A 115343-nucleotide genomic window follows, 5' to 3' on the forward strand; every position below is an offset into this window, starting at 1 on the left:
AGCAACACGGAGGAACCCGGCCGAGCGCCGGGCCCTCACCATGCCTACAGAACAGCTAAAAGCACGCGAATCGCATTCATCGAATCATAGCTATGGGCCGACGGCCAAGCGAAAGACTGAGGCTAGCATCATCGCCCACCGGCGAGAGTTGCGGTAGTTGAACTGAACGTCGCGCTTGACCTCCGTCGATTGATCAGGTGTTGTCGGCGTCAGACGCGGCCCCACAGGGCCGGGACGTTGGGTGGTTCCCAGCCGGTCAGCGAGGTGTGCGCCTGGATGCAGCGGTAGGTCACTCCGCTGTAGGTGACCTGTGCGCCGGTCGCGTACGCCGTGTTCGGGGCCCAAGAAGTGGCGCCAGGCGGCGGGTCGCTCGGGGGCGGGTCGGACGGGGGCGGGTCGGACGGGGGCGGGTCGGACGGCGGGGGAGTGGTGCCGCCTCCGGTGGCGTTGCCGCCGGACCAGTTGACCGCGCCACTGGCCACCGTCTTGCCGGCCGGGACCGCGAGGGTACGGCCGTCGGTGAAGGCGACCGTCAGGGCGGTGTTCGTGATGTTCGACGCCACGTAGGTCTTGGCGCCGTTCTTGCTGAACACCTTCGCCAGCGGGTGGTTCGCGGCCACCGTCGGCTCGACCTGGCCGAGCGCGGCCAGGTTGCGGATCCAGTGGAAGGTGTGGGCGCGGCTCTCGCCCTCCTCCGGCGTGTACGAACCGGCCGCCCGCAGCTTCGACAGCGCCGCGTCGGGATCGCCCAGCGCCAGGTACTGCCACAGGATGTCGCGCCACAGGGCCGGCTCGGCGCCCTTGTTGCGGACCATCTCCGCGTACGTGTTGCGCACCGCCGCCGGATAGTCGCCCAGGTAGAGCTGGCCGCCGGTCATCGGCAGCATGTTGATGCCGACCACCATCTCGTGCTCGCCGGAGAACCAGGTGGCGTACGCGCCGCCGGAACCCCAGGCGATCGCCGTGTAGTTGTGGCCCCAGTTCGCCGGGAAGTTCTCGTTGCGCACGTCGAACCAGTACTCGTTGATCGCCGCCGCCTGCGTGGTGTGCAGCCAGATGCCGGCGTCGCGGATCGCGGTGTTGCCGGTCGCCTGACCCCACTGGATCAGGGCGTTCGAGAAGTTCTGGCCCTCCGACGAGGACTCCTGGTTGTTGCCCGCGCCGAACGCGCCGTGCCCGGACGCCCAGTCGTGGCCCTCGTAGATGTCGAAGTCACGCAGGTACGGGAACCGGGTGTCGGAACGGTCGTAGTTGTTGGCGTCCCGGATCAGCAGGTCCACCATGCCGCCGTAGCGGGAACCGGACGCCCACGTGGGGTCGAACTTGGCCAGCGTCGCCGCGGCCGCCACGAAGTAGCCGTAGTGGAAGTGGTGGTCGTTGAGCTCCTGGTCGGACCCGTACGAGGCCGGGTAGCCGATCAGCGTGCCCCACGGGCGGTTGTAGTAGAACAGCCGCGACGTCTTGCCGTTCGACGCGGTGAACCAGTCGGTGATCCGGGTCCGGATGACGTTCAGCGCGGAGTCGCGTACCGAAGTGAGGTTGAACTGATCGGCGATCTCCGCGATCCGCGCCGCACGTCCCAGGCCCTTGCCGGTCCAGTAGGTGTCGTCGCCGCGGAAATCGGCCGGGTTGTTGAGCTCGTTGTTCAGCAGCGTGGTGATCTGGGTCAGATCGGCGCCGCTGGAGTTGCCGGCCGCGGGCAGTTCGGGCAGCACGCCCGAGTACCGCATCGACGTCTGGAACTGGGTGCCCAGGACGATCTTCATCGCGCCGCGGGGTGAGACGTACGTGCGGGACAGCGGCGTCGCGCCGGTCAGGTATCGCCACTGGTGCGGGTAGAGCGCGACGACCGTGCCCGAGCCGCTCCCGTTCATCGCCTGGGTGGTGAAGGCGTACGTGGTGCTCACGGTGCCGTTGCCGGCGTTGTACGAGTACGACATCCGGGTGCCGGTCACGTGGTTGTGCGCGTACGGCTGGAACTGGTCCGCGAGGGCGACCTTGTCCGCCGTGCCCGCGCTCGACAGGGTCGGCAGCACCGCCACCGAGAAATAGCCCTGGCCGGTCAGGTTCGACCGGATCGTGGTGCCGGACAGCGTCCAGGCCGAGCCGGACGGGCCGTACGCGACGTAGTCGTGCCCGCCGATCGAGAAGCCGATCCGGCCGCCGGTGTTCTGCCACACGGTCGGCGGCCCGGTGATGGACAGCTGCGCGTCGCCGCCGGTGACCCGGTAGTACGACAGCGGCAGCCCGTGCCCGATCGTGGCGCGCAGGGTCCGGGCGCCGTCACTCCAGTACGGCGACACCGTCCAGTCGCTCCAGCCGTCGACCAGCGCCCGTGGCGCGTTCAGGCCGGCGACCCCGACGACGATGTGCTGGGCGTACGGGTAGTGGTACTCGCCCACGCCGGTCCCGCTGCCGCTGATCGCGGCGTCGGTCTGGTAGGAGAGGCCGAGGCCGCCCGTGCCCGGCCGGTAGGAGGCCGGCCCGGCGAACAGCGGCTGCGAGAAGTTGCAGTCGTCGCCCCGCTTGAACAGCAGCGACGACCACCAGTCGTTGGTGGGTACGGCTCCGGCGGGCGCGTTGGCGGTGACGAACTCGCGGGGGTTGGTGGACAGGTTGCCGCAGCCGGTCGGCAGGCTGCGGCCGGCGGGCAGGGTCTCGGTGTAGCTGCCGGCGCCGACGGTGGCCGCTTCGGCGGTCGAGGTGACGGTCACGGCGAGGAGTCCGGCGCCGACGGCCAGCAGGGCCGCCGTGGCCAAGGGCAGGACTCGGGGACGAAAACGGGGACGGGGATGCATTTATGGTGCCTCCGATGGGGGAAAGCGGGGGCTTGGAGAGCGCTCTCACAGTAACGGCAACAAAGACGACTGTGAATACTTGGGGTAAATTGACCCGAGTCAATGGAGACATTCGACTCGGAGGTATGTTGCATGCGCCGCAAGCTGGCCGTCTGGACCGCCCTGGCCGCGTTGTCCATCACTCTCGGGGGCGCTGCCCCCGCCTCGGCCGCCGAACCTGACTTCGGTGCTCCCGAGGTGGTCGCGACCAACCTGACCGTGCCCTGGGGCCTCGACTTCCTGCCCGACGGCAGCGCGCTGGTCGCCGAACGCAACAGCGCGCGGGTGCTGCAACTGCGCCCCGGCAGCGCGCCGGCCGTGGTGGCCACCATCGCCGGCGTCCGCCCCAACGGCGAGGCCGGGCTCCTGGGTCTGGCGATCTCCCCGACGTTCGCCGACGACGGCTACGTGTACGTCTACTTCACCGCCGCCAATGACAACCGGATCGCCCGCTTCCGCCTCGACGCGCCGACCCAGCAGGAGGTGATCCTGACCGGCCTGGCCAAGGCCTCGATCCACGACGGCGGGCGGATCGCCTTCGGCCCCGACGGCATGCTCTACGCCGGTGTCGGCGACGCCAGCAACACCGCCAACTCGCAGAACCCCGACAGCCTGAACGGCAAGGTCCTGCGGATGACCCCGGAGGGCGGCGTCCCGGAGACCGGCAACCCGTTCCCCGGCTCGCTGGTCTACAGCCTGGGCCATCGCAACGTGCAGGGCCTGGCCTGGGACGCCGAGGGCCGGCTCTACGTCGCGGAACTCGGCCAGAACACCTGGGACGAGGTCAACCAGATCGTGCCCGGCGACAACTACGGCTGGCCGACGGTCGAGGGCCGCGCGAACGACCCGCGCTTCCACGACCCGATCGTCACCTGGACCACCGCCGAGGCGTCGCCCAGCGGCGCCACGATCGACGGCGACACCCTCTACGTCGCCGCGCTGCGCGGCACGCGCCTCTGGTCGGTCCCGCTGGACGGCGCCGGTGGCGCGGGCACGCCGGTCGCGCTCCTGCAGGGCCAGTACGGCCGCATCCGTACGGTCGAGACCGCGCCGGACGGATCGCTGTGGATCGCCACGAGCAACCGTGACGGCCGCGGCAGCCCGGTCGCGACCGACGATCGGGTGGTGCGTTTCCCGGCTCTGTGACAGCACGACGTCGGTGTGGCGGTAGCCACGAATCCGCCACACCGACGTCATTTCACGTTCACCCCGCGTAGTGTTGGACGCTGCCCAGGGCGGGTCCGTAGGCCGCACGCCTGGTAACGACGACCCGTGAGGTGTTAGTGGTGCGCGCCCGGTGACTGTGACTAGTGACATGCGCCTGATCGAGCTGCCCGAGATCCCGGCCACCCCGGTGGATCCGGCGGTTTTCCGTTCCCCTTCCGCGCCGTTCCGCCGCACCCTCGTCGACGTCTTCGGCGCGGCCGTGCGCGACCACGGCGGCGCCCTGGCGATCGATGCCGGCGCGACCGCGTACACCTACCGCGAGCTGGCCGCCGAGGTGGACGCGGTGCGCAAGATGCTCGCGGGACACGGGATCGGGGTCGGCGACCGGGTCGGCATCCGGGTCTCCTCCGGCACGGCCGAGCTCTACGTGGCGATCCTCGGCGTCCTGGCGGCCGGCGCGGCGTACGTGCCGGTCGACGCCGACGACCCCGAGGAGCGCGCCGAACTCGTCTTCGGCGAGGCGGGCGTCTGCGCGGTGCTCGGCGACGGCCTGGCCATGTCGCCACGGCGCACGCCCCTGGGCTGGCCCGGCCGGCCCGGCCCGGAGGACGACGCCTGGATCATCTTCACCTCCGGCTCCACCGGCACCCCCAAGGGCGTCGCGGTCACCCACGCCGCGGCCGCCGCGTTCGTCGACGCCGAGGCGCAGCTCTTCCTGGCCGACGACCCGGCCGAGGCGATCGGACCGCACGACCGGGTGCTGGCCGGGCTGTCGGTGGCGTTCGACGCCTCCTGCGAGGAGATGTGGCTCGCCTGGCGGCACGGCGCCTGCCTGGTGCCCGCCGCACGGTCGCTGGTGCGCAGCGGCGTCGACCTCGGCCCGTGGCTCGCCGAGCAGCGGATCACCGTCGTCTCCACCGTCCCGACGCTGGCCGCGCTGTGGCCGGCCGAGGCGCTCGACGACGTCCGGCTGCTGATCTTCGGCGGCGAGGCCTGCCCGCCCGAGCTGGCGGAACGGCTGGCCGTCGAGGGCCGTGAGGTCTGGAACACGTACGGGCCGACCGAGGCGACCGTCGTCGCCTGCGCCGCCCGGCTGACCGGCGACGGGCCGGTGCGCATCGGGCTGCCGCTGGCCGGCTGGGACCTCGCGGTCGTCGACCCGGCCGGCGAGCCGGTCGAGATGGGCCGGACCGGCGAGCTCGTCATCGGCGGCGTCGGCCTGGCGCGCTACCTCGACGCCGGCAAGGACGCCGAGAAGTTCGCGCCGCTGCCCGCGCTGGGCTGGCAGCGCGCCTACCGCAGCGGGGACATCGTCCGCGCCGAGCCCGACGGGCTGCTGTTCCTGGGCCGCGGCGACGAGCAGGTGAAGCTCGGCGGGCGCCGGATCGAACTGGGCGAGGTCGACGCCGCGCTGCAGGCCCTGCCCGGCGTCGCCGGTGCGGCGGCCGCCGTCAAGCGGACGGCCGCCGGCAACCAGCTTCTGGTGGGTTACCTGGTGCCCCACGACGCGACCGGCTTCGACGTCGAGGCGGCGTCGCTGCGGATCCGCGATCAGCTCCCGGCCGCCCTGGTCCCGCTGCTCGCGGTGGTCGACGCGCTGCCCACCCGTACCTCAGGAAAGGTCGACCGGGCCGCCCTGCCCTGGCCGCTGAAGGCGACGGCCGAGACCGGCGCTCTCAGCGCGACCGAGGAGTGGCTTGCCGGCGGCTGGGAGTCGATTCTCGGCGTACGCCCGGGCGAAGCCGACGCCGACTTCTTCACCAACGGCGGCGGCAGCCTGAACGCCGCGCAGCTCGTCGCGTGGATCCGGCGCCGGCACCCGCAGGTCTCGGTGGCCGACATCTACCAGCACCCGCGGCTGTCGCAGCTCGCGGCGGTGCTCGACACGCTCGACGGCCCGGCCGCGGTCCGCCGTGACATCCGGCCGACGCCCCGCCGCACCGGCTTCATCCAGGCGCTGCTGACGGTGCCGATGGCGGCCCTGGTCGGGCTGCGCTGGCTGGTCGTGCTCGCCACCCTGGGCAACGTCCTCGCCGCGTCGGACGATCTGCTCGCCCTGACCGACCCCGCGCCGTGGGCCCCGGCGGTGTCCTGGTGGTGGATCGCGGCGGGCTGGCTGCTGCTGTTCAGCCCCGCCGGGCGGATCGCGGTGGCGGCCGGTGGCGCGCGGTTGCTGCTGCGCGGCGTACGCCCGGGCGACTACCCCCGCGGCGGCAGTGTCCACCTGCGACTGTGGGCGGCGGAACGGCTCGCCGAACTGTCCGGCGTGACCAGCGTGGCCGGGGCGGCCTGGATGATCACGTACGCGAAGGCGCTCGGCGCGCAGATCGGCCCGGACGTCGACCTGCACTCCGCGCCGCCGGTCACCGGCATGCTGAAGCTGGGCCGCGGCGCCGCGATCGAGCCCGAAGTCGACCTCTCCGGCCACTGGGTCGACGGCGACCTCGTGCGGATCGGCAAGGTGCGCGTCGGCGCCGGCGCGCACGTCGGCTCCCGCAGCACCCTGATGCCCGGCGTGCGGATCGGCAAAGGCGCCCGGATCGCCGCCGGCTCCACCGTCACCGGACCGGTGCCGGCCGGCCAGCGCTGGGGCGGCTCACCCGCCGTTCCCGTCGCCAAGGACCAGGTCGCCTGGCCGGCTTCGCGTCCCCCGCGGTCGCGGTTCTGGGTCGCCGCGTACGGCGTGACGGCGCACCTGCTGGGCCTGGTGCCCGTGCTGGCCGCCCTCCCGGCCCTGGCCCTGCTCGGCTGGACGCTGGCGCACACCCCGGCCGTCACCGCGGCCCTGACCGTGGCGCCCCTCGCCGCGGTCGCCTACCTGACCGCGTACGCCCTGCTCGTGCTGGTCGCCGTCCGGCTGCTCGCCACCGGCATGCGGGCCGGGCACCACCGGATGCACGGCCGGATCGCATGGCAGGTGTGGACGACCGAGCGGCTGATGGGCATGGCCCGGGTCGCGCTCTTCCCGATGTACGCCAGCCTCTTCACACCGGTCTGGCTGCGGCTGCTCGGCGCCCGGGTCGGCCGTGGCGTGGAAGCGTCCACGGTGCTCGCGCTCCCGGCGATGACCACCGTCGACGACGGCGCGTTCCTGGCCGACGACACCATGGTCGGCACGTACGAGCTGCACAACGGCTGGCTGCACGTCGGCCCCGCGCGGATCGGCAAGCAGGCCTTCCTCGGCAACTCCGGGATGGCCGCGCCGGGCCGGTCGGTGCCCAAGCGCGGCCTCGTCGGGGTGCTCTCGTCGGCGCCCCACAAGGCCAAGAAGGGCTCGTCCTGGCTGGGCGCGCCCCCGATGCCGCTGCGCCGCACCGCCGAGGCCGCCGACACCAGCCGCACCTTCGACCCGCCGGCCCGGCTCAAGGTGGCCCGCGCGGTGATCGAGCTGTGCCGCGTCGTCCCGGTGATGTGCGCCGCCGCGCTGGCCGTGCTGGTCCTCGCCGCGCTCGTGCTCGTCTGGCAGACCGCCGGCGCCTGGGCGGCCGCCCTCGCCGCCGGACCGGTGCTGCTCGCCGCGGCGATCGGCGCCGCCCTGCTCGCGTCGGCGGCCAAGTGGCTGCTGGTCGGCCGTTTCCGGGTCGCCGACCGCGCGCTGTGGACCTCGTTCGTCTGGCGCAACGAGCTCGCCGACACATTCGTCGAGGTGCTCGCCGCGCCGTGGCTGGTCCGCTTCGCCACCGGCACGCCGCTGCTCACCGCGTGGCTGCGGACCCTCGGCGCGCGGATCGGCCGGGGTGTCTGGCTGGAGACCTACTGGCTGCCGGAGTACGACCTCGTCCGGCTGGGCGACGGCGCCACCGTCAACCGGGGGTGTGTCGTGCAGACCCACCTGTTCCATGATCGGATCATGAGCATGGATGAGGTGACGTTGGCCGGCGGCGCGACGCTCGGACCGCACGGCATCGTGCTGCCCGGCGCGAGCATCGGCGCGCGGACCACGGTGGGACCGGGCTCGCTGGTGACCCGGGGCGACGCCGTGCCCGAGGACAGCCGGTGGCTCGGCAACCCGATCGCGACCTGGCCGGCGACGGCCCCGCGCCGGGCATGACCCCGCGCGCGCCGGGACCTCGTGCTTCGGGGCCTCACGCGCCGAGGCAGGGCGGTCCGATACCCGGCGCCGAGCGTTCCGATGATCCGTACCTGCCCGAGCACGGCAACGGCGGCTACCAGGTCCTGCACTACGACCTGACGCTCGACTACCGGATCGTGTCCAACCGGCTGGCCGGCCGGGCGGTCATCACGGCACGGGCCGACCAGCCGCTGTCGCGGTTCACCCTCGACCTCGGCCGGCTGCGGGTGCAGGACGTCCGGGTCGGCGGCCGTCCGGCGCGGTTCAGCCAGCGGCCCGGCAAGCTCAGGATCACGCCGGCGCTCGCGGTCGTCGACCACTTCGTCGTGGAGATCCGGTACGGCGGCAAACCGGCGCCGATCCCCGGCCGCTGGGGCGACATCGGCTGGGACGAGCTCACCGACGGCGTGCTCGTCGCCAGCCAGCCGATCGGCGCGCCGTCGTGGTTCCCGTGCAACGACCGGCCCGGCGACAAGGCCGCCTTCCGGGTGACCCTCACCGCGGCGTCGGCGTACGCCGTCGTCGTGACCGGCGACCTCGTCTCCCGGAGCCGGGGCGCCGGCACCACCACCTGGGTGTACGACCGTCCCGAGCCGACCGCCCCCTACCTGATGAGCGTGCAGATCGGGCGGTACGAGCTGACCGGCCTCGCTCGCGACGGCGTGCGCCAGCGGGCGGCCGTCCCGCCCCGGCTCCGGCAGCGGTTCGCCCACGACTTCGGCCGGCACGGCGAGATCATGGCCACGATGCAGCGGTTCTTCGGGCCCTACCCCTTCAGCGAGTACGTCGTGGTGGTCACCGACGACGACCTAGACGACCCGGTCGAGGCGCAGGGCATGGCCGTGTTCGGGCGCAACCACGTCGACGGGCGGCGCACCCACGAGCGTCTGGTCGCCCACGAGCTGGCCCACCAGTGGTTCGGCAACAGCCTGACGGTCGCAGACTGGCGGCACATCTGGCTCAACGAGGGCTTCGCCACGTACGCGGAATGGTTGTGGTCCGGCGCGAGCGGCGGCCTGCCGGAGGGCGCCCACGCGGCCCGGTGGTACGCCGAGCTCGCGGTCCGTCCGTCGGGCATCACCGTGGCCGACCCCGGTGTCGCGCGGATGTTCGACCCGCTGGTCTACAAACGCGGGGCGCTCACGTTGCACGCCCTGCGGGTGGCGGCCGGCGACGAGCCGTTCTTCGCGATGCTGCGGTCCTGGGTGGCCGAGCACCAGCACGGGACCGTGACCACGGCCCAGTTCCGGGCGCACGCCCAGAGGTTCGCGACCGAGCCGCTCGACGGCCTGTTCACGGCTTGGCTCGACAGGGCAGCGCTGCCTCCGTTGCCGCGCTGACCGCCCGGGGGTATCCGCCGGCGGTGGGTGCGGCGGCTTGCGGCCGGCGTGGGCGCGGGTCGGGCCGCCGGGCCGCCGGGGTGCCTGCTGGCTGGGGTGCCTGTTGGCTGGGGTGCCTGTTGGCCGGGGTGCCTGCTGGCCGGGGTGCCTGCTCGCGGTAGGTGCGGCCGCTTGCCGTCGGGTGAGGGCCGGCCCGGGTTGCCAGGCGCCCGCGCTGCCCACTCGCCCGCGCTGCCGCCGCTCGCGGCCGTTCGCTGTGCGCGGCCGTTCGCTGTGCGCGGCCGTTCGCTGTGCGCGGAATGGTAGGAGCGGGCGCGGAATGGTAGGAGCGTGCGCGAGTGGTAGGAGCGGGCGCGAGTGGTAGGACCTGGCGGTATCTGGGCTCGAATGCCGCGCTGAGCTACCACTGTCTGCGGTAGTGGTAGCCAGGCGCGTTGCAGCGGGCCGGAACACCGTCCGGACCTACCACTCACCGCGAGCAGTGGTAAGTCGAGCGCGAGCGGTGGTAGGTCGAGCGCGAGCGGTGGTAGGTCGAGCGCGAGCGGTGGTAGGTCGAGCCGCGAGCAGTGGTAGGTCGAGGCGCGAGCAGTGGTAGGTCGAGGCGGTTCCGGATACACAGTGGACTGTTACTTCCGAGTACGTCTCGCGTATGTGGAATATGGGACTCACTTCTGTACTTTTGCTGCCTGTGCTGTGGGGCACGTTCTTGCCGCGGGTGTTCCGTGAGCGTGTACTGTCCCACCGCGTCGGGACTCGCCTGAACAGGAGTGGGAGCGCTACCAATGGGCAGTAAGCCCCTCCGGCCCGAAGATCCCCGACGGCTAGGTGACTTTCAGCTGCTCGCCCGCCTCGGCGAGGGCGGCATGGGCGTGGTCTATCTCGGTCGCGACACCGCGGGTCGGTCGGTCGCGGTCAAGACCGTGCGCGCCGAGTACGCCGACCGCGAGGAGTTCCGGGCCCGCTTCCGCAGCGAGGTCGCCCGGGTCCGGCAGGTGCCGTCGTTCTGCACCGCCGCCGTGATCGACGCGGACCCCGACAGCGAGGTCCCGTACCTGGTCGTGGAGTACGTGGACGGTCCCAGCCTGCAGGACGTGGTGACCGAGCGCGGCCCGGTGCCCGCCGGTGACCTGCACAGCGTGGCCGTCGGGGTGGCGGCGGCGCTCGCCGCGATCCACGGCGCGGGGGTCATCCACCGCGACCTGAAACCGACGAACGTGCTGCTCTCGCTGGGCCTGCCCAAGGTGATCGACTTCGGCATCGCCCGGGCGCTCGAGGTGACCAGCCGGCACACCCGGACCGACCAGATGATCGGCACCGTGGCCTACATGGCCCCGGAGCGGCTGGACCCGACGGTCGGGGAGATCACCCCGGCGGCCGACATCTTCGCCTGGGGCGCCGTCGTCACGTACGCGGGGACCGGCCGCAGCCCGTTCAAGGGCGACTCGCCGATGGCCACGGCGGGCCGGATCCTCACCGCCGAGCCCGACCTGACCGGCTTACCCAAGTCGCTCGACGGCCTGGTCCGGCGGGCGCTGTCCAAGAACCCGACCGACCGACCGACCGCGGGCGAGCTCGTCCAGCACCTGATCGCCGTCCCGTCGCCGCAGGCCGCGCCCCTCGTCCCGGCCGCCCGCCCGGCCGCCGGCGCCAGCCGGTTCGGGGCCCGTGACCTGCTGGAACAGCTGATCGCCGAGGTGCCCCGGCAGCCGGCCGTGGGCAGCGCGTCGGCCCCGCAGCAGGCGTCGGGGCCGCACTCGTCGGGCCCCCACCCGTCGGGGCCGCACCCGTCGGGGCCGCGGCACTCCGCCGCCAACCGGTTCGGCGCCCGTGACCTGCTCGAACAACTGGTGAGCCAGGCGCCGCAGAAGCTTCCGGAACCGCCGGCGCCACCGCTGACACCGCCGGAGAAGCCGCGCTTCTCCAGGGCCGTGATCCGCAACGTCGTCTACGCCGCCGCCGCGATGCTGGTGGCCACCGTGGCGATCGCGACCGTGGCCAACGCGCGGACCAACGCCGAGGAGCCCGCGGCCGCCCCGGCGCCGGCCCCGCCCTCCGCGTCGGCGAACACGCTGAGCTTCCAGGGCCCGTCCCTGTTCGATCCGCTCACCCAGCCGGGCCGGTTCAAGGAGAGCGCCACCGAGTCCGGCAGCTGCCGCTACGAGCAGGGCGGGCTGCACGGGCGGGCATCCGGCCGGGTCTCCTTCCAATGCCTCGGCCCGGCCGACACGTTCGCCGGCGACCTGGCGATCCACGCCGACGTCACCCTCGGCACCGGCAACTCGTGCGCGCAGATGTGGTTCCGGTACAAGCCGGACGCCAGCTACCTGCTGAGCGCCTGCCCGGACCGCTTCGTGATGGAGATCGTCGACGGGGCGATCGTCACCACCACCGGGCGCGAGCAGTCGGCCGCGCTGCAGCCGGGCACCAAACACAAGCTTTCCGTGACGGTGACCGGGCAGAGCGTGTCGGTGGCGGTCGACGGCAGCGACGTCCTGCGTGCCGGGTCGGGCAACGCCGAGATCACCTCGGGACGGGTGCTTCTCGGCGTTGCCACGTCGGACCAGAAGGGCGCGGCGGACGTCAGCTTCGCGAACCTGGACGTCCGGGCCAGCTAGGGCTTCTCGGCGCTGTACAGGGCCGCCACCTCCGCATCGGTGAGCGCCCGGTCGTACGCATGCACCTGATCGATGGAGCCGGACCAGTAGTCGGTGCGGTTGCCGGCGTATTTGGCCCGGCCCACCGCGAGCGGCCCGGTGCTCACCACGTCAGGCCCGGCCGCGGCGGTGCCGGCCAGCGCGCCGTCGACGAAGAGCCGCACCTGCCCGGTGGCGTGCTCGCGGACCCCGACCAGGTGGTACCACCTGTCCAGGGCGGGCGTCATCGGCGCCCGCGCGCGGTTGCCGCCCGGCGTGCTGAAGGCGAACGCGCCCTGCCCGTACTGCAGGTAGAACGGGCTCTCGGTGACCCGGCCGTCCTGACTGACCGCCGAGGCGTAGTTGCCGGGCAGCTCGTCGAGGGTCACCCAGGCCGCGATCGAGTAGTCCTTCGTGGTGTCGACCACCGGCGCCGCGGAATCCGCCGAGTCGTCGCCGTCGAAGGCCAGCGCGGTCCCGGAGACGCCCGGCACCCAGCGCGGGCCGCCACTGAACGTCAGGTCGCCGCCGTTGCCGCTGCTGTCCTCGGCGGTCGTGCCCTGACCCTCGTCCAGCGCCCAGTCGCCACGGCCCGGATAGGTGCGGGCGGCCGGGGACGTGCCCGCCTTGATCACTTTGCGGTTGATCGCGCGTACCGGAGCCGCATTGACCTTGATCTGCCGCCGGTCGTAGGTCCACAGTCCGTTGAGCTCGGTCTCCAGGTCGGTGATCTGGGTGTAGACCGATCCGGACAGCTCGGCGCCCGCCGCCTCCAGGTAGAAGCGCTCGGTGTTGTCGACGTACTTGGCGGTCAGCGCCGCCTTGTCCGCCACGCCGCTGTAGATGTTCGCGGGCGGCCCCGGCCACATGTGGCCCGGCGTACGCAGCGTGAAGCCGCCGTGCTCGCCGTCCATCGCGATCCGGGTGGCGTCCGGGTAGGGCGGCGTCTCGTTCAGGTAGTCGTGATGGTCGATCACGTCGCCCTTGCCCGAGTCACCCTTGGAGTCGCAGCAGTTCACGCCGCTGTGCGCGTTGACGATGCGGGACGGGTCGGCGGCCTTGACCTGCTCGGCGATCCGGCCGGTCTCGGTGCGGTCCCACTCGCCCCAGCCCTCGTTGAAGACCACCCAGCCGATCACGGCGGGTGAGTTGTGCACCTGCCGCATCGTCCGGTCCGCCTCGGTGCGCCAGGCCTGCTGCCCGGCGGTGGTCCGGATGGTTGCGCTCACGAAGTCCTGCCAGACGAGTACGCCCAGCTCGTCGGCGTGCCGGTACCAGCGGGCCGGCTCCACCTTGATGTGCTTGCGGATGGCGTTGAAGCCGAGCTCCTTGGTCGCCTCGACGTCCCAGCGCAACGCCTCGTCGCTGGGCGCGGTGTACAGCCCTTCCGGCCAGAAGCCCTGGTCCAGCGTGGCGAGCGAGAAGATCGGCGCACCGTTCAGCACCAGCTTGGGGAAACCGCCGACCTTCTTCACCTCGACCGTACGCAGTCCGAAGTAGCTGTCCACGGCATCGCCGGTGTCCAGCTTGACCTTCAGGTCGTAGAGGTACGGGTCGTCGGGGCTCCACAGCTTCGGGTCGCGGATCGGCAGGCGCAGCGCGGTGTTCGCCGCGCCGGTGACCGATCCGACCTTCTTGCCGGCCTTGTCGTAGGCGGTGGCGGTGACCGTCGCGGCCCCCGAGGTCTTCGCCTGCACGGTGAGTGACTCGAGGTCCGGCGTGGTGACCAGCTCGTCGATGGCCACGGCGTCGACCGGCTCCAGCCACACCGTCTGCCAGATGCCCGAGGTGGGCGTGTAGACGATGCCGCCCGGGTTCAGCGACTGCTTGCCGATCGGCTGGTCCTGCCCGGTCGTGTCGGTGACCGCGACCACGATCTCCTGCGGCCCGGAGCCCCGCAGCGCGTCGGTGATGTCCGCGGTGAACGCCGTGTAGCCGCCGAAGTGCTCGGTGACCAGCGTGCCGTTCACGTAGACGCGCGCATGGTGGTCGACGGCGCCGAAGTTCAGCTTCAGCCGCCGTCCACTGCCGACCTGCCAGCCGCGCGGCACGGTGACCAGCTTGCGGTAGAACATGTGCTGCTCGCGGCGCTCGATGCCGGACAGCAGCGACTCCACCGGGAACGGCACGGTGATCCGCTCGGGCAACGCCCGGCCGAACACCGGCTGCTCACCCTCGGTCGCGCCGGCGAACTCCCACGGCCCGTTCAGGTTCAGCCAGCGCTGACGCACCAGCTGGGGGCGGGGATATTCCGGCAGCGGATGCGCCCGGTCGACGGCGTCACCCCAGCGGGTGGTCAGGCGGTGGGTCGAGGTGTTGGTCGCGATCCGGGAGATCAGGGGTACGAGCTCAGCACCCGACCGCAGTCCGCCGTCGCCGTCGTAGTTGACGCGTACCCGCTGACTCTTCTGAACGGGCGCACCCAGAGTGACCACCAACCGGTCCCGGTCGGCAACGACCGAGGTGATCTGCAAGGGTGTCGTGTCCGCCTCGACGACCAGGTGGGACGCGGCCTGCCCGACCTCGGTGACCGTCTCCTCGAAGTCGATCACGAGCTTGCGGCCGTTCGGCTGGACGGTGACCTCGGCCGGGTAGTCCTGGAAGCCGTCCGGCACCGTGAACGCCGTCTCCGGCACGATCTGCCGCGCGATGCCCGGGCCCGACCAGCTCAGGAACAGATCCGCGCCGCCGCCGTCCTGGAACATCTCCACCCGCACGTCGTGCGGGACGCCCGCCTCCAGCCGGAGCGGCCGGCTGGTGATCTCGGTGCCGCGCGACACCTGCCAGTAGTCGATCACCGGCTGCTCGTCGACGAAGAACCGGAAGCCGTCGTCGCCGCGCTGGTAGAAGGTGTAGTCGCCGGTGACGGGCGCGGTGATCCGCCCGGTCCAGCGCCCGGTGACGTGCTCGCCGCGGCCGGTCATCGACTGGAAGGCGGCGACCAGGCCGGGCAGTTCGATGTTCGCGTCCAGCAGGACCCCGCCGAGCTCGGCGAAGTCCCGGGCGCCCGGTTGCGACATCCGGAAGTACTCACCCTTGAGCCCGTGCACGGGCGCGGCCGCGGCCGAGGCCGCGGGGGTGCCGGGAACGACCAGTGAGGACAGTGCGAGAAGGACGGCGAGAAGCAACGTGCGGAGGCGGTTCGGTGGCATTCGCCTACATTGACTGCCGTGCATGTGCGATGTCAACAGAAGGGAACATCAACTTACATTTTCGATCCTCAGTCAGCTCGGCCGAACCGCCGCGGGCTCGTCGAGGCGATCACCACCGCGCTGAGCAGCAGAAATCCACCTGCCGCCACCGGCAGGGAGATCTGCTCGCCCAGCACCGCGACGGCCAGTACCGCCGCGGTGAGTGGCTCCAGCAGCGTCACGATCACGGCTGCGCTGCCCGCGGTGCTGCGCAGGCCGAGATAGAAGAGCGCGTACGCGACAGCGGTGGTGACCACGCCCAGATAGGCCAGCTGACCGGCCGCGGCCGACGGGAAGGGAAGTGCGACGCCGCTCGCGAGAGCCAACGGCAGCAGGGTCGCGGCGCCGACCGTCGTGGACACGGTGGCCAGCGTCAGCGGCTCGACCCGCTCGCCGGCCGTGCGGCCGATCACCGTCGTGATCGCGTACCCGAGGCCTGAAGCCAGAGCGGCCAGCAGGCCGAGCAGGGGACGCGGCGCCGCGCCGGGAGAGCCGCAGATCAGCGCCAGACCCGCGATCGCGGCAGCGATGCTGACGAGTGACGCGCGGGAAGGCCGGCGTCGAGAACGGACGGCCTCCCACCCCGCGATGAGGACCGGCGCCAGACCGAGGCTGACGACCGTGGCGACGGTGACGCCGCCCCACACGACGGCGACGAAGTACAACGCCTGGTAGGCGCCGAGGCCGACGCCGATCACGAGCAACGGCCGCCACCGCGTCCGCAGCACCGAGAACGCGGGGCGCATGACGAGCAGCAGAGCGGCGGCCGCGATGGCCAGGCGGTAGAAGCCGATGGCGACCGGGCTGAGGCCGGTGGACTCGCGGATCAGCTGGACGACGATGCCGGTCGTGCCCCAGAGCACGCCGGCGACAGCGATGGGAAAGGAGGACATGGTGAACCCGCTCCGGTGGAGAGAAGCCGTCAGGGACAGCGGCTACGGAGCGAGGGCGCAGATAGGGTGGCCGCGCTCCGTCAGGAGCGCGGCGGGGGCAGAATTCCCCGGAACGTCGGCACGGGCCGAATCTATCGGACCGTCAGACGACGATGCCACGCCTATAGGCGTAGACGACGGCCTGGACGCGGTCGCGGAGGTCGAGCTTGGTGAGGATGCGGGAGACGTACGTCTTGACCGTCTCCTGGCTGATCACCAGCTCGGCGGCGATCTCGCTGTTGGAGAAGCCCTCGGCGATCAGGCGCAGCACCTCGAGCTCGCGCGGGGCCAGCGGCACCTCGCCCGCGCCTCCCTCGGGGCGGATCCGGGCGGCGTACTGGCCGACCAGCTTGCGGGTCACCTCGGGGGCGAGCAGCGCCGCGCCGGTCGCGACCGTGCGGATGCCGTGCAGCAGCTGCGCCGGGGGAGCGTCCTTGAGCAGGAAGCCGCTGGCGCCGGCGCGCAGCGCCTCGTACACGTACTCGTCGAGGTTGAACGTGGTCACGACCAGTACCTTGACCGGCTGGGCGATCCCGGCGCCGGCCAGCAGCCGGGTCGCCTTGATGCCGTCCAGGATCGGCATCCGGACGTCCATCACCACGACGTCGGGGTTGAGCCGGGCGGCCAGATCGACGGCGGCCTGCCCGTCGCCGCATTCGCCGACGATCTCCATGTCCGGCTGGGCGTCGATGATCGTGGCGAAACCGGTCCGGATCAGGGCCTGGTCGTCGCAGACCAGCACCCGGATCTGCGCGGTCACGACCGGCCCGCCGCGGGGATGCTGGCCCGGACGACGAAGCCGCCCTCGGGTCGCGGGCCCGCGCTCAGCTCGCCGCCGAGCACACCGACGCGTTCGCGCAGGCCGGTGAGCCCGCGCCCGCTGCCGCCGGGAGACGACGCGCTCGTGCCGGACCCGTCCGTGGTGATCTCCACCGTGACCTCTCTGATGTCGTGCCGCACGTGGACCGCCGTCCGGCCGCCGTGGTCGTACTTGAGCGCGTTGGTCAGCGCCTCCTGCACCACCCGGTACGCCGCGACCTCGGACTCGCCGGGCTGCGGGCTGCCCTGTTCGGTGAACTCCACCGGCTGGCCGGCCCGGCGGGTCTGCTCCACCAGCTCGCTCAGCTCCGCGACGGCAGGGCCTGTCCCGTGGTCGGGGTTGAGCAGGTCGAGCATCTGCCGCAGGTCGCTGATGGCCCGCCGGCCGGTCTCCGCGACCCCGCCCAGCGTGTCGTCCAGGCGCTCCGGCGCGGCGGTCAGGTAGCGCGCCGACTCGACCTGCACGACCATCGCCGTCACGTGGTGGGTGACCACGTCGTGCAGCTCGCGGGCGATCCGGGTGCGTTCGGCGAGCGCGGTGGACTCGGCGACGTGCCGGCGGCGTTCCGCCTCGGCGATCCGGGTCTGCCGCAGCCAAGCCCCCACACCCCAGGCGAGGGCCAGCGCCGCGTAGAAGGTGATGAACCCGGCCAGGCCCTCGGTCGACCCGTCCCGGTACAGCGCGATCGCCAGCGGCACGTACGCCGCGGACAGGACGCCGACGGTGGCCCAGCGGTACCGGTCGAGGTGGGCGCCGGCGCTCATCAGCGCGATCGGCAGGGCGGCCCCGGCGACCAGGTGGTACCCGCGCAGCTGGTCGACGATGAAACCGGCGCTCACCAGGGCGAGACCGAGGGCGGGCCACCGGCGGCGGATCGCCAGCGGCAGGCACTCCAGCGCGAGCACCAGGATCGTCAGCGTGTCGAACGGCCGGCCCGGCAGGTCGCCGAGCTGGGTGCCGCGGTTGCGCAGCGCCGGGATCAGCGACATGGTCGCGAACGCCAGACCAAGGGGGAGGTCCCGGACCGTGACGTCGAGGCGACGCCACCGGTCCGGGAGGCTCCGGGGGTTGATCACCGGGAGACTGTAACGGTCGCCGGGGACACCCGCGTGCGGCGGCCGCGCGGGGCCACGATGTTCCCGCGGCGGGCCGCCAGCCAGAGGAAGACGACCGTCAGGATGACGCCGGCGGCCACCGTGTAGACGCTGCCCTCGGGCCCGAACGAGCCGCCGGTGATCAGGTCCGGTCCGGTCAGGGTGGTGTCGAGCAGGCCCTTCGAGTCGCCGTTGCCGGAGACCACCGCGCTGAAGATGCCGCCGAGGGCGAAGTTCCAGCCGAAGTGCAGGCCGATCGTGACCCACAGGCTGCGGGTGGCCGCGTAGCAGGTGGCGAGCATGAAACCGGCCTCGATGGCGATCGCGGTCGCGCCCCACAGTGTGGCGTCCGGGTTGAGCAGGTGGACACCGCCGAACACGACGCCGCTGACCAGCAGCGCGATCCAGGTGCCGGTCAGCTTCTCGATCCAGCGGAACAGCACGCCGCGGAAGAGCAGTTCCTCGGTCGTCGCGGCGGCGGCCATGAAGCCGAGGATGCCGACCGCGCCGCTCACCGAGCCGATCCCGCCGACGTGGAAGTCGCCGAGGAACCAGATGTTGGCGATGACCGCGCCGAACATCGCGAGGCCGATCAGCACGCCCCGGGTGAGGCCGCCGGCGGCGCCGGACCGGGCGAGTTCGGTGACCTCGCGCTTCTCGGTACGCCGGACGATCCAGGCGTACACCAGAAGGGCGAGCGCCGCGGCGACCAGCCCGCCGGCCAGGGTGAGCCAGTCGTTGCCCTGCACCGCGGCGACGGCCTGCCCGCCGGCGAAGGCGATCGCGGCGACCGCCACGAGCTGGAGGATGAAACGCATGATTGCTCCTTCGCGAGGGCCGCGGCGGGAGCACCGCGGCTGGAAAGAACGCTAGGGATCTATGCGCCGCGAAACGTCACCGTGGGGTGGACACTCGTCTGTAGCTCGCTCGGGGGACACGACCAGCTGACACACGTCGAGGTAACCGGCGGTGAACCCAGCCTCACAGAAGGCGAGGTAGTAGTTCCAGGTCCGATCAAAGGCTGCCGCGGTACGCCAGCGGCGAAGCGTCTCGGCGTAGTGCCACGACCCGAAGTCGAAGCGCTCCACCACGGTCGCCCCGGCGTCGGTGAACGCCGACGTGATCGCCTCGGCCGACGGGATCAGACCGCCGGGGAAGATGTACTTCTGGATCCACGTGTACGTGTCGATCGTCGCGAGCATCCGGTCATGGCCGGTGGTGATCATCTGGATGCCGGCGCGCCCGCCCGGCCGCAGGTGGCCGAGCACCGCCGCGGCGAAGGCGGGCCACCAGTCGTACCCGACGGCCTCGATCATCTCGACGCTGACCACCGCGTCGAAGCCGCCGGGGACCGCCTCGATCGCGCGGTAGTCGCAGAGCCGGACCTCCACCCGGTCGGCGACCCCCGCCGCCGCGATCCGTTGCAGGGCCAGCGAACGCTGCCGCGGGGCGAGCGTCACGCTGACCACGTGAGCGCCCCGGCGCGCGGCCCGGACGGCCAGCTCACCCCACCCGGTGCCGATCTCCAGCACCCGGCTGCCCGCACCCACCCCGGTGACGTCCAGCAGCCGGTCGATCTTGCGGTGCTGCGCCGCGGTCAGGTCGTCGTCGCGGGCTTCGAAGAGTGCCGACGAGTACGTCATGGACGAGTCCAGGAACGACGCGAACATCTCGTTGGACAGGTCGTAGTGCCGTTCCGCGTTGCTGCGTGCGGCGCCGGGCGCGCCCTCCTCGGCTTGCGGTGGCCGCACCCGCCGCAGCCGCCACACCTGCTTCTGCACCCGCGGCGCGATCCCGGCGAGCCCGGTGGCGATGGCCGTGAGCACGCCGGGCAGGTCGTCGCTGTCCCAGTCGCCGGCCTGGTAGGCCTCGCCGAACCCGATCTCCCCGGCCGCGCCCAGCCGCCGGTACAGCTCGCGTGGCCGCCGCACCACCAGGGTCGGTCCGGGCGCGCCGGTCACGCTCTTCCGTGGGTACGCGACGCGCAACCGTATCCGCCGCGTGAGCAGCCGGAAGAGCAACCCGGCCAGCGCGGTGCGCATCAGGCGGGCAGGTCGACGCGGAAGGTGGCGCCGTCGCCGGGAACGCTCGTGGCCGTGATGTCGCCGCCGTGGGCCCGGGCGAGCTGGCGGGCGATCGACAGGCCCAGCCCGCTGCCGCCGGTGGCCCGGCTGCGCGAGCTGTCCGCACGCCAGAACCGGTCGAAGACCCGGGGCAGGTCCTCGGGCGAGATACCGGTCCCGGTGTCGGCGACCGTGATGATCAGGCGGTCGCCGGTGACCTCGGCGTGAATCGTCACCAGGCCGTCCGGCGGGGTGTGGCGCAGGGCGTTGGAGACCAGGTTGCCGACCATCTGGCGCAGACGCACCGGATCGACGTACGCCATCAGATCGGGGTCCGCGAGAACCCGCACACCGGGCCGGCCCAGGAGCAGGTCCCGGACGTAGGTCTCCTCGCGGTGCACGCGCAGGCTGCCCGCGTCGGCCGCGGCGAGGTCGCGCAGGTCGTCGACCACGTGATGGAGCAGGATCGACTCCTCCACGAGCAGGTCGACGACCTCGGCGTCCAGGTCGAGGTCGCCGTCGCGGGCGGACTCCAGCCAGGTCCGGATGGTGGTCAGCGGGGTACGCAGCTCGTGCGCGATGTCGTTGACCATGGCCTGGCGCTGCCGTTCGAGGTCGGCGCGGCGGTCCGAGAGGTCGTTGAACGCCGTGGCCAGGTGGCCGATCTCGTCGCGGGTGGTGACCGGCACCGCCCCCTGCCGGTCGACGGGCTGGCGGGCGGCCTCGGTCAGCAGCCGCAGCGGGCGGACCAGGCGGCGGCCGACCACGACGGTCGCGATGACCGCCAGCACGAGCACGATGCCGGTGGTGCCGGCGATCCGCAGCTGGTTGACCGGCGACAGGTCGACCGAGGGTGCGGGCGCGGTCCGGCCGGTGACGAAGAGCAGGGCCGGCGGCGCGACGTACGGCCGCAGCTGCGCACGCCGGCTGTCGCTGACGCACCGGTCGGCCTCCTGCTCGCTGTCGTCGTCGGGCGCGTCCAGGTACCGGATCTCGAACAGGGGGGTGAGCGCGTACGCCTGGCCGGCACACCGCTGCACGAGGCGGTTCAGCTCGGCGAGGGGTTTCTTCTCCGACGCGGCCGGGGCGCCGCCGCGGTCGAGCCGGTCACACGTGGTCGGGACGTACGGCGTGGCGCTGATCCGGCGGACGACCGGACGGCCGCTCGGCGTGTCCACGATTTCCGCCGCGACCTCCTCGCCCCGCAGGCACGTCACGTAGGCCAGGGCGTCCCGGCGCAGCGAGCGGCGCTCGTCCTCGGTCAGCCGGTACGGGCCGACCGCCCGCGCGTCGATCCGGCCGCCGGTGTTGCGGGCGATGCCCGGGTCCAGGAACAGCGGGTCGACGGTCGCGGTGGGCACGTCGGACACCAGGGCGGCGTCCAGCGCGCCGTCCGGCGACCCGGCGATCGGCCGGCGGTCCGGGCTGGTCAGGGCGATCCTGGTGCCGGTCAGCTCGGCCAGCCGGGCGACCTTGGCCTGGGCGCCGTCCCAGGTCTCGTGGGTGGCGGCGTACTCGATCAGGGCGTCGTAGATGTCGGTGTCCGCGGACAGCGTGCGGCTCTGTTCCTGGGTGACCGCCTGCTTGGTGAGCTGCATGGTCAGCCAGGCCGTGGCGGCGATCGCGCAGACCGCGATCAGCAGCGAGGTGGCCAGCAGGCGGACGAGCAGGCTGCGGCGCACCGGCACGGCCCGCGTCCGGGGGCGGGTCATCCGGCGACCAGCTTGTAGCCGACGCCGTACACCGTGAGCAGGTGGACCGGCCGGCGCGGGTTCGGCTCGATCTTGCGGCGCAGGTTGGAGACGTGGGTGTCGATGGTCCGTTCCACCGAGTCCCGGTCGTATCCGCTGGTCTCCTGCAGGAGCACCGCCCGACTGAAGACGCGCTCGGGCTGCCGCATCATCGCCACCACGATCGCGAACTCGTCGGGCGTGCACTCGATCGGCAGATCGCCGACCGACACGAGGCGGCGGGGCAGGTCGGCCGTGATCGGCCCGACCCGCAGCACGTCCCGGTCGGCCGGTCGCTGAGCGCGCTCGAAGCGCCGCAGCAGCGCCTGGATGCGGGCGAGCAGCTCACGCGGCCGGTACGGCTTGGTCAGGTAGTCGTCGGCGCCGCGCTCGAGGCCGCGCAGCAGGTCGTCCTCGCCGGCCCGCGCGGTCAGCATCAGGACCGGGACGGCCGACTCCCGGCGCAGCACCTCGCACAGGTCGAGCCCGTCCATCCCGGGCATCATCACGTCGAGCAGCAGCAGGTCCGGGCCCAGCCTGCGGGTACGGTCGAGCGCGGTCGGCCCGTCGTGCGTGATCGTCGTGCGGTAACCGGCCGACTCCAGATAGCGACGCAGGACCTCGGCATGCTTGCGGTCGTCCTCGGCGATGAGTACGTGTGCGGGCACGGCGCCGACTATAGGACGCCGGTCACGAGGAACCGGCCGTCCCGACAAGTTCCTGTAGATCACCCAGCATTCTCGTCGGCAGGCCATCCCCGGAAGGAACCCACGATGAACGCACGCATCACCGGCGCGGTCCTGGCCGTCGTCCTCGGCGCCCTGCTGACCGGATGCGGCGCCGCCGACGACGACAAGGGCGACGGCGACGACGTCGCGACCCTGGTGAGCGTGAAGCCTCCGCAGCCGAGCGCCTCCCCGGCGCCGCCGGAGGAACGTCCCCTGGTGCGCACCGACACCTCCGACGAGGAGGAGCAGCGCATGTACGACGCGTACCAGTCATGTCTGGAGAAGAACGGCGTCCCCGGCCGCAAGGGGACCGGCGCAGCGGGCGGGGCGCCGAAGGCAGCCCCCGCCGACCCGGGCCTCGAGGCCAAGTACCGCAAGGCCGAGAAGGCGTGCGTCGGCAAGGAGCCCGAGCAGGTCTGGGAGCGGGCCAAACGGATGGACCCGCTGTACGCCGACAAGCTGCGCGACTGGGTGACCTGCATCCGCTCGCACGGCATCGACGCCTGGGAGAGCGACGGCTTCCTGGCCTTCGAGAGCCTGCCGCCGGAGAACCAGATGAAGAAGGTCGACGAGTGCCAGGACAAGGCCTTCGGCAAGGGTTAGGACCCCGATCGCGGGGGTAGGGAGACTGCCATCGGTCAAGAAGGCGCCGAGCGACGTTCCACAGTCGCGGGCCCGGCGCTGACCGCATGAAGGTGTGCACCGGACCGCGCGTTCGGGAGGAGACACCTTTGTCCACAGCTACCCACCATCTTTCGCATGCCACCGCCACGGCGGACGCGCGGGCGGCCGAGCTTGTCGCACGGGTGGCGGCCCTGCCGGCCGATCACCCCGACCGGCCCGCCCTGCGCGAACGGGCGATCGAGGCCTGGATGCCGATGGCCAAGCGCCTCACCCGCCGCTACGCCAACCGGGGCGAGTCCTTCGACGACCTGCTCCAGACGGCGGCGATCGGCCTGATCAAGGCGGTCGACGGCTACGACGCGGACCGCGGGGTCGAATTCGTCGGCTACGCGATCCCGACGATCCTCGGCGAGGTCAAGCGATACTTCCGCGACAAGGCCTGGACGATGCGGATCCCGCGCCGCCTGCAGGAGCTGCGCCTGTCGATCTCGGCCGCGCAGAACCAGCTCGGCGGCGACCTGCAGAGGGCGCCGACGGTCGCCGACGTCGCGTCCCACCTGGGCGTCTCCGAGGAGGAGGTGCTCGAGGCGATGGAGGCCGGCCACGCCTACCGGGCCGTCTCGCTCTCCGCGCCGATGGGTGACAGCGAGGAGTCGTCGATCAGCGACACCCTCGGGTTCGAGGAGCACGGGTACGCCATGGCGGAACTGAGCGTCACCCTGCCATCGGCGCTGGCCGCCCTGCCGGAGCGGGAGCAGCACATCGTGGTGTCGTACTTCTACGGCAACAAGACACAGGCGGTGATCGCGGCGGAGCTGGGCATCTCCCAGATGCACGTCTCCCGGCTGCTCACCCGGGCGCTCAAGCAGCTCCGGGAGCAGTTGTCCGACGTGTCCTGACCGCCCCCGCGGGAAGGTGGCCGCCGTGCCGATCCGGCGAGCCACCTCCCGCAGCGTGCATCCCGCGTTGCTCGCCGTCACGGTCGACGAGGTGCTGGAGGCTTGCAGCTTGCTGCCATCCGATCCCGGCCGCGCCGCGATCCCGCCACCCTGAGGCACATGAGAAACTCCGGGGGCGTCCTGACACTTGCGGTCGTGCTGGCGATCGGCAGCACCACCGGCTGCGACTCGGTGTCCGGCACCCCGCCCGAGCACGCCGGCAGCTATGCGCCTTCCGCGTCGCCCTCGCCGTCCGCCGACCCGCAGCGGCTCGCCGTCTGCGACGAGGCCCAGAACCGTGCCGCCGACGGCATCGCCGTCATCAACGAGTACGGCGACGCCGCCCCGGCCGACGTCGACTTCGCCCGGGTGCAGAAGACCTTCAACGAGATGATGGCGGTCCAGAAGAAGATGCCGCCGGCCCTCGGCAGCCGCTACAGCGGCCTCACCTCCGCCGTCGCCCAGATCGTGCTCGCCACGATCGCCAGACAGCCGGCCGGCGTCACGACGACCGGCCTGCGCGAGACGACCCTGCTGTTCGTCGCCGAGTGCCAGCAGTGGGCGGAGACCCCCGAGTAGCGTGGACTCCCGGGATCTGCTGGTAGGAGGTCGTGCGATGGGGCCGGCAGGGGTGCTGCTGGTGTTCGGGCGGGGGGTCGCCCGGGCGGGTGACGCCTGGGAGCTGACCGCGAGCGGGATGGCGCGGGTGGCCGCGGCCGTGCGCTACGTCGCCGAGCACGCCACGGCCGGGGCGCCGCGCCCGCGGGTCGTGTTCACCGGAGGCTGGCCCGAGGCGAGCGAGGGCGCCGCCCCGCCGCCCGCCGGCGCGCGCGAAGGCGACCTGATGCTGCGCGCCGCCGTCGCGGCCGGGCTGGGCGACCTCGCCGACCTGTACGCCGAGACCCGCTCCCGCAGCACCCTGGAGAACCTGGTGCACACCGCCCGCGACGGGCTGCTCGGCGGGCAACCGTACGGACCCGCGTACCCCCTGGGTCTGGTCTCGCACTCCTGGCACCTCCCACGGGTGCGTTTCCTGGTCGGCAAGGTGCTCGGCCTGCGCGGCGAGGCGCTGGTCGAGGTGCCGGCGACCGGTGGCGAGGAGGACGGCGACCGTGGCCTGCTCCTGGCGGCCCGGCTCGGCTTCCTCGGCGCCCGGCGCGGCGACACGCTGCTTCGGCGCGAACGGCGGATGGTCGCGATGGCCCGTTTCGCCGGACAGGTGAGGCGACGGCCCTGATCGGGTAGATACCCCGCCATGAACACCCACACCTGGTCGGTCGTCCTGATTCCGGTCTATCGGCCGGGGGAGCGGCTGCCCGCTCTGCTCACCGAGCTGCTCACCGACGGCCGGGAGCCGTCCGGCGTGGTCATCGTCGACGACGGCAGCGGCCCGGCGGCCGACGCGGTGCTGGCCACCGTGGCCGACCTGGGCTGCACCGTGCTGCGATGCGCGGCGAACCGGGGAAAGGGAACGGCGCTCAAGACCGGCTTCCGCGAGGTGACGGCCACCCATCCGGGCCGGGACGTGCTGACCGCCGACGGCGACGGCCAGCACCGGGCCGCCGACATCCGGGCGGTCGAGGCGCTGACCGGGCGAGGGAACGTCGTGCTCGGCGCCCGCCCGTTCGGCCGGATGCCGCTGCGCAGCCGGTTCGGCAACGTCGTCACCGACATGCTGTTCCGGGGCGTCACCGGGCGCGCGGTCGCGGACACCCAGACGGGCCTGCGGGCGTACCCGGCGGACCTGCTCGCCACGCTGGGCGAGGTGCCCGGCGAACGCTTCGAGTACGAGATGAACGTGCTGCTCACGGTGGTCGCGGCCGGCCGGCGGATCGAGGAGGTCCCGATCCCGGCCACCTATCTGGACGGCAACGCGAGCTCGCACTTCGGCCGGCTCAGCGATTCCGCCCGCGTCATCGGCTCCCTGGTCCGCCACGCCGCGACCTCCGGCACGCGCAGGTAAACCGTTATTGCCGCCGCTCGCGGCCGTGGCCGGGCGCGGTCCGGTGGTAGCAGCGGGCGCGGGTGGTAGGCCAGGCAAGCAGTGGTGGGACAGAGCGGCATCCGGGCCGTAATACCGCTCTGACCCACCACGGTCTCGGCGCGTGGTAGCTCAGAGCGGGCAGCTCAAGGGATAGCGCCCGGTCCTACCACCGGCCGCCCGGTGCGGGCGGCGTGCAAGGACCGATCCGGCCGTCAACGCCGCAGACGCGCCTCCGGCTACCACTGCCGTGCCCCGCCACCACTGCCGTGCACTGTCGCACAGGGCGGACAGTCCCGAGAGGGCTAGCGAATCCGGCGGACGATCTCGGCGACGCCGTTCGCGGCGATGAACAACCCGACCAGGCCCCCGAGGTAGCACAACACGAGCACGTTGCGACGGATCCGGACGTCGGCGGGATCGTCGGTGTCGTACGCGATGCCGGCGTTCCCGCCGGCGGTGCTCGGCCCACCCCAGCGCAGGTAGGTGTCCGCGGTGACCACGCGCCCGTCGGCGGTGGTGAACTCGACCGTGTAGCTCGTCCCGCGACCGGCCGTGTCCACCGCGACGACCTTCCCGCCGCCGGTCGTCTCGCCCGGATACCCGAAGAAGTCCAGGTGCCCCGCGACCCCGACCACGACGAAGAACAGCCCGAACAGGGTCACGATCACCCCGCCCCGCACGCTCCGCACCCTCTGCCCGCCGCTCACGGCGGGCACCGTAGCAGCCCTACGCCGTGCCCTGGGACTGAGTTCGGCTCTGGCGGTACTCGGGGGCCTCCGGCACCTCCTCGTACTGCAACAGGCTGCCGGTCAGCTCCATCAGATGCTGCTTGGCCTCGGCAGGGGTCGCGTAGAAGAAACTCGCGGCGCAGGTTGACCAGGTTGACACGCCGATCGGCCAGCCGGGTGTGCATCTGGGCCTCGATACCCACGGCGTCCTCGGAGTAGAACAGCGCGTGCACGTCGAAGGTGAACGGCACCGAAGCGTCACCGAGCTCGCGCACGCGATCCATCGGATCAAGTCGGCGAGTCATTCCCGCCTTGATCATCTCCTCAATGGAGACTCGTGCGAAATCTGGTATTCGTGACCCGGACGGTCGGCGAAGTCGGGCGGATCAGCGAGGGTTGAATGCCGAACGTCAGTGTCAGCCGGGGCGGTGGGCCCGGAGCTCGGCCAGGAGGCCGTCGCGGTCGGTGAGGACCTCGCCGAGGATGCGGCGGCCCGCTGCCAGCAGGTCGGCCACGGCCGGGGTGCTCAGGGCGTACATCACCAGGCCGTCGTCTCGGAAGGAGATCACCACGTTGGCCCGGCGGAGGACGGCCAGCTGCTGGGAGAGGTTGGACGGCTCGACGTCGATCTCGGCGAGCAGGTCGCGCACCGGGCGTGGGCCGGCCTGGAGCAGTTCCAGGACCCTGATGCGTACGGGATGGCCGAGGACGCGGAACATCTCCGCCTTCGCCTGGTACAGCGGCACCGACACCCGCTCACCCTGTCGTTCCCGGCGGCGCACCGCAACCAGCCGTCATCCGTAGGCGCGGCTCCTTGCCGAGTTGCGAAAATCTTCAACTCGAACCTCAGCACATTGATGATCCCGCGACCGGGAGAGGGATGTCGGACAGCCGGTCCGGCTCGCCTCCGTCGATGCCCGGCATCGTCGAGAACCCCGACGGAGTAGAGGAGTCATCGATGGCAGCGGTGGACGTGGCACTCAAGGAGGCCCTGCAGGTCGACGGCGCGACCGCGGCGGCCGTGGTGGACGGCTCCAGCGGGATGACGCTGGCGGCGGCGGGCGGCAGCCGGGACTTCGACGTGTCCGTCGCGGCCGCCGCCAACACCGATGTGCTGCGGGCCAAGATGCGCACGATCGAGATGCTCAACCTGACCGACTCGATCGAGGACATCCTGGTCACGCTGGACACGCAGTATCACCTGATCCGGCCGGTCAGCGGGCACGGCGGCCGGGGGCTGTTCATCTACCTGGTGCTGGACAAGCGCCGGGCGAACCTGGCGCTCGCCCGGCACCGTCTCCGCATGATCGAGGGCTCCTTCGAGATGTGATCAGCGGGCGTCGGCCAGCGCCCGTTCGATCGGAACCGGCCGGCCCAGGTAGAAGCCCTGGCCCAGCGGCACCCCGCACTCGGCGAGGGCGTCGCGCTGCTGCTCCGACTCGATGCCCTCGGCGATGATCACGCAGTCGTGCTCGCGGGCGAACGCGACCAGCGACCGGATCGAGGCGCGGCGTGCGCCTTCCTTCTCCACCCCGGACAGGGCGGCCCGGCCCAGCTTGAGGAAGCCGGGCTTCAGGGACTCCATCCGGGCGAGCGTGTCGTATCCGGCGCCGGCGTCGTCGACGGCGATCCGGACGTTCGACGGCAGGTCGGCCAGGTCCTCCTGGTCGGCCTCGGCCACCTCCAGCACCAGCGGCCGGGAGCTCTCCGCGAGCAGGGGCGCGAGCTCACGGGGGCGGCGCAGCAGGTCGCCGGAGATGTTGACCGACAGCCACACCCCTTCGGGCAGGGCGTCCGAGCTGGCCAGGGCCGCCCGGATCAGCGCGGCGTCCAGGTCGATGCCGTGGCCGGCCTGCTGGGCGGCCTCCAGCCCGGCCACGGGGCTGCTGCCGTCCGCGAACCGGGTCAGCGCCTCGTATCCGACGACGTCGCCGGTCGCCAGGTCGGAGATCGGCTGGAACACCGTGAAGAAGGTGAACTCCTCGAACGAGCTGGACCGGGACGCCGCCGCCGGTCCGGGCCGGCGCTGACCGGCACGCACCGCCACCTGGCCGGCCGTGCCACGGTCGCCGCGGTAGTGCAGCACCGACGCCCAGTCGCCGATCGCCCCGTTGGGCGCGGTCGTGCGCGCCTCGGCCAGCGGCACCGGGGCCCTCTTGGAAGCCTTGCGGGGCTTCGCCGGGCGGTAGAGCCAGGACCGCAGGTGCGTGAAGAAGTCCACGATGGTGTTGCCCAGACCCACAAAAGCGATCATCGCGTACGTGGACAGCACCAGGTTGAGGGTGGCGAAGACCAGGTTGTCCCACTGGCGCAGCTGCACGTCGCGGACGACCGTGTAGGCGCAGAGGGCGATCAGGGCCATCGGGGCGAGCAGATAGGTGGTCGCGGCCGTCGTCCGGTTGCGCACCTTGGGCGTACGTTTGAACGCGCTCTTCTCGCCGGTCAGCAGTTGCAGGATGGACGCGAAGCTGCCGCTCAGGTTGACCGGCAGCAGGATCAGGTTGAAACCGTAGACGCGCAGCACGTCCAGCCGCTTGTAACCGGTGGCCTTCAGGTCGGCGCTCATCATCAGGAAGTACGGCACCGACACCAGCAGCAGGATCGGGTTGAGCAGGTCCGCGTTGAACGGGTAGGCGAGCATGACGACCAGGCACACGGAGCTCCAGAAGATGGAGGCCATGTAGTTGATCCGCAGGAACAGCTCGCCGAAACGCACCTTGGAGTGCGCCCGCATCTGATCGCGCAGACGCGACAGGATCAGCAGGCCGCCGTTCGCCCAGCGCTGCCGCTGGATGGCGAGCGAGCCGAAGTCCGGCGGCGTGGCGCTGTAGGCGAGGCGCTCCGGGTAGTTGTAGAGCGTCCAGCCCTTCACCCGCAGGTCGATCGTGGACTCGGTGTCCTCGATGACGGTGCGGTCCTGGATGTAGCGGCGGATCTCCCAGTCGCCCTCGTACGCGACCTCGCAGATGTCGTCGAGCGCCTTCTTGCGGATGACCGCGTTGGCGCCCACCCAGAACGTGGCGTCGTAGTGCGTCATGCCCTGGTGCACGATGTGCTGGATGTCGGTGGTGGCGCCGGAGATGCGCTCGATCCGGGTGGCCGAGCCGGGGTACGCGCTGTACGGCGTCTGCGCCACCGCGTCCTTCTCGTGTGCGCCCTGTTCGAGCAGGTGCACCAGGCGCAGCGCGTACTCGGGGAGCAGCACGCTGTCCGCGTCCAGGGTGAGCACGTAGTCCGGGTCGGGGACGGTCAGCTCGGCGCGCCCGGGGGAGGACGGCACCAGGGCGACGCCCATCGGCGTGGCGACCTCCTGGTAGCTGCCGCCCATCAGCCCGATGTAGCTGTTCAGGTTCATCGCCTTGTTCGGCTCGTGCGACAGCGACGCGTACCGCTTGCGCTCGAAGCTCGACAGGGTCGCGTCGAAGATGGCCATCAGCCGGCGGTACAGCTGGTGCAGGCGCTCGACGGGCAGCGCGGTCTTGTCGTCGGCGCCGTCCTCCAGCGCCTCGGCGATCCGGCCGAGGTCCTCGCCGAGCGCGTTGACGATGTGGTCGACGAAGAACACGTCGGTGTGGTCGACCATCTCCTGGCGGCGGCCCAGGCCGAACAGCCAGCCGGCGGCGAACCGGTACTCGTCGGCGAGCTCGCGCATGTCGTCGGTGGTGGCCACCTGCTCGGCGCGTTCGTCGAGGAGGCCCTCGAAACGCTCGTACGCCTGCCGGACCCGTGCGAACGGGACGGCGAGCTCGGCCTCGATCGCACCCGGCAGCGCGCGGGCCTGGATGAGCAGGTCGCGGGAGGCGCGCGTCTTCGGCTGCTGCGGGTCGTCGATGAGCAGCACGACCCGCAGGCCCGGGTACTCCTGCAGCGCCGCGGTGAGCAGCGTGGTCCGGATGACCCGGTCGTCCTCCTGGTAGGAGGGCACCAGCACGGTCACCGTCGGCGTCTCGCTCTGCAGGAAGTTGTCCAGGGCGATCCGCGGCGCCCGGTGGTGCGCGCGGCTGCGATAGAAAAAGCCGATCCTGGTGATGAGGTACGCCGTTGCCGACGCCGCGAGACCGGTGACGACGACCATGTACACGATCGCCTCGACGATCAGCCGTGCGCTGCTGGCCCGGCCGCCGATGAACTGCTCGATGATCGTGCCGATGATGTAGGCCGCCCACACCGCGATGGTGAGGACGATCGCGAGCCGGCCACGGGCGATGCGCCCCTCGGAGACCGGCGCCGGTGAGATCGGATGCGGTGCCGAGCGCTCGTCGGCGCCCCATTGGCGCTTGGTGTCCGGTTTTACCTGGTCCACGGGGGGTCCTTCGTCGCGGGGGAGGCGGTCGGGACATCCCATCGGCGGCGTACGGACGGCTCTTGAAGGTTTCGCCCGCTCGATCCTTCAGTCCCGGGCCGGCCTGCCGATCCTTCTCCACGGGTCACCCCGCCCAGCCCCGTGTGAAGGAGTGCCATGCCGACCAACGGCGCCACCCTGCCGTCCGCGCGACCGGATCTCGATCCGCTCGCCGATCCCGACTGGCAGGAGCCGGAGCCTCCGGCCGAGCGGCTGTCGTGGCTGCGGCTGTCGTTCCTGATCCTCGTGGTGGCCGCTCTCGGTGGCGGCGGCACGCTCGGGGTGCTGCACTTCCGGGACACCGCCGGCCCGACCGCCAAGTCCTGGGCCGTCCCGTACGTGGACGTCACCCTGACCCCGACGTTCGAGTTCCAGGACCCGGCCGTGAACCCGGCCAACGACGTGGCGCTCGCCTTCGTCGTCGCCGACCCGAAGGACCGCTGCGCGCCCAGCTGGGGCGGCGCCTACACGCCCGACGAGGCGGCGGCCTCGCTGGAGCTGGACCGCCGGATCAGCCAGCTGCGCGCCGGTGGCGGCAACATCATGCTGAGCCTGGGCGGCCTCACCAACACCGAGCTCGCCGTCGCCTGCACCGACCAGGCCAAGCTGACCGACGCGTACCGTCAGCTGGTCAACCGCTACGAGCTGGACACGCTGGACCTGGACATCGAGGGCACCGCGCTCGCCGACCAGGCGTCCCTGAAGCGCCGTGCGATCGCGCTGGCGGACCTGCAGGCCGAGCGGACCAAGGCCGGCAAGCCGCTGACCGTCTGGCTGACCGTGCCGGTGTCGCCGGAGGGCCTCACCGCGGACGGGATCAACGCCGTGCGTGCCACCCTGGAGAACGGCGTCCAGTTGCGCGGCGTCAACGTGATGACGATGGACTACGGCTCGGAGAAGGGCTCCGCCCCGGACATGCTCGAGCTGAGCACCCGCGCGCTGGAGGCAACCCACAAGCAGCTGACCGACCTCTACCTGCGGCTCGGCGTGCAGCTGACGTCGCCGCAGGTGTGGTCCCGGATCGGCGCCACGCCGATGATCGGCCAGAACGACGTGGACGCCGAGCGGTTCACCGTGGCGGACGCGCAGGGCCTGGCCACGTTCGCCGTGGACAACGGCCTCGGCCGGGTGTCGATGTGGTCGCTGAACCGCGACGCCGAGTGCCGCGGCACGTTCACCAACGTGGTCGTGCACTCCAACACCTGCAGCGGCGTCGACCAGGACGCGCTGGCGTTCTCCCGGGTCTTCGCCGGCCTGCCCGGCAGCGCGGTCGGCAGCGCCGGCCGGGACTCCATCGCCATCCCCGACCAGCAGACCATCGTCGACGACCCGAAGACCAGCCCGTACCCGGTCTGGCGCCTCAAGGCCCAGTACGTCACCGGCTACAAGGTGGTCTGGCAGAGCGTCGTCTACGAGGCCAAGTGGACCAACCAGGGCAGCGACCCGTCCGAGGCCGGCGACTCCACCACGCCGAACCCGTGGACCGTGATCGGCCCGGTCAGCCCCACCGAGGAGGCGCCGCGCCCGACCCCCACGGTCACCGGGGTCAAGGCGGGCTGGGATCCGGAGAGGGTGTACGCCCACGGCGACCGCGTCCTCTTCGACGACCTGCCGTACGAGGCCCGCTGGTCCACCAAGGGCGACGCGCCGTCGACCGAGTTCCCGACCACCCCCGACGACCCGTGGGAGCCGCTGTTCAACGTCCCCGGCGAGCCGGTCACCGGCTAGGACGAGTAGTAGAAGATCGGGCCGGGGGAGCCGCCGCCGAGCGCGTCACCTGGAATCCGATGCCGCGGCTGCCGCCGGTGACGAGCGCCCGTCTGCCGGTCGGCTGACGATCCATTCGTCTGACGTTAGGCGTCCCCGGCATGGCCGCCGGGTGAGCGGGTATGCCGTACCCGTGTCGATCACCAAGCGCACGATCAACGCCGCCCCCGAGCGGGTCTTCGCGGTGCTCTCCGACGGCTGGACGTACAGCGACTGGGTGGTGGGAACCGTTCACATCCGCGACGTGGACGCCGCCTGGCCCCAAGTGGGGTCGCGACTGCACCACAAGGCCGGGCCGTGGCCGTTCTCGCTGAAGGACACGACGACGGTGACCGCCGTCGACCCGGACACCGGGCTGACGCTGCGCGCCGGGCTGTGGCCGCTCGGCGAGGCGATGGTGCAGCTCCGGCTGGAGCGGGTCGGCCCGGAGCGCACGCGGGTCGTGATGCGCGAGGAGTTCGAGTCGGGCCCACTGGTCGGCCTGCGCAACAAGGTCAACGACGTCATCCTGCACCGCCGCAACGCCGAGGCCCTGAGCCGCCTCGCCGACCTCGCCGAGGGCCGGCGCTCCAGCTGAGCATCCCCGACCGGTACGACCAGTTCCTCTGCCCGGGCCCCTCCGGCACCGCGGTCGAGGAGTACCGAAGCACCTGCCCGCTGGTCTGAGAGACGCCGCCGGCCCCGTCACCTGGAACAGCCGCGGGGCCGGCGACGTTGACCTTCACCATGGCCACCACTCTCGCCGTCCTCGGTGACTCCATCGCGTACGGGATGGGCGCGTCGAAGCCGTCCGACACGATCGGGGCGCGCCTGGCGGGCGAACTCCCCGACGTGGAGACCCGGATCTTCGCCGTCTCCGGCGCCGACAGCCGCGGCCTGGCCGCCCAGGTCGCCGCCGCGACCGCATGGGCGCCGGACGTCGCGCTGATCATCATCGGCGCGAACGACCTGACCCACTTCGTCCCGTCGGCGCAGGCGGCCGTGCTGCTCGGCGGCGCCGTGCGGAAGTTGCGCAAGGCCGGCGCCGAGGTCGTGGTGGTGCCGGCCCCCGACCTCAGCGTCGTGCCGTGGTGCCCGCCGCGGATGCGGCTCACCGTCCAGGCGGCCAGCCAGTTGCTGAGGCGGGAGCAGGCCGTGGCGGCGACCGTGGCCGGCGCCCGGATCGCCGACATCAGCGCGTCCGCCGCGGCGTTCGCCGCCGACCCGGCCCTGTTCAGCGCCGACCGCTTCCATCCCTCCAGCGAGGGTTACGCCGTCATCACCGCCGCGCTGGCCCCGGCGGTCCGGGACGCCGTCGCGGCCGGCACCGGGCGGGGGGCGTAGCATTCGCCAATCCACTGTGGTTGATGCGGGGCCAGTTCGCGGAAGGGTCGATGATGACTGACGACATGCGTGCGGATGTGCCGCACACCGCGCGGATCTGGAACTACTGGCTCGGCGGCAAGGACAACTTCGCCGCCGACCGGCAGGTCGGTGACCAGGTCCGGGCGATCTTCCCGGTGGTGATCGAGCTGGCCCAGGCCGACCGGCAGTTCCTCGGGCGCGCCGTCCGGCACCTGACCGCCGAGGCGGGCATCCGCCAGTTCCTGGACATCGGCACCGGCCTGCCCACCCAGGACAACACCCACGAGGTCGCGCAGCGGCTGGCCCCCGACACGCGGATCGTCTACGTCGACAACGACCCGCTGGTGCTGGCCCACGCCCGCGCCCTGCTGACCAGCTCGCCGGAGGGTTCGACCGACTACATCCACGCCGACCTGCACGATCCCGGGACCATCCTGGCGGCGGCGGCCAAGACGCTGGACTTCTCCCGGCCGGTGGCGATCATGCTGCTGGGCGTCATGCACTTCATCAGCGACGACGACAAGCTGCAGGAGATCATCGACCGGCTGCTCGCGGCGGTGCCGAGCGGCAGCTATGTGGCCGCGGCCAACACCACGACGGCGATCAACGGCGACACCACCGCCGAGGCCGTCCGGGTCTGGAACATCGACGCCCAGCCCAAGCTGAAGCTCCGCTCACCGGAACGCATCGCCCAGTTCTTCGACGGCCTCGAGCTGGTCGAGCCGGGCTGGGTCTCGTGCTCGCGCTGGCGCCCGGTGCCGCTGCCCGACGGCAGCCTGCCGATCGAGGTCGACCAGTGGTGCGGGGTCCTCCGCAAGCCTTAAGAGGCCGGGCCGGAGGCCAGTGCCAGGTCGGTTGTCGCGGGCGGCAGGGTCAGCCAGAACCGGCTGCCTCCCGCTGGGTCGTCGTCGACGCCGATGTGGCCGTCGTGGCGTTCGATGATGCGGTGGACGATGGCCAGTCCGAGGCCGGTGCCGGGGTATCGGCCGCTGTTGTCCGCGCGGACGAACGGCCGGAAGATCGTCTCGCGTTCCTCGGGCGGGATGCCGATGCCGTGGTCACGCACCTCGACGCGGACGTGGTCGCCGTCGTGCTGCCGGTGCGCCTCGATCTCGACGTGCGGCGGCATCCCGGCCCGGGTGTACTTGAGGGCATTGCCGATCAGGTTGTCGAACACCTGCCGGAGCAGCGTCGGGTCGCCCAGCACGGTCGGCAGCGGTCCGGCTACCACGGCGTCCTGGACGTGCGCGTCGAGCACGGTGCGGTCCTGCACCACCCGGGCGACGATCTGGTTGAGGTCGACGGGCACGTGCCGGACGGCCTGGTTGTCGGCGGCGGCGTAGTCGAGCAGGTCGTCGATCAGGGTCTGCATCTGCTGGGCGCCGCCGCGTACCCGGGTGAGGAAGTCCCGGTGTTCCGCGTCGAGGGACTCGGTGGTGTCCTCGAGCAGGAAGTCGGTGTAGCCCGCGATCCGGGCCAGCGGGTTACGCAGGTCGTGTGCGACGACCCCGGCGAACCCCTTGAGCTCGTTCTCCCGTTCGCGGAGCTGGGCCTCGACGGCCTTGCGACGGTGGATGTCCTCCCGCAGGGCGGTGGTGGCCGCTGCGACACGGCGCACCGCGCGGTCGCGTGCGGTCGTGATCGTCCCCGTGAGCAGGGCCAGCAGCACCGTGAGGGTGCCGCCGACCAGCCAGGCGACCAGGTCGCGGTGGACGTCGGTGTCGGGCAGGATCCGGGTCGTCGCCGAGACGGTCAGCCACCAGGTGCGCTGCAGGACCGGGATGCTGACCTGCCGGGGCGGCACGCCGGTGTCCAGGGGGGCGGTGGGCCGCCACCGCGCGACCGGGACCACGGCATCGCGGCCGTCCGCCGACAGGGTGACCCCCACGTTACGGTCGGCGGCGAGACCGATGGTGCGGGACAGGAAGTCGTGGCCGCGCAGTCCCATGACCAGCCACCCGCGGAACTGTCCCGCGTCGGCCGCACCGGGCGAGGTGGCGTGGATGGGTGCCGCGAACACGAACGACAGCTGCTGCCGCCCGGGTGGCAGAGCGGCGTCCTTGAGCAGTCGGTAGCTGCGGCTGATCGCCACCCGGCCGCTCTGCCGCGCGGTGGTCAGTGCCTCGGTCGCCTCCACCGACGGGCTCAGGTCGCGTCCCAGGGAGGGGGTCGTGTCGTCGATGCTGCGGGTGAGGACCACGAACCGGTGGCTGGTCCGCGTGCCCGACGGCGTCAGGGCCAGGCCGGTGGATCCGCGGGCGCGCCAGTAGGTCTGCACGGCGCCGATCCGGTCGGCGGGCGTCTCCACGACGAGACTCACGCTGGTGGCGCCGGGCAGTCGTTCCGGGCTCATATCGGCCATCGTCGCGGCGTACTCCGGGGCCTCGATCTGCGCCTGCGCTCCGAGTGCGGCCGCGAGGTCGGTCAGCGAGGTGGTGTACCGGCGGACCTCGCCGGCCACCGTCTGCGCGGTCAGCGTGGTCTGCTGGGTGAGCGCGCGCCCGATCCGCTCGTCGTCGGCGTTGCGCAGGGAGAGCGCGGCCAGCGTCGTCCCGCCGGCCCCGAGAGCCACCACCAGCACCAGCAGCCACGACGCCCGGCGACGCCCGGCCCAGGCCGCCGACTTCAGCGGCCCAGCGGCTACCCGACGCCAGCGCACGACACCACGGTAGCCCTGTCGTGACCTGCGCTCAGGGTGGTTGCGGAGATGCGTCGGACCGAACCGGGAGCGCTTGCCTGAGATTGTCTGACGATCATATAATCCTGCGGTGGCTGAGGACCGGTGGCAGGTGACGATCGTCAAGTACGGGACGCGGCAGACCGTCCGCAGCGACGTCTACCTCAATCATCACCTGTACGGCGAGCCCGACGGCCCGATCGGGATGGACTACTTCTTCTGGGTCCTGCGCAACGGCACGGCCACCGTCGTCGTGGACACCGGCTTCTCGGCCGCCGGGGGTGCCAGGCGCAAGCGGACCACGCTCGTCGAGCCGGCCGCCGCCCTCGACACGCTCGGCGTCGACCGGCCGGCGGGGCCACCGGTCGTCGTCACCCACGCCCACTACGACCACATCGGCAACCTCGGCCTCTTCCCGTCCTCGCCGGTGCACATCGCCGCCGCCGAGTACGAGTTCTGGACCGGGCCGTACGCCGATCGCACCCTGCTGCACCACTCGGTCGAGGACGACGAGATCGCCCACCTGAGGAAGATCGAGGGTGAGGGCCGCCTGCGGCCCTTCGCCGACGAGGTCGAGGTCACCCCGGGCGTGCGGGTGATCCGGGTCGGCGGCCACACGCCGGGGCAGAGCATCGTGCTGGCCGACACCACCGACGGCGTGGTCCTGCTCGCCTCCGACGCCGTGCACTACTACGAGGAACTCGAGCGCAGTATGCCGTTCACGCAGGTCGCGAACCTGATCGACATGTACGCCGGATTCGAGCGCATCCGCGGCATGGTGGACTCCGGCGAGGTCCGCCACCTGGTCGCCGGCCACGACCCGGACACGCTGGGCAGGTTCCGCCGGATCGACGAGAACACCGCGACGATCGGAGAGCGCACATGAGGATCGGCTTCGCAGGGCTCGGCAACATGGGCGGCCGGATGGCCTCCTGTGTCGTGCGGGCGGAGCAGGAGGTTCTCGGTTTCGACGTACGCCCGGAGAACGTGACCGCCGCCAGTGCGAAACCCGCCGGCTCGATCGGCGAGCTGACCGACGGCAGCGACATCCTGCTGCTCTCGCTGCCGGACAGCACCGTCGTCGAGGCGGTCGTGCTCGGCGACGACGGGGTGCTGGCCCATGCCCGCCCGGGACTGCTCGTCGTGGACCTCTCCACGGCTTCGCCGGATTCCACCGTACGCATCAACGGTCTGCTCGCCGGCCGGGGCGCCGCCTATCTCGACGCCGGCATCTCCGGGGGTGCGGCCGCCGCCGAGAAGGGCGCCCTGACCCTCATGGTCGGCGGCGACACCGACGCCCTGGAACAGGCTCGCCCGGTGCTGGACCTGTTCTCCGCCAACATCTTCCACTGCGGACCGACAGGCGCCGGCCACACGGTGAAGCTGCTCAACAACTTCCTCAACGCGACCGCCCTCTCGGCCACCGCCGAGGTCATGGTCGCCGGCAAGAAGGCGGGCATCGACCTGGAGACGCTGCTCGCCGTGCTCAACGCAAGCTCCGGCGTCAACTTCGCCACCCTCAACCGGTTCCCGAAGATCATCCACGGCGACTACCTCAAGGGCGGCCTCACCAACAGCCTGATGCTCAAGGACGTCAACCTGTACGTGGAGCTCGCCGCGCGGCTGGGCGTGGCCAGCCTGAACGCGGCCGGACCGGTGGCCAGCTTCGGGATGGCCCGGGCGCTGGGTTACGCGGACGAGATCAGCAACACCGTCGTCGACGCCATCGGGGACCTGTCCGGCGGCGTACGGCTGCACACGAGGGAGGAGCCAGGCGCATGAGAATCATCCACGGCCGCGCCGAGCAGGGCCGGTCCGAGCAGCGCGCCACGGTCACCGGGGAGGCGTGGTTCGACCAGGTGCTACCGGCCACCGACGGGACCACGATCGCCACGGTGTTCTTCGCCCCGGGCGCCCGCACGTTCTGGCACAGCCACGAGAACGGGCAGATCCTCCAGGTGCTCGCCGGCCGCGGGCTGATCCGCCCGGACGGCGAGGAGCCGCAGGTGATCCAGGCCGGCGACACGATCTGGGTGCCGCCGGGGGAGCGGCACTGGCACGGCGCCGCGCCGGACTCCTTCATGACCCACACCGCGATCTCGCTGGGCGAGACCCGTTGGGCCGAGGAGGTCGCCGACGATGCCTGAGCCGGTCCGATCCAGCGAGCCGATCACCTCCGTGGGCTTCATCGGCCTCGGCAACATGGGCCTTCCGATGGCGACCCGCCTGGTGAAGGCCGGATATCAGGTCGACGGCTACGACGTCTCCCCGGCGGCCGGGAAGGCATTGACCGACGCCGGCGGCATCTATGGGGACGACCTGCGCGGTGTGCTGATGGGCAACACCGTGGTGATCCTGATGCTCCCCGACTCGGACGTCGTTGACAGCGTCGTCCGCGACGAGGGATTCGACACCCATTCGTGGACGACGGTCATCGACATGAGCTCGTCGGAACCGCTGCGGACCAGGGCACTGGCCGAGGAGTTGGCGCAGCGCAAGGTGACCCTGCTGGACGCGCCGGTCTCCGGGGGCGTGAAGGGCGCGATCAACGGCAAGCTCACCATCATGGCGGGCGGTGATCCCGAAGACATCGCGGAGGTGGCGCCGATCCTGGCTCATCTGGGCAAGGTGACGCGGGCCGGGGACGTCGGCAGCGGGCACGCCGTCAAGGCGCTCAACAATCTGCTGTCCGCCACGCACCTGCTGGTCACCTCCGAGGCGATGCTCGCCGGCGAGAGGTTCGGGCTGGACCCGCGGGTGATGCTGGAGATCTTCAACGGCTCCAGCGGCCGCAGCGGGTCGACCGACAACAAGTGGCCCAACTTCGTGCTGCCCGGCACCTTCGACTCCGGCTTCGGTCTGCGGCTGATGCTCAAGGACATGCGCATCGCCGCTCACCTCGCCGACCAGGTGGGCGTACCCGATCCTCTCGGCCATGCCGCCGTGGAGCTCTGGGCGGAGGCCGCCGAGGCGCTGGACGCCGGCGCCGACCACACCGAAATCGTGAACTGGCTGCGAAAGGACGAGTCCCGGTGACGACGCTGACCGCCCGGCAGGAGGAGATCAAGGCCGAGTTCATCCGCGTACGCGGGACCTGGAGCGACACGTGGGAGGGCGTGCTGCGGCTCGATCCGGAGTTCCTCCTGGCGTACCTGAACTTCTCGGCCGTGCCGTGGCGCAAGAACCACCTCAACGACAAGGTCAAGGAGTTCATCTACATCGCGATCGACGCGAACGCCACGCACATGTACCTGCCCGGCGTGCGCCAGCACATCAGGGCGGCGCTGAAGCTGGGCGCCACGCCGCAGGAGATCATGGAGGTGCTGGAGCTGTCCGCCACGCTCGGCATCCACGCGATGAACATCGGCGTACCCGTGCTGGTCGAGGTCCTGGTGGAGAAGGGCCTGCGCACCGGGCCGGCGCCCCTGACCGAGCACCAGGAGCAGCTCAAGGCCGACTTCACCCGGACGCGCGGTTACTGGCACGCCTTCTGGGACGAGATGCTGGAGCTGGACCCGGAGATGTTCGCCGCCTACACCGAGTTCTCCTCGGTCCCGTGGCGCTCCGGCACCCTCGAGGAGAAGGTGAAGGAGTTCGTCTACATCGCCTTCGACACCGCGGCGACGCACCTCTACGTGAAGGGACTCAAGCTGCACATCGAGAACGCGATCGGCTACGGCGCCACGGCCGAGGAGATCCTCGAGGTGATGGAGATCGCCGCGGTGCTGGGCATCCACGGCGTCACGGCGGCCGCCCCGATTCTCCTGGAGGAGATGCGGGAGAAGCTTTAGGCATCCGGCCGGGACCGGTAGCAGGCCGAAAGGCTCCACGAAGGATGTGCGGGCGAACAGATCTATTTGTAGAGGAGTTCTCCCGCGGTGGTGCCGACCAGGCGGCGGATGTCGTCCGAGGGGATGCCGGCGTCCAGCAGGCCCCGGACCGCCCGGCGGTACAGGGTCACCGGCAGCGGGTTGGTCTTCTGGCCGGAGTCCGAGCACAGGACGGTGTTCCCGACGCCGACCTCCTTGATGAAGGTCAGCAGCTCGTTCAGGTCGCGGCGGCGGGCCGGCTTGCCGAAGTACATGATGACCTCGTGCTCGATGGTCACGCCCTGCCTGGCCCAGGCCGCGGCCTGCGCCACGTCCGCGCCGACCACGAAGATCGGGTGGTTGACCAGGATCCGCTCGACGCCCTCCTCGAGCGCGGCGTCGATCAACTTCTGAGCCTCGGGTACGCCGAGGTGCCCGCACGTGAGCACGGCCCGTTCGGCGGCGATCACCGCCAGGATGTCGCGTACCTCGGGAAGAACCTGACCCTTCTCGTCGAGGATCGAGATGACCTCGTTGGGGCGCAGGTCCACCTCGGGGGTGGGGAAGCCGGTGTCGTGGTGCTCGTGGTGCGAGATGTGCGCCTCGGACGACAGCGTGGGGAACCACACCATGCGGCCGCCCATCTTCAGGGCGAGCTCCACCGCGTACGGGTTCAGGCCGCCGACCGTGCGGTTGAGCGCGATCCCGCCGTACACCTCGGTGGACAGCTCCCGCAGGCCGGCGGTCCGCAACGCGAGGATGTCCGGCACCATGCTGTGGTGGTGGGACTTGGCCACGATCGCCCGGAAGCCGGCGGCCGAGGCGTCGCGGGCGGCGTCCATGATGCTCATCCGGCGCGGGAACGGGCTCGGGCCGGGGTGCTGGTGCAGGTCGACCGCGCCGGCGAGCAGCGCGTCCGCCTCCGGGTCGGGGTTCTTCCGGTCCTCGTCCGCATCCGGATCGAACGGGTAATCGACGTCGGTCATGGGGGATCCCTTCACTCGGAGACGAGGACCTGGTCCTCGGGGCGCCAGTGGGCGACGACCCGGGCGCCCGGGCCGACTGCGGCCGGGGCGCCGACGGGCAGCACCGCGCAGCCGACGGACTCGTCGGCGTAGGCGAGCTCGATGCGGTAGTAGGTGCCGTAGAACGAGACGTCGGTGACCGTGGCCGCGGCGGTCTGGTCGCCGGCCGGCACGGACGCCTCGTCCGGAGCCACGTGCAGGCGCTCCGGTCGTACGATCAAAGCCTTGTCCGTCTGCCGGAAGACGTTGGACTCGCCCAGGAAGCGCGCGACGAACTCGGTCGTGGGGCGGTGGTAGAGGTCGGCCGGGGTGCCCACCGCGACGATCCGCCCGTGGTTGAAGATGGCGATCCGGTCCGACAGGGTCATCGCCTCGTCCTGGTCGTGCGTGACGAAGACGAAGGTCAGGCCGAGCTCCTGGTGCAGGCGTTTGATCTCGCGCTGCAGGGACTGCCGCAGCTTGCGGTCGAGCGCGCTCAGCGGCTCGTCCAGCAGCAGCACGCTGGGGGAGAAGACCACCGCGCGGGCCAGCGCGACCCGCTGCTGCTGGCCGCCGGAGAGCTCGTGCGGGCGGCGGTCGTCCATCCCGCCCAGGTCGACCAGCTCCAGCGCCTGCCCGACCAGCTTGGCCGTCTCGGCGGCGGGCACCTTGCGCTCGCGCAGCGGGAACGCGATGTTCTGGGCCACCGTGAGGTGCGGGAAGAGCGCGTAGTTCTGGAAGACCATGCCGAAGTTCCGCCTGTGCGGCGGCGTGCGGACGATGTCCTTGCCGTTCAACCGGATCGCGCCGGACGTCGGCTCGGTGAAGCCCACGATCATGTTGAGCGTGGTGGTCTTCCCGGAACCGCTCGGTCCCAGCAGGGTGATGAACTCGCCGGGCTGGATGTCGAGGTCGATGTGGTCGACCGCGGGCGCGTCCGAGCTCCCGTACCGTTTGACCAGATCGATGATCTCGACCCGGCCGCCCTCCGCGGCTGTTCTCATCGGGTGCCTCTCTTCTGCCGGGCGCCGCGGCGCGCGCCGGCCATCTGCGCGACCAGGATCGGAACACTGACCAGGACCACCATCAGGCTCGACGCGGCGGAGATCGTCGGGTCGATCTGGACGGTGATGCTGTTGAACATCTGCACCGGGAGCGTGATCGCCCCGGGCGCCTGGAGGAACAGGGCGATGACGACCTCGTCCAGCGAGGTGACGAAGGCGAGCACGGCGCCCGAGAGGATGCCCGGCAGGACCAGCGGGAACGTCACCCGGCGGAAGGTCGAGACGGGACTCGCGCCCAGGCTCGCCGCCACGCCGGGCAGCCGGCCGTCCATCCCGGCCAGGCGGGCGGTCACCGCGATCACCACGAACGGCAGGGCCAGCGCGGTGTGCGCGAGGATGATGCCGATCAGGGTGCCGTTCAGGCCCAGTTGCAGGAACGCGGAGAAGACCACCAGCGCGACCAGGATGTGCGGCACGATCATCGGCGACAGCAGGAAGCCGTTGAGCGGGCCTCGCCAGCGCGATCTCATCCGCGCGAGCCCGAAGGCCGCGGTGGTGCCGAGCACGGTGGCGAACAGCGCGGTGTAGACGCCCACCTGCAGCGTGTTGAGGATCGCCGCGGTCCACTCCGGCGAGGTGAACAGCTCCTGGTACCAGCGCAGCGACCAGCCGTCCGGCGGGAACCGGAAGGTCTGCGCCGAGGAGAAGCTCATCGGGATGACCACCAGGGTCGGCGCGACCAGGATGATCGCCACGATCGTGGTGTGCACGCGCAGCCAGGGCCGCACCTCGGACGCGCCCTCGCTCTTCGCGCCGGTGCGTGCGGGTGTGCCACCGGCCGCGACCGCGGCGACGTTCGACCCGGCCAGCCTTCGGCTCAGACCGAGGACGACGAGCGTGACCACGAGCAGGAACATGCCCATCGCGCCGGCGCCGCCGAAGTCCAGCAGCTCCTTGGTGCGCACGTTGATCACCTGCGCGATCATCGCGCTGCGGGTGGATCCGAGCAGGGCCGGCGTGACGTAGAAACCCAGCGCCAGCACGAAGACCAGGGACATGCCGGCGACCACGCCCGGCGTGGACAGCGGCAGGTAGACCCGGCGGAAGGCACGCATCCGGGGCGCGCCCAGACTCTGCCCGGCCGACACCAGCCGGCCGTCGATCTGTTCCATCGCGCTGTACATCGGCAGCACCAGGAAGGGCAGCAGCACCTGGGTCATCGAGATGCCGACCGCCAGCGAGGTGCCGAGCAGTGTGACGTCCACCCCGAAGAACCCGAAGAACCGCTGCAGGACGCCGCCGTCCTGCATCAGGACCAGCCAGGCGAAGTTGCGGGCCAGCATGCTCGTCCAGAACGGCACCAGCACGATGGTCACCAGCACGGCCCGCATGACCGGGCCGACCAGGGTCATCGCGTACGCGTACGGGTAGGCAAGCAGCACGCCGATCACCGAGACCGTCAGCGCGATCAGCAGGGTCCGGCCCAGCACCCGGATCGTGTAGCCGTCGGTGAACAGTCCCACGTAGTTCGCCAGGCCGGGTTCCGGCTCGGTGAAGCTGTCCACGACGATGTTCAGCAGCGGCGCGACGAACAGGATGAGCAGGGCGACCAGCGCCGGCAGCAGGAGCAACCACCCACCGGCGTGGGCCCGGGCGAGCCAGGCCCGGCCGGGGCGCCCGGTGACGGGCGCCTCGGCCGTGACTGTCGGGGCGGCCATCCTCAGCCGACCTTCCAGCTGGTCCAGCGCTTCACCAGCGCGTCGGTGTTCTCGATCCACCACTGCTTGTCCTGCTCGACGGTCTTGCCGCGGTCGGGCAGGAAGGCGTTGAACGCCTTCTGCTCGTCGGTGTAGCCGATCGAGTTCAGGTCGACGTCGTCGCGGGCGGGGGCGGTGCCGGTCAGCTTGGCGTACGCCTTGGCCTGCTCGGGCTCGACGATGAAGGCGAGCATCTGCTGGGCCAGCGCCTTGTGCGGCGCACCCTTCGGGATGACCTGCACGCCGATGTCGGTGGTGTTGAAGTCCCACACCGGCACCAGGTTGGCGCCGCTCTGCTTCGAGACGATCGTCCGCGCGGTCACCGTGAGCACCATGCTGGCCTGCTTGTCGACCAGCATCTGCTGGATCGCGCCATAGCTGGCGGCGAAGACCAGCGAGCTCTTGATCGTGTCGATCTTCTTGAACGCCCGGTCGAGGTCGAGCGGGTAGACCTGGTCCGGGGGAACGCCGTCGGCGACCAGCGCGGCCTCGAACAGGCCGGCCTTCGGGTAGTCGTAGACGACCCGCTTGCCGGGGAACTTCTTCACGTCGAAGAAGTCCTTGATCGTGGTCGGCTTCGCGCCGGTGTACATGTCCGCGTTGTAGCTGAAGATGTTGGCGTACCGGTAGGTCGGCACGAAGCAGTCGCCGGTGGTGCCCTCGGGGAACTTGGAGCGGTCCAGCGCCGGGTCGTCCAGTTTCTCGAAGAGCTCCCCGCAGTACGCGCCGGCGTAGATCCAGCTCATGTTGGCCAGGTCCCACTGGGTCTTGCCGGCCGCGACCATCGTGCGTACCTGGGCCTGCTCGGCCGGGCTGATGTTGGTGAACGTGGTGCCGGTCTTGGCGGTGAACGGCTCCTGGAGGGCCTTCTTCTCGTCCTCCTGGAACTGCCCGCCGGTGCTCGCCCAGGTGAGCTTCTTGTCGTCGGCGCCGCCGCCGCCGGAGTCGCCGCCCACGCCGCACGCCGATATCACCAGGGCGCCGGCCGCCAACACTGCAAGGAAACGGTATGTCTTCATCTGCATCGCCTTTGATATCGCGCAGGGCGCGGGTGCCTGTTTGTCAGTCGAGGGGGTTGGCCATGCGCCGGCTGATCGTCTCCGCGCCGGCCAGCAGGGCTTGGGCCACCGGGCTGTCGGTTCCCTCAGGAACGAACTGGGTGATGTCGACGACGGCCAGGGTCGCGACGACCTGACCGGCGGGATCACGGACCGGAACCGCGACGGCGCTGATGCCGTCCTTGAGGCTCTGGCGGACCGAGACGCCGGTCTCGCGGACGTCCGCCAGCTCCGCCTCGGTCGCCGTCGTGGGTGTCACGCCCTCGCCGAACCGGTAGTAGGACCGGTCCTTGAAGGCCCAGAAGACCACGGTCTGGGCCGCGTTCGGCCCGAGCTGGCTGCCGACGGCGATCGAGACGTGCGCCGTACGGCTGCGGTCCTCGCGCACCCGCGCCACCACGGGGCAGGTGCCGTTCCACACGCTGAGGACGACGGTGTGCCGCAGGCGGGCGCCGAGGTCCTCCAACACCGGACCGGCCAGGTCGATGATCCCCAGCCGGGACAGGGCGAGGGTGCCCAGCTCGGCGAGGAGGACCCCGAACTCGTACCGGTTGCGGTCACGACGCCTGAGGAGCCCGTGGTTCTCCATCGACGCCAGATAGCGATGAGCGGTGGACTTGCCGACACCCAGTTCCTCGGCGGCCGACACCAGGTCGATCGTCTCGTTGCCGGCGAGCAGCCGGAGCAGCTGGACGACCCGGGCCACGACTTGAAGGTCACCGCTGGCGATCTCCATCGGTGCCTCCCTCCCTGGTATCCGTCCCGCATTGCGGGGCGGCCGTCCGTCTATCCGGTATTCGAGGAATCTAGGTGATCTCTCCCGACGCCTGTCAAGAGTCGGGGAAGATTTCCGCCGTAAGTCCCACTTGTTAAATGCCGTGGGTAGCGTGATTGTATGATTGCCCTACAATCCTTGGCTAGTGGTCGGGAGGCAGAACATGCGCGGACTTCGCGGCAAGGTCGTCGTGGTGACGGGTGCGGCCGGTGGGATCGGCGCGGCCACCGTGCGGCGGCTGGCCGAGGAGGGTGCGCAGGTGGTCGCCGTCGACCTGGACGAGCGGGTGAGTGAGCTGCCCGGGGCGGCGCTCGCGGTACGCGCCGACGTCTCCGCCGAGGACGGGGTGGACGCGTACGCGGCGGCGGCGGTGGAGCGGTTCGGGCGGATCGACCTGCACCACCTCAACGCCGGCATCCCGGGCTCGTTCGCCACGCTGCCGACGCTGTCGGTGGCGGAGTTCGACAAGGTGATGGCCGTCAACGTGCGAGGTGTGTTCCTGGGCGTGCGGGCGGCCTTCCGGCAGTACGCCGCGCAGGGCAGCCACGGGAACGTCGTGATCACCGGCTCGATCGGGAGCCTGCGCGGCAGCGCCGATCTGCTGGCCTACCAGACCTCGAAGCACGCGGTGCTCGGCATCCTGCGCGGCGCGGCGATGTACGGCGGCCCGCTCGGCGTACGCGTGAATGCCGTCGCCCCGGGGATCGTGCCCACCGACCTCTTCGCCGCGAATGCCATCCGGGGAGGCGGAACAGCGGCCGGCGGCAAGGACGACATGTCCCGCCGCGCGAGCAGCACCCCGCTGCGGCGGGCCGGCACCGGCGACGACGTGGCCGGCGTGGTGGCGTTCCTGCTGTCCGACGACGCCGCCTACATGACCGGCGAGGTGGTCTCGGTCGACGGCGGCGCCAGCATCGTCAGCACGGTCCGCCCGTCCGGCGGGGCCGGCGCCTGGGACTTCGAGGCCTACGACCGCGGCCTCTACGGCTAGGTCGTGTTTCAAACCCGCTTGCCCGGGTTTTGAAACACGACCTAGTCAGCTGCCCGGCTGCGCGCTCGCGCAGCCGGGCAGGTCGTTGCCGCTACTTCGCGACGTACACCTTCGGGATGCCGGCGGATGCGACGTTCGGAGACTCCGTCGCTCCGGAGATCGTCACCGGGTTGCTCGTCGTGGAGAAGCCCTCGCCGTAGGCATTGAAGCCGACCACCCGGAAGGTGTAGGTGCGCCCGGCGACCATGAGGCCGCACGTCGGGAACGGAGCGACCTCCCTGCGGTCGACCGGCCACCAGTTGCCCGTGCCGAGCAACCATCGTGGTTGACACACCGACCCTGGTTCCACCGGGTTGATGTAGGCCCAGTAGGACCAGCCCGGCGGTGTGCCGTCCGCGACATTTATCCCGACCCTGGTGTTGCCGTCGACCTCCCGCGGGACCGGCCAGACGGACACCGTGGGCGCGCCGGGTACACCGACGTGGACCTCGGCCTGCCCGGCCTGGGCCGGCCTGCCGATGCTGGCCGGAATGGTGACCTTGATGACGAACTGGCCGTCCTTCGCCGGGGCGGTGTAAACCCCGGCCGAGGTTATCGTGCCGTTGTCGGTGCCCTCCACGGACCAGACCGGCGTGCCTCCCACGTACCGGCTCGTCGCCGTGAAGGCCTGCGTCGTGCTCCGGGCCATCGGGACGATGGCCGGCGTGACGGCGATCTGGGCCAGCGGCCCCTTGGCCTGCGCGATCGGTTCGCAGGTGTGCAGCAGGTTGTCGTTCTTGAAGGCCGACCTGCCGAAGAAGGGCAGGACGTCGACCCCGACGGCGGCGCACCCCTCGACCTTCCACCAGGGGTCACCGTCCGGGTCGTACAGGCCGTTGGCGGACAGGCGGTACTCGATGTCGGCGAGGGACTTGCCCAGGAGCCCGATGGACGACTTCTGCTTCACCCCGAGTTCGAGACTGACCTTCGTGTACGAGCTGGGCTCCTTGACCTCGCTCTTCAACGGGTCGTGCGTTGCCGTGGACAACGTGGGATCGTCGATGTCCAGATGGGTCCGGACCGTCTTGGAGACGCTGGCGGAGGTCGTCACGCCCCGGGTCACGCTGCCCTTGATATAGACGAAGTACTGGGCCTCGACGTAGGGCCGCAGCCTGCCGATCTTGGAGAACTTGCCCTTCTTGCGCCCCAGCGGTCTCTCCCCCTCGAGGAGCTTGACCTCCGTCTCGGACTTCGCCGACAGTTCGGCCTTGCTGGTCGCCTCCATGTTGATCTCGGCGCTCCGGTCGCCGATGTCCAGCTTCCCGTCGACGGTGAGCTCGAGGCTGACGGTGCCGTTGACGGTGACGCCGGTGGCCGGCTTCCAGTCGATGACCGGCACCTCGATCGTGCCGTTGAACTCGTTCGCGCTCAAGGAGTCCGGGTTGGTCGCCCACATGTTTCCCAGCAGGCTGTACCCGCCGTCGGTGAACGCGTCCGCCAGCTCGGCGTTCGTGGTGGTGACCGTGGTCGAGGTGCCGCTGGTGGTGACCTGGCCGACCTTGCGCAACAGGCCGTCCGGCGCGGCCGTCACCTCCGGCACGATCAGGATGTTGCCGGCGGTCAGCCCGGTGATCTCGGCCGGTGCGTTGACGAAGGTCAGGCTCGACGTGCCGACCGTGGTGAGCGTGGCCGCCGCCGCATTCGACAACAGCCGTGCCTGCGCGGTCATCGCGAGGTCCGGCTGGACCGGCGTGGTGGTGGCCGCGGCGCCGGCGCCGCTCACGCCGGCGGCCTTGACCGCGAACGTGTACGCGGTGTTGCTGGTCAGGCCGGTCACGTCGATGCTGCGGGCGGTGGCCGCGGCGGTGACCGTACGCCCGCCGGGCTGCACCAGCAGCGAGTAGCCCGTGATCGGGTTGCCGCCGGTGTAGCCGGGCGCACTCCATTCCACCGTGACGGTGCCGTTGCCCGCGGCGACGGCCGCCACGTTGCCGGGCGCGTCGGGCACGGTGACCCGCGGGGCGATCGCGGCCGTGGCGGCACTGGCCGCTCCGGTGCCGATCGCGTTGGTCGCCCTGACCGTGAACGTGTAGGCCGTCCCGTTGGTCAGGCCGGGGATCTCCGCGGCGGTGGTCGGCGCGGTCACGGTGACGGTGGCGCCGCCGGGCGAGGCGGTGACGGTGTACGAGTCGAGCGGCACGCGGCCGTCGTCGGCCGGTCGGACCCAGCGGACTCGTACCCCGGTGTTGCGTGCTTCGGCGGTCACCCCGGTGGGCGCGCCCGGCACGGTGGCCGGCAGGGGTGTCACCGCCGCCGACGCCGCGCTGACCGGGCCGGGACCGACGGCGTTGCGCGCGGTCACGGTGAACGTGTACGCCGTACCGTTGGTGAGCCCGGCGAACACCGCCGATGTGGTGTCCACGACGTCGATGCCGGCGCCGCCCGGCGTCGCGGTGATCCGGTAGCCGGTGATGGCCGCTCCGCCGTCGGACACCGGCCGGGTCCACGACACGTTCGCCTTGCCCGCCTCGGCGTTCGCCTGCACGGACAGCGGCGCGCCCGGCACGCTCGCGGGCTTGTAGTAGCCGGCCACGTCGAGGAGCAGTCGCACCGGTGCGGTGCCGCTGTTGTAGATCGAGATCCGGCCGTCGGCGCTGAGCTTGCTGACCTGCAACGACGGCCACGCGCCTCCGGCCCGGTAGGAGAGCTGCCGCACGACCGGCCGGGTCGCGTCCGCGGCGAAGGCGCTGAGTGCGCCGTCCGTGCCCGCCGCGCCCTGCCCGGTCGCGGTGAGGTTGAACGCCGCGGCTGTCGCTCCGGTCGCCGGGATGCCGCCGGCGCCCGCCAGGACGTACGACGCGGTCGTCTGGGCCCCGAGGATCTCACCGTTCAGCACCCGTGCCGGGGTGACGCCGACGTACGACGATCCGGCGGCCGTCCCGGTCGGCTTCTGGTAGTAGCCGACCACATCGACGAGCATGTTCGCCGCGTTGGTGCTGTACACCCGGAACTTGCCGTTCGCGCCGAGCGTGGCGTGCACCTGGTTGGTGTACGGCGGCGTGGTGCCGTAGCTCAGGTCGACGGTGCCCGGCCGAGTCGTACCGTCGGGGTAGACCGTGGCCTGCCCCGCGGTGGCCGAGCCCGTGAGGGTCACATGCGCCACCACCGCCGAGACGCCGGTGGTGGGAATGCCACCGGCCCCCAGCGGTGAGACCAGCACGTTGCCACCGGCCGTGATCGGGGTGGTGGGCAGGATCCGTGCCGGGGTCAGCGGCACATAGGTGGAACCGGCGGTGGTGCCGCCGGCCGCCCGGAAGTAGCCGACCACGTCCACGGAGAAGATGACGTCCGCGCTCGCGGAGCCGCTGTAGATCGACACCTGGTTGCCGGTGCCCAGCGGCGTGACCACGGAGTTCGTGGTGAGGGTGGTCCCTGCGTAGTTCAGGTGGGAGGCGTTCGGCCGGGTCACGCCGGCCGGGATCACCTCGAGGTAGCCGGTGTCGGTGCTGCTGCCCTTGGCGGTCAGCTGGAAGGCCACCGCGGAGACGCCGGACGCGGGGATCCCGCCCTGGCCGAGCGGGCTGAAGGTGTGGGTCGCGCCGACCGCCAGCGTCTTCGCGTTGATGATGCGCGCGGGCGTGACGGGCATGTACTGTCCCGCCGCCGGGGTGAGGGCGGCCCGCGCGGGTGCCGGGCTGCTCACCACTGCGGTGGCGGCCACCAGCAGCGCGAGAACGACCATCGTGGTTGCAATGTGGAACGGTCCGGGCCATGCGCGTACGGCTCGTCGCGACAACGGAGCCCCCTGTCAGTCTGGTGGGATCGACCGGGGGCGAGTATGCCGAAGGCGGGTAGCGTCCGCGTAGCGCCGAGTGACGTCAGGCGCGCGCCGGCCGGGGACTCTCGTCCAGGAGCAGCTCGTGCAGCTCGGCGGAGGCCGCCGCCACCTGGTCCATGTGCGCGTTGTGGCCGAAGGTGCGGGGGCGGGGGATCGGCACCTCGACGACCTTGTTCAAGCGGCCGGGGCGGGAGCTGAGCACGGCGACGCGGTCGGCCAGCAGCACGGCCTCACCGATGGAGTGGGTGACGAACACGATGGTGGTGCCGAGCTCGATGTGGATGCGCTGAAGCTCGACCGCCAGTTCCTCACGGGTGAGGGCGTCCAGTGCCGAGAACGGCTCGTCCATCAGCATGACCTTGGGGTTCTGGATCAGCGCCCGGCACAGCGCGACGCGCTGCTGCATGCCGCCGGACAGCTCGTGAGGCAGCTTGGTGGCGAACCCGGCCAGCCCGGTCATCTCCAGCAGCCGCTCCGCCTGGTCGCGGGACTCCGCGCGGTTCCGGCCGAAGATCTCGATCGGGAGCAGCACGTTGTCCAGCACCGGGCGCCAGGGCAGCAGAGCGGGGCGCTGGAACACCATCGCCACGTCCCGGCGCGGTTCGGTGACGATGTCACCGGCCACGGTCACCGAGCCGGAGCTCGGTTCGAGCAGGCCACCGATCACGCGCAGCAGAGTCGACTTGCCGCAGCCGGATCGTCCGATGACGGCCAGGAACTCCCCGGCCGCGATGTCGAGGTCGATGTCCTTGAGTGCCTCGACTCGGCCGCGGCGGCCGCGGAAGGTCTGCGACACGGCGTCGATGCGAATCATGCGAATGCTCCCGATGACGGAGGGTCGTTCACGATGAGATGGCCCGCGCCCACGGGGCCAGCAGACGCTCGAGCGCGGCGACGACGTAGAAGAGCACGACACCGGCGACGGCGAGAAGCACCAGGGCGGCGAAGGCCAGCGCGGTGTCCGAGTTGGCTCCCGAGCCGACGATGACCGAGCCGAGCCCATGGTCGGGGCTGACCACCTCGCCGATGACGGCGCCGATGATGGCCAGCGGTGTCGCCACCTTGATCCCGACGAACATCTGCGGGAGCGCCCAGACGAGCCGGATCTTCACGAACGTCTGCCACCAGGAGGCTTTGAGCGACCGCGCGAGCTCGGCGAGGTCGGCCGGTGTCGAGGTCAGTCCCGCCATGGTCGACACGATGATCGGGAAGAAGCTGACCAGCACGACCATGACGATCTTCGGCGAGTTGCCGAAGCCCATCCAGACCAGCAGCAGCGGGGCGAGGGCGACCTTGGGGATGGCGTTGACCGCCGCCAGCAGAGGCATCGTCATGCGTTCCACGGTGCGGGAGGCGGCCAGAACGATCGCCAGGCCGAGGCCGCCGGCGACCGCCACCCCGAAGCCGATCAGCACGCGCTGGAAGGTCGTCCACGTCTCGTCCGCCAGATAGCGCGGGTCGCGCAGCATGGCGTCGAGCACGTCCGGCGGGGACGGCACGTAGAAGGGGTCGATGTCGAGCGCCGCGGTCAGGAGCCACCAGAGGCCGATCGCCAGAACAGCGCCGAGCACGGGAAGCACGCCGTTGTTCCAGGTCATGGAGAGCCGGGAGTCGGCGTCCGTGTCAGTCATGAGGTCAGCTCCGTCGGTGTGGGGCAGGTCCGGGCCCGCAATGCGGCGCGGTTCGACCGCTTGCCGCCGCATTGCGGGCCACAGTGAATCAGGACTTCTTGATGAAGCTGAAGTCGGCCACCTTGTCGGGGGTGAGGCCCGCGGGCATCAGGCCGGCCGCCTGGACGGCCGCGATGCTACGGGTGACCCGCTCCTGGTCCATGTAGCCGATCGGACCGGCGTTGGGCGGGGTCACGTAGGGCTTCATCGCGTTGATCTCGCCCTTGGCCGCCGGGGCGAGTGCGGTCGGCTCGGCCTTGTTCAGGATCGCAGCGGCCTCGTCGGGGTTGTCGATCGTGTACTGCAGACCCTTCATGGCCGCTCCGATGAAGCGCTGGACCAGGTCACGGTCCGAGGAGATGAGCGACGGCTTGGTGATGATCGCGTTGCCGAACAGGTCGCTGAGGTAGTCGCTGTACGGCATGACGACGACCTCCTTCTTGGACACGTTGGCCAGAGCGGTCTTGCTCAGCAGGAAGGTGCTCAGCGCGTCCACCTTGCGCTGGGCCATGAGGCCGTTGAGCGCCGTCGGCTGGGCGCCCTGGATCTTCACCTTGGTCGGGTCGAGTCCGGCCGATTTCGCGTACGCCGGGAAGAGCAGCTCGCTCACCGAGCCGCTGCCGGTCGCCACGGTCTTGCCGACCAGGTCGGTCGGGTTGCTGATGCCGGTGTCCTTGGTGGTCATGATGGACACCAGGGTGTGCTGGTGCACCGCCGCGATCGCGCGCCAGTCGGGGAATTTGCCCAGACCCGCCTGAATTTCGGCGCCGGTGAAGTCGAGCGCCGCGAACTGAACCTTGTCCGACTTGAGCAGGGTCAGGTTCTGGACGTTGCCGGCGCCCTTCTGGATGTCGATCTCGATGCCGGCCTCGGCGAAGTAGCCCTTCTCCTTCGCCACCCATACGAAGGAGTCACGGCCGACGGCGCCGAAGGCGGTCACATAACTGACCTTGTCCTTCGCTCCGCCTCCGGACGACGCACCGCCGCCGCCGTCGTCGTCCGATGAGGAACATCCGGCCGCCGTGACGGCGAGCAGCGCCGCCAGGAGCGCAGCCGACGTCATGCGGAATCGTCTATTCATATCAAGCCTCTCGAGAAACGTCCTATGCGTGGACTGGACGAACTCGGGCCGTGAGATCCAGCGGTCATCAACTGCTACACCCCTTTTGCCCGAAAGATCCGGGCGAAAGGATAGATGATCGGGAATACCCTGTCACCCTGGGTCGCCTATCCTTTACGTCTGGGCGGGAAGCCCCAGGACGATGTCGACAAGATCGTAAGCGAGATCGTTGACAATCACCAGGTGTTACCGGGTTCGATCGGTGTGGGTTTAGCGACTCGCTAGGACACCGCCGGGGGTGCCACCACCTCGATGTCCGTACGCACATCCACAATGACCGGTCGCCCCGCGGAGAGTGCCTGGTCGAGGGCCTTGGGCAGGTCGCCCGGCCGGTCCACCCGGATGCCCAGCGCGCCCATCTCCTCGCCGATCCGGGCGAAGTCCACGTCCCGGTAGGTCCACATCTCCCGGGACCGCTCGGTGGCCTCCCCGCCGTACGCCCGGTCGAACCCGCGTTTGCTCTGATTGCCGCCAGAGTTGTTGTTCACGACGGTGACCAGGTTGATGCCCCGGCGGACGGCCGTCTCCACCTCGCCCAGGTGGTAGTAGAACCCCGCGTCGCCGGTGAACGCCACCACGGGACGGTCGGGCGCCGCGCATTTGGCGCCGATACCCGCCGAGAACGCCCAGCCCAGGTGCCCTGCGGCGCGCAGATAGCCCTGCCGCGGCGACGTGATGTCGTGGAACTGCGCCATCCACATCCCGGCGTGGCCGGTGTCGACGACCAGCACGGCGTCGTCCGGCAGGTTGCCGGTCAGCTCGGCCGCGATGCGTTCCGGCCTGATCGGGACGGCGTCGCTGGTCAGGACGTCGCGGTAACGGTCCCGCCAGTCCTGCTTGAGCCGGTCCGCCTCGGCGCGCCAGGCCGGCCGTTCCCGCCGATCGGCCAGCGCGAGCATGCGGATCAGGGCCAGGCGGGCGTCGGCGGCCACGGCCGCCTTCAGCGGATAGTTGCGGCCCAGCTGCGCCGGTTCCAGGTCGATCTGGGCCGCGGCGGTGCCGATCGGGGGTACGGCCCAGAAGTGTGTCGTCATGCTGCCGGTCTGGGTGCCGATGAAGAACACCAGATCCGCACGGGCGACGATCCGGTTGGCGCACTCGCGGGAGTAGGTGCCCACCACGCCGGCCGACAGCGGATGGGTGCCGGGGAAGGTGTCCTTGCCGTTGGCCGACGTGGCGACCGGGATGTCCAGCAGCTCGGCCAGCGCCACCAGCTGGGCGCCGGCGCCCGAGGCGCGCACGCCGCCGCCCGCCACGATGACCGGGCGGTCGGCCTCGGCGAGCAGCCGGAGCACTTCCTCGACGTCGGCGTCCGCGGGCTGCGGGCGTACGGCGGGAAATCGGGCGAAGCCCGGCTCTGTCAACGGCTCGGCGCCGGTCTCGTGCGTGTCGAGCTGACCCTCGTTGCCCTGCATCTGCAGGTGGACCGGGCCGGGGCGGCCGGTGGTCGCCACCCGGAACGCGTGCCGCAGCATGTCCGGGATGCGGTCCACGTCGTCGATGGTGGCGTTGTACTTGGTCACCGGTTCGAACGCCGGCAGGTCGTCGATCTCCTGGTAGACGTGCCGGAACTTGGTGGCCGGGGAGCGGCCGCCGGTGAGCGCCACCACCGGGAAACCGGCCAGGAACGGCTCGCGCAGGCCGGCCGCGAGGTTGAGCGCGCCGACGACCTGCGCCGCGGCGACCCCCGGCCGGCCGGAGACGCGGGCGTAACCGTCGGCCATGTACGCGGCGGCCTTCTCGCCGTGGGTGACCACTCGCTGGATGTGCGGGTGGCGCAGTTCGAGCTCGGCCATCGTGCGCCGCAGGATCGCCGGGACGTGGAAGACGTGGGTGACGCCGTAGCCGTCGAGCATGTCGGCGAGCACACGGGCGCCGGTCCGATCACTCACGCGGCCGGGATCCCGACCTCGTCGATCACTTTCTCGGCGATCCGGAAGGACTCCAGGGCGGCGGGCGCGCCGCAGTAGGCGGCGGTCTGCAGGAGCACCTCCTGAATCTCGGCCACCGTCACGCCGTTGCGCAGCGCACCTTTGACGTGCACCGCGAATTCGTGCGGACGGTTCAGGGCGGTGAGCATCGCGAGGTTGAGCAGGCTCCGGGTACGCCGATCCAGGCCGGGCCGGGACCAGACGTCGCCCCAGCAACTCGCCGTGACGTACTCCTGCACCACGCGGGTGAATTCGGTGGCCTGTCGCAACGAGCGGTCCACGTGGGCGTCGCCGAGCACCTCACGCCGGACCTTGTCGCCGCGCTTGAGCCGGCTGTCGTCATCGCTCATGGGGAGAGCGTACGACGATCATACAATCCGAGGGAATAGTCGACGCGTCATCAGTCCTGCTCGGCCAGGGCGATCAGCCCGGCGCGACCGGCTTCCTCGACGTGCCGGGAGCAGGCCGCGGCGGCGGCGTCGGCGTCGTTGGCGACCACCGCGTCGACGATCGCGTGCAGCTCCTTGACGCTGTGCTCCAGCCGGCCGGGCACCGACAGCGAGAGCGAGCGCAGCACGCTCACCCGGGCATGCAGGCTGCCGACCACCTGGCGCAGCGCGACGTTGCCGCCGCCCTCGAAGAGCACCTCGTAGAACGCGTCCTTGGCCGCCAGGATCGGCTGGTCCCTGGCCGCCAGCTTGTCGACCTTGTCGAGCGCGCGGGACAGCGCCCTGCGGTGCGCGGGGGTCGCGTGCTCGACGAAGAGCCGGCCGGCCAGCGCCTCGAGCGCCGACCGGACCTGGTAGAGCTGGCGCGCCTCCTCGGCGCTGACACTGGTGACGATCGTGCCCTTGTTGGGGATCGCGGTGACCAGGCCCTCGGCGGCGAGCTCACGCAGTGCCTCGCGCACGCTCGTGCGGGAGACGCCGGTGAGCTCCACCAGCTCCCGCTCGATCAGCCGTTGACCGGGCGCGAGGCGCCGGTCGAGGATCGCCTGACGAAGATTTTCCAGAACCTGCGAGCGGATCAGGGCCGGGTTGCGCTCCACGCGCAACGCGTTGGTCTGTGTCACCGCCGCCCACCTCGCTCTCACCTGGCCTGGCGACATCGTACCGAGCCGGGCAGGGGCCGGCGTACCGTTGTTTCAAATCGTATGACGATGCTACAATCCTGAAACCCAAAACCCCTCGTGAGGAGCATCATGGCGCGGTCGGGAATGGCTCGGTTGGGATTCGCTCGCAGGCTGGCCTCCGCGGAGAGGTGCCTGATCGGGACCTGGGTCAAGATCCCGGCGCTGGAGCCGATCGAGATCCTGGCCGACGCCGGGTTCGACTACATCGTCATCGACCAGGAGCACGCGCCGCTGACCTTCGAGTTCGCGTACCAGGCGACGGTCGTGGCACAGGGCGCCGGCCTGTCCGTGGTGGTCCGCGTCCCCGACCGCAGCGGCAGCCACCTCCAGCGTCTGCTCGACGCCGGCGTGGACGGCGTCCTGGTCCCGCGGGTGACCACCGTCGACGAGGCGTCCACCGCCGTACGCCAGATGCTCTTTTCGCCCCGCGGCGACCGCGGCCTCGGCACCACCTCCCGGGCCGGGCGGTGGGGCGGGCTCGACCGCGACGAGTACCTGCGCTTCGGCGACGAGGAGGTTCTGCGCGCCGTCCAGCTCGAGGACCGCGGCTCGATCGAGGACGCCGAGGCGATCCTCGACATCGACGGGCTCAACGGCGTCTTCCTCGGCATGGGCGACCTGACGCTGTCCACCGGCCTGCCGCAGTCCGACCCGTCGCTGCAGAAGCTCACCGACTTCCTGCTGAGCGCCGCCCAGGCCCGCGACATCCCGGTCGGCACCGCGGTCGGCACCGCGGCGCAGGCACGGGAGGCCGCCGACCGCGGCTTCCGCTACGTGATGGTCAGCAACGACACCAGCCTGCTGAGGTCCGCAGCGACGTCGGTTGTCGCCGATTTTCTTTAGGAGCCTTCATGCCGTTCGAGTCCAACGATCTCCGTTCCACGCTGCCCGCCACCAAGGAGGTGGTTCCCGAGCGGTTCTCCGGCGCCGAGCACGTCCAGTTCGGCGATCTGTCGCCGATGGAGAAGTCCGACGGCGTCGCGACCTGGTATGCCCGCGGTCAGAACTTCGTCGCCGGTTACTCCGATGTGGACGGCTCGGCCTCGTGGACCCGCGAAGGCCAACCCGATGAGTACGTCGTGCTGCTCGCCGACGAAGGACTGTCCGCGACGGCCGACGCCTCGGGCGACGAGCTGACGGTCAGCGGCAAGACCATGATCGTGGTGCCGCCGGGGGACAGCACCGTCACCGTCACCGGGCACGGCCGCGTGGTGCGGCTGCTGACCACCCGCTCCGACGACATCGCCGCGCTGGCCGCCAACGCCGCCTCCTACGCCGAGCGCCACGAGAACATCGCGCCCTGGCAGCCCTGGCCCGACCCGGTCGGAGGGTTCAAACTCCGCGCGTACGACCTGACTGTCCCGCCGCTGTCCAACCCGCCGTTCCGGCTGTTCCGGTGCACCACGTTCATGGTCAACTTCATCGACCCGAAGCAGGGGCCCCGAGACCCCGCCAAGATGTCCCCGCACAAGCACGACGACTTCGAGCAGTGCTCGATCGTGCTCGAGGGCGACTACGTCCACCACATCCGGTGGCCGTGGACCACGAACAAGGCCAACTGGCGCCCCGACGAGCACCAGCTCGTGCACGCACCCTCGGTGACCGTGATCCCGCCGCCGTCACTGCACACCAGCGAGGCGATCGCGCCCGGGCGCAACCACCTGATCGACGTCTTCTCGCCGCCGCGGTTCGACTTCTCCGCCATGGAGGGCTGGGTGTTCAACGCCGACGAGTACCCGGCGCCATGACCGCTCTGCGTGTCGCCGTCATCGGCGCGGGCCTCGGTGGCATCGCGGCCGCGGTCAAGCTGAAGAAGAGCACGAAGGCCGCGGTCACCATCTTCGAGCAGTCGGCCGGCGTCGGCGGGACCTGGTACGACAACCGGTACCCCGGCTGCGAGGTCGACGTGCACTCGCACGCGTACTCGTTCTCGTTCCTCAAATACGACTGGCCGCGTACCCATGCGACCCAGCCGGAGCTGCTCGCCTACGCCGAGCACGTCGTCGACCGGTTCGGCCTGCGGCCACTGCTGCGCCTGAACACCCGGGTCACCGGCCTGGTGTGGGAGGAGGCGTCGAGCACCTACACGCTGTCCACCGAGCACGGCGACAGCGAGGAGTTCGACGTCGTCATCTCCGCGCTCGGGCTGCTCAGCGTGCCGCGTTACCCCGAGTGGCCCGGGCTGGACTCGTTCACCGGCCCGTGCTTCCACACCTCACGCTGGGAGGAGCACGACCTCGCCGGCAAGTCCGTGGCCGTCGTCGGCACCGGCTCGACCGCCGTGCAGATCGTCCCCGCGATCGCGCCGGAGGCCGCCCAGGTGTACGTCTTCCAGCGCGAACCCGGCTGGGTGGAACCCAAGAACGAACGCGACTTCACCGCGCGCGAACGGTGGATCTACCGGCACGTCCCGCTGGCGCAGAAGCTCAACCGGGCGCGCATCTTCCACAACGGCAACCGGCGCTTCAAGGGCTACGACGTCGGATCGCGGCGCCAGCAACGCATGCGCGAGGTGTGCGAGCGTTTCATCGCCACGACCGTCAAGGATCCGCTCACCCGGGCGGCGGTCACGCCCGGCTACCCCTGGGGCTGCAAGCGGCCGGTCCTGTCGTCCACGTTCTACCCGTCGCTCAACCGCGACAACGTGGAGCTCGTGCCGCACGCGGTCAACCGGGTCCTGCCCGGCGCGGTGGAGGACGCGACGGGCGCCGTACGCGACATCGATGTCTTGATCCTGAGCACCGGCTTCCAGCCGACCAGGTTCCTGGCGGGTCTCGACGTCAAGGGCCGCGACGGCCGCGGCCTCCACGACGTCTGGCGCGAGCGGGCGAGCGCCTTCCTCGGCATCACGGTGCCGGGCTTCCCCAACTTCTTCATCCTGTACGGCCCCAACACCAACGGCGGCGTCTCGGTGATCGCCCAGCTGGAGCGGCAGGCCGAGGTGGTCGTGAGAGCGGTCCGCCGTCTGTCCGCCGCGCGGCGCGTCATCGACACATCCCCGGTGGCGGCCCGTCGCTTTGTGGAGTGGGTCGACAAGCGCCTGGCCAGCAACGCCTCGGCGATGAACTCCGGCTGCCACAACTACTACCACGACGGGTCCGGGCACAACGTCACCCAGTGGCCGGGTGGTCACCTCGCCTACGCCCTGGCCACCAAGCTGGTCGCGCGCTTCGGTCTCAGATCACCAAGCTAGGGTGGCCGCCGGCGAGGGACACCTCGGCCACGTGCAGACCGTCCTCGAAGGTGACCGACGGGAAGCGATCCCAGACCGCCGCCTCGTGGAACGGCAGGATGCGGCCGGTGTCGCCGGCCACGGTCGTCAGCATCTCGTCGGCGAGGTCGAGCCATCTCGTCGCGCTGCCGGTCGTCATCGCGATCGGTGCGAGGACCCCGTCGCCCCGGATGCCTTCGAGGTTCTCGTAGCTGTAGACGTTGTCGCCGGGGAAGACCCACGTGTCGTCGACCACCACCAGCTGCGAGCCGGCCGTGTGGGTGTCGTGCGCCGGCCACAGTGCGAGGCCCGCCGCGATCTCGGCACGGCCGTCGGCCAGCGTCAGATCGCGGGCCGGCAGATCCGGCTGGCAGGAGCGGGTCAGGAACTCGAAACGGCCGGGTCGCGCGGCCGCGGCCAGGTAGCTCTCGATCTCGCGGCGCTGGATCCACACCCGCGCGCCGGGGAAGTCGGCGACGCAGCCGGCGTGGTCGAAGTGGTTGTGGGTCAGCAGGATCGTGTCCACCTGCGAAGGGCGGACACCGACGCGGGCCAGCACGTCGACCGGCGGGAGCCAGCGGGTCTCGCCGTACTTGGCGGTCAGCCGGGCGTGGACGGCCGGGTCGAAGAAGCCGGTGTCGACCAGCACGCAGCGGCCGGCCGAGCGGAGCAGGCCGAAGCAGTACGGCATGCGGCGGTGGCCCTCGTTGGGCTGCGCGGCGAACAGGTTGCTGGCCGGGAAACGGTCGACGTAGCCGTACTCCAGGATCCAGATCGACCAGGCCATCACGCCGCCGGTGGCTGGACGTCGAAGACGGCGAGCTGCCACGCCACCATGTTGTAGTAGCCGACGATCGTGACCAGCTCCAGCAGACCCGCCTCGGTGAGAACGCCCGCCGCGTCGCGGTATTCGTCGTCGTCCAGCGTGCCTCGGTCGAGGATCGCGCGGGTCGCCTGGAAAATGCTGTCCTCTACATCGGACAGTCCTGGTGGCGGGGAGCCGTCCGCCAGTGCCGCCAGATCGGACGAGGTCAGGCCGGCCGCCGCGCCCGCCCGGGTGTGCGCGTAGATCTCGAAGGCGCTCCGGTGGTGGTGGCCGACCAGCAGGATCGCGATCTCCCGGCCGCGGGCGGGCAGCCGCGAGTCGTACCGGACCGCCCCGCCGATCTTCTGCAGGGCGTGACCGAACGCGGGGCTGAGGATCCACACCGCCGGCGGGCCCTGGAGCTTGCCGTCGGTCGTCGACAGCTGGAACGGGCTGTCCGGCGACGCGCGCCGGCCGGTGGTGTACCACTCGTACAGCGACCGCTGATCGTCGCTCATGTCGGCGGGATCGACGTCGTCGGCTCTCATGCGGGAACCCCCAGGAACGTACGCGGGTTGGTCGACACCATCATCGCGATCTGCTCGTCCGTCCAGCCCAGGTAGGCCAGCTGTTCGACGAACATCCGCAGGCACTCCGGCTCCGGCGGCACCCAGCGGGAGAAGACGTCCGTGCTGAGGATCGCGTGCTCCGCCCCGACCGCCGACAGCGCCTCGTGCACGTCGCGGACGGTCAGGTGCCCGTCCGGATGCACCAGCGGCGCGTTGGCGAACTCGAGGAACGCACCCATCTCGGCGAACTCGCGCAGCTCGGCCGGGTCGGTCGAGTAGTGCAGCGGATGGGTGACGAGCAACCGCTGCCCGACGGTCGCGCAGTAGGCGGCCACCGCGCGGCTCTCCGCGAGCGAGGCGTGCCCGGTGGCGAGGGCGAGGCCGAGCGCGTGGCAGGCGTCGATGACTGCCCGCGCCCGGCCGCTCAGGGCGCCCGCGGGGTCGAGGAGCGTGAGGGCCGTGCGGCCCTGGTACTCGGCGAACGACGGCGAGATGCGCCGCAGCAACATCGCGATGTAGCCGTCCCGCTCGACGTCGGCGGCGTTGCCCCAGGTCGGGAGGAACACGACGCGGGCGCCGTGCGCGGCGGCGAGCTCGACGACGCTCGGTTCGAGGCCGCCGACCGGGGGATTGAGGGTGATGCTGCCGTGCACGGTGAAACCCAGGGCCCGTTCGACCGCCCGCGCCCGGTCCATGGTCGCCCACAGGTGTGACTTCAAGACCCAACCGCTCATCCCGTACGCCTGAGCGAGGCGCGCCACGGCCACATCGTCGCCACGGTTGGGCAGCCCCGCCGACAGATCCGGGCGGCCGTGCACGTGAACGTCGATCGCGCCGCGCAGCAACCGCTCGAACCCCTCGGGCTGTGCCTCGGCCATCACGTCGATCATGCCGTAGATTGTATGACTGTATGACCAAACTTCGGAAGGAGGCGCGATGGAACCCGACGCGATGGAACCTCACGCGATGGAACTGAGTGCTGTGGTGACCGGTGCGGCGCGGGGCATCGGCCGGGACGTGGTGACCCGGCTGCGGGCAGCCGGCTATCGCGTGGTCGCCGTCGACATCTCGCCCGACGTGACCTCGCTGGCCGGCGACGGCGTGCTGCCGATGGTCGCCGACGTCACCTCCGCCGCGACGCCCACCGAGGCCGTGGCGCTGGCAGTCTCCTCCTTCGGCCGGCTGGACCTGCTGGTCAACAACGCGGCCCGGTTCCTGCGCCGGCCGATCCTGGAGACCTCCGACGACGACTTCGACTCGCTGTTCGCCACCAACGTGCGGCCGGTGTTCCGGTTCGCCCGCGCCGCCCTGCCCGCCCTCGTGGAGAGCCGCGGCTGCATCGTCAACACGGCGTCCATCTCCGGGCTGATCGGCGTGCCCAACCAGAGCGTCTACGCGATGACCAAGGGGGCCATCGTCCAGCTGACCCGCCAGCTGGCCATCGAGTACGCGGCTCGTGGCGTACGCGTGAACGCCGTCGCTCCTGGCGCCGTGGACACGGAATTCATGGCCGAGGCGCGCGCCGCCGACCCCGACCCGGGCGCCAGCCTGGCGGTCACCCTGGCCAACCACCCGATCGGCCGCATGTCGACCCCGGACGAGGTGGCCCGCGCGATCGTCTTCCTGGCCGCGCCCGGGTCCGCCGGCATCACCGGCACCATCCTCAGCGTCGACGGCGGTTACGTCGCCCGCTGAAACGTCCGCCCTCGCGGTGAGGGCGTCGAGGTGTGGCCGCAGCCGTCCCGCGCGGGCGGTGCGGGAGATCAGCGAGTCCGCGTGATCCGGTCGATCGCGCTGGTCACGCGGGTCGGCCTGCTCGTGGTCCCGATCGCCGGCATGCTGGTCATCCTGCCGGCGGGGGTGCTGAGCTCCCGTCGCTCCTCGACGAGCTGAGGCTCACGGCATCGCCTCCGAGCTGCCACATCTCGTAGTTCCCGCACTCTGCCGTGATCTCGGCCGTCGCCTGAGCCGCGGCGACGAAGTCGTCGACCATCGGCGAGGTGCGCGAGGCCGCCACCGCGAGGCACACCTCGTCGGGCGCCAGATCCGGGACGGGCACATAGCTGACTTCCGGATGTGAGTAGAACACCGTCGCCGACCGGGCCAGGAACGAGACGCCCCGGCCGGCCGCGACATGCTCGAGCGTCTCGTCCACCCCGCGGACCAGGTATCCGGCGTTGGGGTGCGGGCGCCTGGTGGGCTGCGTGCTCGTGTCGGCATGCCAGAGCAGCGGCTCGCCGGCCAGGTCCGCCTCGACGATCTGCTCCTTGCCGGCCAATCGATGGCCGGCGGGCAGCACCGCCACCCGCGGCTCGGTGTACAGCGGGGTGACGCGCAAGCCTGCCTCGTCGATGGGCAGCCGCACGAAGCCGACGTCGATGCGACCGTCGAGCAGCATGGCGGCCTGGTCGTCCCCCTCGATCCGCTGCACGTCCACGATCACGCTCGGGTGCCGGACGGCGAACTGCCGTACCGCCGCGGTGACCGCGATGCCCGCCCGGAAGCCGACCATCAGCCGCCGGCCGCCGCGCGCGGCCACGGTCACCCGGCGGCGGGCCGCGTGCGCGGAGGCCAGCAGCGGGCCGGCGTCGGTCAGCAACTGCCGGCCCGCGTCGGTCAGCGCCACGCCGTGGCTGTCCCTGGTCAGCAGCGGGGTGCCGAGATCGTGTTCCAGCGCGCGGATCTGCCGGCTGAGCACCGGCTGCGCGATGTGCAACTCCTCGGCGGCGCGGCCGAAGTGCAGCTTGTCGGCGACGGCGACGAAGTAGCGCAACTTGCGCAGGTCCAGATCCATGGAGCCTCCCGGTCCGGCGATGTCTCCAGGGTATCGCCACCGCTGAAAGAGGTCTTGGACAGCCGCTCAGGCCCGCGACACGCTCGACAGGTAACGGCGTTCCTCTTCTCAGCCTCAGAAGGCAGGCATACCAATGAACAGCATCAGCGTCATCGGCGTGGGAAACATGGCCCGCGCCCTGGCCGGCCGCGCGGTCGAGGGCGGCCACGCCGTCGAGGTCATCGGCCGCGATCCGGCCAAGGCCAAGGACCTGGCCGCCGCGCTCGGCGGCGGCGCCACGGCCGGGACATTCGGCACCGCCCCAGCGGGCGACATCGTCATCCTGGCCGTGCCGAACGCCGCCGCCGTGCCGGTCGTCACCCAGTACGGGAACGCGCTGGCCGGCAAGATCATCATCGACGTCACCAACCCGATGAACGCCGACGCCACCGGGCTGACCACCCCGGACGGCACGTCCGCCGCCCAGCAGATCACCGAGGCCGCCCCGGCGGGCGCGCACGTCGTGAAGGCGTTCAACACCGTCTTCGGCCACACCCTGACCCCGGGCCGCCCCATGGACGTGCTCTTCGCCGGCGACGACGCGCGGGCCAAGGCGACCGTATCGGCGTTCATCGAGAGCCTCGGCCTGCGCCCCCTGGACGCCGGCGGCCTGGAAATGGCGCACTGGCTGGAAGGGGCCGGCCTGCTGATGATCAGCCTGGCCAACCACGGCGTCGGGGATTTCAACTTCGCGCTCGGCGTCACCACTTTCGGCTGAGCGCTTCCACCCATTCTCAAAAGGACACAAGCATGCGCGTTTTCGTCACCGGCGGGACCGGCCATTCAGGTTCGCCCATCATCGGAGAACTCATCGCCGCCGGGCACGAGGTCACGGGCCTGGCCCGATCGGACGCCGCCGCGGCAGCGCTGTCCGCGCTCGGCGCGAAGGTGCGTCGCGGCGACCTCCGGGACCTCGACGGGCTCCAGGAGGCGGCGGCGGACTCCGACGGGGTCGTCCACGTCGCACACCGGCAGGACCTGCTCTTCTCCGGCGGGGTCCACGCCGTGGCCGCCGCGGAGGTCCCGATCATGCTCGCGTACGGCGAGGCCCTGGCGGGAACCGGAAAGCCGCTGGTCGCGGCGGGCAGCATCGGCTCACCCGGGCAGGGGATCCTGGGCCGGACAGCCACCGAGGAGGACCCGGCCCTTCCCGGCGGGGACGAGCACAAGGGCACCCTACGGGCGCGCAACGTCGTGGAGACGACCGTGATCGGCCTCGCCGAGCGGGGAGTGCGATCGTCGATCGTGCGGATCGCCAATATCGCGCACGACACGACCGATCGTGCCGGCTTCCTCCCGGCGCTGATCGGGCTCGCGAAGGAGAAGGGCTTCATCGGCTACCCCGGAGACGGCACGAACCTGTGGAACGCCGTGCACATCCTCGATGTCGCATCCCTGTTCCGTCTGGCGCTGGAGAAGGGGCCGGCCGGCAGATACTGGCACGCGGTCGACGACGGGGGCATCCCGTTCCGCGAGATCGCCGAGGCCATCGGCAGCCGCCTGGGCCTGCCCGCCGTGAGCGTTCCCGTGGACGAACTGGTGCTGCCGGGATACTTCGGGTTCCTCGCGAACGTCGTCACGCAGAGCTACCCGGCGTCCAACCTCATCACCCGCCGGACCCTCGGCTGGGAACCCGCCCAGCCCCGCCTGCTCGCCGATCTGGACAACGGCCACTACTTCCCCGACGTGGTCGCCTTCGGTGGACGTCACGGTGTCAGCCAGTCGTAGATCTCCTCGTACACGTCGGCGGCGGGCAGATGGCCGCCGGTGAACTCGGGGCCGCCTTCGCCGATCCGTCGCATGACCGCCGCGCTGAACTCGGCCAACCGGGAGCGCACCGCGGCCTCGTCCCGCGGCGGATCGGCCGGCCGGATGGCGGAGAGCACCGCGCATCGGGTGACCCGGTCGGCCAGCAGCGCCGCGCACGCCAGCGCGTGCGGTCAGCCGCCGAAGACCGCGAACCGCTCCCAACCGTGCGAGCCGGCCAGGGCCCGGGTGTCGTCGGCCGCGTCGGCCACGGTGCGTCCGGGCAACGGGTCCATCAGGGACGGTGGCGGGTCGATCAGGGGACGACAGCGGGCACGGCCTCGCTGATGTGGCGTGGTGGGATCGGGTCGGACCAGTCGGGGCGGACCTCGGCGAGGCGGATCCGGCCGGTGCGGTCGGCGACCACGGCGGCGGCGAAGGGCAGGACCGAGCGGTGGGTGCCGAGGATGACGTCGGCGCCGGGGCTGGTGAAGCCGAGGTTGAGGGCGTCGATCAGGGTGTGCCGGGGGTCGGAGGCGACCAGGAAGTCCTGCTTGAGGGGCCGCAGCCGCTCGGGCAGCTGGGGGCTGACCGCCACCAGGTGGGCGTCCCGCTCGGCCAGCGCCGGCGCCAGCGTCGTCGCGTAACCGCGCAGGGCGGCCGCGCAGGCCGGTGAGCTCGCGTAACGGACGAACAGCAGGACCACGGGACCGGTGTCCAGCAGGCGGTCCAGGTGGATCGGGCCCAGGTCGACCTCGATCAGCGGCTGGATCGGCAGCCGGTCGCCCGCCCGGGCCATCCGGCTCCACAGGGCGCCCCGCTCGACGATGCGGGCGAACGCCTGACTGTCAACGCGAAGGTCGGTCGTCACGGCACGAGTCTAATACCTATCTGGCAGATAGGAAAAGTGGGATCCGGTCCAGGGTTACCGGGACGGTGATCGTGGCCGGTCCGGTGACCGTGGCGCCGTCGTCGGCGCGCCACGTGCCCGCCGGGATGGCCACGGTGCGCTCGGTGGCGCCCGGCTCGAGAACCGGCGCCACGAGCACGTCGGGGCCGAGGAAGAACTGGCCCGGCGCCTCCTCGGCGTCGTGGTAGGCCATCGGGCGGATGATCGGCTCGCCGGTGACGGCCGCGCGATCGACCAGCTCCAGGATGGTCGGCAGCAGGTCGCGGCGGATGTCGAGGGCCGTGCGGACGGCGGCCCGGTGGCGTTCGTCGAGGACGCGGTCGGGCAGGGTGGAGAACTGCATCATCGGGGACAGGGCGGCGACCTGGGCGTACCGGACGAAGAACTCCGGGTCGTCGAAGCCGACCGCGCCGAGCTCGCCGCCGCCGATCATGTCGGGGCAGGAGAACGGGTGGCCGATCAGCCCCTGCGCGATCAGCTCCGGGATCAGCGAGGCGAGCCCGTCGCCGGTCCAGGCCGACGGCTTGTCGTGCAGGCGCTGGGCCAGCGGGCGGCCGCCCATCTTCCAGCAGGCGCGGTACTCGTTGAACGGGTAGCGCTCGCCGGCCCGGGCCCAGGCCTCCGACTGCGAAGGGCCGTCGGCAGGGTAGAAGTGCAGGTCTCCGGCGTCGAACTTGAACCCGTCCACGCCGTGCTCGGCGATCAGGGCGTCCAGCTCGCCGTGCAGCCAGGCGACGGCCTCGGGGTTGGTGGCGTCCAGCACCGCGCTCCAGCCGTTCCACCACTGGACGATCGCGGGGTCGCCGACCAGGAGGCCGCGCCGGGCGAGCTCACGGAACGTCGCCGAGTCGGGGCTGACGAACGGCGCCAGCCAGAGCATCACCGAGAAGCCCTGGTCGTGCAGCTGGTCGATCATGCCGCGCGGGTCGGGGAACCGGGCCGGGTCGAAACGCCACGTGCCGTAGCCGGGGGACCAGCAGTCGTCGATCATCAGAACGCCGGGCGGCAGGCCGTCGTCGAGGATGCGCCGGGCGTACCCGAGAACGGTCTTCTGGGTTGGCTCGTAAGGCATCTCGATCCAGGTGTTGTACTGCGGCCCGGTGAACAGCTCGCGGGCGGGCGCGCGGCCGGACGGCGGGAAGAAGCGCCGGGAGGCGGCCCGGAAGGCGTCCCCCAGGGAGGCGCCCGCCCGGTCGAGGGTGATGCCGCGGCCGGAGATTTCCAGCGTGCCGTCACCGAAAGTGAACGCGAACGGATGGTCGGACCAGAGGTAGCGCCCAGTGCTCGAGAGCAGCAGGGGAGCGCTCTGGTTGGGCCCGTGCGCCGGGTCGTCCGGCTTGCCCGCGGACCACCCCAGATCGCGGCGATGGCCCGCACGGAAGGGCATCACCGTCCCGTCGGCGACCGCGCCGCCCCACCACCGCTCGCCGTCCTCCAGCGTCACGACCTGCACGAACCCGACCCTAGCCCAGGCCTGACAGATCTTGGACTCAGGTCTGCTCGTCCATCGACCTCCGTGGTTTCTGCCCCGTGCGGCGGGTCGTTCCGCAATCTGTCCCATCCGGGTGGCCGGGGAGGATTCAAGATCTGGGGTTGATCGGGTGAACCTTGAGGACGCTGTCCGTGACATCGGGCACTGCCCAAGAGGTCGGTGCTCTACGTGCCGCGGGACGCGGCATCGCCGGACCGTACGACGGAGGTGATGCTGGTCCCCAGCGGGGAGATGGCCCCACACGTCGGCCCGGCCACCGCGCGTCCCGACCCCCTTGGACAGCCGCACCGTGACGTCGTGGCGTTCACCCGAGCTCAAGCTCGGTAACGATGGCCACAACTACAAGGTCGGCAACCGGATCGCTCGCTATTCAGAGGTCCTGGACAAGATTGACGTCTCCTACCTGCCCTACAACGGTGACCTCCACCTGACGGTTTTATCGACAAGAACGCGGACCAGATCGTCGACCACGACGAATTCGAGTTCCTGGTGTCGAGCACCAGCTGATCTTCCCGTGCGCAGCGGTCGGCCGTGAAGCGCCACGTGCCGGAACCGACCTCGAAGCGCCGGCCGCCGGCCGACGGCACGGCTCCGGCGGTGGCGGTGACCTTCCGGCCGGCGAACGGCACCGAGACCGTGGCGGTGGCGTTGACCGGAACCGTCACCGTCAGCTCGAAGCGGCATGTGGTGCTGGTCCACGACGAGGTGACCGTGCCGCGGACCGTGTCGAGGGACGCGGACAGGTGGGACAGGCCGGGCGGGACCTGCGGGGCGACCGCGATCGACGCGTAGCCCGGTGACGCGGGCGTGATGCCGGCGAACTGCGTGTAGAGCGTCGCGTTGATGCCCGCGAACATCGCGTGGTCGTGGGTCTCCATGTTCGACTCGTAGGTCCACTGCTCCCATGGCGTCGTGGCTCCGCGGGCGATCTGGTAGCCGAAGCCCGGGTAGGTGGTGGCGCCCAGAACCGTGGCGGCCACGTCGATGCGGCCGGCCCGGGCGAGGGCGTCGACCAGGTACCGGGTGCCGAAGATGCCGGTGTCCAGATGTCCGTGGTCGGCGGTCAGGACCCGGTCGGCGAGGTACGCGCCGACCGCTGCGACCCGGTCCTCCGGGACCATGCCGAAGGCGAGCGGCAGCACGCTGGTGACCTGGCGGCCGCTGCCGTAGTGCGTACCGGAAGGGTCGAGGAAGTGGGTGTTGAACGCGCTCGCGATCGCCGCCGCGAGCTGACGGAAGCGGATCGCGTCGGCGGTCCGGCCGAGCGCGGCGGCGGCCTTGGCGGTGTCGGAGGCCTGGCGGTAGGACAAGGCCGTGTTCACGATGGCCGGCTCACTGAAGCACTCGCCCGTGCTCGGGCTGCCCTGGCCGTCGTGGGCGGCGGGGCCGCGAACCGGCGGGCACCAGTCGCCGAAGCCACGGTTGTCCGGCCAGATGAGGCCGGGCTGGGATTCGGCGTTGGCGTCGACGAACGCGGCCATGGCCGGGTAGCCGCGGGCGAGCAGGGCCAGGTCGCCGTACTGCTCGTAGAGCGACCAGGCCAGCGAGACCGAGCCGCCACCCATGTCGGGCTGCTGCGCGTTGCCGGCGTCGTTCGGCAGGGCCGTCCCGGGCGGCAGGTCCAGCAGGTACTTGGCGTAGAAGCGTTCCATCCCGAACTCGCGGACGGCGGCCGCGTGATACGCCTGCACGTCCATGCCGGGCGGGGTCCGCTCGTCCCGGACGGGAGTGTCGGTGGGCAGGCTCATCGAGTTGTTCAGGATCGCCCAGCGGTTGTTGCGCCAGATCCGGTCCAGCAGCGGGTCCGAGGTCTCGATCGTGCCGGTCGGCGCCACGTCCGCGTGCACCACCCGGGCGGTCACGCTGTCCGGGCCCGGCGTGCCCGGGAAACCGGTGACCTCCAGGTAGCGGAAGCCGTGATAGGTGAAGCGCGGTTCATAGACCTGCTCGCCGGGAGACCCGTTCAGGGTGTACGCGTCGGCGGATGCGGCGTTGCGGTTGGTCGCCGTGTCCAGCCGGCCGTCGGGACCGAGTTCTTCGGCCGTACGCATCAGAACCGTCACGCCGGACGGCCCGGCGACCCGCAGCCGTGGCCACCCGGCGATGTTCTGGCCGAAGTCGTAGACGTGGACGCCCGGGCGCGGCTGCGTGATCGTGGCGGCCCGCAGCGTGTCCACCACCCGGATCGGGGGAGCGTCGTTCGCGGCGAGCACCGGGCTGGGCGCCGTGGTGGTCCGCACCGGGTGCCAGGCGGCGTCGTCGAAGCCCGGACCGTCCCAGCCGGCCTGCTCCAGCCGGGCGTCGTAGCTCTCCCCGCTGTAGAGATCGTTGGCGATGATCGGGCCGTCCGCCCAGCGCCACGAGTCGTCGGACGCGATCGTGGCCCGGGTGCCGTCGGCGTAGGTCACGGCGAGCAGCACGATCGCCTGTTTCGGGCCGGGCCACCGGAAGCCGTAGGGGCTGAACCGCGGCCCGTAGCCGTTGCCCAGCCACAGTCCGACCGCGTTGGCGCCCGGCCGCAGCAGCGCCGTGACGTCGTAGGCGTCGTAGAGGTTCCGCCGCTCGTAGGGGGTGCTGGCCGGCGTCAGCACGCGGTCACCCACCTTGCTGCCGTTCAGCCGGAGTTCGGCAAAACCCAGGCCATAGGTGTACGCCCGGGCGCTCGCGATCGGCTTGCCGAGGGTGAACGGCTTGCGCAGCATCGGGGCGTCCGGCTCGGAGGCGAGCAGGGTCGGGTCGCCGCGCGGCTCCAACTGGCCGTCGACCACCGGCGCGCCGGGGAACCGCGGGTCCGGCGAGGTCCCGAAGTCGTCGGTGAACAGCACCGTCCCGGCGAGGTCGCGCACCACCAGGTTGTCGTACCGGGCGATCTCGGCGACGCCCTGGCTGGACGATGACCGGAAACCGATCGTGCCCGGGCTTTCCAGATCCAGTTTGCGTACGTCGACCTGGGTGCCGTCGATCCAGGTGGTGACGGTGTCGCCGGCGGCCCGCAGCCGTACGTGATGCGGCGCGGTCAGGTTCTCCGGCGTCAGCACCGGGCTCAGGTCGACCTCGCCGAGCAGCGCGTACGATCCCTGCCGCTTGACGTGCGGCCGCAGCATGACCCGGCCCGGGTGGGTCACCGCGTTGATCTGCCACATCGCGAAGGTGTCCGCCCCGGCGGCCCGGAACAGCAGGCTCGCCGCCCCCGACCTGATCGTCACGTCGACGTCCAACGTGAGGTCCCGCCAGGAGTGCGCGTCGCCGACGTCCGGCGTGATCCACCGGGCGCCGGACCAGGCCGTCGCGTCCAGCAGGCCGGTCTCCCACCAGGACACCGGCGAGGGCGGCGACGGGCGCCCGTTGACGTCCCACGCCTGGACGGTCCAGTAGTACCGCCGCGCGGACGTCAGCGCGGGCCCGGCGTAGGGGACCGCCACCGAGGCGGCGCTGTCGACCCGGCCGCTGTCCCAGATGTCGGCGCTGCGGCGGGCCAGCAGTTCCGGCCGGCTGGCGACGAGCACCCGGTAGGCGGTCTGCCGGTCGCCCCGTTTGCCGGACCGTAGCCGCCAGCTCAGGGCCGGACGCGGATCGTCGATGCCGAGCGGCGTGGCGACGTTGCCGACCCGCAGGTCATGGGCGGTGAGTCCCTCGGCCGACGCCGACGCCGACGCCGACGCCGACGCCGGGGCCGGGGCCGGGGCGAGCACGAGCACGATGGCGAGCGCGAAATGGGCAAGCAAAGGGTGCTCCACTCGTCGCATTGAAACGCTTCAGTGGCGGTATGTTACCGCGCTGTTTCACGCTCGCGCTAGGACTGTCGTGACTGGACGCTGCTCCAGCTGGCCAGGAAGGCGAGGGCCTCGGCCGCCGGTGTCTCCGGTGCGGCACTGAACGTGAAGATGATCATCCGGGGGTCGGCGGGCAGGTCGAGCTGTTCGTAGTTGAGCTCGAGGTCGCCGACCAGAGGGTGGTGGATTCGCTTGACGCCGCTGCGGTACAGGGTGACGTCGTGGTCGGCCCAGCGGACCCGGAACTCTTCGCTGCGGGAGGCGAGCTCGCCGATCAGGCCGGTGAGCCGCCGGTCGCGCGGATGCCGTCCGGTCGCGGCGCGCAGGTCGGCGACCACCGAGGCGGCGGCGGAGTCCCAGTCCCGGAAGAACGTCCGCGCCTCGGCGTCGAGCAGGGCGAAGCGGGCCAGGTTGCCGCTCGCGACGATGCCCGGGCACAGCACCCGCCCGAGGCTGTTGGCGGCCAGCACGTCGAGGCGGTCGTTCCCGACGAAGGCGGCCGCGCCGGTGACCGCGTCGACCAGGTGCCGGATCACCGGCCGTACCGTGGTGGCGTCGCCGGCGGCCGGGGCGGCACGGGCGCGGGCACGGGCCAGGTCGAAGAGGTGCGCGCGCTCGGCCTCGTCCAGCCGCAGCGCCCGGGCCAGCGCCTCCAGCACGCCGGGGGAGGCCTTGCTCATGTCGCCGCGTTCCAGGCGCGCGTAGTACGGCACGCTGATCCCGGCGAGCACGGCGACCTCCTCGCGCCGCAACCCCGGAACCCGCCGCCGGCCGTAGGTGGGCAGGTCGACGTCCGCGGGCGTCAGACGGGCCCGGCGGGAGACCAGAAACTCCCGGATCTCGGCTCGCGCGTCCATCATCCGACCAGCGTAGGCCGTGCGTCCGGGCTCTGGGGCACCCTGCTGAGGTACCGCTGACGGGGTGTCACAGAGCGGCCGGATCGGTGCTTCGGTGGGTGGCATGAAAGCGATCTACATGTACGGGGCCGGCGATGTCCGCACCGCCGAGGTCCCCGACCCCGTCATCTCCGATCCGGCCGACGCGATCATCCGGGTGGTCCGTTCCTGCGTCTGCGGCAGTGACCTCTGGCCCTACGCGGCGATGGAACGCAGCGACGAGGGTCAGGCGCTGGGTCACGAGGCGGTCGGCGTCGTCGAGGACACCGGCGCCGGGGTGCGCGGGCTGAAGCGTGGGGACCTGGTCGTCATGCCGATGTTCTCGACCGACGGCACGTGCCGGTTCTGCCGGGAGGGCGTGCTGTCCGGCTGTGAGAACGTCGGGTTCTTCGGGCGGCAGGGCTGGGCGGGTGCGCAGGCGGAGGCGGTACGGGTTCCGTACGCCGACGCCACGCTGATGCGGGTCGATGCCGATGCCGACGACACCCTGCTGACCTCGCTGCTGACCCTGTCCGACGTGATGGCCACCGGTCACCACGCCGCGGTCGTGGCGGGTGTCCGGCCAGGACACACGGTCGCGGTCGTCGGCGACGGCGCGGTCGGGCTGTGCGGCGTGATCGCGGCCCGGCGGCTGGGCGCCGAGCGGATCATCATGCTCGGCCGGCATCACAGCCGCACCGGGCTGGCGGTCGAGTTCGGCGCCACCGACGTCGTCCCCGAGCGCGGGGCGGAGGCGGGGGAGCGGGTACGCGAGCTGACCGGCGGCACCGGCGCGCACGCCGTGCTGGAGTGCGTGGGCACCGAGGAGTCCACCTCGACCGCGATCGAGATCGCCCGCCCCGGCGGCGGGGTGGGCCGGGTCGGCGTGCCGCACTATCCCGCCGTGCCGCAGGCGATGGCCGCCTGGGTCAAGAACCTGCGGGTCGGCGGCGGTCCGGCCCCGGTCCGGTTCTACCTCGACGAGCTTCTGCCCGACGTCCTGAGCGGCGCGATCCGGCCGGGACGGGTCTTCGACCGCGCGGTGGGCCTCGACGACGTCCCGGACGGCTACCGTGCGATGGCCGGCCGGGACGCGCTCAAGGTCCTGATCACTCCCTGACTCACTCTCTGACTCACTCCCTGACGACGACCACGCCGTCGGCGGCGAGGAGGTAGCCGCCCAGGTCGATCGGCTCGTCGGTGCGGTTGATCAGGAAGTGGAAGTCACCGCGGATCGCGAGTTCCACCTTGCCGCGCTGGTCCGGTGGCAGCTCGCTCTCGATGCCGGCCCGGCTCAGGAACTCGCCGAGCACGGTCGCCAGCCCCTGCGGGCCGAGCCTGGTCGACACGTATCCGGCCGCACCCCCGGCAGTCGGATTCCAGGTCACCGCGGGCCGGCCCGCCTGGTCACCGGTGGTGTACCGGGCCAGGACCTCGACGTCCTCGGTGCTGACGTCGATGCGGTCGGTCCAGAGCGTGCCGGTGCTGCCGTTGTCCAAGGTCACCCGCTCGTCGTCCAGCAGGGGAGCGAACTCCTCGATGCGGATGCCGAGCAGGTCCCGCAACGGTCCGGGGTAGCCGCCCAGCCAGACGTGGTCGTTCTCGTCCACCACGCCGGAGAAGTACGTGGCGACGAGGTGGCCGCCCGCTTGCACGAACGCTGTCAGCCGGGATGCGAGAGAGGCCGGCACCACGTGCAGGATCGGCGCGACGACCAGGTCGTACCCGTCAAGAGGCGCCGCCACGGGCAGCACGTCGGCGCGGACGCCCAGGTCCAGGAACGCGGTGTACCAGTCCAGCGCCTCCTGGCGGTAGCGCAGCCGGTCCGTCGGGTGCGAGTCCGCCTCGGCGGCCCACCACGACTCCCAGTCGAACAGGATCGCCGCCCGGGCGGGCGTCCGCGGCGTCCCGGCCAGCGGCGCCAGGTCGCCCAGCCGCTTGCCCAGGTCGGCGACCGCCCGGAACAACGTGCTGTCCTCGCCGGCGTGCGGGATCATCCCGGAGTGGTACTTCTCAGCGCCGGCCGCGGACTGCCGCCACTGGAAGTAGCAGACCGCGTCCGCGCCGTACGCCACGTGGGTCATCGAGTCTCGGGCCAGCTCGCCGGGGCGCTTCGCCACGTTCACCGGCTGCCAGTTCACCGCGCTGGTGGAGTGTTCCATCAGGAACCACGGCCGGCCGCCCGCGAGGCCGCCGGTCAGGTTGGCCGAGAACGACAGCTCGTCGCGGCCCTGCGGACCGGGCTGGACGTAGTGGTCGTTGCTGACGAAGTCGACCTCGGCGGCCCAGTCCGCGTAGTTCATGCCCTTGGTCTCGCCCATCACCATGAAGTTCGTGGTGACCGGCACGTCCGGCGTGACCTCGCGCAGCACGGCCCGCTCGGCGCGCAGGTGGTCCTTCAACGCGTCCGAGGAGAACCGCTTGAAGTCCAGCTGCTGCGTCGGGTTGGGGAAGGACGCGGCGGTGCGCGGCGGCAGGACCTGCTCCCAGGCGCTGAGATGCTGCGACCAGAACGCGGTGGCCCAGGCGGCGTTCAGCGCGTCCAGCGTGGCGTAGCGCTCGCGCAGCCAGAGGCGGAAGGCCGCGGCCGCGTCGTCCGAGTAGTCGTAGATGTTGTGGCAGCCGAGCTCGTTGGAGACGTGCCAGGCGACCAGCGCCGGGTGGCCGCCGTACCGCTCGGCCATCGCGCGGGTCAATCTCAGCGCATGCGTACGGAAGACCGCCGACGTCGGCCGCCACTGTTGCCGCCCGCCGGGCCAGAGCGTCACCCCGTCCGCGGTCACCGGCAGGATCTCCGGGTGCTTGGTGGTCAGCCAGGGCGGCGGTGACGCCGTGGCCGTGGCGAGGTCCACCGCGATCCCGTTGACGTGCATCAGGTCCATGGCGTCGTCGAGCCAGCCGAAGTCGTACTCGCCCTCGGCGGGTTCGAGCAGCGCCCAGGAGAACACGCCGAGTGTCACGATGGTCACGCCGGCCGTACGCATCGCCCGGGCGTCGTCGTCCCACACCTCTCGCGGCCACTGCTCCGGGTTGTAGTCCGCGCCGAACTCCAGGCGGGCCGCACCGGTCCGGCGCAACCATCGTGACTGACTCACTTGACCTTGAACCCCTGTTCCGTGCCGTACGTCGCGGATCTTCGCCGCCATGCTTTCAGACCGTCGGGGCGGATGACCATTTCCACCACGTGGGACGGGGGTATCAGGGCAGACTTTTCGATCTTGTTGTGGGAGCGCTTCCGCGCACGGTATAACCGGACGTCACTGTGGACCGTGCTGGGGAGTGCTACGAATGGTCGACGCCCGCCGCGTGGGTCCGCTGAACCCGTCCGACCCCGAGCGCCTCGGGAAGTATCGGCTGGCCGGGAGGCTGGGCGCCGGTGGCATGGGCGTCGTTTACCTCGCCGAAACATCGGCCGGCACCCCGGTCGCGATCAAGCTGATCCACGCCGGGCTGGTCGCCGACCCGGAGGTGCGGGGACGCTTCCGCAGCGAGGTCGGCCGGGCGCGCCAGGTGCCCGCGTACTGCACCGCCGCGTTCCTCGACGCCGACCTCGACCATCAGCCGCCCTACCTGGTCGTCGAGTACGTCGACGGGCCCAGCGTGGCCGAGGTGGTCGGCGAGGCCGGGCCACTGGCGCCGGACGCGCTGCGCTCGCTGGCCGTCGGGGCGGCCACCGCGCTCGCCGGGATCCACGGCGCCGGCGTCATCCACCGCGACCTCAAGCCGGGCAACGTGCTGCTCGCGGCGGACGGGCCGCGGGTCATCGACTTCGGCATCGCCCGGCCGTTCGAGGTCACCAGCCAGCACACCCGGACCGACATGATGGTCGGGACCGTGGCCTACATGGCGCCGGAGCGGTTCTCCGCCGACCCCGACATCCCCTTGACGCCGGCGGCCGACATCTTCGCCTGGGGCTGCCTGATCGGGTACGCGGGCACCGGGCGCACGCCGTTCCGCGGCGACTCGCCCCAGGCCACGGCGGCGCGCATCATGACGCAGCCGCCACGACTGGAAGGGCTGCCGGGCGACCTGCAGGAGCCGGTGCGGCGCGCGCTCGCCAAGGACCCGGCGGAGCGCCCGACCGCCGCCGAACTGCTCAGCCTGCTCGACGGCGAACCGGTCCCGGTCGCCGCGCCGCCGGTCGCGCGCAAGCCGGGGCGCCGGCGGGTTCTCCTGGTGACCGCCGCCGTCCTCGTGCTCGCGGCGGTCGCCGCCACGCTCGGCCTGACGGTCTCCCGGCCCGACGGCTCCCCGGACACGGCTCTGTCGCTCCCGTCGGCGGGCTCGTCCCCGGCCGTGCCCGCGGCCGTCCCGCCGTCGGCGCCGGCCCTCGTCGCCCCGTCGGCCGCGGCGCCGTCGTCGCCCGTGTCGGGGGCGCCGCGGCCGGGCGCCGTCAAACCGTCGCCCCTTGCCGCCGGCGGCACCACCAAGGCGCCGGCCACGGCACCGGCCGGCTCCAAGGCATCGCCCAACTCGGGACGCCGCAACCTCGCCCTCGGCCGCCCGGCCACCGCCTCCAGCGTGGAGAGCGACCATTGGGCCGCGTCCCTGGCCAACGACGGGGACGTGGGGAGCCGCTGGGGCAGCGGCTTCGGCGAGCCCGAATGGTGGAAGGTCGACCTCGGCGCCCGCTGGCAGATCAGCGAGGTCACGCTGCGCTGGGAGCACGCGTACGCCGTCGCGTACCGGGTCGAGCTGTCCACCGACGGCAAGAAGTGGACGTCGGTCTACTCCACCACGTCCGCCACCGGCGGCGTCGTCACCGTCCAGGCGGACAAGGCGCCCGCGCGCTACGTCCGGGTCTACTGCGTCACCCGGAGCAACGTCTACGGTTTCTCCCTGTGGGAGGTCGAGGTCCGCTGACAAGCGCCCGCACTGTCACGCCCCGATAACGGATCGATCCCCGTAGTAACCCGGAACCGCCTGCCGGACCTGAAGGAGGTGAGGATCGGCGGCGAGGGGGGTCGGATGAGCGGGCAGGAACGGTTCACGGCCATGTTCCGTGAGCACTACCCACTGGTGCTCGCCTTCGTCGCGCGGCGCATCGATCCCGGCCGGGCGCACGACGTGGTCGCGGACACCTTCACCACCGCGTGGCGGCACATCGACCGGCTGCCCGACCAGCCGCTCCCGTGGCTCTACCGGGTGGCCCTCAACTGCCTGGCCAACGAACTCCGCGCGGACCGGCGCCAGACCCGGGTCGCCGAGAAGATCGCCGGGCACGGCATCGAGCAGGAACCCGACCACGCCCTCTCGGTGATCACCGACACCGGGCTCCGGCAGGCGTTGCTGCGGCTCACCGCCGCCGACCGGGAGGCGCTGCTGCTGATCGGCTGGGAGGGCCTGGACAACGAGGCCGCCGCGACCGTCCTGGGCTGCACGGTGGTCGCGTTCAAGGTGCGGGTGCACCGGGCGCGGCGCCGGTTGACCCGCCTGCTGGAAATGTCCGACGCCGAGGATCTCGCTGGGAAGGTGCGTTCGGCATGAACGAAGTGGACGCCATGCGCCGGTTGGCCGCCGCCAATCCGGTGCCGCAGCCGCTCCCGCCCGGGTCATCGCAGGCGCAGTTCTGCCTGCGTACCGTGCTGGCCGCGGAGCCGCCGCGCCGCTCGTCCCGGCGTCTGGTGCCGGCCGCGGCCGCGCTGGTCCTGATCGCCGGCGCGGTCACCTACGCGGTGCGCCCATCGCCGCCCCCGCCGCCCGCACCGTCGATCGCGGCGCCGTCGGACGTCTTCTTCGCCGCCGCCAACATGGCCGGCCGGGGCGCCGACCAGGGCCAGTTCATGCACGTCACCGGCACGACCGCGCGGGTGGTGCACGTGGACTCGGCAGGCGGCTACGACGTCATCCGGGTCGACTCCGTCGAGGCCGTGCAACCCGCCGACGGTCACCCCGGGGAGGGCTGGCTCACGCTGGGGGATCAGGGGTTCTCGGTACGCCCGGTGAGCGCTCGCGACGCCACGGCCTACCGCCGCGACGGCTCACCCGAGGTACCCCGCTTCAAGGACCTGGCGCCGGATCTCGCCGAGGAGCCCGAGTTCGGCGGCGACGTGTCCGGCCTGCCCGACGACCCGCCCGCCGCGGCCGCCGCCATGATCGACGGGGTCACGCCCGGCCCGGCCGACGCGCAGGGCTGGCTGTTCCGCGAGTGCACCCGCCTGCTGGAGCCGTTCACCACGTCGCTCAGCGGCGCCGACCGGGCGAAGGTCTTCCGTACCCTGGCCGGGGTCACCGGGGTACGCACCCTCGCCGACGCCACCGACCCCACCGGCCGACCGGCCGTCGGCCTCGCGTACACCGGCGAGACGGTCCGCTACGGCCTCGTCGACTGGCAGATCTTCCTGCTCGCCGGCACCGACCGGATCGGCTTCACCCAGGCCGTCGTCCGCCGGCCCGGTCCCGCCAACCGCACGCTGGCCCCCGGAACCGTGCAGTACAGCACCGCCGTCACCGACCTGCGCCGCACCGGCACCCCATGAGCCGCCGGTGGCTCCTGCTCCTGGTCGTACCCGTTGTGGCCTGGGCTTTCGACCGGCACTACCGGTTCTTCGACATGGCCATCTACCAGGGCGCGGTCCGCTGGTGGCTGGCCGGAGGAGACCTCTACGGCTACCACGCTCCGGTACGCGGGGCGCTCGGCTTCACGTACCCGCCGTTCGCCGCGCTGATGATCGTGCCGGCCGCCCTGGTCCCGCTGCAGGTAGCCGGTTGGCTGATCACCGTGCTCAGCCTGCTCGCCCTCGCGGGCACGCTCGGCCTCCTCGTACGCGGAAAGCTCCTGATCGTCGGGGTGGTGGCCGCCCTGGCGACCGAACCCGTCCGGCAGACCCTCGGCCTCGGCCAGGTGAACCTGCTGTTGTTCGCGCTGGTCGTGGCCGACCTGCTGCTGCTCGGCCGGGCCGGCTCCCGCTGGACCGGCGTCGGCATCGGCATCGCCACCGCGATCAAGCTGACGCCCGGCCTGTTCATCGTCTACCTGCTGGCGACCCGCCGCTGGCGCGCGGCGGGCGTGGCAGCCGGGACCAGCGCGCTGCTCACCGTCGCGGCCGGGTTGATCGCGCCGCGCGAGACCATGCAGTACTTCGGCTTCCTGATGTGGGAGACCGCCCGCGTCGGCGCCGCGGATGCCGTCGCCAACCAGTCGCTGGCCGGGCTGCTGGCCCGGGTGTCCGCCGACCACACGGTCCCGCGCACCGGCTGGCTGCTGCTGTGCCTGGCCGCGGTGGTGGCCGGGTTGCACCGGGCGGCGCGGGCCCACGCCGCCGGGGACGAGGTGACGGCGCTGGCCCTGACCGGCCTCACCGCCAACCTGATCACGCCGGTCGCCTGGACCCACCACCTGGTCTTCCTGCCGGTGGCGTTGATCGCGCTGGCCCGGTCGCCGCTGCGCCGTCACCGGATCGGGGCCGCGGCCTGCTATGCGCTCGCCCTCCTGTCGCCGATCTGGTGGGTCGATCCCGCCGCGTCTTCCGGCGCCGCCTCCTTCGCTGCCGCTTCCGCCATCTCCGCGGCTTCTGTCACCTCCGTCACCTCCGTCGCTTCCGTCGCTTCCGTCACCTCCGTCACCTCCGTCGCCGCGTCCGCCGGGGGAGTGGTCAGCGCGCTGGCGGCCGACACCTTCGTGCTCATGATGCTCGTGCTCGTCTTCCGGCTTCCGATCCGCTCGGCCGATGTCCCCGCCGTCCGTCTGCCGGCCTTGTCGGCGCAGAACGCCTGACCAGCGACTCTTTGCGGTGGAGGTCTGTGCGGGCTCGCATTGCCGGGTCTTTCCGGTGCTTGCCCGCGCTGCCGGCGCTTTCGCGAGCGTCGGGTCTCGCCGGGTTGCCAGGCGCTCGGGTGCCCGCTCACCCTGGCTGCCGCCATTCGCGGGCGCGGGGGTCTCGCCGGGTTGCCAGGCGCCCGGGTGCCCGCTCGACCTGGCTGCCGCCATTCGCGGGCGCGGGGGTCTCGCCGGGTTGCCAGGCGGCCGGGTTGCCCACTCCCGGTGGTAGCCGCCAGCCACGGTGGTAGCCGGGAGCGCCAGTGGTAGCTGGGCGGGCGGGTGGTAGCCGAAGGCGGCATCTCGGGCCGGGGGCGGCCAGGCCCGACCGCTCAGGCCGACCGATCGCGCGGCCGGTGGTAGGACTGGGCGCTGTCCGGAACCGGCTGACCGCTCTCCGCTACCACGCGCGCGGATCGTGGTAGCTCAGGGCGCTGTTACGGCCCGGATGCCGCACTGTCCCACCACTGCGTGCTTGGTCCTGCCACTCGTGCCGCGTCCTGCCACTCGTGCCGCGTCCTGCCACTCGGGCCGCGTCCGGCCAGGGCCGCGTCCGGCCAGGGCCGCGTCCGGCCGGGGCCGCGTCCGGCCAGGGCCGCGAGCGGCGGCAGCGACGGTGAGCAGGCACCGGGGCGCCTGGCACGCCCTGCGAGACCCCACGCCGGCGAAAGTGCCGGCAGCGCGGGCAGGCACTGAAATACCCGGCAATGCGAGCCCACACAGACCTTCACCGCGGACGGACGGTTGCCGACTGCCATCTGTCGGGTGTGGACGGTCGCTCAGATGTCCCGTCTGGCGGTGGATAAGCCGCCGACCACCAGGGCTGCGGCGGCCCACGCGGCGGTGACGCCGAGGCCGGCCCATGGACTCAGGGGCAGGCTGTCGAGGTCCGTCGTCGCCTGGACGGTGAGGCCGGCGCTCATCGGCGCGGTCCGCTCGAGCAGGCGTTGCCAGTGCGGGTCGCCGATCGCCTGGGCGAGGATGGGCAGCAGGTAGAGCAGGGCGAGGACGACCCCGATGCTGGTTGCGGAGTCGCGCAGGACGGCGGCGACGCCGAGGGCGAGCAGGGCGATCAGGGTCAGGTAGAGGATCGACCCGGTGGTGGCGCGCAGGACCGGGCCGTCGGACAAGGCGGGGGCCGGGGCCGGGAAGCCGCGGCGGTGCAGGATGAGCCTTCCGGCCAGCAGCGAGCCGAGGACCGCGGCGGTTGCGGCGACGGCGACCGCGCCGGTGAGGGTGACCGCCTTGGCCGTGAGGACGGTGGCCCGGCGCGGGATCGCGGTCAGGGTGGTGCGGAACATGCCCGAGCTGAACTCGCCGCTGACCACGAGCACGCCCAGGATGGCGGCGAGCGCCTGGCCGAGTTGGACGCCGAGCAGGCCGGTCCTGGCCGGGTCGCCGCCGCAGCCGGAGGGCCCGCAGGTGACCACCGAGGTCGCCACGGCGCTCAGGGCCACCGTCGCCGCGATCATGCCGAGCAGCAGCCAGGCGGGGGCGGCGACGGTTCGCAGCTTTGTCCATTCGGCGTGCAGGGCCGACCTCATGCGTCTCTCCGGTGGAGGACGACCGCGGCCACGGCCAGGCCGGCGACCGCGTAGGCGGCCAGGACGGCCAGGCCGGCCCACGGCGCCAGCGGGTAGTAGCTGTTGTAGGGCGTGTAGTGGCTGGCGACCTGCGGATACTGCACCAGCGTCTGTTGGACGGCGAAGGCGGCGGCCGGTGTCACGCGAGTCAGCCAGATCGCCACGCCGGCGGGCATGAACGGGTTGGCGACCAGGAGGTACGGCAGGACCATGGCCACGATGACGGTGGTGACCGCGCCCGCGCTGCTTCGGAGGACGGCGCCGATCGACAGGGCCAGGATGGCGGCGACGGCGAGCAGCGCCCCGGTGCCGAGCGCCACCCGGAGCGGGGACGGCACCGGGAAGATGAACACGCCGTTGGCCTGGGCGAGCCGTATTCCCAGCGGCGCCGCGACGGCCGTCCCCGCCACGCCCGCGACGAACGTGACGCATCCCAGCACGAGCGCCTTGGCCAGCAGCACCTGGCTTCGCCCCGGGGCGGCGGCCAGGGTGACGTGGATCAGCTTCGTCCGGTACTCCGAGGTGATGGACAGCGCCGCCACGACGATCACCGCGATCAGTGCGGCGAACGTACCGGTGAGGATGTTGTCCAGGGCACCGCCGGTCGGCAGGGAGTCGCGCACGGCCGGCGCTATGTCGCCGGCGCCGGTCACCTGGAATCCGCCGCCCGGCTCGGTGAACGAACCGGACGTGTTCTCGGGATAGCCGGCGAAGGTCGGGGACTCGGCACCCACGTGTTCGCCGGCCCAGGCGCCTGCTGTCCAGCGGCCTCGGGTCCGCAGATTCTCGAACGCGGCGGTGGACACGCTGCCGCGCGTGCCCAGGCCGACGACATCCTGCGGGGACGCGACGAACAGCCCGCCGAGAGCGGCCGGTCCGAGCTTCACCCGTACGGTGCCGACCTTGGTCCAGCGGGTGCCGTCGGCGGAGGCGGATCCGGTGATCTCGTCGCCGGCACGGTCCAGCCTCAGCCAGCGGACAGCCGGGCCGGCCGTGTCATTGACGTAGTTGTCCTGCATCCGCACGCCGTGGCTGCTGGTGACCATGATCGCCGCGTAGGCGGATCCCTGCCGGGTGTTCTGTTTCAGGATGAGCCCGGCCTTCGCCCACGGCACGACGCCGGGCCGCAGGTCTCCGATGCCGGCGGGGACGCTGGTCGTGAGGGCCGGGACGGAGACGGTGATGCTGCCGTCGCCGGCCAGCGACCGGTGCACGAAGTAGAAGCTGTCGGTGACCGGCCCACCATCCGGGCCGGTCGGGACGGGTGGCGCACCCTTCTGATCGCTGCTCACACCGGCGAGCAGGGCGACCAGCACCAGCAGGAGCCCGGCCGTCACGACGCCGGTCACCCAGCCCGGAACCGTCCGGAACTTGGTCCATTCCGCGCGCAGCAACTTCATCGCGGCGTCCGGAATTCGACGGCCTCGCGGGTCAGCTCCAGGTAGACGTCCTCGAGGCTGGCGCGGTCACCGAGCAGCTCGGCCACGCCGGCGTCGGCGATGGTCCGGCCACGCCCGGCGACGACGAGATGATCCGCGATGTGCTGCACCTCGCTCATCAGGTGGCTGGACACCAGGACGGCGCGGCCCTCGGCGGCGAGCGACCGCAGCAGGCCGCGCATCCAGATGATGCCGTCCGGGTCCATGCCGTTGAACGGCTCGTCGAGCATCACGATCGGCGGATCGCCCAGCAGGGCCGCGGCGATCCCGAGCCGCTGGCGCATGCCGAGGGAGTAGCCGCCGGCCTTTCGCCGGGCCGCCGGGGTCAGGCCGGCCAGCTCGATCACCTCGTCCACCCGCCGGGCCGGCAGTCCCTGCGAATGCGCCAGCCAGAGCAGGTGGTTGCGGGCGCTCCGGCCGGGGTGCGGCGCCGCCGCGTCCAGCAGCGAACCGAGGTGGGTCAGCGGGTGCCGGAGACCGCGGTACGGCTTGCCGCCGACGAGCGCGGTGCCCGCCTCGACCGAGGTCAGGCCCAGGATCGCCCGCATGGTGGTGGACTTCCCGGCCCCGTTCGGCCCGACGAAGCCGGTCACCACGCCGGGGCGGACGGTGAAGGACATGCCGTCGAGGGCCAGGGTGGCGCCGTACCGTTTGCGCAGCCCGGCGACGACGACGGTCGCTGATGAACTCATGCCGACGATTTGTACGCGGCACCCGGTTCCAGCACGGTCGCAGCGGTTGCGACCCGGCTGCGACCGGGGAACTGGCATCGTGGGCGCATGGTGCCCGACGAGATTCGAAAAGCGCGGCGGTGAGGGTCCTGGTCGTCGAGGACTTCGAGGTCCTCGCCCGCTCCATCGGTACCGGGCTGCGCCGCGAGGGCATGGCCGTCGATGTCGTGCTGGACGGGACCGACGCCCTCGACCGGCTGGCCGTCACCCGCTACGAGGTGGTGATCCTCGACCGCGACCTGCCCGGCGTGCACGGCGACGAGATCTGCCGCCGGCTCGTCGGCGACCGCTCCGACGTCCGGGTGCTGATGCTGACCGCGGCCGGCGCCATCGAGGACCGGGTGGACGGGCTCAGCCTCGGCGCGGACGACTACCTGCCCAAGCCGTTCGCCTTCGCCGAGCTGGTCGCCCGGGTCCGGGCCCTGGCACGCCGGGCCACCCCGCCGCTTCCGCCCACCCTTTCCTGCGGGGACATCACCCTGGATCCGGCTCGCCGGGTGGCGTCCCGCGCCGGTCGGCGTCTCGAGCTCAGCCCGAAGGAGTTCGCGCTCCTGGAGTGTCTGCTGGGGTCGCCCGGCCAGGTCCGGTCCGCCGAGGAACTGCTCGAACGGGTGTGGGACGAGGCGGCCGACCCGTTCACGTCCGCGGTCAAGCACACCATGCACCGGTTGCGGGGAAAGCTCGGCGACCCGCCGGTGATCGAGACCGTCCGCGAGGGCGGCTACCGGATCGGGCCGTCGTGACCGGCGCCCGGCCGCTCACCGGACGGTCTTTGCAGACGAGGCTCGCGCTGTCCTACGCCGCGGGCATCTTCGCGGCGGGGATCGTGGTGCTCGCCGTCGCGACCGTTCCGCTGGCCGGTCTCCAGTCGACCGTTCCCGTCGACAGCCAGGTTCCGGCCACGATCACCGGTGCCGGCAACGGGATCGGCCCGCGCCAGATCCTGATCGGCTCGGCCGCCGCGATCGCCGTCCTGATCCCGGTCGCGCTGGTCGCCGGCTGGTTCGTCGCCGGTCGCTTCCTGCGGCCGTTGCGGGCCATCACCGCGACCGCCACCGCCATCTCGGCCGGCAGCCTCCACCACCGGCTCAACCTCGGCGGACCCGCCGACGAGCTGACCGAGCTGGGCGGCATCCTCGACGACCTCTTCGCCCGGCTGCAGGCGTCGTTCGACGCGCAGCGGCACTTCGTCGCCAACGTCTCGCACGAGCTGCGTACGCCCCTCGCCGGCCAGCGCACCCTCCTCGAGGTCGCCCTCGCCGACCCGGACGCCGACGCCGCGGCCCTGCGCTCGGCCTGCGCGGAGGCCCTGGCCCTCGGCGGCCACCAGGAACGGCTCGTCCAGGCGCTGCTGGCCCTGGCCACGAGCGAGCGGGGCGTCACCCGCCGCGACCCGGTCGACCTCGCCGACGTCGTCCGGCAGGTGCTCGTCACCCGCCGCGCCCAGGCAACCGGCGTCGACCTGACCGACGTCCTGGCGCCCGCGGTGACGGCAGGCGACCCGAGACTGATCGAGAGCCTCGTCGCCAACCTCGTCGACAACGCGCTCCGCCACAACCGCCCGGAGGGGCACGTCAAGATCACCACCCAGATCTTGGGTACGCAGCCCGTCCTCACCGTCGCCAACAGCGGCCCGGTCGTCCCCGCCGACGAGATCGAGCGCCTCTACCAGCCGTTCCAGCGCCTGGCCCCCGACCGGCACAGCCGCGGCGACGGCTACGGGCTCGGCCTGGCCATCGTCAGCGCCGTCGCCCGGGCGCACCACGCGACCCTCACCACCACCGCCCGCGCCGAAGGCGGCCTGACCGTCACCGTCCGGTGGCCGGGGCGCTGAGTCACGCGTCCGTCGCGTCGGCGGGCCGTCGTCCACAGAGGAATACGTCGCCTGCGGAGGTGCGCGACGGCACGAGATCCACATCCAGGAGGAGCGCGGCGAGACGGGCGCCGGAACGCGGCCGTGCCGGGCGTCTCGGTGAGCGAGGCCGGTCGTGCGTGGCCGTGCCGGGCGTCTCGGTGAGCGAGGCCGTTCGTGCGTGGCCGTCGCGTGCCGTGGTGACCCGCGACGGCGAGAGGTCGTGACTGTCAGCGCGCGGAGGGTGCGTGCTCCGCCCGGGTGTAGACCGTGATGCCGAGGGCGCCGGTGTCGAGGCGGCCGTCCGGGTGGGCCGTGAAACGCCAGCGGTCCTGGCGGGTCTGGCCCAGCACGATCACGACCCAGGCGGCGTCGGGGCGGTTGACCAGGGCCTGGACCCGCTCCATGTCGCGGGTGCCGGGGGCCGAGCCGAGGATCAGCACGCCCAGGGCGCCCGCGTCGCCGGGGCGGTGGACGCCGCGGAGGGCGTACGCGTTGTCGGTCTGCTCGCCCTCGGCCGCGGCCAGCGCGTCGCGGATGCCGCCGACCGCGGTGAGGCGGTCGCCGCCGACCCGGGTGCGGACGTCGCCGGTGACCACCTGGACCCGGTCCGACCAGGGGCTGCTGATGAGTTCCTCGGCCCAGGCGCCGACCACGTCGCGGGAGGCCGGGTTGTCGCCGCCGACGCTGATCACGCCGGTGCTCTGGCCCAGGTCGATGAGCTCGCGGGTGCCGCCGGCCGTACCCAGGGTGACCAGGCGCGGGCACGGGCTGGGCACCTCACCGGCGGCGGGCAGCGCCTGCAGGTCGCGCAGCGCGGCCACCCAGTTGCGGCCGTTGTCGGTGGCCTCCCACGGCTCGACCGGGTCGCCGTCGGGGGCGGCCAGCCGCAGCACGATCCGGCTCTCGTCGAGGGACACGCCGTAGATCGCCGGCACCGGGCGGCCGGCCGTGGCGGCGGTGGTGACCAGCACGCGCAGCGCGCGGTCGATGGTCCAGGCGGCGGCCGTGTCGAAGCTGCGGCTGGGCGAGGTCGCGGTGGCGGCGGCGGTTGCCGAGGGAGCGGACCGGCGGCGGCGGAGCAGGAAGAACACGGCCGCGGTCACGATCAGCACGCCGAGGACGATCAGCCCGACCAGGAGGACCGGGAAGCCCTTGTCGGCGGCCGGAGCGGCAGCCGCGGGAGAGGTGGCGGGTGCGGTGAAGGCCGGGTCATTGGCAGCCGGGGGCGCCGCGGGCGCGGAGGGGATGGGGCCGGTCTCCACGCCGTCGCCCTCGGCGTCGTCGGGCAGGACCAGGATCCAGCCGGGCTCGATCACCGCCGGGTCGCTCACCGTCTTGCCGTCCGCCTGCACGCGGCCCTTGTTGAGCTCGAAGATCTCGGCGTGGCGGTCGCCGTCGCCGAGGAAGCGCTCGGCGATCTCGTACAGGAACTCGGGTTGCCCATTGTAGGCGGGCTGCACCTTGTACCACTTCGGATCGTCACGCTGTGCGACTGCCGGTGCGGGACCGGTAGTCATCGCGATCAAGAGGGCGGCCATGAGCACGGCGGCCCCGCGAAGGACACGTCGAGGAGAGATCGTCAGCACGTCCGCGAGGATACATTCACGTGCTGCGATACCGTGCAGCACTGTGCAGCTCTTCCTGACGATCGTGGATCCTCGTACCAGCGATGCCGCCGACACGGTGCTCACTGCGGACAGTGAGACCACCGTGGAAAATCTCGGTTACGTAGCGCAACGGCTACTGCGTGACGCTGAGCGGCGTACCGGAAATCACACCCTCTATGCCGGCGGCAAACCGCTCGACCCGAACCTCTCGCTGGCCGCCTCGGACATCCGCGACGGCGCGGTCCTCGGCCTGGACGGGCCGGTCGCCTGGCCGCCGCCGGAGCAGGCGGGGCTGTACGAGGTGCGGATCGTCGGCGGACCGGCGATCGGCGGCTTCGCGCGGCTCGGCGCCGGCCTCGGCGACCTGGGCAGCGACCGCGGCTGCTGGGTGAGCGTGCCGGACGCGTCGATCCCGCCGGTCGCCGCCTCGATCAGTGTGGACGTGCAGGGCCGCTGCCACCTGGAGCCCGCGCAGGGCGCCACCGTGGAACTGGACGGCGAGGAGGTCACCGACCGCGTCGAGTGGCGCCCCGGCCAGCTGCTGAGGATGAACGGCTCGCTGCTGGAACTGGCCGCGTACACCCGGCCGGACGCCGCGCTGGAGCCCTCCGCCGACGGCGCCGGCCTGGACTACAACCGGCCGCCGCGGATCCGGCTGCCCCGCCGGCAGACCCGGTTCCGGCTGCCGTCGCCGCCGAAGGAGCCGCCGCGCAGCCCGGTGCCGTGGCTGGTCGCGCTGATTCCGCTGGTCGGCGCGCTGGCGCTGATGCTGATCACCGGCAACAAGACGATGCTGCTGCTGGCGCTGCTCAGCCCACTGTCGATGATGGGCAACCACTGGTTCTCCCGGCGGCAGGGCAAGCGCTCGCACACCGACCTGCGCCGGGAGTACGCCGAGCACAAGGACCGGATCGAACGCGAGGCGCGGGAGGCGCTGGAGGTCGAGAAGGCCGAGCGGCGCGAGGTCTGCCCAGACCCGGCGCACATCGCGGTGATCGCCACCGGGCCGCGCCGCCGGCTGTGGGAGCGCCGCCGCCGCGACGAGGACCACCTGCTGCTGCGGGTGGGCGGCGGCGACCTGCCGGCCGAGGTGGCGCTGGACGACCCTGAGCAGGACGAACACCGGCGCACGGTGCACTGGACCATCCCGGACGTACCCGTCGCCTTGTCCTTGCGCGACTACGGCGTGATCGGTTTCGCGGGGCCGGGGGACAGCGCCCGCGCCCTCGGTGGCTGGGCGGTGCTGCAGGCCGCGGTGCTGCACAGCCCGATCGACGTGCAGATCACCGTGCTCACCGACGCCGCGGGCCGGGCCGGCTGGGACTGGCTGCGCTGGCTGCCGCACGCCCGCTCGAACAACCCGTCGGGCCCGGCGGTGCTGATCGGCATGGACGCCGACTCGGTCAGCCGCCGCGTCGCCACCCTGCTGGAGATGATCGACCAGCGGTCGGCGGTGCGCAAGGAGACCGGGTCGGCCGGCTTCCGCGAACCCGACATGGTGGTGGTCCTGGACGGGTCGCGCCGGTTGCGCTCGCTGCCCGGGGTGGTCCAGCTGCTGCGCGACGGTCCGGCAGTCGGGGTGTACGCGATCTGCCTCGACACCGACGACCGGTTGCTGCCCGCCGAGTGCCAGGCGGTGGCCGCGCTGGAGGGCACCGGGCTGCGCATCTCCCGCACCGGCGCGGAGGAACTGGCCGGGGTACGCCCGGACCTGCCGTCGGCGGCCTGGTGCGCGCGGGTGGCCCGCTCACTCACCCCGATCCGGGACGTCAGCGACGACGAGGACGACGCCGCGCTGCCCAGCTCCAGCCGCCTGCTGGACGTGCTGGCCCTGGACCCGCCGCGGGCGGACGACATCGTGGCCCGCTGGTCGATGCGCGGCGCCAGCACGGCGGCCGTGGTCGGCGAGTCGTTCGACGGCCCGTTCGAGATCGACCTGCGGCGGGACGGCCCGCACGGCCTGATCGCGGGCACCACCGGCTCCGGCAAGTCCGAGCTGCTGCAGACCATCGTGGCCACCCTCGCGGTGGCGAACCGGCCGGACGCGATGACGTTCGTGCTGGTCGACTACAAGGGCGGCAGCGCGTTCGGTGACTGTGTGCGACTGCCGCACACCGTCGGCATGGTCACCGATCTGGACGAGCACCTGGTCCGCCGGGCGCTCGAATCGCTCTCCGCCGAGCTCCGGCGCCGCGAGCACGTGCTGGCCGCGGCGTCCGCGAAGGACATCGAGGACTACACAAGAGTGTCCGCCCGTACGCCGGGAAGTGTCTCTTTGCCCCGGCTTCTGATCGTCATCGACGAGTTCGCGTCGATGGCCCGCGAGCTGCCCGACTTCGTCACCGGTCTGGTGAACATCGCGCAGCGCGGCCGGTCGCTCGGCATCCACCTGCTGCTGGCGACCCAGCGGCCGAGCGGCGTGGTGTCGCCGGAGATCCGGGCGAACACCAACCTGCGCATCGCGTTGCGGGTCACCGACGCCTCGGAGAGCCAGGACGTGCTGGACGCGTCCGACGCCGCCCGGATCTCGAAGACCACACCGGGCCGGGCGTACGTGCGGCTGGGCCCGTCCTCGCTGGTGCCGTTCCAGGCCGGCCGGGTCGGTGGCCGCCGGCCGGGCGCCGCCGGGGTGCAGACCGCGCCGCCGGACCTGCGGGTGCTCGACTGGGCGGACCTGGCCCGGCCGATCGAGGTGGCCCGCGCGGCCGGTGGAGGCGAGCAGGACGAGGTCACCGACCTCCAGGTGCTGGTCGAGGCGCTGCGGGAGGCGTCGGCCGCGGCGGGCGTACCGGAGCAGCACAGCCCGTGGCTGCCCGCCCTGCCGTCCGCGGTGATCCTGGCGGATCTCTCGCCGGGAAACGGTGCCCCCTACGGCATCGACGACCTGCCCGCCCAGCAGGCGCAGCGGACCGCGACGATCGAGCTGGAGAGCTTCGGGCACCTGATCGCCGCGGGCGCCCCGCGCACCGGCCGCAGCCAGCTGCTGCGCACCATCGCCGGCTCGCTGGCCTGGACGCATTCCGTGGCCGACCTGCACCTCTACGGCCTGGACTGCGGCAACGGCGCACTGCTGCCGCTGTCCGGCCTGCCGCACACCGGCGCGGTCGTCAGCCGCACCGAGGTCGACCGCGCGGTCCGGCTGATCTCCCGGATGGGTGAGGAGATCCGCCGCCGCCAGGCCGTGCTCGCCGCCGGTGGCTTCGCCGACGTCAGCGAACAGCGCCGGGCCGCGGCCCCGGAGGATCGCCTGTCGCACATCGTGCTGCTGCTGGACCGCTGGGAGGGCTTCCTGTCCACGCTGGGCGAACTGGACTCGGGCACACTCACCGACCAGATCTTCACGTTCCTGCGGGAGGGCGCCAGCGTCGGCGTGCACGTCATCATCACCGGCGACCGTTCGGTGCTGACCGGCCGGGTCGCCACGCTCACCGAGGAGAAGATCGCGTTCCGGATGGCCGACAAGGCGGACATGTCGATGATCGGCCTGCACCCGCGCAACCTGCCGGAGGAGATCGCCCCGGGACGCGCCTTCCGCTCGGAGTCGGGCACCGAGGTGCAGGTCGCGCTGCTGGTGCCCGACCCCAGCGGCGCGGCGCAGGCGGCCGCGCTGGGCGAGATCGGCGCGCGGACGGCTCAGCGCGACGCCGGGGTTCCCGCGCGTCTGCGGCCGTTCCGGTTGGGGGAGTTGCCCGACAAGCTGGGGTACGCCGAGGCGGCCGCGTTGCCTCGTGCCGGTGGCGGGGCGGGCTGGGTGCTCGCGGGTGTCGGCGGCGAGGAGCTCAGCGCGTACGGGCCGGACCTCGCGAGCGGCGTGCCCGCGTTCGGCATCGGCGGCCCGGCCAAGTCGGGACGCAGCACGATGCTGGCGTCGATGGCCCGGTCGGCACTGGACAACGGCCAGCAGGTGATCGCGGTGGCGCCACGGACGTCACCGGTGCGCGACCTGGCCGGCGTACCCGGGGTCATCGCGGTCTTCACCGGCACCGACCTGACCCCGGACGAGCTGAACGGCGCTCTCGCCCAGGTCACCGGTCGCGCGCTGATCGTCGTCGACGACGCGGCGGCCCTGCGCGACGCGTCCGCGTCGTCCGAGCTGCGGGACGTGATCCGCGAGGGCGAGGCGCGCGGGCTCGCGGTGATCTACGCGGGTGACCCGGAGGACCTGAGCGTGGGCTTCAGCGGCTGGCTGGTGGATGCGCGCAAGGCCCGGCGCGGCGCACTGCTGTCCCCGCAGAACCGCACCGACGGCGACCTGATCGGCCTGCGCCTGCCGCGAACCGCGGTCGGCCAGCCGGTCAAGGCGGGTCGCGCGGTGCTGCACCTGGGCGACGGCTCAGACATCACCGTGCAGGTGCCGTTCTAGATCTCAAGGCACTTCGCGGTGGAGGTCTGGTGAGGGCTCGCATCGCCGGGCCTTTCCGTAGCTGCCTCTGCTGCCGGCGCTTACCGCGGCGTGGGGGTTGGGCCGGGTTGCCGGGCGCCGGGTTGCCGGGCGCCGGGGTGCCTGCTCACCGTTGCTGCCGCCGCTCGCGCCCGGCGCGGGGTTCCGCTGAGAGCGTGCCAGGCGCCCGGGTGCCTGCTCACCGTCGCTGCCGCCGCTCGCGCCCGGCGCGGGGTTCCGGGCGTGCCAGGCGCCGGGGTGCCCGCTCACCGTCGCTGCCGCCGCTCACGGTGGTAGCCGCGGCCCGCGGTGGTAGCCGGGCGCGAGGGTGGTAGCCGGGCGCGAGGGTGGTAGCCGGGCGCGAGGGTGGTAGCCGGGCACGAGGGTGGTAGCCGGGCGCGAGGGTGGTAGCCGGGCGCGAGGGTGGTAGCCGGGCACGAGGGTGGTAGCCGAAGGCGGCATCCCGGTCCTGGACCCCCGCCACGACCGCCTTGGCCCTCATCCGCGCGGTCGGTGGTAGGAGCAGGCGCTATCCGGGCCGCCTGACCGCTCTGGGCTACCACTCGCGCGGATCGTGGTAGCCCAGGGCGGTATTTCGGCCGAGATACCGCCCTGGCCCACCACCGCGTGCCGGGTCCTCCCACTCGCGCCGAGTCCTACCACCGACCGCGCCCGGCCACGGCCGCGGGCGGCGGCAGCGAGGGTGAGCAGGCAACCTGGGCGCCTGGCACGCCCGGGAGTGACCCCGCGCTGGGCGCGAGCGGCCGCAGCGCGAACGGTCACTCGGGCGCCTGGCAAGCCCGGCGAAAGCAAGAGCGCACACCAGCAAGCCTGACCAGACCCCAGCCCAAAAGGGTGTCCAGCGACGTCGAGCGCAACAAAGCGAACGAACGTTCTTCTCCGAGGAAAGAACGTTCGTTCGCTTACGACGAAACGTGCGCGCTTGTTGCTTACTTACGAAGCGCTTTGGCGAGCTCGTCGTCCGCCTGCTGGAAGGTGTCCGCGGCCGCCGTCAGGTACTTGCCCATGCCCTCGAGGCCCTCGGCCATCTTCGTCGCGCCGTCGTTGAACTCCTGGTACGACTGGTCGAACTGCTTGCTGGACGAGTCCGTGACATACCCGCCGTTGACCAGGTTGTTGACCATGTTCCGCAGCTCGGTGAGCTGCGACAGGATCTCCTCCTTGCCGCGCGTGAGACGGTTGGCCGCGTCCCGCATCTCCTGGTAGGTCACATTGACATTCGCCATGTGTCTTGCCTCTCTCTAGTCGCCGGCTAGTTGCCGGTGAATCGGAACGTGCCGGTGATGGCGTCGAAGACCTCGTGGAACTCGGTCTCCAGTGCCAGCAGCGGGGAACTGCCGGTGATCAACGCCACCCGGGTCGGGTTCGGGCCGGGGAACGGCACGAAGGTCTGCATGATCAGCGCGCGGATCCAGCCGACGCCGTCGGGGAGGGTGACGTCGTCGACACCCCAGGTGCGCGGCACCTTCGTCCCCAGGACCTCGCCGGTGGTGACCTCGCGCCACGTGGAGTCGCCGCGCCGGGGCACGGCGGTCAGGTGCGGGCCGATCGTGTCGGCGGCGCCCTCGCCGTGCGGGGCGTCCACGATGGTGACGGTGACCGTGGCGGTCAGCACCGCGCCGTCGAAACCGGCCACCATGGTGCCGCAGAATCGGGCGCCGCCGTCCCATGCGCGGCGGGCGGTCTCCCGCAGCACCTTGGACAGGGCCGAGCGGTGCTCGTACAGGTCGGGGACCTCGCGCAGCCGCTCGCTGACCAGGGTGTTGATGGCCGCGTTGCGGGCGTCGGGGTGGAGCTCGATCTCGAACCAGGCGCCGGGAACGGTGATCTCGAAGCCGGTGGCCGTCATGAACCCTGCTCGGCGCTGTCCCGCAGCGACTTCGTGAGGTCGTCGTCGGCCTTGCGGAGGCTCTCGACGGCCTGCTTCGCCATTTTGATCAGCTCTTCGCAGTTCTTGTCGACCCTGCCCCGACCGTCGCGCCAATGTGACTCAAAGTGACTGATGGCGCCGTCCACTTCGCGACCGCCGAGCTCGCCGGAGAACTCGTTCATCCATGAGCGCGCCGTGTCCATGCCGTGACGGATGGACTCCAACTCGGTGGCGAAGTCCTCCAGGCCATCGAGATTGACCGTCAGTCGATCGCCAGCCATCTATGAATGTCTCCTTTTGGGTGTCCCTTGCCCTGGCAGACTACGTGCTGCATCCAAGGATCATCCACCGGAGTCGATCAGGACCCTGTGTAACTGCCCTTGTAGACTCCGCCGGGCGTACACATGATCTGGAGGCGCTGCATGGCCAGACCGGCTGACTGGTATGTCCTCGACATGGACAGTGATCCCACGCCCGGGGACCCGGCCCGTCTGCGGCAGCTCGCCTCCCGTTTCCACGAGTTCGCGGAGTCGGCGCACCGCGCCAAGGTGGCCGTCGAGTCGCTGCAGGGCAACGGCGCCGTGCTCACCTGGGTGGGCAAGTCCGGCGACGCCTTCCGCGAGCAGTTCGGCGACTTCCCGAGCCAGGTCAACAAGCTGTACCAGTCGCATCTGATCGTCGGCGACGCCCTCGACGTCTTCGCCCCGGTGCTGGAAAATGCGCAGGCCCAGGCCGACCGCGCGCTGGTCGACGGCCGGGCCGCGGCGGAGAAGCTGAAGTCGCTGCAGGGCGCGCTGTCGATGGCCGAGACCGACTTCAGCGGCGCGTCGCAGGCAGCCCAGCAGGCGCAGGCCGAGACGCAGAAGCCGGACAAGGACCAGGTCGAGCGGGCGCTGCGCGACGCCGACGCCTCCAAGCAGGCGCTCAGCGCGGCGCAGGGCCGGGTGAACGGCGCTCAGCAGGAGCTGGACCTCGCCAAGCAGCTCGCCGAGCAGGCCAAGCAGCTGCGCGACGGCGGCGCCAACACCTGCAAGCGGGACATCGAGCACGCCTCCGACGTGGGCATCCAGCCGCGTTCCTTCTGGGCCAAACTGGCCGACGCGCTCAAGGCGCTCTGGGACATCATCTGTGAGGTCGCCAAGTGGGTGGCCCTGGTAGCCGGGATCATCGGCATGATCCTCGGCGGCCCGCTCGCCTGGATCGCCCTGGCCGCCGGCGCGCTCCTGCTGATCAAGGCGATCGTCGACTTCTCGCAGGGCAAGGGATCCGTGATGGATCTCGTGTTCGGCATCCTCGGTGTCATCCCCGGCGTCAAGGGGCTGACCACGCTCTCCAAGCTCTCCGCGCTCTACAAGGCGGGCGGCGTCAAAGAGATCGCCAAGGCCGCGCTCACCGGCATGAAGAACATGGCCATGGGCATGGTCGGCACCATCAAGGCCGCCGGGACGGGCGCGCTGACGCTGGTCAAGCAGATCGGCGACGGGTCCACCGCGGTGTTCTCGGCGGTCAAGGCGGCGGCCGTGACCCTGGGCGACGCGGTCAAGGTGGGCGCTCCCAAGCTCGGCGACGTGCCGCCGGCCAAGCAGCTGACCGGCATGCCCGCACCCACCGGGGTCGGCACCACCACGACCAAGAACTTCACCGACCAGTTCAACGACCTCGCCGCGCTCAAGACGCAGACCGAGACGACCGAGTTCGCCAAGATCAAGACGGACTTCCAGAACCAGGCGAAGGCCAAGCAGCTCGAGATCACCAACAAGTTCGACACCGACCTCAAGGTCAAGACGGACGGGATCAACCAGAAGTTCGCCGACGACCTGGCGGCGGGCAAGCTCTCGGCGGAGCAGAAGTTCACCAACGATCTCCAGCTCAAGACCGACGGGATCAAGCTCGACTTCGACGCCAAGATCGACGCGAAGAAGCTCGAGCTGACGAACGCCAAGAGCACCGAGCTCCAGCAGATCCACCAGACCCAGATCAACGCGGAGGTCACCGCGATCCGCGGGGGTCAGGACATCGCCGCCAACGCGAAGCTCGCGGAGCTGGACGCCTTCGCCGTCAAGCAGGTCAACAGCGGTTTCGACCCGGCCATCGCGAAGGTCGAGGCGGCCGGCGGCGACGCGAGCCAGCTCAAGATCGCCAAGCAGGAGTACATCGACAACTACACCAACACCACCCGGCCGCAGGCCATCGAGTCGATGGCGGACGCCGTGGTCGTCAAGCACACCGACGCGTTCAACGTCGAGTTCAACGCCTTCAAGAACGACCTCGACCAGCTCAAGGTCCCGGAGATGAAGACGGCGAGCGACCAGCTCGCCGCCACGGCCAACGCCGGCGTCGCCAAGGCCACCGAGGACCTGGGCAAGATCCGCGACACCGAGGTCGCCGACCTGACCGCCAAGCTCGACGGCGTACGGGTGGCCGACATCGGCACCGAGACGGCGGCCCTGGAGAAGATCAAGGTCGACGACATCACGGCGTCCGACCTCAAGTTCGACACCGACTACCAGAACGCGATCAACGTCAAACAGGGCGAGATCAACACCAGCTTCGCCGCCCAGGAGAACGTGCTCAACGGCCGGCTGCTCGACCACCTCTCGGAGACCGTCCACCTGCCGGGCGGCGGCACGGTCGAGGTGATGAGCTACCGGCCGGGCACCCTGCTGGAGAGCGACATGGCCCTGGCCGTCGACCGTAACCTCCCCGACCTCGGCAAGATCAACCCGAACTTCCAGAAGTTCGGCCCGGAGAACAACTGCACGGAGTGCGTGCAGCGGGTGCACGACTACCTGAACGGCGCCGGCGCCACCGCGGCTCCCAAGATGTCCGTGCCCGCACCGGGGCTGGGCACCATCACGACGAACTTCCCGCACACCCCGATGCAGTACCCGTCGAGCTGGGGACACGTCACGGAGGCGATGGCCGCCCGAGGCGACGGCGCGATCGGCATCGTCGGCTTCTGGCCGGCCAGCGGCGCGCCCGGCCACGTCTGGAACGTCTACAACTCCGGCGGCCGGATCGCGTTCCTCGACGGCCAGACCGGCAAGCTGGGTTACGTACCGCCGGTTTCCCCCGGTGACACAATCGGTTTCCTGCCCACGAAATGATCCCGGGAGAGACGATGGACCAGAACGAGGCGCGAGCTCTCGCGGACGCGAAACTCCGCGAGATCGAGGAGCCCGAGAACCCGCTGCGGATCCTCGACGCGGTCGAGCCGCAGGAGTTCCCCTGGGCGTGGACCTTCATGTTCAACTCGGCGCGCTACCTGGAGACCCGCGACATCGAGTCCAGCGTCATCTCCGGGCCGATCGTGGTGAACAAGGACGGCAGCGCGGTGTGGCAGGCGCCGTCCGCCCCGCCGGTGGAACAGTGGCTCAACCAGTACGCCGAGCAGAACGGCTACCCCCAGGTCCCCCTCCCGGAGGTCCAGTACCACAGCTTCGGTTAGAGCGCCCGGGCCTGGACGGCGATGCCGAGCGTGCCGGTGTCCAGCCGTCCGTCCGGGTGCGCGGTGAAGCGCCAGTGGTCGTAGTGGGTCTGGCCGAGCACGATCACCACCCAGTCGGTCAGGCCGCGTGCGCGATGCAGGTCGCCCTCCGCGGGCGGTTCGCCGAGGATGAGTACGCCGGGCCCGGCGCCCCCGGTGGCCGCCAGCGCCTCGGAAATGCTGTCCCGCGCGGTCAGCTGCTCGCTGCGGACCGCGACCGGGAGACCGCCGGTCACCACGCGCACCCGGTCCGACCACGGGCTGCTGATCAGCTCCTCGGCCCAGGCCGCCGCGACGTCGACGGCGGCCTCGCCGTCGATGCTGATCACACCGGTGCTCCGGCCCAGATCGAGCAGCTCGCGGGTGCCGCCGGTGGTGCCCAGCGTGACCAGCCGCGGGCAGGGGTTCGGCACGTCCCCGGCGGCCGGTAGCGCCTGCAGGGCACGCAGCGACGCCACCCAGGTGCGGCCCTCGTCGGTCGTCTTCCACGGTTCGATCGGCTGGGTGTCCGGCGTCTCCAGCCGCAGCACGATCCGGCTCTCGTCGAGCGACACCCCGGCGATCGGCGGCACCGTGCGGCCCTCCGCCGCCGCCAGCCCGCGCAGCGCCCGGTCGATGGTCCAGTCGACGGCCGCGTGCAGCGTGCGTGTGGGCGTGGTCGGGTGGTCGAAGACCGGCGGCTTGGGGGCCGGGCGCTTACGGCGGCGCAGCAGCACCAGTAGCACGACCGCCGCGGCCACGATCAGTGCACCGGCGATGATCAAGGCGGTCGGGGTTTCCTCGGTCGCGGGTGCAGCCACGGCCGGGGGAGTGGCGGCCGGCGCGGAGGACGGCGGGGGCGGCGTGGAGGCCACCGGGAGCGGGCCGGTCCGCACGCCGTCACCCTCGGCGTCGTCCGGCAGGATCAGGATCCAGCCAGGCTCGATCACCTCCGGGTTGTTCACGATCAGGCCGTCCGGCTGCGTACGGCCCTTGTTCAGCGCGTAGATCTCAGTGAACCGGTCGCCGTCGCCGAGGAAGCGGTCGGCGATCTCGTACAGGTACTCCGGCTCACCCTCGTACTCGGCCCGGACCTCGTACCACTTCGGATCGGCGCGCTGAGCGGCGGCCGGAGTCGCCGCGCCCGTCACCACCGCGATCAGCAGGCAAGCAAGGAGAAGGGCCGCCCTGCGGAGAATGATGAGCACGACTCACGATTGTGGATCAGCCGGCTCCGGGACGCCAGTCGTCAGCGGCTGGTGTAGCCGCCGTCGATCGGCAGGGTCACGCCGGTGATCATGGCCGCGGCGTCGCTGAGGAGGAAGACGATCGGGCCGGCGATCTCCTCCTCGGTGGCGTAACGGCCCAGCGGCATGGCGTCCAGGAACGGGCCCTGGATGTCGTCGCGGCCCCAGTAGAAGGCCGACATCGGGGTCATGACCACGGTCGGGTTGACGCTGTTGACCCGGATGCCGTGCGGGCCGAGTTCCAGCGCCGACACCCGGGTGATGCTGTCCAGGGCGGCCTTGGACGCGGCGTACGAGATGTGGCCGTGCAGGGCGACCAGCGCCGCCTGGCTGGAGACGTTCACGATCGCGCCACCACCGCCGGCGGCGATCATGGTGCGCGCGGCGTACTTCGTGACCAGCAGCGCGCCCCGGGTGTTGATCGCGATGACCTTGTCGAACACCGAGATGTCGGTCTCCATGGGCGTGGCGATCTCGCCGCCGAAGCCCGCGCAGTTGACGACGCCGTGGACGGGCAGGTCCCGCAGGGCGTCGCGGACGGCGTCCTCCGAGGTGAGATCGAAGGGCAGCCCGCGTACGCCCGTCTCGGCGACGATCGGCGCCAGGTTCTCCTTGCTGGTCCCGGCGGCGATGACGTCCGCGCCGTGCTGGAGCAGCAGCTTGACCGTGGCGCCGCCGATGCCGCCGGAGGCGCCGGTGACCAGGATGGTGCGGTTGCTGAAGTCGAACATCGGTGTCCTGTTCGTAGTAGCGGTACGGCCATTTCACCGCACCCATGGAGGGTCCGCGGAGCAGTTCGTTCTGTGCCACCCATCCGGCGATCAGGACCGGGAGGGAGCCTCAGATGCGGGAGATCTTGCAGGACTCGCGCTCGATGAGCGTGACATCCAGGACGTTCGTCCGCCGCAACCGGCGTTTCGGGTGGTCGACCCGGTCGAACACCCGCTGCGCGGCGTGCCGGCCGATCTGGTCCGGATCCTGGTCCACCACGGTCAGCGCGGGACGCACCAGATCGGCCATCGGGAAGTCGCCGAAGCCGACGACCGCGAGCTCGCCCTCCGGCAGGACGTGCAGCAGCAGCATCGAGCTGTGCGCGTTGGCCGAGAAGACCGCGGTGGGCCTGTCCGGCAACCCGAGCAGCCGGGTCGCCGCCGTCTCGGTGGACTCGCGATCCCTGACGTACGAGGCGATCAAGGCGTCGTCCGCGTCGATCCCGGCCTCCGCCAGCGCGCGCCGATAGCCGGCCACACGGTTCACCTCGGTCGACAGGTGCAGGTTGTCGCCGACGTACGCGATCCGGCGGTGCCCGTGCTCGATCAGGTGCCGGGTCGCCAGGTAGCCACCCGCCTCGTCGTCGTCGGCGAACATGTCGGCGGACAGCCCGACCGGCGCGCGGTCCACGAACACCAGGGGAGTGCTGTCCTGCCACCGTTTCAGCCACGCGTGATCGGTGGCGACCGGGGCGACGATCAGACCGGCCAGGCGGCGGCTCAGCAGCGACTCCAGGACGTCGCGCTCGCGTTCCGGGTCGTCGCCCAGGTTGGTGAGCAGCGTGGCGACACCCCGGCGGCGGGCCACCTCGTCGACCGCCCGGGCGATCGACGCGAAGAACGGGTCGACGATGTCCGGCACGGCCACGCCGATCGCCGACGACCGCCCGTTGCGGAAGGTGGTCGCCAGCACGTTCGGGACGTAGTTCAGCTCCCGCATCACCTGCTCGACGTGCGAGCGGGTCTCCGGCAGCACGTGCGGGTCGTCGTTGAACACCCGCGAGACGGTCTTGGCGCTCACCCCGGCGCGGGCGGCAACATCACGCATCGTCGCCATGGTCACCTCCGCCGATCACGCCCGCACCTCGCCGGCCCGCGCACCTCGCTGATCCGCACCTCGCTGATCCGCACCTCGCCAGTCAGCGCCGAAGTGTACCGTCCACGACCTCCTGCAGTTCGTGGAGACGCGGAAGTGCGCGCTTCGTCAGGTAGTCCTCGCGGAGTTCCGCGGACACCGACAGGCTGTCCTTCCACAGCGACCGGCCGGCCATCGCGCCCGCCGCCCCGTTCGCCATCGCGGTGGCCACCTGCCCGAGGAAGGTCTCGTGGTCCACACCGGCCGACAGGACCGCCCACGGCACGTCGCCCGCCGCGGCCGTGACGGCGGCGCAGCCCTCGGCGGAGCCCGGGTACTGCAACTTCAGCACCTTGGCGCCGCAGTCCACGGCCAGCTTGGCGCCGCCCGCGACCAGGCCGGGGAACGCGGACGCGTACGCCTCATCGGTCTCGCCCTCGATCTGGTAGGTCAGAAGCTCGACGATCAGCAACACGCCCTCGTCACCGCACGCCGCGATCAGCTCGCGCATCTCCCGCGCCACCCGTGACTCCGCGTCCTGCTTGTCCGGGCGCAGGTACCAGAGCATCTTGGCCACGTCGCCGCCCAGCTCACGGACGCGCCGCGCGGTCACCTCCGGCACGAACCCGGTGTACCGCAGGCCGTCCACGGTCTCGTAGCCGGACGCGTCCATCCCGACCACCAGCCCGGTGCCGCGCGACAGGACACCGTCGTCGACCACGGCCGGCAGCGCCACCTCCGGGTCGAGCAGGATCGCCGGTGCGTGGTTGCCGAGGTGCCGGACCAGGTCCGCCTTGGCCGCCGCCAGCTCCGCCGTGCTGATCGAGCCCGGACCGTCCGGGGCGTCGGTCATCGCGGCCTTCATGCCGTTGCGCTGGTCCGCCGCCACGATCAGCATGCGGCCCGCGGGGGTGGAGATCGCGGCGAGACCGCGACGCTCGGTGGTTCTCACTGTGGGGTTCCAATCTTCGGGGGTACGCCGCTCAGCAGGCGGGCGGCGGTTCTCGTGGCTCCGTACGCGGTCTCCTGATCGCGGCTCGACACCGACAGGGCTGGGAGTACGTGGGTCCGTGCCCGCCGCACCGCCGCCATGCCGGCCCATCCGCCGGTGAGCGTCGCGGAGATCGCCGGTGGCAGTTCGCGGTCCATCGCCCGGATCAGCTCGGCGATCTCGTCGTTGCTGTGCCGCAGCACCGCGCCGAACACCTCGGCCGGCCCGGCGCCGTCGCCGCGCACGGTCAGCTTGAGCACGCCGTCGTCGTTGCGCGCGCCGGACGCCTCGATCGAGCCGGCCGGCAGCGCACCCTCGTAGGGCAGCGCCATCACGGCGGCGTCGAGCGCGTCCCGGCCGGCCCGCTCGGTGATGCCGGCGGCGTGCAGGACCCGGCGCAGCAGCAGTCCGGTCTTCACCCCGGCGACGAGCACATGCTTGCCCGGGACGACGTGCCGGACCTCGTTGATCAGATGCGCGGCGAGCCGGCGCCGGGCGTCGTAGCCCAGCGGCGCGTCGATGACCCGCAACAGGACCTCGGCGGTGCCCAACGACACGTGATAGTGGTCGGCGGGCAGCCCACCGGCGGCCTCGGCGGCGACCAGGTGGTCGTGCCCCGCGACGGTGATCAGCGCGCCGCCCGTTACCGTGCCGTTCGCGGGCGTGCCGCTTGCCGTCGCGCTGCGTTCTCCTTCGCTGCTCGCCCACGCGCCGCTTTCCGCGGCGGCCCATTTCCACGTGCCGAGCGGGGTGCCCGCGTCGACCAGCGGTGGCAGGAAGTCCTCGCCGACGCCGAGGGCGTCCAGCATCGCGGGCCACGGGCGGCCGGTGTCCTGGTCGATCAGGCCGGTGCGGGAGGTCAGGGAGTGCTCCGCGACGGTACGCCCGCCCAGCGCCGCCGCCACGAACTCCGGCAGGTTGAGCCACCGCAGCCCGTCCAGGCGCAGCCCCTGATCGCGGAGATGGGCCAGTTTCGCCACGCTCACCTGCGCGCCCAGCGGCAGTCCCGTGCGTCCCGCGAACTCGTCGCGGATCGCCGCCGGGAACGCGGCCACCTGCTCCGCGCCGCGAGGGTCGAACCACGCGAAGGCCGGCGCGACGGCGATCCCGCGGTGGTCGATCAGCATCCCGGTCTCACCCATGCCGGCGATGGCGATGGCCTCGATCTTCTCCGTGCCCTCGCTCGCGGCCGTAGCCCGCAACGCGCTCCCGGTCGTCGTCAGCAACTCGTGGACCGCGGCGAGCAGCGCCGCCGCGTCCATCTCGGTGGTGCCGCCGGGCCCCGCTCGCCACGGCGTCGGCACCTGCGCGGCGGCGACCTCGGCGCCCGCCTCGTCGGTGACGAGCATCTTGAGACCGGTGCTGCCCAGATCGATGCCCGCGACAAGCCTGCCCACCGGAGCCTCCCTGTCGCCGACAATCATCCGTGTCACCGGTGACATGATCGCCCATGACACCGGTAACATGGCTCTCATGATGTGGCGCTCCGAGACAGCTTGTCAACCGGCCGGACCGGTCGTCGTGGCCGTCGCCGGGGTCGCCGGCAGCGGCAAATCCACCCTCGGCCGCGCCCTGGCGACAGCCCTCGGAGCGCCGCTGCTCGACCTCGACTCCCTCACGAACCCGCTGCTGGACGGCCTGCCGCCGGATGTTCTCGGCGGCCACTGGCTGGCCTCACCGCACAGCGCCGCCATCCGCGACGGCCGTTACGCGGCGCTGCGCGCGGTGGCCCGCGACGCCCTCGCCACGGCCGGCCGCGCTGTCCTGGTCGCGCCGTTCACGGCGGAGCTCCGCGGTGGCCCGGAGTGGGACCTGCTTCGCGGCGCGGCCGGCGACGACCTGCGGGTGGTCCACCTGGCCGGCGAGGCGGCCCTGTTCACCGCCCGGCGCGCCGGCCGGGCCGAGATCCGGGACCGGCACCGCACGGCGCTCCCGCCGGAGCCGCCGTCCGTGCCCGTCATCCCGGTCGATGCCGAGATCCCCACCGATCAGCAGCTCCAGGTGGTGCTCGCCGCGCTCTACCCGTCCTCGTCGTCCTCGTCGGCGCCCTCCGACTGAGCCGGGACCAACGCCGAGGACGGAGCCGGCAGGGCGTGGCCGTTCGAGCGATGAGCCGCGCTCGCCGCCACGGCCGCCCGACGCTCCGACGGCGTGGACACCCGTGGTTCCGGAGGCGCGGGAGGGTCGAACTGGCGAGCCGCCGCGTCGCCGAAGACCACGGCACACCGGGAGATCGCCTGCTTGATCAGCCGCCGGACCTCCGCCGGATGCCTGCCCAGGCCGGCTCGGGCCGCGGCGAGCGAGGCCGCCGCCGCGAGCACTTCCCCGGACTGCCACTGCGCCGGGGTCCGTTCGGCGGTGAAGAGAATGGCGGTGAGGCCGGCGACGCGAGCGTACGGATCCAGGGCCGCCGCGAGCGCCATCGCCTCGCTGCCATCGCGTACCGGGGCGGGCAGCGGCGCCTCCCGCAGCGCGGCGGCCAAGATGTCCGGCAGAGGGGCTTGGCCGTCATCGAGCAGTTCCCGGAACGCGAGCACATCGTCCAGCGGATCGTCCAGCCGCTCCTGGCTCAACCGCTGCAACGCCGCGTCCAGGACCTCGCCGAGATCGTCGGTCAGCACCCGTGTGACCGCGGCCGACAGCAGAACGTCGGCGTCATGGGAGCAGCGGAACTCGACGCAGTGCCGGGCCGAGCGGATCAGGTCACGAGCGTTGCCGCCGGACCAGGCGTAGCAGAACAGGACCGCGGTGGACGTGACGTCGCTCGCGCGCCGGGCGATCACGTCACGGCACTCGGTGAACGACAACGCCTTCATGCTGATCATCGCGTCGAACGAGGAGTCGAAGACATCGCGCATCGGCACCCCGCGGGCGGCGAAGCTGAGCAGCGCGTCGGTCGACACGGACACCAGGAAGTGGGCGCCCTCGATGTGGAACAGGTCCTTCAGTCCGTTGATCATCTGGATCGCGTCGGCCGGCGAGGCCATCTTGTCGAGCTCGTCGATGCAGATCAGGACCGAGACGTTCGACGGAGTCAGGGTCACCAGCCGTCCGATGTACCGGCGCAGGGCGCGCACGGAATCGGCGTGGCTGCGATCGCGCTCCAGCCGAGAGTACTTGTTCTGCCCCTCGACGCCGAGCCCGCTCGCCTTCACGCTGGTTTTCGCGGTGCTCTCCACCGTCGTCACCCAGCGGAGCCAGTCCAGCTGATAGTTGGCGCTCCCACCGACGGACGCCGGTTCCGCGTCGAGCTTGGCCCGCATCTGGAAGGCCCGCCACAACCTGACCGCGAGCAAGGTCGCCACGACCGCTATGCCCGCCAGGGCTATCACCCCGAGGTAGCCGATGTCGAAGACGGCGAGATTCTTCTCGATCTCGGAGCTGAGCCCGGGAAAGGCGTTGTTCGCCAGCGCGCGCTCGCGGAAGTCGGCGACGTCCCGCATCTTGCCGCGGTCATAGGCCCAGAGCAGGTACAGCGGGATCATCGCGAGCGCCACCATCAGCCACATCACCGCGCGGCCGAGCCGTGCTGGGAGGCCGGGCATGCGGCGCTGCCGTCCGTACCGGTATCTGCCGCCTTCGCCGTTCCGCCGCGCCCACAACAACGCCTCGTCGGCGAGCTCCCAGTGGATGATGCGGACCAGGTCCGTCTCGGTGTACAAAACCGGGGCGGCGACGCGGATGCCGATGCAGGGGAACGCCTCGCGCTCGTTGCGGAGCTGGTTCATCATGGTGGACTTGCCGGCGCCGCGGGATCCGGCGATTCCGATCGCCGAGGTCCGGTGCGAGCGCACGAACGAGAGCACCTCGCCATATCCCTCGGACGAGACGGCATCCTTCAGGTCCATCTCGACCAGGTACGGCGCCTTCGTCGCACCGAAGGTGTTGGACCAGCGGGCCGCGTCGCTGTCCCGTTTGACGGTTTCTTCGGCGATGCTCGCGACGAGTTGCCGCCGCAGTGCCTCCTCTAGTTGGGCCAGGGCGAGTCTTACTGTCAGCCGCCGCAGGGTGAGCGACCCGGTCACCTTGAACAGCGAGAACAGGCTCAAGCCGGACGTCGCGAGGATAAGGAACCATTGAGGAGCGAGGTTGGAGAGCGGGTAGGAGTCGAAAAAGAGCATCCGAGCCAGGACGGCCAACAAGAGGGCGATTGCGGTGACATCCCGCACGTTCCACAAGGTCCACGCCCGGGGTGTCGCCTCGAGTTCCTTGGCCTCCTCGCTGCACCGCTCGGCGACCGCCGGCGTCTGCGCCAGAACCGCACCGCGAACCTCGGCACGCGCCTCGGTGTCGGAGGACAGCCGCCCGTCCTGGTCGAGCAGCTTGTCGAGCCGCTCGATCATCGCCTTCTCGGACAACGCGATCTTGACGTGTCGTGCTGTCACGACCGCATCCGGTCACTCAGGAGCATGTGAGCCATCGTGGACATACGCGCCACGGAGCGCGATTACCCGAAAGGGTACGTGATGGCGCCGCCGATCCGCGGCGATGCTCCGCCCGGCCGATGTGGATCGTCAGGTGGGTGGGGTGGATCAGTAGGCGGATGAGACCGTGTGGCCGATAGTGCCGGGGTCGTCGAGCATCGCCAGCATGTGGTGCGCCACGTGGGAGCGGGAGATGAACATCCCGCCTCGGACGTTGCGGTCGACGGCAGTGCGGTAGCGCGGGCGGAGGCTTCGGTCGAGAAGTCTCGGCGGGCGGGACACGGTTGAGTCGAGGCCGCTGTCGCGCAGGATGTCCTCCATGATCGCCAGGTCCTGGTAGTGGCGCTTGAACATCAGCTTGGCCGCCGGGCCGATGAGGTGGCGCATGACGATGCCGTCGCCGGGGTTGTGCCTGGGCGGGTGGGGACGGCCGGGCGAGGCTACGGTGCCGACCGAGGCGGCGCTGACCGCGATGATGCGCCGGACGCCGGTCGACTTCATGGCGTCGACGATCGCTCGGGTGCCGCATGACGCGATGCCGGCCTGGGCGCCGGTGGGTGCGCCGAGCGCGGACAGCACGGCGTCGGCGTCCGCGATCGCGTCCTCGAGTACGCCGGGCGGGGGATCGGCCAGATCGCAGCGGACGACGCGCGACGGTTCTTCTCCGAGCCGGGCGGGGTTTCGGACGATTGCGGTCACCCGATGGCCGGCGGCCAGGGACTGGCTCAGGAGGTGACGGCCGACCCCTCCGGTCGCCGCGACCACGACGATGTTGAACATGTTCAATAACATAGCTCCGTGACGCAAACACATCGGATGACGTTCGTTCTGGCGGGCGCGTACAACATCCTCTGGGGTCTGTACGCGGTCGTCGATCCGCAGTGGCTGTTCCGGCTGGCCGGCATGCCGCCGTCGAACACGCCGCAGATCTTCGCCTGCCTCGGCATGGTTCTCGGGCTGTACGGGATTCTTTACCTCGAGGTCGCGCGGCGTCCCGAGCAGGGCTGGCTGATCGCGGCGGTCGGCCTCACCGGCAAGGTGCTCGGCCCGCTCGGACTGCTCTACCTGCTGCTGACCGGCGCGTGGCCGCCGGCCACCCTGGCGCTGATCATCACGAACGACCTCATCTGGTGGGTGCCGTTCGCCCTCTACCTCCGCGCCGCCTGGCCGGCCTGGCGGGCCACCTGGTGAGCTGGCGCCCGGACGGCAGGTTGCCGGCCGTTTCGGCCCGCCGGGGCTGGGAGCCGTTGTGGGGCCGGGCGAGCAGCCATTCGCGCAGATCAATACTTGACGAAGTTAATTAATGGTCATAGCTTCCAGACATGCCCCTTGCCGCCTCGCCGGCCGCCGCCGCGATCATGACCGCCCTGGTCACGGCCGGTCCGCAGAGCCGGGTCGCGCTGGCCCGGCGGCTCGGGCTGTCGTCCGCGGCCATCACCAAGGCGGCCCGCCCGCTGATCGACGACGGTTACCTGCGTGAGCTCGGCGCCACCGAGCGCACCGGGCCGGGCGCCGGCCGCCCGGCCAGCCCACTCGCCGTGCGGCCCGAGCGGGAGTACTTCGCCGGCATCAAGCTCACCGGCGACGAGCTCATCGGGGTGGTCTGCGACCTCACCGCGACCGTCCGGGTCGTCGAGCACCGGCCGCTGCGCAGCGCCGACGTCGAGCACGTCGTCGGCGAGATCGCGGCGATGACCAGGGACCTGGCCGGCTGGGGCGCGCGGCGGCTGGGCCTGGCCGTCTCCGGTGACGTCGACCGGTCGTCGGGGCTGGTCCGGTACTCGCCGTTCCTGCGCTGGCACGACATCACCCTCGGCAAGCTGGTCGCGTCCGCCACCGGCCTCACGGTCACCGTGGAGAACGACGTCAAGGCGCTCACCACCGCCGAGCACTGGTTCGGTGAGGGCGCGGGAGCGGACTCGTTCGCGCTGGTCACCGTCGGCTCGGGGATCGGCTGCGGACTGGTCGTCAACGGCCGTCCGGTGTCCGGCTCGCACGGGGTGGCCGGGGAGATCGGGCACCTCGGCGTCGACCCCGCCGGGCCGGACTGCCACTGCGGCAGCCGGGGCTGTGTCGAGGCGATCGCCGGCACCGAGCCGATCGCCGCCGCCGCGCGCGCCGCCACCGGACGCGCCGACCTGTCCATCGACGACGCGTACGCGCTGGCCCGGGCCGGCAACGCCGGGGTGGCCGCGGTGTTCGCCCGGGCCGGTGAGGCCATCGGCCTGGGCATCGCGGCCGTCGCCAACCTGGTCGGCCCCGCCCGGATCGTGGTGTCCGGCGAGGGGCTCGCCGCATACGACCTGTTCGAGCCGCACATCCGCGCCGGTTTCGAACGTCAGGCGTTCGGCGCCGCCGCCGAGATCCCGCTGTCCATCCGGCCGCTCCCGTTCGAGGAGTGGGCGCGCGGCGCGGCGGCCGTCAGCATCCAGTCCCGCCTCGTACCCCTCGCATGATGGAGGTCACGTGAAGAAGCTGGCCGCGGCGCTGTCCGGCGTCGTGCTCGTCCTCGGTGCAAGCTCCGTCCCCGCGTACGCCGACAGCGCTCTTGATCTTGCTGAGACGCCCTTGATGGGGTGGTCGTCGTGGAGCCTGCAATCCACCACCAGGCCCGGCGTCAATCCCGACGGCGACGCCAGCTGGCTCAACGAGGCGCGCCTGCTTCAACAGGTCGACGCGCTGGCCACCAGGCTCAAGCCCGCCGGGTACGAGTACATCAACATCGACGCCGGATGGTCCCGCGACATCGGGGACTGGGACAAGATCAACTACGACGGGTACGGGCGTGAGCTCGCCGCCCCGAACCGGTTCCCGCACGGCATGAAGTACGTCGCGGACTACGTGCACGCCCGGGGTCTGAAGGCGGGCATCTACCTCGCGGTCGGGCTCAACAAGACGGCCTACCACGACGGGCGGACGCCGATCTCCGGCGCGCCCGGCTGCGCCACGGCCGACATCGTCTACCCCGACCTGCGCACCACCAACGGCTGGGACAGCGCCTACAAGATCGACTTCGCCGACCCGTGCGCCACGAAGTACATCGACTCGCAGGCGCGGCTGATCGCCGGCTGGGGCTTCGACTTCCTCAAGCTCGACGGGGTCGGGCCGGGCTCGTTCAAGTCCGGCGAGAACTACGACAACCGGGCCGACGTGCGGGCCTGGCGGGCGGCGCTGGACCGGACCGGCCGGCCGATCCGGTTCCTGATCTCCTGGCAGCTGGACCGGAACTACGCCGCCGACTGGAAGGCAAGTTCGAACGGCTGGCGCATCGACACCGACGTCGAGTGCTACTGCGACACGCTCGTCACCTGGAACAACTCGGTGAAGGTGCGGTGGGACGAGGCGCCCGGCTGGCAGCCGTGGGCCGGTCCCGGTGGCTGGAACGACCTGGACGCCGTCGACGTCGGCAACGGCGAGATGGACGGCCTGACCAGGGACGAACGCCGGGCGTACATGACACTGTGGGCCATCTCGGCCGCCCCGCTCTACACCGGCGACGACCTGACCAAGCTGGACGCGTACGGGATCAAGCTCCTCACCAACCGTGAGGTGATCGCCATCGACCAGCAGGGCGTGGCCGCACGCCCGGTGACCCCGACGGGCGCCGGCCAGGTCTGGGGCCTGCGAAACACCGACGGGTCCTACACGATTGCGCTGTTCAACCTGGGTTCCTTCGCGCAGACGGTGAGCGCTCGCTGGACCAGCTTCGGTTTCAGCGGACGCGCCGACGTGCGTGACGTGTGGGAGGGCCGGAACCTCGGCACTCGCGACGGCGGCATCACCGCCACGATCCCGTCGCACGGCACGATGCTCTATCGCGTGACGCCGCGCTCCGGTGGCGCGGGCGTCAAGACCTACGAGGCCGAGGTGGCCACACCGGTGAACGGGGCGTCCGTCTCCGACTGTGCGGTCTGCTCCGGCGGCCGCAAGGTCGGCAACCTCTACAACGGCGGCGCGGTCCAGTTCCGCGGCGTCACGGCGCCCAGCACCGGGACCTACCACGTGAACATCCGTTACCTGAGCGGCGACGCCCGCTCCGCGACGGTCTCGGCCAACGGCACGGCGCCGGCGACCGTGGCCTTCCCGTCCAGCGGGGGATGGGACCGGCCGGCCGTGGTCACGGTGCCGCTGCGGCTCACCGCCGGCCGGAACACGATCGAGATCGACAGCAGCTCCCCGGTCTACTCGCCGGACATCGACGCGGTCGACGTCCCGCGCTGATCCGCGTCGTGGGTCCGTCCGGCGCCCCCTGACGGAGGGGCCCACGACGTCAAGCCGCGTCAGCCGGCGATCGTGACGGTGAAGGCGGCTCGGTTGGCGCCGTCGGTCTGCGTCTGGCTCGTCTTGCCCAGGGCCGCCTCCGTCAGGGCCTCACCGAGCGCGCCCGGGTCGCTGTCCGCCGGCGCTTGCAGGACGTACTCGACATCGAGGGTCTGACCCTCCGCCAGCGACGGCCAGTTGACGCCGCACTGCCAGCTCGAGCCTCCGGGCGGGGCGGGGAGCGCGCCGTCGGCAGAGCAGCCACCGTCCGGTTCCACCCACGGCCAGTCCGACAGCCCGGCCGGCAGAGCGAGCTCGAGCGGAACGAAGCTGTGCGAGGCGTCGCCGTCGTTGTGGATCGAGACCGGCAGACGGCCCTCGAAGTCGCCGTCGCCCTGCCGGGTCAGGGTGACGGCGCCGGCGGCGGTCACGGTCAGGTGGGGGAGTGGAGCGGGGGTGTAGGGCCGAGGGTCGTCGATCGAGCCGTCGGTGGCGCGGAACAGCACCGGGTAGGTGGCCCGGGCGCCGTCGACGTCGATCAGACCGGACTGCTCGGCGGCCCGCGCGAACGGCTGGGGCTTGGCCACGCTGCGGAAGGTCGCCTCGATGATCTGGGTGGAACCGGCGGGGATCGGGGGGTCGATCATGCAACCCCAGAGTCCGTGGCCGCCCTCGCGGCCCTCGAGGCCGCAGGACATCTGGTCCCCGCCGACCAGGGACAGGCCGTAGAAGGAGTGGGCGATCGGCTCGGTGAGCTGAACGCCGTCGAGATAGGGCCGGTCCGTGCCGTTGTGGATGGTGAACCGAAGCCGGCCCGTGTGCCCGGTGTACCTGGTCTGCGCCGGTTCGAAGATCAACGGCGCGACGGAGACCGTCACGCCGGGGGCGGCCGGTGCGGCCTGGGCCGCGACGGCGCCGGACAGCAGGAGGGATGTGGCCGCGGTCGCGATCGCGCCGACGCGCAGGACAGAGCGCATGCAGGTCCTCTCATCGACTCCCGTGCCGGCCGGATGGAGCGTCCCGGCCGATCGATGGCGATGAGCCTAGCCGAGTATCGGACGCCGCCGACGTGACGTGGTCCACATCGGATGTCGACCGGGATCTTCTGTCTCATCACCGACTGCAACTAATTGAAGATCGTATATAGCGGCTGGTCAGCGGGTGATCATGTGGTGGGGGTCCTCCGTTCACGTCGAAGTTTGTCGGGAACGACAAGCCGATGTCGTAATCACGCGGCATTGTTGCGTCCGTGATCACGACGATTGTGGATCTGCTGGGTCAGCACGCCGCGCAACGGCCGGACAAGGTGGCCTTCACTGCGGGTGACCGGGCGATCACGTTTGCCGAGCTGGCCGCGTTGACGGGGCGGTTCGCGAGCGGGCTGGCCGCCCTCGGCCACCGGCGGGGCGAGCCCGTCCTGATCTGTGTGCCCGCGGGCATCGACGCGGTCGTCGCGTTGCTCGGCACCGTGCGGGCCGCCGGGATCGGCGTACCCGTGAACCCCAGATCCTCCAGCGCCGAGCTTGCCGGTCTCGCCGAGGACGGCGCGCCCTCGCTCACCGTGACCGCCCACGGCGCGACGACCGTCGCCGACGTACTCGCCGCAGGCGAGGGCGGCGAGCCGCGCGACGACCTCGGGCCGGACGAGGACGCCTGGATCCACTACACGTCGGGCAGCACCGGCCGGCCCAAGGGCGTGGTCTCCAGCCAGAGGCACTGGCTGTCGATGATGGACCGGTCCCTGGTCCGGCACCTGGGTGTCAACGAGCGCGACCGGCTGCTGTGGCCGCTGCCGCTGTTCCACGCGCTCGGGCACGCCCGGTGCGTGCTCGCGGTGACCGTGATCGGGGCGACCGCGACGATCCTCGACCACCCTTCCGACGACGATCTCATCGAGGCGCTGCGGACCACCTCGCCGACGATCCTCACCGGGGTGCCGACCACCTACCACCGGCTGCTCGCGACGCTCGGCGACCGGCAGGTCGAGAGCACCCTGCGGATGTGCGTCACCGGGGGAGCGCCGTGCCCGCCCGAGATGCGCGCCGGGGTCCGGACAGCACTCGGGGCGCCCCTGGTCAACACCTACGGCAGCACCGAGACGTGCGGCACGATCGCGATGGAGACGCCGGGGCAGGAGATCGTCGCCGCCGGGTCGGTCGGCCGGCCGCTCACCGAGGTGCGGATCGCGGACCCGCGTACGGGCGCCGAGCTGCCCCGCGGCGCCGAGGGTGAGGTGCGGGTCCGCGGCGAGAGCGTGATGCGCGGCTATCACCGGCAGCCCGAGGCGACCGCGGCGGTGCTGGCCGACGGCTGGTACCGCACCGGCGACCTGGGGAAACTGGTCGACGGGGAACAACTCGTGCTGACCGGCCGCGCCGGCGACCTGATCATCCGCGGCGGCGCCAACGTGCACCCCGCCGAGATCGAGCGGGTGCTGCTCACCCTGCCCGGCGTGGCCGACGCCGCCGTGGCCGGGCGCCCGCACCACCGGCTCGGGCAGGTCGCCGTGGGGTATGTCGTGCCCGCCCACGACCGCATCGACGCGGCCGAGCTGCTCGCCGCCACGCGTCGCCGGATGTCCGCGGCCAAGGCGCCCGACGAGATCGTGCTCATCGACGCGGTCCCGCGTACGGCATCGGGAAAGGTCATCCGGCACGAGCTCGCCGCGCGGCAGGGGACCGGCCACGACGACCCCGTCGCGATCATCGCGATGGCCTGCCGCTATCCGGGCGGCGTCACCTCACCCGAGGACCTGTGGTCGCTGGTCGACAAGGAGGTCGACGCGATCAGCCCGTTCCCGTCCGACCGCGGCTGGGCCGACGACCTGTACGACCCCGACCCGGACCGGGCCGGGCACAGCTACGCCCGGGCCGGTGGCTTCCTCGACGACGTGAGCGGCTTCGACCCGGCGCCGTTCGCGATCGGTGACGCCGAGGCGATGGCCATGGACCCGCAGCAGCGGCTGCTCCTGATGTCCGCGTGGGAGCTGTGGGAACGCGCCGGGATCGCCCCCGCGTCGGTGCGCGGCAGCGACGTCGGCACGTACGTGGGCCTGATGTACCGCGACTATCCGAGCCTGGCCGGCGCCGAACCGAGCGGCGAGCTGGAGGGCCACCTCGGTCTCGGCTCGGCGGGCAGCGTCGCGTCCGGCCGGATCGCGTACACCTTCGGCCTCACCGGCCCGGCCGTCACGATCGACACCGCCTGCTCGTCGTCCCTGGTCGCGGTGCACGAGGCCGCCGCCGCCATCCGGGCCGGCGAGGTCTCGATGGCCATCGCCGGCGGCGCCACCGTGATGGCCACGCCCGACGCGTTCGTGGGATTCAGCAGGCTGCGCGGGCTCGCCCAGGACGGGCGGATCAAGGCGTTCTCGGCCACCGCCGACGGCACGAGCTGGGGCGAGGGCGCCGGGCTGCTGCTGCTCGAACGACTCTCCGACGCCCGCCGCCACGGCCATCCGGTGCTCGCGGTGCTGCGCGGCTCGGCGGTCGGCTCGGACGGCGCCTCCAACGGCATGGCCGCCCCGCACGGGCCCGCCCAGCAGCGGGTGATCCGCGCGGCGCTGACCGACGCCGGCCTGGGCCCCGCCGACGTGGACGCGGTCGACGCGCACGGCACCGGCACGCTGCTCGGCGACCCGATCGAGGCGCAGGCGCTGCTGGCCACGTACGGGCGGGACCGGCCCGCCGGGCGCCCGCTGTGGCTCGGCACGGTGAAGTCCAACATCGGTCACACGCAGGCGGCGGCCGGGGTGGCCGGGGTGATCAAGATGGTCGAGGCGATGCGCCACGGCCGGCTTCCGCGCACCCTGCACGTCGACCGTCCCAACGACCACGTCGACTGGACCGCCGGTGACGTGCGGCTGCTGACGTCCGCGCGGCCGTGGCCCTCACTCGACCGGCCGCGGCGGGCGGCGGTGTCGTCGTTCGGCATCTCCGGCACCAACGCGCACGTGATCATCGAGCAAGGGTCTTTTGAGGAGGTGGCGCCGTCTGGTGACGGTCCGCTGCTGGTCTCCGCCGCCGATCCTTCCGCGCTGCGTGCCTACGCCGTCCGGCTGCTGGAGCACGGCCCGGTCCCTGCTGCTGCTCTGGGCGTCCGCGCGGCGTTGCGGCATCGGGCGGCCGTGCTGGACGCCGATGCGCTCACGGCGCTGAGCGCGGGGCGGGCCCATCCCTCCCTCGTCCTCGGGGACGGGCGCCCGTCGGCCGCCAAGGTCGCGTTCGTCTTCCCCGGGCAGGGCTCGCAGCGCGCCGGGGTGCTGCCGTTCGACGTGTTCCGGGCCGCATACGACCAGGTCATGGCCGCGCTGGGCGATCCGGTTCCGCCGGGCGCCGACCTCGACCGCACCGAGTACGCGCAGCCGCTGCTGTTCGCGTACGGCGTGGCTTCGTACCGTCTGCTCGAATCCTGGGGTGTGCGCCCCGACGTGCTGGCCGGGCACTCGATCGGCGAACTGGCGGTCGCGCACGTCGCCGGGATCCTCTCCCTGGACGACGCCGCGACGCTGGTCTCCGCCCGCGCCCGCCTGATGGGCGCGCTGCCGTCGGGCGGTGCGATGGTCGCCGTCG

92 protein-coding genes and 2 pseudogenes (1 of these 94 running past the window's edge) are annotated in these 115343 nt (G+C 71.6%); 42 read left to right on the plus strand and 52 right to left on the minus strand.

The window, feature by feature from the left end; translation table 11 throughout:
- Positions 1-209 precede the first annotated feature (209 nt).
- A complete protein-coding gene (locus QSK31_RS28940; RefSeq protein WP_285687620.1) occupies positions 210-2759 on the minus strand; it encodes a glycosyl hydrolase in 2550 nt (849 codons plus the stop codon).
- A 171-nt stretch (positions 2760-2930) separates the two neighbouring features.
- Here QSK31_RS28940 and QSK31_RS28945 point away from each other — a divergent pair, with 171 nt between their 5' ends.
- From QSK31_RS28945 to QSK31_RS28960, 4 genes are all read left to right on the plus strand, one after another.
- Complete coding sequence (locus QSK31_RS28945; RefSeq protein ID WP_285687622.1) at positions 2931-3983, plus strand: PQQ-dependent sugar dehydrogenase; 1053 nt, start codon at positions 2931-2933, stop codon at positions 3981-3983.
- A 169-nt stretch (positions 3984-4152) separates the two neighbouring features.
- Entirely contained in the window at positions 4153-8055 is a 3903-nt protein-coding gene (locus QSK31_RS28950; RefSeq protein WP_502873027.1) for a Pls/PosA family non-ribosomal peptide synthetase, read from the plus strand.
- Entirely contained in the window at positions 8001-9416 is a 1416-nt protein-coding gene (locus tag QSK31_RS28955; RefSeq protein ID WP_285687624.1) for a M1 family metallopeptidase, read from the plus strand. The genes QSK31_RS28950 and QSK31_RS28955 overlap by 55 nt, the downstream gene beginning before the upstream one ends.
- A 782-nt stretch (positions 9417-10198) precedes the next feature.
- Positions 10199-12031: a serine/threonine protein kinase gene (locus QSK31_RS28960; protein ID WP_285687626.1), complete on the plus strand. Its 1833-nt coding sequence runs from the start codon at positions 10199-10201 to the stop codon at positions 12029-12031.
- On the opposite strand, the gene QSK31_RS28965 is transcribed toward QSK31_RS28960, so the two are convergent.
- From QSK31_RS28965 to QSK31_RS29000, 8 genes are all read right to left on the minus strand, one after another.
- On the minus strand, positions 12028-15201 hold the full coding sequence (locus QSK31_RS28965; protein ID WP_285687627.1) for a LamG-like jellyroll fold domain-containing protein: 3174 nt from the start codon (positions 15199-15201) through the stop codon (positions 12028-12030). The genes QSK31_RS28960 and QSK31_RS28965 overlap by 4 nt on opposite strands.
- A gap of 68 nt (positions 15202-15269) precedes the next feature.
- The gene (locus tag QSK31_RS28970; protein ID WP_285687628.1) at positions 15270-16133 is read right to left on the minus strand and encodes a DMT family transporter; all 864 of its coding nucleotides are present in this window, start codon (positions 16131-16133) and stop codon (positions 15270-15272) included.
- Positions 16134-16275: 142 nt separating this feature from the next.
- A complete protein-coding gene (locus tag QSK31_RS28975) occupies positions 16276-16932 on the minus strand; it encodes a response regulator (protein ID WP_285687629.1) in 657 nt (218 codons plus the stop codon).
- The gene (locus QSK31_RS28980; protein ID WP_285687630.1) at positions 16929-18068 is read right to left on the minus strand and encodes a sensor histidine kinase; all 1140 of its coding nucleotides are present in this window, start codon (positions 18066-18068) and stop codon (positions 16929-16931) included. The genes QSK31_RS28975 and QSK31_RS28980 overlap by 4 nt, the downstream gene beginning before the upstream one ends.
- A complete protein-coding gene (locus QSK31_RS28985) occupies positions 18065-18904 on the minus strand; it encodes a CPBP family intramembrane glutamic endopeptidase (RefSeq protein ID WP_285687631.1) in 840 nt (279 codons plus the stop codon). The genes QSK31_RS28980 and QSK31_RS28985 overlap by 4 nt, the downstream gene beginning before the upstream one ends.
- A 51-nt stretch (positions 18905-18955) precedes the next feature.
- A complete protein-coding gene (locus QSK31_RS28990) occupies positions 18956-20128 on the minus strand; it encodes a class I SAM-dependent methyltransferase (protein WP_285687632.1) in 1173 nt (390 codons plus the stop codon).
- A complete protein-coding gene (locus QSK31_RS28995) occupies positions 20128-21861 on the minus strand; it encodes a sensor histidine kinase (protein ID WP_285687633.1) in 1734 nt (577 codons plus the stop codon). The genes QSK31_RS28990 and QSK31_RS28995 overlap by 1 nt, the downstream gene beginning before the upstream one ends.
- The gene (locus QSK31_RS29000; RefSeq protein WP_285687634.1) at positions 21858-22547 is read right to left on the minus strand and encodes a response regulator; all 690 of its coding nucleotides are present in this window, start codon (positions 22545-22547) and stop codon (positions 21858-21860) included. Before QSK31_RS29000 ends, QSK31_RS28995 begins: the two co-directional genes overlap by 4 nt.
- Before the next feature lie 105 nt (positions 22548-22652).
- Here QSK31_RS29000 and QSK31_RS29005 point away from each other — a divergent pair, with 105 nt between their 5' ends.
- The 6 genes from QSK31_RS29005 to QSK31_RS29030 all read left to right on the plus strand — a co-directional run bounded on the left by QSK31_RS29005 (position 22653) and on the right by QSK31_RS29030 (position 26132).
- On the plus strand, positions 22653-23210 hold the full coding sequence (locus QSK31_RS29005; protein ID WP_285687635.1) for a hypothetical protein: 558 nt from the start codon (positions 22653-22655) through the stop codon (positions 23208-23210).
- An 86-nt stretch (positions 23211-23296) separates the two neighbouring features.
- On the plus strand, positions 23297-24130 hold the full coding sequence (locus QSK31_RS29010; RefSeq protein ID WP_502873026.1) for a SigB/SigF/SigG family RNA polymerase sigma factor: 834 nt from the start codon (positions 23297-23299) through the stop codon (positions 24128-24130).
- 25 nt (positions 24131-24155) lie between these two features.
- Positions 24156-24284: a hypothetical protein gene (locus QSK31_RS29015; protein WP_285687637.1), complete on the plus strand. Its 129-nt coding sequence runs from the start codon at positions 24156-24158 to the stop codon at positions 24282-24284.
- Between the two features lie 5 nt (positions 24285-24289).
- The gene (locus QSK31_RS29020; RefSeq protein ID WP_285687639.1) at positions 24290-24748 is read left to right on the plus strand and encodes a hypothetical protein; all 459 of its coding nucleotides are present in this window, start codon (positions 24290-24292) and stop codon (positions 24746-24748) included.
- 37 nt (positions 24749-24785) lie between these two features.
- On the plus strand, positions 24786-25406 hold the full coding sequence (locus QSK31_RS29025; protein WP_285687640.1) for an ElyC/SanA/YdcF family protein: 621 nt from the start codon (positions 24786-24788) through the stop codon (positions 25404-25406).
- 18 nt (positions 25407-25424) lie between these two features.
- Complete coding sequence (locus QSK31_RS29030; RefSeq protein WP_285687641.1) at positions 25425-26132, plus strand: glycosyltransferase family 2 protein; 708 nt, start codon at positions 25425-25427, stop codon at positions 26130-26132.
- 323 nt (positions 26133-26455) lie between these two features.
- On the opposite strand, the gene QSK31_RS29035 is transcribed toward QSK31_RS29030, so the two are convergent.
- The 4 genes and pseudogenes from QSK31_RS29035 to QSK31_RS29050 all read right to left on the minus strand — a co-directional run bounded on the left by QSK31_RS29035 (position 26456) and on the right by QSK31_RS29050 (position 27633).
- Complete coding sequence (locus QSK31_RS29035) at positions 26456-26860, minus strand: DUF3592 domain-containing protein (protein WP_285687642.1); 405 nt, start codon at positions 26858-26860, stop codon at positions 26456-26458.
- A gap of 19 nt (positions 26861-26879) precedes the next feature.
- The gene (locus tag QSK31_RS29040) at positions 26880-27041 is read right to left on the minus strand and encodes a hypothetical protein (protein ID WP_285687838.1); all 162 of its coding nucleotides are present in this window, start codon (positions 27039-27041) and stop codon (positions 26880-26882) included.
- A 25-nt stretch (positions 27042-27066) separates the two neighbouring features.
- Positions 27067-27201, minus strand: a pseudogene (locus QSK31_RS29045) (GIY-YIG nuclease family protein); the annotation flags it as partial.
- Between the two features lie 96 nt (positions 27202-27297).
- Positions 27298-27633 carry an ArsR/SmtB family transcription factor gene (locus tag QSK31_RS29050; protein WP_285687643.1) on the minus strand — a complete coding sequence of 112 codons (336 nt, stop codon included), beginning with the start codon at positions 27631-27633 and terminating at the stop codon, positions 27298-27300.
- A gap of 206 nt (positions 27634-27839) precedes the next feature.
- Here QSK31_RS29050 and QSK31_RS29055 point away from each other — a divergent pair, with 206 nt between their 5' ends.
- A complete protein-coding gene (locus tag QSK31_RS29055; RefSeq protein ID WP_285687644.1) occupies positions 27840-28211 on the plus strand; it encodes a roadblock/LC7 domain-containing protein in 372 nt (123 codons plus the stop codon).
- On the opposite strand, the gene QSK31_RS29060 is transcribed toward QSK31_RS29055, so the two are convergent.
- Positions 28212-31184 carry an EAL domain-containing protein gene (locus tag QSK31_RS29060; protein WP_285687645.1) on the minus strand — a complete coding sequence of 991 codons (2973 nt, stop codon included), beginning with the start codon at positions 31182-31184 and terminating at the stop codon, positions 28212-28214. It abuts the gene before it with no gap.
- Positions 31185-31340: 156 nt separating this feature from the next.
- Here QSK31_RS29060 and QSK31_RS29065 point away from each other — a divergent pair, with 156 nt between their 5' ends.
- From QSK31_RS29065 to QSK31_RS29080, 4 genes are all read left to right on the plus strand, one after another.
- On the plus strand, positions 31341-32951 hold the full coding sequence (locus QSK31_RS29065; RefSeq protein ID WP_285687647.1) for a chitinase: 1611 nt from the start codon (positions 31341-31343) through the stop codon (positions 32949-32951).
- 172 nt (positions 32952-33123) lie between these two features.
- Positions 33124-33567 carry an SRPBCC family protein gene (locus tag QSK31_RS29070; RefSeq protein ID WP_285687649.1) on the plus strand — a complete coding sequence of 148 codons (444 nt, stop codon included), beginning with the start codon at positions 33124-33126 and terminating at the stop codon, positions 33565-33567.
- 149 nt (positions 33568-33716) lie between these two features.
- Positions 33717-34313, plus strand: coding sequence for a GDSL-type esterase/lipase family protein (locus QSK31_RS29075; protein ID WP_285687650.1), 597 nt, complete (start codon positions 33717-33719; stop codon positions 34311-34313).
- Between the two features lie 53 nt (positions 34314-34366).
- The gene (locus tag QSK31_RS29080) at positions 34367-35158 is read left to right on the plus strand and encodes an SAM-dependent methyltransferase (protein WP_285687652.1); all 792 of its coding nucleotides are present in this window, start codon (positions 34367-34369) and stop codon (positions 35156-35158) included.
- Here the strand turns inward: QSK31_RS29080 and QSK31_RS29085 are convergent.
- A complete protein-coding gene (locus tag QSK31_RS29085; RefSeq protein WP_285687654.1) occupies positions 35155-36993 on the minus strand; it encodes a sensor histidine kinase in 1839 nt (612 codons plus the stop codon). The two genes, QSK31_RS29080 and QSK31_RS29085, sit on opposite strands and share 4 nt — an antisense overlap.
- 109 nt (positions 36994-37102) lie before the next feature.
- On the opposite strand from QSK31_RS29085, the gene QSK31_RS29090 reads away from it, so the two are divergent.
- The 5 genes from QSK31_RS29090 to QSK31_RS29110 are packed head-to-tail and all read left to right on the plus strand — an operon-like array spanning position 37103 to position 40802.
- Positions 37103-37897, plus strand: a complete 795-nt coding sequence (locus tag QSK31_RS29090; RefSeq protein WP_285687655.1) for an N-acyl homoserine lactonase family protein — start codon at positions 37103-37105, stop codon at positions 37895-37897.
- Positions 37894-38793, plus strand: coding sequence for an NAD(P)-dependent oxidoreductase (locus QSK31_RS29095; RefSeq protein ID WP_285687656.1), 900 nt, complete (start codon positions 37894-37896; stop codon positions 38791-38793). Before QSK31_RS29090 ends, QSK31_RS29095 begins: the two co-directional genes overlap by 4 nt.
- Entirely contained in the window at positions 38790-39158 is a 369-nt protein-coding gene (locus QSK31_RS29100) for a cupin domain-containing protein (protein WP_285687657.1), read from the plus strand. Before QSK31_RS29095 ends, QSK31_RS29100 begins: the two co-directional genes overlap by 4 nt.
- Positions 39151-40047: an NAD(P)-dependent oxidoreductase gene (locus QSK31_RS29105; RefSeq protein WP_285687658.1), complete on the plus strand. Its 897-nt coding sequence runs from the start codon at positions 39151-39153 to the stop codon at positions 40045-40047. The genes QSK31_RS29100 and QSK31_RS29105 overlap by 8 nt, the downstream gene beginning before the upstream one ends.
- Positions 40044-40802: a carboxymuconolactone decarboxylase family protein gene (locus QSK31_RS29110; protein WP_285687659.1), complete on the plus strand. Its 759-nt coding sequence runs from the start codon at positions 40044-40046 to the stop codon at positions 40800-40802. The genes QSK31_RS29105 and QSK31_RS29110 overlap by 4 nt, the downstream gene beginning before the upstream one ends.
- 62 nt (positions 40803-40864) lie before the next feature.
- Here the strand turns inward: QSK31_RS29110 and QSK31_RS29115 are convergent, their stop codons facing one another.
- From QSK31_RS29115 to QSK31_RS29135, 5 genes are read right to left on the minus strand one after another with little or no spacing between them, the layout of a single operon-like run.
- Positions 40865-41806: a DUF6282 family protein gene (locus QSK31_RS29115; RefSeq protein ID WP_285687660.1), complete on the minus strand. Its 942-nt coding sequence runs from the start codon at positions 41804-41806 to the stop codon at positions 40865-40867.
- A gap of 11 nt (positions 41807-41817) precedes the next feature.
- Entirely contained in the window at positions 41818-42828 is a 1011-nt protein-coding gene (locus QSK31_RS29120) for an ABC transporter ATP-binding protein (RefSeq protein ID WP_285687661.1), read from the minus strand.
- The gene (locus QSK31_RS29125) at positions 42825-44546 is read right to left on the minus strand and encodes an ABC transporter permease subunit (RefSeq protein WP_285687662.1); all 1722 of its coding nucleotides are present in this window, start codon (positions 44544-44546) and stop codon (positions 42825-42827) included. Before QSK31_RS29125 ends, QSK31_RS29120 begins: the two co-directional genes overlap by 4 nt.
- Before the next feature lie 2 nt (positions 44547-44548).
- A complete protein-coding gene (locus tag QSK31_RS29130; protein ID WP_285687663.1) occupies positions 44549-45604 on the minus strand; it encodes an extracellular solute-binding protein in 1056 nt (351 codons plus the stop codon).
- Between the two features lie 43 nt (positions 45605-45647).
- Positions 45648-46379: an IclR family transcriptional regulator gene (locus tag QSK31_RS29135; protein WP_285687664.1), complete on the minus strand. Its 732-nt coding sequence runs from the start codon at positions 46377-46379 to the stop codon at positions 45648-45650.
- Positions 46380-46581: 202 nt separating this feature from the next.
- On the opposite strand from QSK31_RS29135, the gene QSK31_RS29140 reads away from it, so the two are divergent.
- Positions 46582-47409 carry an SDR family NAD(P)-dependent oxidoreductase gene (locus QSK31_RS29140; protein WP_285687665.1) on the plus strand — a complete coding sequence of 276 codons (828 nt, stop codon included), beginning with the start codon at positions 46582-46584 and terminating at the stop codon, positions 47407-47409.
- Between the two features lie 91 nt (positions 47410-47500).
- Here the strand turns inward: QSK31_RS29140 and QSK31_RS29145 are convergent, their stop codons facing one another.
- The 7 genes from QSK31_RS29145 to QSK31_RS29175 form a co-directional block, all read right to left on the minus strand.
- Positions 47501-51130 carry a fibronectin type III domain-containing protein gene (locus tag QSK31_RS29145; protein WP_285687666.1) on the minus strand — a complete coding sequence of 1210 codons (3630 nt, stop codon included), beginning with the start codon at positions 51128-51130 and terminating at the stop codon, positions 47501-47503.
- A 136-nt stretch (positions 51131-51266) separates the two neighbouring features.
- A complete protein-coding gene (locus tag QSK31_RS29150; RefSeq protein ID WP_285687668.1) occupies positions 51267-52040 on the minus strand; it encodes an ABC transporter ATP-binding protein in 774 nt (257 codons plus the stop codon).
- A gap of 28 nt (positions 52041-52068) precedes the next feature.
- Entirely contained in the window at positions 52069-52857 is a 789-nt protein-coding gene (locus QSK31_RS29155; RefSeq protein WP_285687669.1) for an ABC transporter permease, read from the minus strand.
- 88 nt (positions 52858-52945) lie between these two features.
- Complete coding sequence (locus QSK31_RS29160) at positions 52946-53959, minus strand: ABC transporter substrate-binding protein (RefSeq protein WP_285687670.1); 1014 nt, start codon at positions 53957-53959, stop codon at positions 52946-52948.
- A gap of 278 nt (positions 53960-54237) precedes the next feature.
- Complete coding sequence (locus tag QSK31_RS29165) at positions 54238-55908, minus strand: thiamine pyrophosphate-binding protein (protein WP_285687671.1); 1671 nt, start codon at positions 55906-55908, stop codon at positions 54238-54240.
- Positions 55905-56297 carry a carboxymuconolactone decarboxylase family protein gene (locus QSK31_RS29170; RefSeq protein WP_285687672.1) on the minus strand — a complete coding sequence of 131 codons (393 nt, stop codon included), beginning with the start codon at positions 56295-56297 and terminating at the stop codon, positions 55905-55907. Before QSK31_RS29170 ends, QSK31_RS29165 begins: the two co-directional genes overlap by 4 nt.
- Before the next feature lie 50 nt (positions 56298-56347).
- A complete protein-coding gene (locus QSK31_RS29175) occupies positions 56348-57019 on the minus strand; it encodes a GntR family transcriptional regulator (RefSeq protein WP_285687673.1) in 672 nt (223 codons plus the stop codon).
- Between the two features lie 129 nt (positions 57020-57148).
- On the opposite strand from QSK31_RS29175, the gene QSK31_RS29180 reads away from it, so the two are divergent.
- Genes QSK31_RS29180 through QSK31_RS29190 form a run of 3 tightly spaced genes read left to right on the plus strand, consistent with a single transcriptional unit; the run spans position 57149 to position 60272 of the window.
- Complete coding sequence (locus QSK31_RS29180) at positions 57149-57922, plus strand: HpcH/HpaI aldolase family protein (protein ID WP_285687674.1); 774 nt, start codon at positions 57149-57151, stop codon at positions 57920-57922.
- An 8-nt stretch (positions 57923-57930) separates the two neighbouring features.
- On the plus strand, positions 57931-58827 hold the full coding sequence (locus QSK31_RS29185; protein WP_285687675.1) for a cupin domain-containing protein: 897 nt from the start codon (positions 57931-57933) through the stop codon (positions 58825-58827).
- Positions 58824-60272 carry a flavin-containing monooxygenase gene (locus tag QSK31_RS29190; RefSeq protein WP_285687676.1) on the plus strand — a complete coding sequence of 483 codons (1449 nt, stop codon included), beginning with the start codon at positions 58824-58826 and terminating at the stop codon, positions 60270-60272. The genes QSK31_RS29185 and QSK31_RS29190 overlap by 4 nt, the downstream gene beginning before the upstream one ends.
- Here the strand turns inward: QSK31_RS29190 and QSK31_RS29195 are convergent.
- Genes QSK31_RS29195 through QSK31_RS29205 form a run of 3 tightly spaced genes read right to left on the minus strand, consistent with a single transcriptional unit; the run spans position 60256 to position 62554 of the window.
- A complete protein-coding gene (locus tag QSK31_RS29195) occupies positions 60256-61119 on the minus strand; it encodes an N-acyl homoserine lactonase family protein (RefSeq protein WP_285687678.1) in 864 nt (287 codons plus the stop codon). The genes QSK31_RS29190 and QSK31_RS29195 overlap by 17 nt on opposite strands.
- Positions 61077-61643, minus strand: a complete 567-nt coding sequence (locus tag QSK31_RS29200; RefSeq protein WP_285687680.1) for a carboxymuconolactone decarboxylase family protein — start codon at positions 61641-61643, stop codon at positions 61077-61079. Before QSK31_RS29200 ends, QSK31_RS29195 begins: the two co-directional genes overlap by 43 nt.
- Positions 61640-62554, minus strand: coding sequence for a DUF6282 family protein (locus QSK31_RS29205; protein WP_285687682.1), 915 nt, complete (start codon positions 62552-62554; stop codon positions 61640-61642). Before QSK31_RS29205 ends, QSK31_RS29200 begins: the two co-directional genes overlap by 4 nt.
- Positions 62555-62600: 46 nt before the next feature.
- On the opposite strand from QSK31_RS29205, the gene QSK31_RS29210 reads away from it, so the two are divergent.
- A complete protein-coding gene (locus QSK31_RS29210; RefSeq protein WP_285687683.1) occupies positions 62601-63359 on the plus strand; it encodes an SDR family NAD(P)-dependent oxidoreductase in 759 nt (252 codons plus the stop codon).
- Between the two features lie 148 nt (positions 63360-63507).
- Here the strand turns inward: QSK31_RS29210 and QSK31_RS29215 are convergent, their stop codons facing one another.
- Entirely contained in the window at positions 63508-64458 is a 951-nt protein-coding gene (locus tag QSK31_RS29215) for a LysR family transcriptional regulator (protein WP_285687684.1), read from the minus strand.
- A gap of 133 nt (positions 64459-64591) precedes the next feature.
- On the opposite strand from QSK31_RS29215, the gene QSK31_RS29220 reads away from it, so the two are divergent.
- Positions 64592-65215: an NADPH-dependent F420 reductase gene (locus QSK31_RS29220; RefSeq protein WP_285687685.1), complete on the plus strand. Its 624-nt coding sequence runs from the start codon at positions 64592-64594 to the stop codon at positions 65213-65215.
- Positions 65216-65247: 32 nt separating this feature from the next.
- Positions 65248-66225: an SDR family oxidoreductase gene (locus QSK31_RS29225; protein WP_285687686.1), complete on the plus strand. Its 978-nt coding sequence runs from the start codon at positions 65248-65250 to the stop codon at positions 66223-66225.
- Here QSK31_RS29225 and QSK31_RS29230 read toward each other — a convergent pair.
- The 5 genes from QSK31_RS29230 to QSK31_RS29250 form a co-directional block, all read right to left on the minus strand.
- Positions 66204-66383, minus strand: coding sequence for a hypothetical protein (locus tag QSK31_RS29230; RefSeq protein ID WP_285687687.1), 180 nt, complete (start codon positions 66381-66383; stop codon positions 66204-66206). The two genes, QSK31_RS29225 and QSK31_RS29230, sit on opposite strands and share 22 nt — an antisense overlap.
- A 176-nt stretch (positions 66384-66559) precedes the next feature.
- Positions 66560-67114 carry a redoxin domain-containing protein gene (locus QSK31_RS29235; RefSeq protein ID WP_285687688.1) on the minus strand — a complete coding sequence of 185 codons (555 nt, stop codon included), beginning with the start codon at positions 67112-67114 and terminating at the stop codon, positions 66560-66562.
- A 16-nt stretch (positions 67115-67130) separates the two neighbouring features.
- Positions 67131-68606 carry a glycoside hydrolase family 31 protein gene (locus QSK31_RS29240; protein WP_285687690.1) on the minus strand — a complete coding sequence of 492 codons (1476 nt, stop codon included), beginning with the start codon at positions 68604-68606 and terminating at the stop codon, positions 67131-67133.
- 353 nt (positions 68607-68959) lie between these two features.
- Positions 68960-72382: a family 78 glycoside hydrolase catalytic domain gene (locus QSK31_RS29245; protein ID WP_285687691.1), complete on the minus strand. Its 3423-nt coding sequence runs from the start codon at positions 72380-72382 to the stop codon at positions 68960-68962.
- Between the two features lie 56 nt (positions 72383-72438).
- Entirely contained in the window at positions 72439-73278 is an 840-nt protein-coding gene (locus tag QSK31_RS29250; RefSeq protein WP_352244508.1) for a helix-turn-helix transcriptional regulator, read from the minus strand.
- Between the two features lie 100 nt (positions 73279-73378).
- Between QSK31_RS29250 and QSK31_RS29255 the strand changes: the two genes are divergently transcribed.
- Positions 73379-74413, plus strand: a complete 1035-nt coding sequence (locus QSK31_RS29255; RefSeq protein WP_285687692.1) for a zinc-binding dehydrogenase — start codon at positions 73379-73381, stop codon at positions 74411-74413.
- A gap of 13 nt (positions 74414-74426) precedes the next feature.
- On the opposite strand, the gene QSK31_RS29260 is transcribed toward QSK31_RS29255, so the two are convergent.
- On the minus strand, positions 74427-76388 hold the full coding sequence (locus QSK31_RS29260; RefSeq protein ID WP_285687693.1) for a beta-galactosidase: 1962 nt from the start codon (positions 76386-76388) through the stop codon (positions 74427-74429).
- Between the two features lie 193 nt (positions 76389-76581).
- Here QSK31_RS29260 and QSK31_RS29265 point away from each other — a divergent pair, with 193 nt between their 5' ends.
- From QSK31_RS29265 to QSK31_RS29280, 4 genes are all read left to right on the plus strand, one after another.
- Entirely contained in the window at positions 76582-78156 is a 1575-nt protein-coding gene (locus QSK31_RS29265) for a protein kinase domain-containing protein (RefSeq protein WP_285687694.1), read from the plus strand.
- Positions 78157-78261: 105 nt separating this feature from the next.
- Positions 78262-78780, plus strand: coding sequence for an RNA polymerase sigma factor (locus QSK31_RS29270; protein WP_285687695.1), 519 nt, complete (start codon positions 78262-78264; stop codon positions 78778-78780).
- Positions 78777-79772 carry a hypothetical protein gene (locus QSK31_RS29275; RefSeq protein ID WP_285687696.1) on the plus strand — a complete coding sequence of 332 codons (996 nt, stop codon included), beginning with the start codon at positions 78777-78779 and terminating at the stop codon, positions 79770-79772. Before QSK31_RS29270 ends, QSK31_RS29275 begins: the two co-directional genes overlap by 4 nt.
- Positions 79769-81010, plus strand: coding sequence for a glycosyltransferase 87 family protein (locus QSK31_RS29280; RefSeq protein WP_285687697.1), 1242 nt, complete (start codon positions 79769-79771; stop codon positions 81008-81010). Before QSK31_RS29275 ends, QSK31_RS29280 begins: the two co-directional genes overlap by 4 nt.
- A gap of 821 nt (positions 81011-81831) precedes the next feature.
- On the opposite strand, the gene QSK31_RS29285 is transcribed toward QSK31_RS29280, so the two are convergent.
- The 3 genes from QSK31_RS29285 to QSK31_RS29295 are packed head-to-tail and all read right to left on the minus strand — an operon-like array spanning position 81832 to position 84766.
- Positions 81832-82596 carry an ABC transporter permease subunit gene (locus tag QSK31_RS29285; protein WP_285687698.1) on the minus strand — a complete coding sequence of 255 codons (765 nt, stop codon included), beginning with the start codon at positions 82594-82596 and terminating at the stop codon, positions 81832-81834.
- Complete coding sequence (locus QSK31_RS29290) at positions 82593-84035, minus strand: ABC transporter permease subunit (protein ID WP_285687699.1); 1443 nt, start codon at positions 84033-84035, stop codon at positions 82593-82595. Before QSK31_RS29290 ends, QSK31_RS29285 begins: the two co-directional genes overlap by 4 nt.
- Positions 84032-84766, minus strand: a complete 735-nt coding sequence (locus tag QSK31_RS29295; protein ID WP_285687700.1) for an ABC transporter ATP-binding protein — start codon at positions 84764-84766, stop codon at positions 84032-84034. Before QSK31_RS29295 ends, QSK31_RS29290 begins: the two co-directional genes overlap by 4 nt.
- 119 nt (positions 84767-84885) lie before the next feature.
- On the opposite strand from QSK31_RS29295, the gene QSK31_RS29300 reads away from it, so the two are divergent.
- Together QSK31_RS29300 and QSK31_RS29305 are read left to right on the plus strand one after the other, a co-directional pair.
- Positions 84886-85548 carry a response regulator transcription factor gene (locus QSK31_RS29300; protein ID WP_285687701.1) on the plus strand — a complete coding sequence of 221 codons (663 nt, stop codon included), beginning with the start codon at positions 84886-84888 and terminating at the stop codon, positions 85546-85548.
- The gene (locus tag QSK31_RS29305) at positions 85545-86639 is read left to right on the plus strand and encodes a sensor histidine kinase (protein ID WP_285687703.1); all 1095 of its coding nucleotides are present in this window, start codon (positions 85545-85547) and stop codon (positions 86637-86639) included. The genes QSK31_RS29300 and QSK31_RS29305 overlap by 4 nt, the downstream gene beginning before the upstream one ends.
- Before the next feature lie 248 nt (positions 86640-86887).
- Here QSK31_RS29305 and QSK31_RS29310 read toward each other — a convergent pair whose 3' ends face one another.
- Complete coding sequence (locus QSK31_RS29310) at positions 86888-88246, minus strand: LysM peptidoglycan-binding domain-containing protein (RefSeq protein ID WP_285687705.1); 1359 nt, start codon at positions 88244-88246, stop codon at positions 86888-86890.
- A gap of 43 nt (positions 88247-88289) precedes the next feature.
- Between QSK31_RS29310 and QSK31_RS29315 the strand changes: the two genes are divergently transcribed.
- Positions 88290-92630, plus strand: coding sequence for an FtsK/SpoIIIE domain-containing protein (locus QSK31_RS29315; protein ID WP_285687706.1), 4341 nt, complete (start codon positions 88290-88292; stop codon positions 92628-92630).
- A gap of 968 nt (positions 92631-93598) precedes the next feature.
- On the opposite strand, the gene QSK31_RS29320 is transcribed toward QSK31_RS29315, so the two are convergent.
- From QSK31_RS29320 to QSK31_RS29330, 3 genes are read right to left on the minus strand one after another with little or no spacing between them, the layout of a single operon-like run.
- Complete coding sequence (locus QSK31_RS29320; protein ID WP_285687707.1) at positions 93599-93895, minus strand: WXG100 family type VII secretion target; 297 nt, start codon at positions 93893-93895, stop codon at positions 93599-93601.
- Positions 93896-93921: 26 nt separating this feature from the next.
- On the minus strand, positions 93922-94518 hold the full coding sequence (locus QSK31_RS29325) for a hypothetical protein (protein WP_285687709.1): 597 nt from the start codon (positions 94516-94518) through the stop codon (positions 93922-93924).
- Positions 94515-94820, minus strand: a complete 306-nt coding sequence (locus QSK31_RS29330) for a hypothetical protein (RefSeq protein WP_285687711.1) — start codon at positions 94818-94820, stop codon at positions 94515-94517. The genes QSK31_RS29325 and QSK31_RS29330 overlap by 4 nt, the downstream gene beginning before the upstream one ends.
- A gap of 141 nt (positions 94821-94961) precedes the next feature.
- Between QSK31_RS29330 and QSK31_RS29335 the strand changes: the two genes are divergently transcribed.
- Together QSK31_RS29335 and QSK31_RS29340 are read left to right on the plus strand one after the other, a co-directional pair.
- Positions 94962-97646: a toxin glutamine deamidase domain-containing protein gene (locus tag QSK31_RS29335; protein ID WP_285687712.1), complete on the plus strand. Its 2685-nt coding sequence runs from the start codon at positions 94962-94964 to the stop codon at positions 97644-97646.
- A 14-nt stretch (positions 97647-97660) separates the two neighbouring features.
- The gene (locus QSK31_RS29340; RefSeq protein WP_285687714.1) at positions 97661-97987 is read left to right on the plus strand and encodes a YrhB domain-containing protein; all 327 of its coding nucleotides are present in this window, start codon (positions 97661-97663) and stop codon (positions 97985-97987) included.
- Here QSK31_RS29340 and QSK31_RS29345 read toward each other — a convergent pair.
- From QSK31_RS29345 to QSK31_RS29365, 5 genes are all read right to left on the minus strand, one after another.
- Positions 97984-99213, minus strand: a complete 1230-nt coding sequence (locus QSK31_RS29345; RefSeq protein WP_285687716.1) for a LysM peptidoglycan-binding domain-containing protein — start codon at positions 99211-99213, stop codon at positions 97984-97986. The genes QSK31_RS29340 and QSK31_RS29345 overlap by 4 nt on opposite strands.
- 41 nt (positions 99214-99254) lie before the next feature.
- Positions 99255-99983: an SDR family oxidoreductase gene (locus QSK31_RS29350; RefSeq protein ID WP_285687717.1), complete on the minus strand. Its 729-nt coding sequence runs from the start codon at positions 99981-99983 to the stop codon at positions 99255-99257.
- Positions 99984-100092: 109 nt separating this feature from the next.
- Positions 100093-101070 carry a LacI family DNA-binding transcriptional regulator gene (locus tag QSK31_RS29355; RefSeq protein ID WP_285687718.1) on the minus strand — a complete coding sequence of 326 codons (978 nt, stop codon included), beginning with the start codon at positions 101068-101070 and terminating at the stop codon, positions 100093-100095.
- Positions 101071-101161: 91 nt separating this feature from the next.
- A complete protein-coding gene (locus QSK31_RS29360; protein WP_285687719.1) occupies positions 101162-102049 on the minus strand; it encodes a tagatose-bisphosphate aldolase in 888 nt (295 codons plus the stop codon).
- Positions 102046-103485, minus strand: coding sequence for an FGGY-family carbohydrate kinase (locus QSK31_RS29365; protein WP_285687720.1), 1440 nt, complete (start codon positions 103483-103485; stop codon positions 102046-102048). Before QSK31_RS29365 ends, QSK31_RS29360 begins: the two co-directional genes overlap by 4 nt.
- Positions 103486-103561: 76 nt before the next feature.
- On the opposite strand from QSK31_RS29365, the gene QSK31_RS29370 reads away from it, so the two are divergent.
- On the plus strand, positions 103562-104146 hold the full coding sequence (locus QSK31_RS29370; RefSeq protein ID WP_285687721.1) for a P-loop nucleotide/nucleoside kinase family protein: 585 nt from the start codon (positions 103562-103564) through the stop codon (positions 104144-104146).
- Here the strand turns inward: QSK31_RS29370 and QSK31_RS29375 are convergent.
- Both QSK31_RS29375 and QSK31_RS29380 read right to left on the minus strand, forming a co-directional pair.
- Positions 104107-106473, minus strand: coding sequence for a P-loop NTPase fold protein (locus QSK31_RS29375; RefSeq protein ID WP_285687722.1), 2367 nt, complete (start codon positions 106471-106473; stop codon positions 104107-104109). The genes QSK31_RS29370 and QSK31_RS29375 overlap by 40 nt on opposite strands.
- Before the next feature lie 147 nt (positions 106474-106620).
- Positions 106621-107292, minus strand: coding sequence for an NAD(P)-dependent oxidoreductase (locus QSK31_RS29380; protein ID WP_285687723.1), 672 nt, complete (start codon positions 107290-107292; stop codon positions 106621-106623).
- Positions 107293-107328: 36 nt separating this feature from the next.
- Here QSK31_RS29380 and QSK31_RS29385 point away from each other — a divergent pair, with 36 nt between their 5' ends.
- The 3 genes from QSK31_RS29385 to QSK31_RS29395 all read left to right on the plus strand — a co-directional run bounded on the left by QSK31_RS29385 (position 107329) and on the right by QSK31_RS29395 (position 110733).
- The gene (locus QSK31_RS29385; protein WP_285687724.1) at positions 107329-107703 is read left to right on the plus strand and encodes a hypothetical protein; all 375 of its coding nucleotides are present in this window, start codon (positions 107329-107331) and stop codon (positions 107701-107703) included.
- A 131-nt stretch (positions 107704-107834) separates the two neighbouring features.
- On the plus strand, positions 107835-108968 hold the full coding sequence (locus QSK31_RS29390; RefSeq protein WP_285687725.1) for an ROK family transcriptional regulator: 1134 nt from the start codon (positions 107835-107837) through the stop codon (positions 108966-108968).
- A 10-nt stretch (positions 108969-108978) separates the two neighbouring features.
- Entirely contained in the window at positions 108979-110733 is a 1755-nt protein-coding gene (locus QSK31_RS29395; RefSeq protein WP_285687726.1) for an alpha-galactosidase D, read from the plus strand.
- Between the two features lie 59 nt (positions 110734-110792).
- Here the strand turns inward: QSK31_RS29395 and QSK31_RS29400 are convergent, their stop codons facing one another.
- A complete protein-coding gene (locus tag QSK31_RS29400; RefSeq protein ID WP_285687727.1) occupies positions 110793-111749 on the minus strand; it encodes a hypothetical protein in 957 nt (318 codons plus the stop codon).
- 314 nt (positions 111750-112063) lie between these two features.
- Between QSK31_RS29400 and QSK31_RS29405 the strand changes: the two are divergent.
- A pseudogene (locus tag QSK31_RS29405) lies at positions 112064-115343 on the plus strand (SDR family NAD(P)-dependent oxidoreductase); its annotated part runs 3722 nt beyond the window's last position; the annotation flags it as partial.

Source organism: Actinoplanes sp. NBRC 103695, from assembly GCF_030269485.1.
Taxonomy (GTDB): domain Bacteria; phylum Actinomycetota; class Actinomycetes; order Mycobacteriales; family Micromonosporaceae; genus Actinoplanes.

Excerpts from the sequence above, each read along its gene's own strand:
- QSK31_RS28945 (WP_285687622.1), top strand. The coding sequence starts at position 2,931 with ATGCGCCGCAAGCTGGCCGTCTGGACCGCCCTGGCCGCGTTGTCCATC.
- QSK31_RS28950 (WP_502873027.1), top strand. The coding sequence starts at position 4,153 with ATGCGCCTGATCGAGCTGCCCGAGATCCCGGCCACCCCGGTGGATCCG.
- QSK31_RS28960 (WP_285687626.1), top strand. The coding sequence starts at position 10,199 with ATGGGCAGTAAGCCCCTCCGGCCCGAAGATCCCCGACGGCTAGGTGAC.
- QSK31_RS28965 (WP_285687627.1), bottom strand. The coding sequence starts at position 15,201 with ATGCCACCGAACCGCCTCCGCACGTTGCTTCTCGCCGTCCTTCTCGCA.
- QSK31_RS28970 (WP_285687628.1), bottom strand. The coding sequence starts at position 16,133 with ATGTCCTCCTTTCCCATCGCTGTCGCCGGCGTGCTCTGGGGCACGACC.
- QSK31_RS28985 (WP_285687631.1), bottom strand. The coding sequence starts at position 18,904 with ATGCGTTTCATCCTCCAGCTCGTGGCGGTCGCCGCGATCGCCTTCGCC.
- QSK31_RS28990 (WP_285687632.1), bottom strand. The coding sequence starts at position 20,128 with ATGCGCACCGCGCTGGCCGGGTTGCTCTTCCGGCTGCTCACGCGGCGG.
- QSK31_RS28995 (WP_285687633.1), bottom strand. The coding sequence starts at position 21,861 with ATGACCCGCCCCCGGACGCGGGCCGTGCCGGTGCGCCGCAGCCTGCTC.
- QSK31_RS29005 (WP_285687635.1), top strand. The coding sequence starts at position 22,653 with ATGAACGCACGCATCACCGGCGCGGTCCTGGCCGTCGTCCTCGGCGCC.
- QSK31_RS29010 (WP_502873026.1), top strand. The coding sequence starts at position 23,297 with ATGAAGGTGTGCACCGGACCGCGCGTTCGGGAGGAGACACCTTTGTCC.
- QSK31_RS29020 (WP_285687639.1), top strand. The coding sequence starts at position 24,290 with ATGAGAAACTCCGGGGGCGTCCTGACACTTGCGGTCGTGCTGGCGATC.
- QSK31_RS29025 (WP_285687640.1), top strand. The coding sequence starts at position 24,786 with ATGGGGCCGGCAGGGGTGCTGCTGGTGTTCGGGCGGGGGGTCGCCCGG.
- QSK31_RS29030 (WP_285687641.1), top strand. The coding sequence starts at position 25,425 with ATGAACACCCACACCTGGTCGGTCGTCCTGATTCCGGTCTATCGGCCG.
- QSK31_RS29055 (WP_285687644.1), top strand. The coding sequence starts at position 27,840 with ATGGCAGCGGTGGACGTGGCACTCAAGGAGGCCCTGCAGGTCGACGGC.
- QSK31_RS29065 (WP_285687647.1), top strand. The coding sequence starts at position 31,341 with ATGCCGACCAACGGCGCCACCCTGCCGTCCGCGCGACCGGATCTCGAT.
- QSK31_RS29075 (WP_285687650.1), top strand. The coding sequence starts at position 33,717 with ATGGCCACCACTCTCGCCGTCCTCGGTGACTCCATCGCGTACGGGATG.
- QSK31_RS29080 (WP_285687652.1), top strand. The coding sequence starts at position 34,367 with ATGACTGACGACATGCGTGCGGATGTGCCGCACACCGCGCGGATCTGG.
- QSK31_RS29095 (WP_285687656.1), top strand. The coding sequence starts at position 37,894 with ATGAGGATCGGCTTCGCAGGGCTCGGCAACATGGGCGGCCGGATGGCC.
- QSK31_RS29100 (WP_285687657.1), top strand. The coding sequence starts at position 38,790 with ATGAGAATCATCCACGGCCGCGCCGAGCAGGGCCGGTCCGAGCAGCGC.
- QSK31_RS29105 (WP_285687658.1), top strand. The coding sequence starts at position 39,151 with ATGCCTGAGCCGGTCCGATCCAGCGAGCCGATCACCTCCGTGGGCTTC.
- QSK31_RS29115 (WP_285687660.1), bottom strand. The coding sequence starts at position 41,806 with ATGACCGACGTCGATTACCCGTTCGATCCGGATGCGGACGAGGACCGG.
- QSK31_RS29120 (WP_285687661.1), bottom strand. The coding sequence starts at position 42,828 with ATGAGAACAGCCGCGGAGGGCGGCCGGGTCGAGATCATCGATCTGGTC.
- QSK31_RS29125 (WP_285687662.1), bottom strand. The coding sequence starts at position 44,546 with ATGGCCGCCCCGACAGTCACGGCCGAGGCGCCCGTCACCGGGCGCCCC.
- QSK31_RS29130 (WP_285687663.1), bottom strand. The coding sequence starts at position 45,604 with ATGAAGACATACCGTTTCCTTGCAGTGTTGGCGGCCGGCGCCCTGGTG.
- QSK31_RS29135 (WP_285687664.1), bottom strand. The coding sequence starts at position 46,379 with ATGGAGATCGCCAGCGGTGACCTTCAAGTCGTGGCCCGGGTCGTCCAG.
- QSK31_RS29140 (WP_285687665.1), top strand. The coding sequence starts at position 46,582 with ATGCGCGGACTTCGCGGCAAGGTCGTCGTGGTGACGGGTGCGGCCGGT.
- QSK31_RS29145 (WP_285687666.1), bottom strand. The coding sequence starts at position 51,130 with ATGGTCGTTCTCGCGCTGCTGGTGGCCGCCACCGCAGTGGTGAGCAGC.
- QSK31_RS29150 (WP_285687668.1), bottom strand. The coding sequence starts at position 52,040 with ATGATTCGCATCGACGCCGTGTCGCAGACCTTCCGCGGCCGCCGCGGC.
- QSK31_RS29155 (WP_285687669.1), bottom strand. The coding sequence starts at position 52,857 with ATGACTGACACGGACGCCGACTCCCGGCTCTCCATGACCTGGAACAAC.
- QSK31_RS29160 (WP_285687670.1), bottom strand. The coding sequence starts at position 53,959 with ATGACGTCGGCTGCGCTCCTGGCGGCGCTGCTCGCCGTCACGGCGGCC.
- QSK31_RS29170 (WP_285687672.1), bottom strand. The coding sequence starts at position 56,297 with ATGAGCGATGACGACAGCCGGCTCAAGCGCGGCGACAAGGTCCGGCGT.
- QSK31_RS29180 (WP_285687674.1), top strand. The coding sequence starts at position 57,149 with ATGGCGCGGTCGGGAATGGCTCGGTTGGGATTCGCTCGCAGGCTGGCC.
- QSK31_RS29185 (WP_285687675.1), top strand. The coding sequence starts at position 57,931 with ATGCCGTTCGAGTCCAACGATCTCCGTTCCACGCTGCCCGCCACCAAG.
- QSK31_RS29190 (WP_285687676.1), top strand. The coding sequence starts at position 58,824 with ATGACCGCTCTGCGTGTCGCCGTCATCGGCGCGGGCCTCGGTGGCATC.
- QSK31_RS29200 (WP_285687680.1), bottom strand. The coding sequence starts at position 61,643 with ATGAGAGCCGACGACGTCGATCCCGCCGACATGAGCGACGATCAGCGG.
- QSK31_RS29205 (WP_285687682.1), bottom strand. The coding sequence starts at position 62,554 with ATGATCGACGTGATGGCCGAGGCACAGCCCGAGGGGTTCGAGCGGTTG.
- QSK31_RS29210 (WP_285687683.1), top strand. The coding sequence starts at position 62,601 with ATGGAACCCGACGCGATGGAACCTCACGCGATGGAACTGAGTGCTGTG.
- QSK31_RS29215 (WP_285687684.1), bottom strand. The coding sequence starts at position 64,458 with ATGGATCTGGACCTGCGCAAGTTGCGCTACTTCGTCGCCGTCGCCGAC.
- QSK31_RS29220 (WP_285687685.1), top strand. The coding sequence starts at position 64,592 with ATGAACAGCATCAGCGTCATCGGCGTGGGAAACATGGCCCGCGCCCTG.
- QSK31_RS29225 (WP_285687686.1), top strand. The coding sequence starts at position 65,248 with ATGCGCGTTTTCGTCACCGGCGGGACCGGCCATTCAGGTTCGCCCATC.
- QSK31_RS29250 (WP_352244508.1), bottom strand. The coding sequence starts at position 73,278 with ATGATGGACGCGCGAGCCGAGATCCGGGAGTTTCTGGTCTCCCGCCGG.
- QSK31_RS29255 (WP_285687692.1), top strand. The coding sequence starts at position 73,379 with ATGAAAGCGATCTACATGTACGGGGCCGGCGATGTCCGCACCGCCGAG.
- QSK31_RS29265 (WP_285687694.1), top strand. The coding sequence starts at position 76,582 with ATGGTCGACGCCCGCCGCGTGGGTCCGCTGAACCCGTCCGACCCCGAG.
- QSK31_RS29270 (WP_285687695.1), top strand. The coding sequence starts at position 78,262 with ATGAGCGGGCAGGAACGGTTCACGGCCATGTTCCGTGAGCACTACCCA.
- QSK31_RS29275 (WP_285687696.1), top strand. The coding sequence starts at position 78,777 with ATGAACGAAGTGGACGCCATGCGCCGGTTGGCCGCCGCCAATCCGGTG.
- QSK31_RS29280 (WP_285687697.1), top strand. The coding sequence starts at position 79,769 with ATGAGCCGCCGGTGGCTCCTGCTCCTGGTCGTACCCGTTGTGGCCTGG.
- QSK31_RS29285 (WP_285687698.1), bottom strand. The coding sequence starts at position 82,596 with ATGAGGTCGGCCCTGCACGCCGAATGGACAAAGCTGCGAACCGTCGCC.
- QSK31_RS29290 (WP_285687699.1), bottom strand. The coding sequence starts at position 84,035 with ATGAAGTTGCTGCGCGCGGAATGGACCAAGTTCCGGACGGTTCCGGGC.
- QSK31_RS29295 (WP_285687700.1), bottom strand. The coding sequence starts at position 84,766 with ATGAGTTCATCAGCGACCGTCGTCGTCGCCGGGCTGCGCAAACGGTAC.
- QSK31_RS29320 (WP_285687707.1), bottom strand. The coding sequence starts at position 93,895 with ATGGCGAATGTCAATGTGACCTACCAGGAGATGCGGGACGCGGCCAAC.
- QSK31_RS29325 (WP_285687709.1), bottom strand. The coding sequence starts at position 94,518 with ATGACGGCCACCGGCTTCGAGATCACCGTTCCCGGCGCCTGGTTCGAG.
- QSK31_RS29330 (WP_285687711.1), bottom strand. The coding sequence starts at position 94,820 with ATGGCTGGCGATCGACTGACGGTCAATCTCGATGGCCTGGAGGACTTC.
- QSK31_RS29335 (WP_285687712.1), top strand. The coding sequence starts at position 94,962 with ATGGCCAGACCGGCTGACTGGTATGTCCTCGACATGGACAGTGATCCC.
- QSK31_RS29340 (WP_285687714.1), top strand. The coding sequence starts at position 97,661 with ATGGACCAGAACGAGGCGCGAGCTCTCGCGGACGCGAAACTCCGCGAG.
- QSK31_RS29350 (WP_285687717.1), bottom strand. The coding sequence starts at position 99,983 with ATGTTCGACTTCAGCAACCGCACCATCCTGGTCACCGGCGCCTCCGGC.
- QSK31_RS29355 (WP_285687718.1), bottom strand. The coding sequence starts at position 101,070 with ATGCGTGATGTTGCCGCCCGCGCCGGGGTGAGCGCCAAGACCGTCTCG.
- QSK31_RS29370 (WP_285687721.1), top strand. The coding sequence starts at position 103,562 with ATGATGTGGCGCTCCGAGACAGCTTGTCAACCGGCCGGACCGGTCGTC.
- QSK31_RS29380 (WP_285687723.1), bottom strand. The coding sequence starts at position 107,292 with ATGTTCAACATCGTCGTGGTCGCGGCGACCGGAGGGGTCGGCCGTCAC.
- QSK31_RS29385 (WP_285687724.1), top strand. The coding sequence starts at position 107,329 with ATGACGTTCGTTCTGGCGGGCGCGTACAACATCCTCTGGGGTCTGTAC.
- QSK31_RS29390 (WP_285687725.1), top strand. The coding sequence starts at position 107,835 with ATGCCCCTTGCCGCCTCGCCGGCCGCCGCCGCGATCATGACCGCCCTG.
- QSK31_RS29400 (WP_285687727.1), bottom strand. The coding sequence starts at position 111,749 with ATGCGCTCTGTCCTGCGCGTCGGCGCGATCGCGACCGCGGCCACATCC.